Consider the following 114573-nt stretch of genomic DNA (forward strand, 5'->3'; position numbering starts at 1 on the left):
AAGCGGTTGACTTACGCCGTGATAACCAGAGAATGATGCTCTCCGGATAGTGAGCAATATGAAAGGGAGTTTACCATTAGCCATTCCACCTTCTCCTTCTGCGCGGCGCGCAAAAAGCTGCTGCTCGCCGCCGCGCTGCTGCTGGCTGGCTGCGCCTCTGAACCGCCTAAGTCACTGGTGACGCCCTTTCCCAGCGCTAAGCCGCAGCCGCAAACCAGCACGCCGGCAGCCACGCAGCAGCCGGTGCGCGGCGTCTGGCTGGCAACCGTCTCCCGCCTCGACTGGCCGCCGGTCAACTCGGTTAACCTCAGCAGCGCCGCGCAGCGCATCCAGCTACAGCAGCAGGCGCTGACCGCCAAACTCGACAGGCTGAAAAGCCTGGGCATCAACACGGTGTTCTTTCAGGTTAAGCCAGACGGCACTGCGCTCTGGCGCTCCGATATTCTGCCCTGGTCCGATATGCTGACCGGCACTATTGGCGCCGATCCCGGCTACGATCCGCTGATGTTTATGCTGGATGAGGCGCACAAGCGCGGCATGAAAGTCCACGCGTGGTTCAATCCCTATCGCGTTGCCGTGAATACCCGCCCGTCAACCCTTGCCGAGCTAAACCGCACCCTGTCGCTGCACCCCGCCAGCGTCTATGTGCTGCACCGCGACTGGATCCGCACCGCGGGCGATCGGCTGGTGCTGGATCCCGGCATCCCGGACGCGCGCGACTGGATCACCAGCATCGTGGCGGAAGTGGTAAGACGCTACCCGGTCGACGGCGTGCAGTTCGACGATTACTTTTATGCAGAAACGGCAGAGTCGCCGCTAAACGATGCGCAGACCTGGCGCGCCTGGGGCCAGGGATTCGCCTCTAAAGCGGACTGGCGGCGACACAATACGCAGCTGCTGATAGAGCAGGTATCGCGCACCATCAGGCAGATCAAACCGCAGGTCGAGTTTGGCGTCAGTCCGGCGGGCGTCTGGCGTAATCTGTCGCACGATGCGGCTGGCTCTGACACGCGCGGCGCGGCGGCCTATGACGAAGCCTTCGCCGACACCCGCCGCTGGGTGCAGCAGGGGCTGCTCGACTATATCGCACCGCAGCTCTACTGGCCTTTTGCACGCCAGGCGGCGCGCTACGACGTGCTGGCCCACTGGTGGGCGCAGGTGGTGAAGCCGACCCATACGCGCCTCTATATCGGCGTCGCGCTCTATAAAATCGGCGAACCGTCGCGTACCGAGCCGGACTGGACGGTAGAGAACGGCGTGCCGGAGCTGAAGAAGCAGCTCGACCTGAACGAAAGCACGCCGGGTATCGACGGCACTATTCTGTTCCGGGAAAACTATCTTAATCAGCCACAGACGCAGCCGGCGGTTCGCTATCTGCAGCGCCGCTGGGGCGGCTGATTTATCCCTGAGAGAGGATAAACTTTACTTTATCCTCTGGTGGGTATAACTTCTGACTTATCCCCAGGCGGGGATAGCTGCTTCCCCGCCTCTATTCAGGAGCGGCGATGATATACAGCCCCAAACAGCTGGCCCATTTAATCCGACTTGAGCGGCAGAAGCGCGGCTGGTCGCAGAGCGATCTGGCGCGCCGGGTCGGTATCAAGCAGGCCACGGTCTCTAATTTTGAAAACAATCCTGACAAGACCACGCTGACCACCCTGTTTAAAATCCTGCAGTCGCTGGAGCAGGAGCTGGTGATTCAGGGCCGATCGGCGCAAAACGGCAAGGAGCTTGACTGGTAATGGATCGGCTTAGCGCCTGGATGAACGGCGAGCGCGTCGGCACCCTGACGCGTCAGAAAAATGGCGCGCATCTTTTTCAGTATGCGCCGGGCTGGCTGAGCAATCCGCTGGCGAGGCCGCTGTCACTCTCGCTGCCGCTGCAATATCCCGCTATCGCCTCGGTCAGCGTCATCAACTTTTTCGACAACCTGCTGCCGGACAATCCCCGCGTCAGAGAGCGCATCCTCAACCGCTATCGGGCAAAGTCGATGCAGCCGTTCGATCTGCTGCGTGAAGTGGGCCGCGACAGCGTCGGCGCGGTGATGCTGCTGCCAGAAGAGGCCGCCGCGCCCGATCTCACCATCAGCTATGAATCGCTGGATACGGCGCGGCTGGAAAAGATCCTCTCGGCCTACCAGAGCGATATTCCGCTGGGCATGATCCCGGAAGAGCGTGACTTCCGCATCTCCGTAGCGGGCGCGCAGGAGAAGACCGCGCTGCTGCTCACCCCGGAAGGCTGGGCGATCCCCCACGGCCCGACGCCGACGTCACATATTATCAAGCTGCCGATCGGCGAAATTAAGCAGCCCTTCGCCACCCTTGATATGCGCAACAGCGTAGAGAATGAATATGTCTGTCTGGCGCTGGCGCGCGAGCTGGGCTTTCGCGTGCCCGACGCCAGCATTATCACGGCGGGCAGGCTGCGCGCGCTGGCGGTCACGCGGTTCGACCGCCGCTGGAGCGCCGACGGCACCCGGCTGCTGCGTCTGCCGCAGGAGGATATCTGCCAGAGTCTCGGCCTCGCCTGCGCGACGAAATATGAGTCCGACGGCGGCCCGGGCATTGCGGCAATCATGTCGCTGCTGATGGGCTCCAGCAATGCCCTGGAGGATCGCGACGATTTTATGAAGTTTCAGGTATTCCAGTGGCTGATCGGCGCGACGGACGGACATGCGAAAAACTTTTCGCTCTATATTGAGCGCGGCGGCAGCTACCGGCTGACCCCCTTTTACGACATCCTTTCCGCTTATCCGGTGCTGGGCGGCGCTGGCCTCAATATCCGCGAGCTGAAGCTGGCAATGGGGCTGGCCGCGTCGAAAGGTAAAAAAAGTGAAATCGATAAGATCTTTCCGCGCCATTTCCTCGCCACGGCAGAAAGCGTCCGCTTCTCCACGGAACGGATGGCGCAGATCCTCGCCTTCTTCGCCGAGGCGCTGCCCGCCGCCGTGGCGCGCGTCAGGCAAGGGCTGCCCGCCGCTGTTCCGCCGGCGATCGCCGACGCTATCTTCGACAACGCGCTGAAAATGGCATCGCGCCTGAATAAATAGCGGGGCATTTCAGGCCGCGGCCTGCTCTGCTCCCAGCAGCGCCAGCACCCGGCTGCGCAGCGCTACCAGCGCCGGATCGTCGCGGCGGCGCGGGTAGGCCTGCTCAACCTCGATCACATCCAGCACCCGCGCCGGACGCGAGCTAAACACCACTACACGATTCGCCATAACCAGCGCCTCTTCAACGTCGTGCGTTACCATCAGCGTCGTAAAGTTCTGCTCCTGCCAGAGATCGACAATCTCCTGCTGCATGCGCAGGCGCGTCAGCGAGTCGAGCTTGCCGAGCGGCTCATCGAGGATCAGCAGGCGCGGATGATTTACCAGCGCACGCGCCAGCGCGGCGCGCTGCGCCATGCCGCCAGAAAGCTGATGCGGCCAGGCGCGCGCGAACTCTTTCAGCCCGACGCGCTGCAGCATAGCATCGATGCGGGCCTGCGCCGCCTGTTTACTCTCGCCGCGAATCTGTAGCCCCAGCCCAACGTTGTCGTATATGGTGCGCCACGGATAGAGCGTCGGATCCTGAAACACCACCACGCGTGACGGATGCGGTGCGGTAATGGCGCGCCCCTCTTCCGCCAGCAGCCCGCTGGTGGGTTGCTCCAGACCGGCCAGCAGGCGCAGCAGCGTCGATTTGCCGCAGCCGGACGGTCCGAGCAGCGCGACAAATTCTCCTGGCCGCACCCGCAGGCTGATATTCTCCAGCACCGGCAAATCACTGCCCTCCAGCGTAAAGTGGTGGCTGACATTCTCAATTTCGATATTTACCCCTGCTGCTTGCATCGCCATCAAATACTCTCCTCAGTCCGCTTAATAGCTCCATAAATAGCACGCGCCTCACGAATGAAATATGCCGATAGCGATAATCGTTTTACCCGATCTTCATAATGAAATATCGCATGAGGTCATGCGGGATTGTTATTTGGCGGCCTCGAGCCCATGCGTTAATTTCCCGGTAATTCACTACAAGGAATAGCGTTATGGCAATAGATTCATCGTCGATAAGCCGCCGCGCGCTGCTGCGCGGCCTCGCCACGCTGGGCGCAGGCATCGGGTTAAGTCCGCTGTTTACCGGCTCCGCTCTGGCGGAGGAGAGACCGTTAAAAACTATCAAACTGGCTTGGGGACAAACCGCGGTTTGCCAGTCGCCGATCTCCGTGGCGCTGAAGCAGGGATTCTTTAAAAAGTATGGCCTTAACGTCGAGCCGGTGAACTTCAGCGGCCCGACCGATGCGCTGCTGCAGGCTATCGCCACCGGTCAGGCGGACGGCGGCATCGGCATGGCGCTGCGCTGGCTTAAGCCGCTGGAGCAGGGTTTCGACGTCGATCTGACCGTTGGCACGCACGGCGGCTGTATGCGTCTGCTGACGCCAGAAAACAGCAATATCCGCAGTGTGAAAGACCTGGTGGGCAAATCGGTGGCGGTAACCGACCAGGCAAGTCCGATCCGCAACTTCTTCGCGATTCAGCTGGCGAAACAGGGCATCGACCCGGATAAAGCGGTGAACTGGCTGCAGTATCCCGCCGATCTGTTCGGCGAAGCGCTGCGCAAAGGGGAAGTACAGGCGCTGGCCACCGACGATCCACAAGGCTGGCTGCTGAAGCAGCAGCACAATCTGGTCGAGGTCGACAACAATCTGAACGGTGAATATGCCCACCTCACCTGCTGCGTGCTGGGACTGCGCGGCTCGCTGGTGCGCGACGATGCGAAAACCGCCCAGGCGATTACCCAGGCGATCGTTGACGCACAGCAGTGGACTGCCGACCACCCGGAGGAAACGGCGAAGATCTTCCAGCCGTTCGTGCCTGGATCGGTGCCGGTCGAGTCCATCGCTGCGATGCTGAAAGAGCATACCCATAGCCACCACTCCACCGGCGCGCAGCTGCGCGGCGAAGTCGCGACCTACGTTAACGAGCTGAAAAAGATCAACGTGATCCGCCCGGACACCGACGCGCAGCAGTTTGCCGCTCACTATGTGCCCGACCTGCTGCCCGATAACGGCCAGCATCACCATATGAAGATGAGTTAGGGAGAGCCGCATGGCCACAAATATTCTGACGTTGCGCCGCCGCGCCGAGTCGCGCCGACTTGAACCGGCGCTGTGGGGCGCGCTGCTGGCCTGGTGGGCGCTGGTGGCGCTGATGGTGGCGCTGCCGGATAAACCGCAGGGCTTCGCCGCACCGCGCTTCGTCAACGAGACGCACGAGCTGTTTATCGCGCTGGCGACGCTGCTATCGGCGCTGGTGCTCACCGCCAGCGCCACGCCCGCGCTAAAGGCCTGGCAGCCGCTGAAGCGCAGCGGGCGCTGGCTGATTGCGCTGGCGCTATTGACTGGCGTGTGGGAATACGTCACCGCCAAGCTGGCACTGCTGCCCGCGCCCTTCTTCGCGCCGCCGCGCGCGCTGATTGAAGCCTACGCCACCGACTGGCCGCGCCTGCTCGACAGCGTGCTGAATTCGCTGCGCCTGCTGGCGTTCGGCTTTCTCTATGGCAGCGTCGTCGGCTTCGTCACCGGCGTCGCTATCGGCTGGTCGCGCGGGCTGGGCTACTGGGTACATCCAGTTTTGCGCTTTCTCGGCCCGGTTCCCTCTACCGCGCTGCTGCCCTTGTCGCTCTACTTTTTCCCCTCAAGCTTCGCCGCCGCCGTGTTTCTGATTGCGCTGGCGACCTGGTTCCCGGTTACGGTGCTTACCTGGTCGGGCGTCGCCAGCGTCGACAGCCGCTATTACGACGTGGCCCGCACCCTGGGCGCAAAGCCGCTGTTCCTGGTGCTGCGCGTCGCGGTTCCCGCCTCGCTGCCGCATCTGTTTGTGGGGCTGTTTATGGGCCTGGGCGCCTCTTTTTCGGTGCTGGTGGCGGCGGAGATGATGGGCGTCAAATCGGGGCTGGGCTGGTATTTGCAGTGGGCGCAGGGCTGGGCAGCTTACGCCAATATGTATGCCGCGCTTATCGTGATGGCGGTGCTGTTCTCGTCGCTGATCACCCTGCTGTTTATCGTTCGTGACCGCACGCTCGCCTGGCAGCGCAACGCGGTGAAATGGTAATACTTTCTCAAGAGGAGTCGCCTGTGGCTGCATCTGTCTATAACTCTGTAACCGAACTGATTGGACAAACGCCGCTGCTGCGCCTGTCGCGATTCAGCGAGCGTCACGGCGTGCGCGCCGAACTGCTCGGCAAGCTGGAACTCTTTAACCCTAACCACAGCGTTAAGGATCGCATCGCGCTGGCGATGATTGAACAAGCGGAGCGCGACGGCTTCATTAAGCCAGGCGACACTCTCGCCGAAACCACCAGCGGCAATACCGGCATCGGCGTCGCCTCCATCGCCGCAGCCAAAGGCTACCGCTTTCGCGTCTATATCAACGATTTCGTCAGCATCGAGCGCAGCAAGATTATTCAGGCCTACGGCGCCGAGGTGGTGCCTTTCAGCACCGTGCCGGGCTTCGCCGACTTTTATGAGGCCAGCGACGGTGACTTTGTCGCCGCCACGCGCTGGCTGGTAGCGCAGGTAAGCGAAGCCGAGCCGGGCGTGCATTTTCTGCAGCAGCTTCAGAATCCGGCCAACCCGCGCGCACACGAGCTAACCACCGGCCCGGAAATCTGGCGCGATACCCAGGGCAAGCTGGATATTTTTGTCGCCTCGGTGGGCACCGGCGGCACGCTTTCCGGCATCGGGCGCTATCTGAAGGCGCAGGATCCCGCCATTCAGGTGATCGCTGTCGAGCCGGGCATCGGCTCGCAGCCAGGCCCGCAGCGTCCGGAACCGCTGGAGATCACCGGCGTTCACGCCTTCAGCGGCCAGCCGCCGGAGCGCATTCCGCCTAACCTTGATCCGCAGGTTTATGACGACGCGATCGCAGTGGAAACCTGGCAGGCGTATCAGGCCGCGCGTCAGTTCGCGCTGGCGGAGGGCATCCTGGTGGGGGATTCATCAGGCGCGGTGCTGTTTGCCGCCCAGCAGCTGGCGGCGCGGCCGGAGAATCAGGGCAAGCGTATCGTTCTGCTGCTGGCCGACGGCGGTGCCAACTATCTCAGCACGCGGCTGTTTAATCACGATCAGCCGGTAGAAAGCCTGAAAGAGGCAACGGCGGTGCAGACGTCGCAGCAGCTGTAAGGCGGGTGGTCAGAGACGAAGAGGTAAAACGGCAGCCTGGGGCTGCCGTTTTTTATGATGCCAGTACGTCAGAGGTAATGCCTTTCGCAAACAGCAGCGAATCCGTTTCCGGACGCAGCACATTAATTGCCTTCAGATCGCGTGCGTAAATATCAATCTCTTTCACAAAAGCGTCGCCCACCGAATAGTGGCCGTGGGTATGGGTTTTCAGTACGCTGGCAATCTCCTCGGGACGGGTATTCAGCGCCTTGCTGTTAAAGGCCTGGGCGATAACCTCAGGATGCTGTGCGGCGTAGGCGTGGGCCTGCAAAATCGCATGAGTCATCGCCGCCGCCACGTCAGGCCGATCGCGGATGAGGCTACCGCGTGTGCCGATGACGCAGCAGCTCAGCCTGGCATAGGCATCGCTGAGATTGGTGGCGACCTCCCGGTAGCCCGGCTGCTGCGTCAGACGCCACATCACCGGATCCGAGCCGCTCGCCGCCTGGATCTCCCCTTTTTGCAGCACCATCGGCAGTAAATCCTGCGGAAAGACGCGCCAGTCAACCTCGGTATTGGGATCGACGCCGTGACGCTTGAGCAGCAGCGAGAAGAAGTTCTTATCCGCACCCGCCATATCGGTAACGCCGATAGTCTTGCCTTTCAGCGCCTGCAGCGAGGTCGGCCCGTCGTCGCGCGTCAGCAGCCGCATACAGCCGCCGTGCGTACCCGCCGTCAGCTTAACGTCGAAGCCCTGCTCCAGCGCCTTAAGCCAGCGCAGCGCCATACCCACCGCCGCTTCCGCCTTGCCAGTGGCTATCGACTCCAGCAGCAGCTCGGTGGAGTTGCCGAAGTTGACGAACTCAACCTCCAGGTTGTGCGCTTTAAAGAACTGATGCTGATCCGCCACGACCACCGGCGCCAGGCAGATGGCGTTGAGGTTGACCGCCAGACGGACCGGCGTCGGCTGCGCCAGCGCCCATTTGCCCGCGCCGCCCTGCAGCAGATCCGGCGACATAGCCATACCGGGCATGGCGTCATGCGCCCAGAGCGGTGGCGAAAAGGCGCTGGCGGCAAGCGCAGCGGCGGAATAATGCAAAAATTGCCGACGTGATAAAACGCTATTTACTGGCATAGCTGTACCCCCGAATAAAATAATCTTTCCCGGAAATGAAATAACAAATAAACAGAGCAACGAAGGCAGAGTAATGGGAAACAGGCGGGGCAACCAGCCTGTAAATTATGCCGATTCCGCATGTGGTTATCCGCTTTAATGCTTTTACATCGCCGGGAGAAAAATAAAGAATCGAAACATTCTCTAAATAACTGAGGCAAGATGATGGCGCTTAGCGAATATCTCGACGAGCTGCTGCCGGTGATTAGCCAGACGCTGGCAAGCAGCGCGGCAGAGGTGGACAGACAAGGCGCGTTTCCCACGGCAAATTTCGCCCTGCTGCGCCAGCACGGCCTGCTGAGTTTTGCACTGCCGGCGTCGGCGGGCGGCGGTGGCGCGAGCCTGGCGCAGTGCCGCGCGGTGATTGCAGCAGTGGCGCAGGGGGAACCCTCTACCGCGCTGATTTTGATTATGCAGTACCTCAACGCCCGCCGGCTAGGCGACGACTCCAGCTGGCCCGCCAGCGTGCGCCGCCAGGTGGCGCAGAGCATCGTGCAGCAAGGGGCGTTAATCAACGCACTACGCGTCGAGCCGGAGCTTGGCACCCCGGCGCGCGGCGGCCTGCCCGCCACCACGGCGCGACGCAGCGCGGACGGCTGGCGCATCAGCGGCGAGAAAATCTACTCTACCGGCAGCGTCGGGCTGAGCTGGTTTCTGGTCTGGGGCCGCAGCGACGACGCAGATCCGCTGGCAGGTGCCTGGCTGGTGCCCGCTTCCGCGCCCGGCATCCGCATTGAAGAGGAGTGGGATCACCTGGGCATGCGCGCCACCTGCAGCCACCGCGTGGTGCTGGAGGAGGTCTGGGTGCCGCTGGAAAATGCGGTTAACGTCAGCCGCTGGAGCGCGCCGCGCCCCGGCCTCAGCGACGAAGAGAGCCTGTGGATGGCGGTGCTGCTGGGCAGCCTGTATGACGCGATCGCGCGCGCGGCGCAGCATGAATTTATCCGCTTTCTGCAGCAGCGCGTTCCTGCCAACCTGGGCCAGCCGCTGGCGAGCCTGCCGCGCCTCCAGGAGCTGACGGGACGCATCGAAACCCTGCTCTTTACCAGCCGTACCCTGCTCGACAGCGCGGCGGCGGGAGCGATCGCCACATCCGACGCGGCGAAAGTGAAACAGGTCACTATCGACAACGCCATTCGCAGCGTGCAGCTAATGGTCGAGCATATCGGCAATCACGCGCTGACGCGTACCAGCCCGCTCGAACGTCACCTGCGCAACGTGCTGTGCGGCCGGATTCATACGCCGCAGGACGATGCTGTTTTCACCGCCGCCGGCAAAGCGGCCCTTTTATTCGACAGGAGTAGATGATGACGCTGGAGTTTATTGGCCTGGTCGGCGCGCACGAAGCAAGCGAGTCCGATGCTGGCAACGGTCAGGTGGTGGATCTCCCCTTTATCAAAGCCTTTGCCCAGACGCAGGAGTATGCGGGTTTTGACAAAGTGCTGCTGGCGGTCAACACCCGCGCGCCGGATTCGATGATTATCGCCAGCTACGTGGCGGCGCTCACCGACAAGCTCGGCCTGCTGGTGGCACATCGGCCCGGTTTTCAGGCCCCGACCTTTGCGGCGCGCCAGTTCGCCACTCTGGATCGGCTCAGCCAGGGGCGCGCGGCGATTAATGTCATCACCGGCGGCGACAGCGGCGATCTGCAGCGCGACGGCGACTTTCTCGATAAGGAGAGCCGCTATGCGCGCAGCGGCGAATATCTGGAGATTATGAAGCGGGTCTGGGCGTCACCACAGCCGTTCAGCTTTGAAGGGGATTTTTACCAGGTACGGGATAACTTTACCGAGGTGAAGCCATATCTTAAACCGCGCGTGCCGATCTATTTTTCCGGCGCGTCGCAGGCGGCGGTGGAGATTGCCGCGCAACATGCCGACGTCTATATGATGTGGGGCGAGCCGCTTGAGCAGGTCAAAGAGCGTATCGCCGAGGTGCGGGCCGCGGCGAAGCGGTATGGTCGCGAAGATCGTATCCGCTTCAGCCTGTCGCTGCGTCCGGTGCTGGGCGCGACCGACGAAGAGGCCTGGCAGCGCGCCGATCGGCTGCTTGCGCAGGCGCAGGCAACCCTCGGCGGAAAGGCGATTCAGCCCGACAGCAATACCGGCTCGCAGCGGCTGTATCAGCTGGCGACGGCGCGCAAGGTCTATGACAGCTGTCTGTGGACCGGCATTGCTGCCCTTTCCGGCGCGGCGGGCAACTCCACCTCGCTGGTGGGCGCGCCGGAAACGGTGGCGGAGGCGGCGCTGGAATATTACAAGCTCGGCATCACCACCTTTCTGTTCCGCGGTTTCGACCAGCTGCGCGATGCGGCGGATTACGGGCGTCTGCTGCTGCCGAAGATCCGCGAACGCGCAGCGGCCTATGACGCGGCGCAGACGACAGCGGCGTAGCGCCTTGCGGGGGCCGCTTTAAGCGGCCCTTTTTATCTCCGCCCAGTGTCACTCATATTTAAACCGCTATATTAAACGCCACGACTAATTCGCCTCTCGGCTCAAACGCTGTGGCGATGGCGCGTCTTATAAGCAAACACGGCGGGTACAGCCCAAAGCTGACCCGCCGATGTTTTATTCACACCATCCCACTAGAAACGATAGGTCGCCGATACCGAGAAGTTGCGCGGCGCACCATAGACGTTATAGGCGCCAACCCAGGTGTCGTACTCTTTATCAAACAGGTTATTCAGGTTGGCCTGCAGTGACAGATTTTTATTCACCTCATAGCGGGCGAAGAGATCCACCAGCGCATAGCTGCCCTGCGTCGCGTGCCAGGTGCCGTTGCCTTCCGGCGCGCCGACATCCTGCCAGGTGTGGGTCTGCCACTTCACGCCGCCGCCCAGCGTCAGCTGATCGAGCATCGGCAGGCGATAGCTAGTGAACAGATTGAAGCTGGTGCGCGGCAGCTGCGAGTTATAGGCGTTGCCGTCGCGATCCTGCGCCAGATAGGTGGTGCCGCCGAAGGTCATCTGCCAGTTGTCGGTCAGCGCCCCGTTTACCTCGAACTCCACGCCGCGGCTGACGACGCCATCTTTTGCCGCGTAGGCGGTCGACTGCGATCCCGGAATAATCTGCCCGGTGTCTTCGCCGACGTTATCCAGCTCGGTGCGGAACAGCGACAGGGTGGTAGTGAGACGGCTGTTCAGCCAGTCAGACTTTACGCCCACTTCGTAGTTTTTCCCGATCACCGGCGACAGGAAGGCACCGCTGCTGTCGCGGTAGTCCTGCGGCTGGAACACCGAGGTATAGCTGGCGTAGGCGGACCAGTTATCCGCGAAGTCATAAATCAGCCCGCCGTAAGGCGTGATGTTGTTTTTCTCCAGCTCCTCACCGGTGGTCAGCGTCTGGCGATTCCAGTTGGTGTAGCGCGCGCCCAGGATCAGATGCAGCGGATCGGCCAGCGAAATGCGCGTGGCGAGATAGACCGATTTCTGGCGAACCGTGGTGCTGTCAGCCGTCAGCTCGCGCGGCCCCCAGTCAGTTTCGGGGAAGTCGCCGTTGAAGTTGTTGTAGTTACCCAGCTCGTCAGCCGAAATATTGGCCCAGGCGCTGTAATATTTATTCTGCTGGCGGCTGTAGTTAACGCCGACCATCAGCTCATGCTGACGACCCAGCAGTTCGTAGGGGCCGCTGGCGAAGGCATCGATCGCATCGACCTTACGCTTGCCGGTGTTGTAGCCGGTTCCGCCCACCACCGGATAGTCGGCATACTGCGAGACGCCGAGGCCGCTGGTTTTATCGAAGTAGCCGTCGAGATAGAGCTGCTTGCTGTCCAGGAACATCTCGTTGTGGGTGCCGTTAAGCGTGATGTTCCAGCCGTTGTCGAAGTCCTGCTTCAGGTTAACGAAGACCTTCTTGTTCTCTTTATCGTTGTAGGCCCACTCCGGCGCGGTATTGTAGCCGCGACGGGAATGGATCTGCGTGCCGTCGGTGTACCAGCGCGGCGTGCCGCTCCACATCGTCGAGTCGGTATTGACCTGAGAAAACTCGTAGCCGACGGAAAGCGTGGTGGAATCAGTCAGATCGGCGTCCACCACGCCGTAGACGAACTGCTTCGTGGCGCCGTAGCGTTCGATAAAGCTGTTCTTATCGTCATAGCCCGCTACCAGGCGGCCGCGCACGCTGCCGTCGCTGTTGAGCGGCGTAGAGAGATCGGCGACGTAGCGCTGTTTGCCCCAGCTGCCGTAGGTGGCGGAGACGCTGCCGGTGAAATCTTTGCTGTCGGCGTGTTTGCGTACCATATTGATGGCCGCTGAGGGATTGCCGGGGCCGGTCAGCAGACCGGTGGCGCCGCGCACCACTTCCACGCGCTCATAAAGCGCCATATCCGACTGCGCATCGCCGAGGTTCCAGCGCGAGGCAAAGGTGGTCGGAATGCCATCAACCATATAGTTGTCAATCTCGAAACCGCGCGCATAGTAGCTGGTGCGATCCATATCGCTGCTGACACCGGTGATCCCCATCGTGTTGTGCAGCACGTCATTCAACGACTGAAGCTGCTGATCCTCCATGCGCTGCTTGCTGACGATGGTGACCGACTGGGGGATATCGCGCGCGATCAGCGCCATTTTGGTACCGGCGCGGGTAACAGGCACGCTGTAATCGCGCGGATCCTGTTGCCCGGTGCTGCTGGCGCTGGCGTCAACGGTAAGCGTCTGTTCGCTGGCGGCGGCCGCATCGGCGGCGTGGGCGCTCTGCGCAACGCTGGCGGCAATCAGCACGGCCAGCAGCGAGCGCTGCAGCGGGTGTTTTATGGCGCTGGCGCTGTTGGCCGCACGGTATTCCCTGACGCGCTGAACATCAAAAGACATCACTCTTCCTCTATTTCATTATTGGTTATGGCTGCCGCTGGTTGCCGGTTCGACCCGCCTGCCCGGCCGCAGGACGCTGTTCTGACGTGATGCTGTAATAAAGCAAATGAGAAATATACGCATTGCCATTTTCATTGCAAGCAATTGTTAATAAATGCTGCAAAACAACACGGACAAGCGAGGGGTCGAAACACCCTGATTAATAAGAGGTTTAAGCAGAACGCTGGCGAAAGTCAGGCATAGCTACTGGAATTTACAGGAAAGCACGGGTGCCCACGCTGAATGCGGGCGTCAGGTCGCCCTGCCTCCAGCATCCGACTGCGGGGCGGGTACAGCCCCTGGCCGCCAGGCCTGAAATGCGAAAGGATGGGGAAACAACGCGATGTTCAGCGAGCGCCTGCGCCTGCCTGCTATCGACTGCAGATTTAAACGGCGTCGACAGGGCAAATGGCTGGCGTCTTTTAATTCGCTGATTAACGGCGGATTAATATAACAACCGGCCCGGCTCCACTGGAGAAAATTTATTCCAGATCACAGTACAGTGAAACAACGTGAGCTATTTGAGCGCGGACAATAGTTTCGCGCGTCACTATCCTGGCGCGTGTTATAAAGACGCTGGCGCTTTCATTTAGTAAATATTGCTATCGTTAATGATAACGCTGCGCAAAGAGTGCGCTGTTTTTGAAGATTTATAACCTGCTCTCTTTTAACGCGTTGCCGTCATGGCAGAGATGAGCTGTAAAGCCGCGCGCCGCATATAATGATGCGATCGCGCTAATGCGTCTACTATCAGCAAGATAGCGCAGGTCACGATTAAAAATAAGCGCGGCTTTGCGCCATTATTGCCGTAAGGGCAACCGCACGAAAACTATTCATCGCTGATCCACTCTTAGACTGGTTTATATTGGTTCTTGTTATTTTATGCTAAAAAATTAACCCGAACTCGGTAACAAATTACTATGCTCAAAATGACATTATCTGTGCTTTAGCTTATTTCCTTTATCTATTTTTTACCGTAAACTGCGCGCTTTACATATTTTGATTAGTTAAGGGTTATATCCATGAGTGATGCGCTGAAAGCATTGAATAATCTTCGTACGCTGCGCGTTCAGGCACGAGAAATTGAGCTAGACGTGTTAAACGAGATGCTCGAAAAGTTCTCTGTCGTTGTCGCAGAACGTCGTGAAGAAGTGAATGCTGAACAAGCCGCACAGAAAGAAAAAGCGGAGAAGCTGGCATTGTATAAAGAGATGCTGATGAAAGACGGCATCGATATTTCCGATCTGGCCGATCTGGCGCAGAACGAAAGCAAACCAAAAGCGAAACGCGCGCCGCGTCCGGCAAAATATAAGTTCACCGATGAAAACGGCGAAACCAAATTCTGGACCGGCCAGGGCCGCACTCCTTCGCCGATTAAAAAAGCGCTGGATGCAGGCGGCTCGCTGGACGAGTTCCTGATCTAATAATAAAGGCGCTGATAGTCAGCGCCTTTTTTATCTCCGCTTTTCAGCCTTTCCGCATTCGCGGCCGCGATTTATTCAGATCGCCGGCAAGCCGAGGTTTTCACGCAGCGTGGCGTAAGCGTAGTCCGTCGGGAACAGACCGCGACGACGCAGCTCCGGGATCACCAGCTCGACAAAGAGATCCAGCTGGTCGGGCATAATAGCCGGCATAATATTAAAGCCGTCCGCACCGCCCTGCTCCAGCCAGAGCTGGAAGTCATCGGCGATATCCTCTGCCGTGCCGACGATCACCCGATGACCGCGCGAACCTGCGGCGATAGCCGCCAGCTCGCGCAGCGTCAGGTTCTCGCGCTTCGCCATATCGGTCATCAGCTTCACGCGGCTCTGGTTGCCTTCGCCCAGCGGCACCTCCGGCACCGGGCCGTCCAGCGGATAAGTTGAAAGATCGAGACCAAAGCGCAGCGAAAGCTGTTTAAGCCCGTTGTCGATATCCACCAGCGTATTCAGCTCTTTCCACAGCGCCTTCGCCTCTTCGCGGGTGCGGCCGACTATCGGCATCACGCCCGGCATAATCACCACGTGATCCGGGTTGCGGCCTGCGGCGTTAACCTGCGCCTTCTGCGACTGATAAAAGGCCTGCGCCTCTTCCAGGCTGGCGGCGGCGGTAAAGACCACTTCGGCCGTTTCGGCGGCGAGCTGCTGACCGTCGGCAGAGGACCCCGCCTCGATGATCACCGGACGCCCCTGCGGCGAGCGGGTAATATTCAGCGGCCCCTGCACCTGGAAGTGCTCGCCGACGTGGTTAATCGGCTTAATCTTGTCGTTAACGAAGTACTGGCCCGAGGCGGGATCTGGCTGAACAGCGCCCTCTTCCCAGCCTTCCCACAGTTTACTGGTCACCTGCAGGAATTCGCGCGCGCGCGCATAGCGTTCGGCGTGGTTCGGCATATCGTCGCGACTGAAGTTTTTCGCCACGTCGGCGGAGAAAGAGGTCACTACGTTCCAGGCGGCGCGGCCGCGGCTGATATGGTCGAGCGAGGAGAAGGTGCGCGCCATAGTAAAGGGATCGCTGAAGGTAGTGGACGCGGTGGCGGCCAGGCCGATTCGGCGGGTGTTGACCGCTACCGCCGAGAGCATGGTCAGAGGTTCAAGGCGCGCCATGGTAGAGGGCAGACGATACATGCTGGTCGCCAGCGCGTCGCCGACGAAAAAGAGGTCAAAACGCCCCGCTTCCGCTTTTTGCGCCAGGCGGATCAGCCAGTCGATATCGGTCGGTGCGCCCAGCTCTTCGGTCAGGCGCCAGCCGCTTACGTGATGCCCTACCGGCTGAACGAAAAGACCAAGACGCAGACGTGTTTTTGCAGATGAACTGTCCATATTATTTCCCTGATTGCGATAAAAGCCGTCTCTGAGCGGCTATAGAAAATGATCGGTGGCGATCAGCGCCTGTTCCAGCGCCGTCGGCGAAATTTCAAACGGCAGACGCGCCGCGCTGGCCGCCGGAAAACGAACCTCCGCGGCGAGACGATGCAGCGCCGCCGCGCGATCGCCCGCCAGCGCAGGCAGCTTCAGCGGCGCGTCGAAGCGCCGCAGCAGCGCCACCAGCGCCGCGTCCGGCTCGCCGTTTCCCTGCTCCATAAAAGACTGAACCAGCAGGCTGTAGCCAACCTTCTCGCCGTGCAGCCAGTGGTGCAGCTCCGGCAGCCAGGTCAGGCGGTTATGGATGGCGTGGGCGAAGCCGGGCGTCGGTAGCGTATCGCGCATGCTGTTGGCCAGTCCAGCCAGCACGATGCTGGCGTCGATGATGCGCTCCAGCGCGAAGGTCACCTCGCGTTGCCGGTTCGCCTCGATAGCGTCGTCGCCCCACTGCAGAAAAGCGTCGACCGCACGCTGCGCCGCCATCACCTTCAGATCGAGCGCCAGGCTGTCGGGATTATGGCGCTGATAGGGGCGAAACTCGTACCACTTGGCCAGCGCGTCGACGATGCCCGCTTTCAGATAGCGCACATCGCTGCGGGCGATAATTTCGCTGTCTACCAGCACCAGCGCCGGCATTTTACGCAGCGGCTGACTGCGCAGATGTCCGCCCTGCGCGTTATAGACGATGGCCACCGGCGACCAGGCGGCGCAGGTGGCGGCCAGGGTAGCAAAGTTGATCACCGCGACATTATCCAGCCCGTCGCCCGCTGCTTTCGCGCAGTCCAGCACGCGTCCGCCGCCGACGGCCAGAATCGCCTCCGCCCCCTGCTGCGCCGTACTGGCCTGTAGCTGGCTTATCGCCTCGTCGCTGCATTCACCGTCGAGCAGCTCCAGCTGCCAGCGAATGCCCTGACTCTCCAGGCTCTGGGTCAGTTCAGGATTGACCGCCTGCCAGGCGCGCGGCGAGCTGAGAATGCGAAGATGGGTGGCGATGGGACGAATATGTTCTCCGGCCCGCGCGCGGATTCCGGCCTGCTGTAGATAGGCTTGCGGCGATTTAATGGCTAACACGGCTTATCCTGCTGTGGATCTGCTACCCGTTAAAACCGTCGGGTAAACAGAGAGTTAATAAGGTTGCCCTTGCGCGCGGCGTCTGCAGGGCATAGTACGACAAACGCTAATTTAAGCAACGCTTTAAGGGGTTTCACCTCTTCACAAATTCGCATTAGCTTAGCAATATTTCAGATATAGCCACCGGCGGCTTTGTTGCTACCCTTTGGCATCTGCTTTTTATTCCGGAGATGTCGATGCGCTTTTCCCCTTTTCCGGCGGCGACGCTGTGAGCCTCACCGCGCAGCTGAGCCAGCTGATTATCCGCTCCCAGCCTGACCACGCTGCGCGCCAGCAAGCGCGCGAAGGGGTGCAGGATTTTCTCGCCGTAAGCTGGCCGGTGCTTAACCGGCAGGTGCCGGACAGCGGTTTGCCGCTGCTGAAAACCCTCTACCGCGACGGCGGCCCGGCGTCGCGCGCGCTGCTGCTTGGCTACGCCGCGCATGCCCTCGACTACGACGACTTTCACGCCGACTTTCGCGGCCATCCCAGCGTGGTGATATTGCCTGCGCTGCTGGCGTGGGCGGTAGAGAAGCGCGCCTTCGACGCGGCGCGCTTTCTGGATGCCTTTATTATCGGCGTGGAGATGGCCGGTCGGCTCGGCCTGGCGATAACGCAAAGCCACTATACGCTCGGCTACCACAACACCGCGTCGCTCGGCACCCTGGCCGCCGCCGCCGCGCTGGCGCGCTTTAGCGGCGCGGACGTGCATCAGACCGCGGTGCTGCTCGGCATTGCCGCCACCGAGGCGAGCGGCCTGCGCGCCCAGTTTGGCTCAGCGGTCAAGCCGCTGCATGCCGGTTTCGCCGCCGAACGCGCGGTGCGCGCCGCGCAGCTGGCGCTGGCGGGGTTCGACGGGCAGCCAACGGGCGTGCTTGAGTCCTTTCTCTCACTGGGCAGCGCGGAGCGGGCGCAGCCTGAAGCGCTGCTCGACTTCTGGGGCGCGCCCTGGCGCATCGTTACGCCGGGGCTGGAGTTCAAGCCCTTCGCCACCTGCGCCGGCACGCACAGCGCGGCAGAAGCGACGCGCGAAATCCGCCAGCGCTGGGCCGGTTCGCCGGAGGAGCTGCTGAGCGCCATCGATCGTATTAGCGTGGCCTTCCCGCCCGGCGGCGATATTGCCGCCTCGGTGCGCCAGCCCAAAAACGGCATTGAGGCGCGCTTCAGCCTGGAGTATGTCATCGCCGCGATGCTGATTTACGGCGACCTGCGCATGGCGGACTTTGCCGAAGGCGAGGTCAATCCGCAGATTATGGCGCTGGCGGCGAAGGTGACGCGCCAGCCCGACGAGGGCGCGCCGCCGGACGCCATCAACCCTGCGCTGCGCTTCCATGAGGTGACGCTGCTGCTGCGCGATGGCACGGCGCTGCGTCAGCGGCGCACCCGTCAGCAGTCGCTGGCGACGCCGGTGGATGTTGCGGGCAAGCTGCGCGCGGCGCTGACCGACGAGCAGGCGCTGCTGGCGTGCAGCGCGCTACGGGACAATGAGGATCTGCGTCGCCTGGCGCAGGCGCTCACCGCCGCGCTGTAGCGCACCCTGGCTAGCCTTGCGGCGGCGTAAAGGCGGCAACCGCCGGCGCGTCGCCAGTATATTTTCTGACGTTAACCACGGCGATCTGGCCGGTGCAGCCCTGCGCCAGCGCCGAGGTGCCGATATCCTGCGTCAGCACATTGGGGTTGCCGTGACGGCAGAGCGGACGCGCGGCGGCGGGATCGACCGGATCGTACCAGGCGCCGGTGGGCAGGCGCACCACGCCGGGCCTGATCGTCTCGGTCAGCGCGGCGCTGGCCAGCACATGCCCGCGCGCGTTGTACAGCTCAATAAGGTCGTTCTCGGCAATGCCCAGCCGCTGCGCATCCAGCGGATGCAGGCTGCAAACCTCGCGCCCGTTGCGCTTGCCGCTGCGGCTGTAGTCGCCGAAATCGAGTTGGCTGTGCAGGCGCGTCGCCGGCTGGTTAGCGATCAGCCAGAAAGGATACGTTGCGCAGGGCTGCTCGCGCGGCGCGCGCCATACCGGATGGCCGGGACAATCCTCATAGCCGAAACCGGCGATGGTGTCGGAAGCGATCTGAATCTTCCCGGTAGGGGTCGGCAGCGGATGGGCCGAGGGATCGGCGCGAAACGCATTGATCATGCGGCCGCCGTCCTGCAGCTGCGGCAGCGCCACGACGCCTTCCCGCCAGAAGGCGGCAAAATCGGGCAGCCTCACCTGATGCGCCGCCAGCTTTTCCTGAAGCTGCGCATAGAGATGTTCAAGCCAGCCGCGCGCGTCGCGGCCTTCGGTAAACGCCGCCTCTCTTCCCAGCCGACGCGCCAGCTCGCTGAAAATCTGATAGTCGTCACGCGCCTCACCGTACGGGGCCGCCACCGGCTGCATAGCGATGAGATGGCGGTCGGTCGGCGCGCCGCCGATATCTTCGCGCTCCAGCGTCATGGTGGCAGGCAGCACGATATCCGCGTGGCGCGCGGTAGCGGTCCAGGCGCTCTCATGCACGATCAGCGTATCAAGGCGGCAAAAGGCCTGACGCAGCCGCGCCAGATCCTGATGATGGTGGAACGGATTGCCGCCCGCCCAGTAGGCCAGCCGGATAGTGGGATAGCTCAGATGGCGGCCGTTATAGTGAAATTTTTCGCCGGGATGCAGCAGCATATCGGCGATGCGCGCCACCGGAATAAAGCGGTCGATGCCGTTTTTGCCCTGCGGCAGCGCCGGAAAGCTCGCCAGATTATGATGTTTGCCGTAGTGCCCCAGCGCGCCGAGCGCGTAGGTAAAGCCGCCGCCGGGCAGGCCGGGCTGCCCCAGCGCGGACGCCAGCGCCAGCCCCAGCCAGACCGGCTGCTCGCCATGCTGGGCGCGCTGCAGGGCGTGCGCCACGGTGATCAGCACGCGCCTGCCGTGCAGGTCGCGCGCCAGTGTGCGGATCTGCGCCGCAGGGACGCCGCAGCGTTCGGCGGCCCAGTCGGCGTCGCGCGCGACGCCATCCTCCTCGCCCAGCAGATAAGCGCTGAGCGCCGGCCAGCCGTGGGTGTAGCGCGCCAGAAAGTCGTCGTCGGTCAGACCCTGGGTGGTCAGCTCATGCAGCAGCGCGAGCATCAGGGCCGCATCCGTGCCGGGAATTATCGACAGCCACTCGCCGTCCGCTTCGTCGGGCAGATCGCTCTTCAGCGGGCTGACGGAGATAAAGCGCGTGCCGCGTCGGGCGGCGCGCTGCATAAAGCCGCGCTCGGTATGCTCGCTCAGGCCGCCGCTCGCCACCTGCGAATTTTTTAGCGCCAGCCCGCCGAACGCCAGCACCACCTCGCTGTGCTCAGCAATTGTCTCCCAGCTGACGCCGCGCCGCGCGATCTCATTCATATCGCCGACAATATGCGGCAGCAGCACCGAGGCCGCGCCGGAGCTGTAGCTGTTGACCGAGCGCACATAGCCGCCCAGCACGGTATTCAGAAAGCGGTGTACCTGGCTTTGCGCATGGTGAAAGCGTCCGGCACTTGACCAGCCGTAGGAGCCGCCGAAAATACCGGCCGGTCCGTAACGCTCCCCGACGCGCCGCAGTTCCTGCGCCACCAGCGCGTAAGCCTCTTCCCAGCTCACCGCCACGTAGCTGTCCTGACCGCGACGCGGGTCGGCACCCGGCCCGTTCTCCAGCCAGCCGCGCCGCACCATCGGGCGCGACACCCGCGCCGAATGCGCGAGCGCGTTGTGGAGATTGCCCAGCAGCGGGCTGGGATCGGGATCGCCGCTAAATGGGGTAATCGCCAGTCTGTCACCGTCGCGGCGCGCGCGAAAGGCGCCCCAGTGGGCGCTGTGCATACTCTCGGTCATGGTGGTCCTGCGGAGAAAGGGTGCTCAGAGCACCGTTGCGATAAAGTTGCGCACGCGCCCGTTGCTGGGATCCTCCAGCACCTGCTGCGTCGGCCCGGCAGCGACGATCCTGCCACTTTCCATAAACACCAGCGTATCGGCGATTTCACGCGCGAAGCCGATCTCATGGGTGACGATCACCATGGTGATGCCGGAGTGCGCCAGCTGCTTAATCACCTGCAGCACTTCGCCCACCAGCTCGGGATCGAGCGCCGAGGTCGGCTCGTCAAACAGCAGCACGCCGGGATCCATCGCCAGTGCGCGGGCGATGGCGACGCGCTGCTGCTGCCCGCCTGACAAATTTTGCGGCCACTCCTCTTCGCGCCCCGCCAGCCCAACCTGCTGCAGCAGCGCGCGCGCCTTTGCCAGCGCCTGCTGACGCGGCGCTTTTTTTACGCGAATCGGTGCGTCGGCGATGTTTTGCAGCACCGTGCGGTGAGGAAAGAGATTGAACTGCTGAAACACCATGCCGATATCGCGGCGCTGGCGCGCCACCTCGCCGCTGTTCAGCTCGTGCAGCGCCTGCCCTTTCTGCCGGTACCCGACCAGCTCGCCGCCGATGCGGATAGTGCCGCCGTCCAGCTTCTCCAGATGGTTAATGCAGCGCAGCAAGGTCGACTTACCCGAGCCGGACGGCCCAAGGATCACCGTTACCGAGCCGGCCGGAATATCCAGGTCAACCTCATCGAGCACGGTGACGCCGGAAAAGCGTTTGGTCACGTTACGCAGGGCAATTGCCTCAGCCATTACTGATACTCCTTTCGCTGCGGGTCGACGTCACGCCATTTAACAGGCTGCGCCACAGGGTGCGCGACTGACCGCGCGACACACCGCGCGAAAAGTAGCGTTCAATATAGAACTGCCCGACCGACAGCACCGAGGTCATCAGCAGATACCAGAGCGTCGCCACCAGCAGCAGCGGGATCACCTCATAGGTGCGCTGATAGATAATCTGCGCGGAGAAAAGCACATCCTGCAGCGAGATAACCGACACCACCGCCGTGGTTTTTAGCTGGCCGATTACCTCATTGCCCGCCGGCGGCAGAATGGCGCGCATCGCCTGCGGCAGAATGGTAAAGCGGAAAATCTGCGCCGGACGATAGCCGAGCGCCCGCGCCGCCTCAAGCTGCCCGTTACCGACGCTCTGAATACCGGCGCGCACGATCTCCGCCGCGTAGGCAGACTGGTGCATCACCAGCGCGATAACGGCGGCGCTAAACGGGCTGATCAGCGCATTGGACTGGGCGCTCCACAGCTCGCCTGTACCCGGCAACGACAGGGAAAGCGTGGGATAGAGCGCGGCGATGTTGTACCAGAGAAACAGCTGCACCAGCATCGGCACGCCGCGAAAGAACCAGGTATAGGCCCAGCTTACCGCGACCAGCACCGGATTCGAGGAGAGGCGCATCAGCGCCAGCACCGTGCCAAAAGCGAACCCCAGCACCACCGAGATCGCGGTCAGCTGCAGGGTCATCACGACGCCCTGCAGGATTGACGCCTCGGTAAAGTTATCGGCAATAACGCCCCACTCAAAGCGCGGGTTATTAATCATCGAGTGGGCCATCGCCGCCACGCACAGCAGCACCAGCAGCGCGCTCAGCCAGCGGCCGTAGTAGCGTTTGCCGACGATGCGCAGCTCGTCAGCTCGGTCGGGTGCCGGATTCACTGAAAGATCTCCTGATTACGTTTCGCCTCTTTTACCGCGCCGAAGCCGATGCCCCAGCGATCGAGGATCTTCTGGTAGCTGCCATCTTTGATCAGCGAATTGAGCGCGGCCTGCACCGCAGGCTCCAGCGGCGAATCTTTAGGGAAGGCCACAGAGACCGGTGCGTCATTGACGCTGATCTCACCGCTCATGGTCAGCGGCTTGATCAGGTTTACCTGCCAGCTCAGTCCCTCATACGGCCCGAAGAACATCGGCACGCGGCCGCTGACCACCGCCTGCACGCCCGCCGGTCGATCGGGGAAAACAGCGATTTTAATCGGCGGCTTGCCGGCGCTTTCACAGGCTTTGCTCGCCTCTTCCAGCCGGGTGATCTGGGTGGTGCCCGCGCCCGCGCCGACCTCTTTGCCGCACACGGCGTCGAAAGTGGTGAACGGCGCGAGAGTGGCGCTTTTCAGGGAGATAATGCCGAGGCGGCTGGCGTTGTAGTAGCCGACAAAATCGACCTGCTTCAGGCGCGCCTGGGTGGCGTTGATGTTGGAGAGCGCCACATCGTAGCGCCCGGTTTTCAGGCCGGGAATAATATTGTCGAAGCCGCCGGTGTCGCGCCACTGCACCGCGACGCCCAGCCGCTCGCCGACGGCGTTCATCACGTCGATTTCGCGCCCCGCCAGGGTTTTGTTGTCCTCTTTATAAAAGGTGGTGGGCGGCGTATTGGGGTTTGTTCCGGCGACAATATAGCCGCGCTTCAGGATAGCGGCAGGCACCAGGCTTTTCAGCGCGGGATCGGCTTGCACATGCAGCGAACTGTCGGTCGGCACCGAGGTGTCGGCAGCCATCGCGCCCTGGGCGGCCAGCGCGAGAACGATAAGGGTAACGCTTTGCATGAGTTTCACTGGGACCTTTCTCCTGATCAAATAAAATCCCTTGCGGGAAAATGCGCAGCCGGGGTAACGCTTCGCAAGCTTAAACAGATGTTGTCTCTCTCCGGGAATGAATATCCATACGGCTGGACGGCTTTATTCTCAGTGAGAGGAGGCAGAGTTAACAAATGCAAAAAAACGCTAAGCATTGCCGGATCAGGCATTAGCGCGGCGCGTCGTCCGTTTCCTAACCTACTGTGTAGAAATGTAAATATGCTGACGCAATCTATACAATGAGAATCATTATCACTATCATACGCATTTGCTTACACTCATTAACGCAACAGGGAGAATGTTTAAGTGAATGTAACGGTAGATTTCAGAAAGCGCCCCTGCGCCCTGCTGATGGTCGGTATGCTGAGCGCCACCGGCGTCGGCGCGGCGGAAGAGACAGAAAAGCTGGCCGATGACGAAACGATGCTTGTCACCGCCGAGCAGATACTCAAGCAGCAGCCCGGCGTCTCCACCATTACCGCCAAAGATATTGAAAAAAGCCCGCCGGTGAACGACCTCTCCGACATTATTCGAAAGATGCCCGGCGTAAACCTGACCGGTAACGGCGCCAGCGGCAGTCGCGGCAACAACCGCCAGATCGATATTCGCGGCATGGGGCCGGAAAACACGCTGATTATGATAGATGGCGTGCCGGTTTCCTCGCGCAACGCGGTGCGCTACAGCTGGCGCGGCGAACGCGATACGCGCGGCGACACCAACTGGGTGCCGCCTGAGATGGTGGAGCGCATTGAAGTGATTCGCGGCCCGGCGGCGGCGCGCTACGGTTCCGGCGCGGCGGGCGGCGTGGTGAATATCATTACCAAACGGCCAACCAACGACTGGCACGGCTCCCTTTCGCTGTTTACCAACCAGCCAGAAGACAGCAAAGAGGGGGCGACCAAACGCGCCAACTTCAGCCTGAGCGGGCCGCTGGCGGGCGACGCGCTGACGATGCGCCTCTATGGCAACATCAATAAAACCGACGGCGACGCCTGGGACATTAATACCGCCGAGAACGGCTCCTATGCGGCGGGACGCGAAGGGGTGCGCAATAAAGATATCAACGGCGTGCTCTCCTGGAAGATAACCCCAGAGCAGATCCTTGATTTCTCGTACGGCTACAGCCGCCAGGGCAATATCTACGCCGGCGACACGCAAAACAGTAACGGCAATAACAGCGCTAACGGCCTGGTCGAATCGCTGGTCGGCAGCGAAACCAACCGTATGTATCGTCAGTCTTATGGCCTGGCGCACAACGGTATCTGGGACTGGGGCCTGTCGAAGCTGACGTTCAATTACGAAAAAACCAATAACACGCGCCTGCAGGAAGGCTCCGGCGGCAGCGTGGAAGGAATGATCAACAGCGATAAATTCGCTACCAGCCAGCTGGAGAGCTACCGCGGCAACGCGGAGATTAACTTCCCGCTCGACTGGCTGCGCGAGCAGACGGTGACGCTGGGCGCGGAGTGGAACCATGACAAGCTGAACGATCCCGCCTCGATGCAGGCCGCCAACCAGGCGGGCGTCAATATCGGCGGCGTCAGCGGCAACGCGGCGGATCGCAGCAGCAAGAACAGCGCGACCCTCAGCTCGCTCTATTTTGAGGATAATATCGCCGCGACCGACTCGACCGAAATTATTCCCGGCATCCGCTTCGACTATCACAACAGCTTTGGCGCTAACTGGAGCCCGAGCCTGAACCTGTCGCAGGGGCTGGGAGATGATTTTACGCTGAAGGCGGGTATCGCCCGCGCCTTTAAAGCGCCGAATCTCTATCAGTCTACCGAAGGCTATCTGCTCTCTACGCGCGGCAACGGTTGTCCGAAGGATATTACCTCAGGCAGCTGTTATCTGCTGGGCAGCGACGACCTTGAGCCGGAAGTGAGCGTCAATAAAGAGCTGGGCATTGAGTACGCCCATGAGGGTTATGTGGCGGGCATCACCTGGTTCCGCAACGACTACAAAAACAAGATTGTCTCTGGGCGCGAGCGCGTGGGTATCGCCTCTAACGGCTATAACATTCTGCGCTGGGAAAATGGCGGCAAGGCGGTGGTGGAAGGACTGGAAGGCAATCTGACGGTGCCGCTGATCGCCGATAGGCTGGAATGGCGCAGCAACGCCACCTATATGCTGAAGTCGGAAGATAAAGAGACCGGTAATCCGCTGTCGATTATTCCAGAGTACACCATCAACTCGCAGCTGGAGTGGCAGATAACAAGCGACCTTTCTGGCGATATCAACTGGACGATGTATGGCCGCCAGAAGCCGCGCGAGTTTTCCGAATCGCGTCTGGAAGTGAACAATCTGTCGCAGCGCGAAATCGGGGCCTACTCGGTGGTAGGCCTGAACCTCAACTACGACCTGACAAAAAATCTGCGTGCCAACGCGGGCGTCAGCAATCTGCTGGATAAACGCATCTATCGCGAGAACGATGGGGCGTCCACCTACAACGAGCCGGGCCGCGCCTGGTACGCCGGGGTGACCTACAGCTTCTGATCGGCCTGCCCGCCGCCGTTGCGCGATGCCTCTGCGCAACTTTCGCTTTCAACCCGGCGGGCGAAAGATTGCTGATTTAACCTGATGTAAAGCGAAGCGCCTGGGGTTATGATGCAGGCGCTGCGGGTCATGCGTCGTCACTATCCGCCGCGCCTTGCGGGAAAAAGCAGACAGATGCACAGGCGCGGGTTTCGACGCCAGGCTACGCTGAATAAACCCGTAATTCAGGAGAGTAAAGCCCGTGAAATTTGAAAATCAGGATGCGTTTAAACTGGCGGTGGCTTATATGGAGCGAAAAGAGAATGTCACCGGCATTACCGTCTACTTTAAATCCTTTATCGAGACCTACCAGAAATTCGATCGCTGGCTGAGCGCGGCCGATCCGGTGCAGGCTGTCGAAGAGGAGAAGAAAGCGGCTAAAGCCAATCCCGATTCTCTGCTCTGACGCGCCGCGCGGCGGGATAAGAGGGTCGGCTTGCGATCGCTCTTAACCCGTCGGCACAGCATCCCTCGCCCGGCGCTGTCTGGGCGTTGTCCTTTTGCCGCCACGCCCTGTGGCGCATTCGTCGCTTATCATCCGTCTCTGTTTTATGCTTAACTCTCGCTCTACCCTTTTCAGTACGTGGTAAAAATGCACTATTTTAATGATTTAATGGGCTTTATTGAGGGGAACGTCGCGCTTTCCGCCACCTTCAATATTATTTTGCTTATCTTCGCCGGCATGATTGCGCACCTTGTCTGCAAATTCTTCGTGGTCAAAGTGGTGCGGAAGGTCTTTTTCAGCGCCCATAAAAGCGATGTCCCGCTGGATAAGGATGTCAGGATCTCGGAGAAGCTCTCCAACTTTATTCCGGTTATTACCGTCTATTATCTGCTGCAGTTTATGCCGGAGCTGCCTGAGCATCTGCAAATCGCCATCAGGACGCTGTGCGGCATTCTCTTCTTCGTCTATTTGTCGCTCTTTTTTAACGAAGTGCTGGAGATTGTTAATAACTCCTACTCGAAAAAGTCGAAGCGTAAAAATCATTCGATTAAAGGCTATATCCAGATCGGCAAAATCCTGGTGCATATTTTGTCGGCGATTATGATCCTGGCAATTATGTCGAATAAGTCGCCGGTGATTATTATCTCCAGCCTGGGCGCGGCCGCGGCGGTTTTAATGCTGGTCTTTCAGCATACCCTGCTGTCGCTGGTGGCCAATATTCAGGTTTCGTCAAACGATGTGCTGCAGCTTGGCGACTGGATTGAGATGCCAGATAAAAATCTCAGCGGCGAGGTAACGGATATCGCTCTGCATACCATTACCATCCGCAACTGGGATAACACCATCTCCCGCATTCCCACCAAAAATTTCCTGACGGAAACCTATACCAACTGGCAGGCGATGTTTTCCTCGGGCGCGCGGCGCATTATGCGCAGTTTCTATCTCGATCTCGACTCCGTGACCTTTGTGAATCAGGAGATGCTGCAGTCAATGACGCAGCTGCGCGGCGTCAGCGAACCGCTTTCCGTGCTGCTTGACGGTCGCGACATTAGCGCCGTGGGCGATCGCTGGTTTATTGAAAACGGCTTAACCAATCTTACGGTGTTTCGCCACTACCTGACCGCCTGGCTGGCGCAGCGCGACGATATCCGCAAGGATATGTATATCGTGGTGCGCGCACTGAAGCCCTCGCCGGACGGTCTGCCGATTGAGGTCTACTGCTTTACCTCCTCGACGCTGTGGGCCGACTATGAAAACTCACAGTCGGCGATTTTCGAGTATATCTTTGCGGTGGCGACGCTTTTTTCGCTGCGCATCTATCAGCACCCTTCCGGCTCTGATTTCTGGCGTCTTTCGCGCGATCGCGCGCAGGCGGCAGAGGAAAATCGTTCGCCTTTCGCCTGAAAAGGCTCGCGTTTTCCCGCAAACTTACCCCGCTTTTTTATGCCGCCGCGCGCGGCGGCATACTCAACAATCCTTATTAACCTACAGAAAAATCAGCATCTTTTGCTGCGGCATTCGCTTGCTTAAGGGTTACGCCGGGCTACGCTTAAAGGGTGACTAGCTAGTCCTTTTATCTAATGGAACAGTGATAGGAGTTCTACCTATGACACAACAGAAGTACAGAGGTGGCGCCGGTAATTTTGCCAACGATCCGGATCGTGCCAAAGAAGCAGGCAGCGCAGGAGGCAAAGCCAGCGGAGGCAATTTCAGGAATAATCCTGACAGAGCCAGGGAAGCAGGTCGGAAAGGCGGTCAGAAAAGCCGACGTCCGCCAGGTAATTCTGAGTAAGGTACCTTGAGGATTGTTGTTCGCCACGGAATGGCGGTTCTCTTTCTCCGCACTGCCGCGCAAAAAAAGGCCGCCTGAAGGCGACCTGTAAGAATACGCGTGCCCCACCCGGCGCTTATCTCCGGCACTCGCAATGGCTTAGCTCTTGAAGGGGCGTAAGAATAGTCTCATAAAATCCGCCGCGCCCATTAACCTTTCTTGCCAGGGAGACTATTAGCCTGCTAACAAATAGACCTGAGCGGCTCTCTTCAGCTTCTGGGCGCGACTCCTCTCTTTTATAACTACACTAAAGTCATCAGCGGCGCTTTCTGCCGCGCCGCTCGCTCCTTAATGAGGTCACGCTTATGCCGTCCGGACAGTTCTATATACTCGATAAGCCTGAACTTTCTTTTAGCTGCAACTATCATCTCGATACCGTTGCCGAACGCGCATTTGAGTCGCGCATGCTGCTGGAGATCCAGAAAGAAAACCAGCCTGTTGAGGCGTTTTCTTCGCTCAGCATCGGTCAGGAGGTGGTTTTTGTTTCGCCCAGCGGCGAGGCGAAAAATCTCTATTTAATTAGCGAAACCGACACCCACTTTATTTTTGCCTCTCGCGCCTGAGTGCGCAGCCCGGCGTTTATAACGGCCCCAACAGCGTTAGCTCGCACTCTGCGCCGGGCATGATGGTATCCACGCCCTCAGTCAGCATCTGCCCAGCCGCGTAGAGCGCCTCAAGCGGCATTTGCGGCAGGCTTTCCAGAACGAACCACATGTTCCGATCCGTTACGCTCAGGCGGGTGCGTACTCCCTGGCGCCAGTTCCAGCGGCGACAGGTCACCCCCTGCTCGTCACGCCAGATCACCTCGCCTGCCTCTGGCGTTTCAACGGCGGGCTGCCCTTCTTTGAAGGTATCAAAACTTTCCGTGCCGTCAGCGATCGCCAGCTCTGGCGTGCCGACATAGGCGGCGAGGTTCTCTCCGCCGACCGGAATGGCGTAGCGCAGGCTGACCGCGTTATAGAGATCGACGATCGGATCGAGCAAGGCCATACCGCCGTCGCGAATGACGCGTTTACGTAACGCCTCTGCTGAGCATGGCGTGCGTTTAGGTTTCGCGCCGAACGCCCGAAAAACCTCGCTCCAGGCGTTGAGATGAGCATCAGCCCACTCTGGTTCGCCGGCAAGCACCGCTGCGCACGCTTCGCGTAGCGCCAGGGCGCCGAACTGCGGAGACCGCACAGCGGCCGCCTTTACCTCAATGCTTAATGCACGGAAGCCCGGCGCAATATGTCGGATATCTGAACTGATTGACGGCAACATCGAAGCGATCTCATACTTTATTAATGACTAATTTATTGCATAATATCGACCAATGACCAAAAAAGTCAACATACCGACCGGGCCGGGCGCCGACGCAGTGGCGGTGAACGAGGCTATTTCTGCACGGATTAAGCTTTATCGCGGGCAGAAAAAATTATCGCTGGATGAGCTGTCGCGTCGGGCAGGCGTCAGTAAAGGGATGCTGGTGGAGATTGAAGCCTGTAAAGCTAACCCCAGCATTGCGCTGCTCTGTCGGCTTGCGGCAGCGATGGGCGTCTCTGTCGCCGATATCGTCGACGTCGCCAGCGAGCCCAAAGTGCATGTTCTTCAGCCTGAACAGATCCCGCTGCTGTGGCAGGGTGAGCATGGCGGAAGCGCCAGGCTGCTGGCAGGCACCAGCGGACCCAATATGGTTGAACTCTGGCGCTGGGAGCTGTATCCCGGCGACATCTTTACCTCGCCAGGACATCCGCCAGAAACCACCGAGCTGCTGCACGTAACGGCCGGGACGCTGCTGTTAACGGTAAATGACGAAGCCTTTAGGCTAGAGGCAGGCTACTCAGCGGTCGCCACGACCGATATGGCACACAGCTACGCCTGCGCCAGCGATGAGCCGCTTGTCTTTACCATGACGGTGTATGAAAAAGTGCGCTGACGCGCAGGGACTGAATAAACAGGAGCCAGCGATGTTTACCGGACTGAGCGCTTTTCCCCTGACGCCCGTAGCCACATCAGGCATTGATGAAAAGGGATTCGCCCGCATCCTTGCGCGTCTTACGGCGGCCAAAGTCGATGCGATCGGCGCGCTGGGATCGACAGGCAGCTACGCTTATCTGACGCGGCAGCAAAGAGCACGCGTCGCAGCTCTGGCGGTTGAGCATGCCGAAAAGATTCCAGTGATGATCTGTATCGGTGCCGTCAGTACCTCTGAGGTTCTCCATCTGGCCGATGATGCGCAGCGCGCAGGGGCCAGCGCGCTGCTTTTGCCGCCGGTAAGTTATCAACCGCTGAGTGAAGATGAAGTGTTTAGCCTGTTTGAAACGGTGTCGCAGCACGTTTCCGTGCCGATTTGTCTTTATGACAATCCCGCCACGACCCGTTTTGCCTTTTCTCCTGACCTTTACCGACGTATCGCCACCCTCCCTCACCTGGAGTCAGTAAAAATTCCCGGCGTACCGGACGAGGCGGAACAGGCGCGCAGACACATTAATCAGCTGCGCGCCCTGCTGCCGCAGCGAGTCAGGATTGGCGTTAGCGTGGACGCGCTTGCCGCGACGGGACTGAATGCGGGCTGCGATCTCTGGTACTCCGTCTGCGGCGGACTTTTCCCGCAGACGGCGAAGGCAATGACCGCTGCCGCCGCTCAGGGTGATAGCGATCGTGTCACCCGGCTCTCCGCGCGCCTGAACCCGCTGTGGGCGCTCTACCGCAAGCACGGCGGGAGCCTTCGCGTGATGGCGGCGGCGGCGGCCGTGCTGGGCCTGGCCGATCCTGATTGCCTCCCTCGCCCGCTGCTGCCGCTTTCGGCGGCGCACCGGGCCGACATCGCGGCGGTTATCGCAGCGCTGGAACTCTCCTGAGCCTTTTTGCCGATGCTGTGGGCTGCAGAAGCGTTCAGGAGATAATTAGCCGGGCTGGCGTACCGCTTTATTAGCGGTGTCTAATCAAACGCGATTCATCTATACTTTTGGGGTTATTTTTAGCTGAGAGTAGTTTCATGTATAGCGAATTAGAGAGCCTGTTGCAGCAAGAGCTGGACCAAATAAACCGCGCAGAAAATCGCAACGATCGCCCCTATTTTGACGTCTCCTTTATCAGGCAATATCCTGGACTGTACGGCCTGATGTGCTTCCTGTTTGTCATTACCATGGGCGTGCTGCTCTATTCCTCTTCATTCGGCACGATTGAATATATTGTTTGCTGCGTCATATTTGCCATCTGTAATTTCTTTTTCTTCTTCCATATCAATCCCGCTTATCGGGTAAAAGATATTGACCGGGGCGCGCTGAAGAATTGCTATACCGGCGACTGGTATATGGAAGTACACGTACGCGACGCTTTTATCCAGTCGCTGCTTGCCGGTAATCTGCTTAGCGCTGATGAAAAGGCTCGCTTAAAAAGCCAGTACGATAAAAAAGGCTATCTCTATTTTGCTGATATTTACCGCCTCAGACGCTAGATAAAGCGCGCACGGGAGGCGCAGCAGCGCGCTATTCCTGTGCTAAACTTTTTTCAGGTTTCAGGGGAAAGGAGTCAATATGGAAAATAACTCAAATGAAAAGATGACCAGTATCGTTATTGGCGAGGCCGTCATGCAGCTGGCGATGGCGGGTGCCGATATTTCCTGGGGCACCGTAACGGAAATGCTGCAGCGCCAGCTTAAGATGGAACAGGACAGCGAGCGCCTGACGGCCATGCGTCAGGCGATCAATCAGGTATATGACCAGTTACGCACCCAATATGGAACCTACGGCGCGCTGACGGGACTTCCGGCAGCAGAAAGATTCCTGCACTGACGCCACTATCCAGCGACGCTCTCTTGCGTCGCTGTCAGAAAATTCCTTTTCTTTTCAAAGTGACTTTCGCTCACGCGCCTGTATGCCAGGCTTAAGGAAGACAAAATCAGGATAACAGGAGAGAGCGATGAAGATCTGGATTGCCGTTTCCCTTGCCGCCGCGCTGAGCTGCTCGGTGATGGCCTCTCAGGGCCAGTTTGAAACGGCTGCGCCGACGGCCACAGGCCAGACGACGCAACGCTGATTAAATGCCTTCGTCGTCCGGCGTGTGTCCTACCACGATTTCCAGGCAGTGGCGCAGCACGTCAAGATGCACCACGTCGGTAGCGCTCTCAAGCTCGGCTATCAGGTAAATAATGATCGCTTTGCTGGTCACTTTTTTGCCGTGGATAACGATGTCGCGAATTACGGCGTCAAGTACGCGAGACTCCGCTTCCAGATGCTCACCCGCTTCACGGAAGTAATGAAGAATGTCAGCTTCAGCAGAGGCGGCGCGCGGGGCATCCATATGTGTTTGCATGTGATGTTCTCATAGTATGGCCCGCGAGAGTCATGCGCAGCGCCGTCAAAGTGTATGTGAGTCAGGCTCAGCCACTAACCAGCCAGCCTGAAGGATTTCGCTGCAGATTTAGCGGCTAAACAACATGCCAATCAGCTGATGAAGCTGCTGCTCCTGTTCCGGGCCGGTCGCTTGTTCAAGACGACGAATAAGACGCGAGCAGAGCGCCTTGCGGTTCAGGCTCTGACCTGCGCGCAGGATCTCCGTCACAACCTGACCCAGAATTTCCTGCTGCGAGGGCAGCGCGGTGGTGCTGATATGGCGAACGGTGTCTGCAATTGCGACGTTCTGGCGCATGGTAAACCCTCTGCGTTAACAAGCGATTAAATTGTGATCATCAAAACCTGTGGTAAAGTTATACAACTCTTGCAAAGTTGTACAGGACTTGCAGCGCTGTACAGGTCCTATTTTTGTGCAAAAAGTGCTAAATACCTCGTTAAGCCTGTTATTACGGGGGCTTAGCCCGTTTTTAGCAGGAGAATAAAGTTGTACAAGTTTGCGCAAGGTGAACAAAAGAGGAGAGAAAAGTGTCGTCCCTGACAGACTTCTCCGGCCGGGACGCGCTGGACGCGCCCGATAATGAGGTTATCTGTCATCGTCGTTTTCCGGCCGGAGCCGGATGACGTCCTCGCTATGTCTTCCATCATCTTCCCGGCTGGCCACCGTTAGCCAGTGCAGCTCGGTTCGATCCCGGTTGTCATGATGCTGATAGCTCTTCAGCCAGCGTCTGGCCTCAGAGATAGCCGTTAGCCTTGCGGCGTGGGTTTCATTTTCAGCCATGCGACTCAGCTCAGCGATGAGTGTCTCAACGCTTATTTCTTTCTCACCGAGAGCCAGGCTGATAACCGCTTCGCCGATAATGGCGTGACCTTTCTCATCGTTGTGAAATAACACGTAGTCTCCTTTGTTTTCGAATTAAAAATAACCTCATCTGCCAGTTTAGTAACCGAAAACCTGTACAGCTTTTTATTTTTTGTAAAGAGCCCTCCCTTTGCCCGAAAACAAGATCCGCCTGCTCCCCAGTAAAAAAAAAGCGGAAAAATGTCACCTGATATTAAGCGAAGCGGAAGGACAAACTAATAAAACATTAGATTTATTTATTAATTTAAATACAATCACTTAGAAAAAACGAACCCGCACACCTGTTTTTATCTGAATATCAATAAAGGGCTTGATTACCCTATACATTTAGCCTCTTTCGGATAGCCGCTACGGATAAATCCTGTAAACGCACAAATTCCTCACTCTTTATTGGCGTAAGCCTGCCTGTAACTGTTAATGTGGCCGCGACAATCACGATAAACGGAGCATTCATGCTTACAACAATAATTTATCGCAGCCATCTCGCCGACGAGGTTCCTGTAAAATCCCTTCCCGGCATGGTGGATAAAGCCAGCCAGCTGAATGCGTCCCATAACGTGACAGGCATTCTGCTGTTTAACGGCACCCACTTTTTCCAGATTCTGGAAGGGCCAGAGGCGGGCGTACTGGAGATTTACAGCCGGATATGCGCCGACAAACGCCACCACAACGTAGTGGAGCTGATGCGCGACTACTCGCCTTCTCGCCGGTTCGGTAATGCGGGTATGGAGCTGTTCGACCTGCGCCTGCACGATCGCACCACCGTTCTGCAGGCGGTGCTGGATAAGGGCACGTCGCGCTATCGTCTGACCTACGACGACCGTGGTTTGCAGTTCCTGCGCACCTTTGTCGAGTCGCGTGAAAAAGAGAACTATTTTGAAGTGCCGCCGGCTGATTACTGGGACTTTATTGCCGACCAGACCGGCGCTTCCGACAGCTGGCCCACCCATCACGGCGTCACCTTCAAGCCCGTTATCGATCCGCTGGGGCGTCAGGTAACGGCGATTGAGGCTATCGCCACGCTGGATGGGGACGTCGCGCTGGAAGGTTTGCCGAAATATCAGGCCAGCCTGAACGCCGCCAGACAGGCCTTCGCCCAGGCAGGCAGAGCCTGCCCGGAAGGCATGTCGCTCTACGTCAGCCTGCTGCCGATGACGCTGGTGGCGATCCCCGAAGCGGTGCGCATTATTGTAGAGGCGATACGCAATGCCGGACTGGTGCCGGAGCAGGTCATTATCGGCGTTAGCGAAACCGAGGTGATTTCTCAGCTGGATGCCTTCTCCACGGCGGTAAGACAGCTTAAAGAGGTGGGCATCAGCCTGTCGATCGACAACTTTGGCGACGGTTCGGCAGGATTATCTATGCTGACCCGCATCCAGCCCGATCGTATTCGCATCGACGCGGGCATTATTCGCGACGTACACCGCAGCGGCCCGAAGCAGGCGGTGGTGCAGGCGATTATTAAGTGCTGCTCCGCGCTGGAAATCACCGTTATCGCCGCCGGCATTGAACGTCCGGAAGAGTGGATGTGGCTGGAAGCGGCCGGGGTGATCAACTTCCAGGGACGCCTGTTCAGCGATACCGGCGCCGCTGTCGCCTGGCCCGAGCTGCGCGAAGCGATTTAACGGATGCCTGTCGAGCAGGGATGCTCACCTGTTATAACGCACAGGCTGTGCGCTTCTCGCAATTTCCCTTTTCTGCCCGTGAAACCCAGGTATCGCTGCGAAGGCCGAGCTCGCCGATAAAATCTTCTTTCACCTTCAAAGCCGAAACCCTGCGCCAGACGCAACAGGATCACCTGTCTGACGTCCGCTTTTACCTGTCAGAGATATCGGCCGCCTCACACATAAAATCGCTGCCGCTGCGTTATGATTAGCGGGTAACACACAGCAACGTGTTGCCTACGAAATCAAGAATCTAAAGACACGCTCTCTGTTGCCCGCCCTGCGCGGGCTTTTTTTCCAGCCTCTCCCGCTCACGATTACCGGCCGATACAGGCAAGGTAATCCGCCTCGCCGCTGCAGGAGATCCGCGCGTTAACACGCGCCATCATATCGCTAAAAAAGGGACTGGAAGTGGCGCGCATAAACGTCTCCGGGCCGACCGTCAGGCTGCTGGTTTCGCCGCGCAGCGAGAGCGTACCCAGCGAAATGCCGTAGCGGTTCTTCTCGCCAGGCTGTTCGCCATAGAGGTCGTCACTCAGGGGAAAGGGCACGGCAATATGCGACAGCGAGAACATATCCCGTGGCCACGCCAGATCCAGCGGCTCGACCCGCTCCTCCACCTCGCCCGCCTTAATGGTACGCGCCTCGGTCTGATAAGTGACGGGCGAGCGGTTGGTGATCACGGTTGCCGCGTAGGCGCGCGGCGCGGCAGGCAGCAGGCGGCTAACCGCCGAGGGAAGCGGCGCGCGGAACAGCGCGCTCATATTCGCCGCCTGATTGATATCGAAAATCACCAGACTGCTGCCGTTGCGCGGCAGATAATGATAGAGCGCATCGACCACCGCGCGAGTGCTGACCGTAGCGTCCATCACCGACTGAAAGGTGAGCACAGGCGCCAGCGCGCTGATCTGCCCGCTGCGCGCCGCCTGTACAATCTGCGCCTGCAGCGCCTGCGTCAGCAGCCAGGACTGGCGCGCGGCATTGACGGGAAACGAATTATATTTAAAGGGGTTATATTCCGGCAGGACGTTGAGCCAGGCGGTTCTGGCGAAGGCGGGAAACAGCGCGGGCCAGCCCGCGACCCCGGCGAAGCGGGCATAGCCGGTAACGCCGATCATCGGCGACAGCAAAACGATCTGCTGCGGCGCGCGCAGATGGCTGTCGCTCAGGCTCTCAAGCGCATATTTCATCGCCAGCGCGCCGCCGTTGGAATAGCCCACCAGATGCAGCGGCCGTTGCACGCCCGCCAGCCGGGTCGCCTCACGCACCGCCAGCCGGGTGACCGCCATCCAGCTCTGCCAGTTAACCGCGGTAAGCGATCCCGGCGCCGTACCATGTCCCGGCAGACGCGGCACAACCGCGACAAAGCCGCGCTGCTGATAATCCTCCGCCAGATAGCGCATGCTGTAGGGCGAGTCGGTCAGGCCGTGCAGCAGCACAACCGCGCCTCGAATCTCCCCTTTGGGCATCAGGATAAATGAACGGTTCCAGTCGGTGTGGAAGCGCGCCGGGTAGACCGCACTGCCGGGATTAAAACGGTTCAGCGCGTTTTTATCCTTATCGCTCAGCGTATCGTTCAGCTCCGCTTTCATCTGCTGAAAGATGCGCGCCTCCCGTTGCTGATAGTCAGCGAAGCTGGCGCGATCTGTCTCATCAGCCGACAGCTCATCGGCAACCCAGCGGTGCCAGCTGTGCAGCGCCGCGCCCTGCTCCGACTGATAAATACGGCCAATAAAGAATACCAGCAGCAGAACAGCGAGGCCGATCAGCGCCCGTCTGGCCAGCGTTATGATTGTGTGATGATGCGCCATCTGATTATCCCTTAGTAAACTGCCGCAAATTGTGGATCAGAAGCTGCGTCACAACCAGAGCGGCACCTGTTTTTTACCTTTAATCGTAAAGCCCACCCTCTTTAAAAAAAGTAATAAGCACGCCCGGCATCTTTGGATTTTTTATCCTGCCCGCCCCGCTTATTATCCTCCGAAGGCGAAGAAAAAAGCGTATGACGGGCGCGTTCCGGCGTGACGCAAAAGTGTGCGCAGCAGCACAGCGGCATTTTTTAAATCCACCATAGTTACAGGTTAAATTAAAAAGAAACCCTCTCCTGAATAATAATCTCCGCATCTGGTAAATAATCCGCCATCTCATATACTCATTTTATGCGGCGGGCGGCGAAATTAACCCGCAGGCTAAGCAGTCCGTCTCTGGCGTTATTTAGATCTGACGGGGAGTATTCCGATGCGTAATTTCAGGTTACCGCTGTTGATCGCCCTGGTTCTTCTGAGCGGCTGTCAGGCCACGCCGCAGGAAGCGAGAATGAAATCCGCTGACTTTCATCAGGCTAGCGGCCGAAGCGCCAGTGAGTTAAGTGAATGCATTTATCGTGGCTGGTCATCCACCGAGGTAGTGCAAAAAGATAACAGCACTCACCTGGAGCATGAAAACCAGAGAGTCACGGTATATACCTGGGAGAACTCGATGTTTGCGGATGTTTATAAACGCGGCGCCGGATCGGAGGTGCGTTTTTATAAAACCTTCAGCATGGGGCCGGAAGTGCTTGCCGACCGCAGCCGTATTGTGAAACGTTGCGCCTGAGCGTCATTATTTCGGCTGGCCGATCCCAGCCGAATACCCTTTAATTAGCGTCAGCGACGGCCTTTAATTACCGAGGCTTTCCAGCTGAAATCGCTGACCTCGCTCTCTTTCATCGCTTCCGGTTTCTTTCTGCGCGTCGGGCTCTTTTTGGCTTTCGCGGCCAGGGCTTTTTCTTTCGCCAGCTTTACGCTCATAATCTGCTGCCGGGCTTCGGCGGTAAACTCTTTCTCTTTTTTGACGTCGGGCTCTTTGCCGGTGCGCTGGCGATACTTTTCGATTAACCCTTTTAAAACGCCGTCTACAGCCAGCCGTTCATCCGGGGTGAACTGGTCGATGGAGATCATCTTTTTATCGTTCATAGCGTATCGTCCTGAGTAAATTCACAGCGAAGAGTGTACGCTGAATAGTGATTGATTGCTGCTGCTTCGGCTTTCTTGTACCCTTCCCGGTCCATATAAAGAGGACTTTTTATGACCGATCATCGCGCGAAAGACCCGCTGCACGGCGTCACCCTTGAAATGCAGGTAAATGCGTTAGTGGCGCGCTTTGGCTGGCCGGAACTGAGCAAGCGGATCAATATCAACTGTTTCAAGAACGATCCCAGCGTTAAGTCGAGTTTGAAATTTTTGCGTCGTACGCCCTGGGCGCGCGCCGAAGTTGAAGCCCTTTATCTCGACTCGCTAAATAAACCTGCTGCTAAAGCCAGCGCCGAGCCGGCATTTAATCCCTGGACGGCTGGCCGCGATAAGTAACCGGGGCGCTGCCATTGCCTGCGCAACAGGAGAGATCACTCATGCGGCAGGCGATGGGGAAGAGGCTTCTGCCAGCATGTCACTAAATGCCAGGCTCCAGGAGTGGATCTCCACGGAAGCCCTTAATCCGTGAACCCAGAAAGGATCGTCTGCAAAAATGCTGAAGGCATCATCTTCTGTTGCGGCTTCAACCACCCACAAAGCGCCCACGGGATGATCGCTGTGCTTTTCACGTAGCGATCCGGCGATCTTTATGACATCTCTTTTACGCTGCAGCCACGCAATATGCGCGTCGAAATAGCGTTCTCTGACGCTTAACTGAGCTGAACGATCGGTAAAACGAATAACGAATAGCATGGCTTGCCCTCTTGTCTGCACCTTGAACCATATCCCCATAAGCGCTTCGTACAATAATATAAATTGACCTGCTAAAGGCGCTTTATCTTTGCTGGAGAGAGAGGAAGAGGGAGAAACCATCCCTGGTTATCTGGAAGAGAAAAAAGAGGGGCGTTAACCAGCGTGATGCCAGCTAAACAGCAGCAGAAACTTAGCTGCGCAGCAGCGCCAGCACCATGTCGGGCGTCTGGTTGGCGATTTTCATCACCGCATTTTGACCCTGTTGCAGGATCTGCGCCTGTGCCAGGCGGCTCGCCTCCTGCGCATAGTCTGCATCCTGAATGCGACTGCGCGCCGACTGCGTATCGACGCTCTGCTGCGCCAGCACCGTTCGGTTCGATTCGTAACGGTTAATTTTCGCGCCGTAGTAGGAACGGTAGGCGCTGACTTTCTCCAGTGCCGCATCCAGCGCTTTGGTGGTAACGGAAATATCGCTGCTGGTTAACAGCGTGGTATTCTTCAGCCCCAGCGTTTTCAGGTCAGCGGGCGTCGGCTTCAGGGTATCGGTCTGCATCTGCTGACCAAAATCGGCGCTGGTCACCACGTCAAAATGTTGACTCTTCAGGGGCGGCACCGCGGGTACGGAAACCGGCTCTGGCAGCTCTCCCCAGGTGAGCTGGCTGTTAAAGGAGCCGTTGCCTACCACCACCACGATCAGATCTTCGGTGACCTTATCCAGGCTGATGCGCTCCAGCGGGTTGCTCTTGATGGTGCCGTTGTTGTAGTCGCCGGTTGCGGTGTCCTCATAACGATCGCCATCGCCGCTGTAGCGGATGGTCATACCGTTGTAGCTCATTGAGGCGCTGCCGCCCAGCGCCCAGGTCGCCCCGCCCTGCAGCAGCTGGGAATCGTCATAGGCGGCGCCGCTGGCGAAGCCGTTGGCGCTGGTCAGCAGTGACGCCGTTGCGGTAGCGTCATCGGTAATGCCTTTGCTGGTCCAGGTGAAATCGGGATCGCTGCCGTTGATCGGCGTGCCCACCAGATGCTTACCGTCGCGCGTGAAGAGCTGCAGATCGTCATCCTGGGCCAGCGAGTCGATGCTGATAGTAATGTTGGTGGCGCCCGCCGGAATATAGGCCAGCGGCACCACCCCGGACGTAAAGCTGTAGCTCTGATTGGCGACGGGAAACCGGTTTTTAATCGGCTGTACGTTGCCCAGCAGCGCAGGCGGCAGCTCCGGGTCATCCGTTGCCAGCGGATACTGGCCAAAGATCTCCGTCTGCTCGGAAATGTCGGTGATGCTGGCCAGAATCTGCTGATATTCGTTATTGACGCTGGCACGGTCAGCGTCAGAGAGCGTGCCGTTGGCCGCCTGAACCGCCAGGCTTTTGGCGCGAATAAGCCGCTCGCTGACGGTACCCAGGCTGCTTTCAGCGGTTTGTGCCAGGCTAATCGCATCGTTCAGGCCGCGCGAGACCACGCTGTCCGCCTTAACGTTGGCCGTCATTCGGTTGGCAATCGCCTGCCCCGCCGCATCATCTTTGGCGCTGTTGATACGTGAGCCTGATGAGAGCCGTTCGATAACCTGCTCCAGCACTGACGAGCTGCTATTCATCGAATTACTCGTCAGCGCGGCAAATTTGTTATGGTTTATTGTTAACATAGCCGCTACATACCTCATGGAAACTGTATGATTTATCGGCATGGCGTAAGGCGGCTTTAGCGGCGAACCCAGCAAACAGGCCGCGTGGCGGCCTGTTTGCCTTTAAGTGGCTGATCGGGAATTGATTTAACTTGCAAAAAAATTACAGTTTTTTTGCAGGATCGTAGCCTGCGGCTGACGGCGACCCTAATGCCGAGCGCCAGGCTGACACAGAGCGATACCCATAGCGTACTGCCGGTCTCTTTAAAGAGGGGTAATAGTTACGGGCGCGCAGCAGCCGGCAGTGATGCCGGCAAGGGTATCGATAAGATGATTGCCGAGCAGAACGAAATTATCGCGGCGCTGGCGTCAGGAGACAGGCGGCGCGCCGCCGACGCGGCGCGCGCACATATATTGTCGTTCAGGCGGGCCTTGCTCTCTGCGTGATGCGGTGAGAGGCGCGGCTTGTGGGCGGACGCTACGACACTGCGTCCAGCGGGTTAATCGTGCAGGCGCAGATGCAGCGCCTGTTATTTACGCGCATCCAGCAGCTGCTGCGCATTCTCCGGCGTTACCACCGTCCAGGGAATGTAATAGTGTTTGCTGGTGCCGCCGTTCCAGTTCAGCTCTTTCGCGTACTGTTTCCAGATGTCGGACTGGGGCTGATAGCTCTCGCCCTTCGCCGCGCGCATGGCGACGTCGATAGCGCCCTGCATCTGGCCTTTCGCATCCTGCAGAATCGAGACCATTTCGCCCGCCTGAACCGCATGGATGGCATCCGATACGCCGTCGACGCCGGCGATAGCGAAATCTTTCACGTTCAGGCCAGCGCCCTTGATCGCCTCGATGGCGCCCAGCGCCATTTCGTCATTCTGGCCGATAACGCCGTTGATTTTACCGCGATGTTTCTGCAGCCAGTTTTCCATCAGCGGTTGCGCTTCGGCGCGCGACCAGTTGGCGGTTTTACGTTCCAGTACGGTCACCTGGCCCGAGCCGCATTCGGCAATGGCTTTATCGTTGCCTTTGCCGCGCTGGATTTCGCCGCTGCCCCCTTTCGGCCCTTCGATAATCACCACGTTGACCTTCTTCGTTTTGCACTGCAGCTTGTCCAGCACCGCTTTGGCTTCCAGGTAACCGCCCAGCTCATCGTTGGAGACCACTTCCGAGGTCATCTCTTCGGTATTTAGCCGGGCGTTAGTAACAACAACCGGAATTTTCGCCTCGTTGGCGTTGGTAACGATGTCGATATTGGCTTCAAAGTCCATGGGATTGACGATAATCGCGTCAGCGCGCGTCTGAATGGCGGTAGCCGCCTGATCATTTTGCACCGAGGCGTCGTAGCGTCCGTCATAGAAGGTCAACACCGCATCGCCGCTTTTTACTGCCGGATGCTCTTTACCGTAGCGTTCCATCAGCTGCACAAACTCCGCTTTGTTGCCGTACATCAGCACCGCGATTTTCACCGGCGCGGCCTGCGCCACCGCCATGTGGCCCATCATCATTGCCGAGGCGAGCAATGCAATTTTGGTCATTTTCATTCTTATCTCCTGGTCGGTTTTTTTATATATGCAGGGTTAATCGCGCTGTTGTTTACGCGACGGGTCGAGCAATACAGCCACTACAATCAAGGCGCCTTTAATGATCTGCTGGTAATAGGACTGCACGCCCAGCAGGTCGAGGCCGTTATTCATCACGCCGATTATGAGTACGCCGAAAAAGGTGCCAAGCAGCGTGCCGACGCCGCCGGCCATGCTGGTGCCGCCAATGACTACGGCGGCGATGGCGTCCAGTTCATATCCCGCGCCGGCGCTGGTCTGGGCGGATCCGGTACGGGCGGTGAGGATCAGCCCGGCAACGCCCGCCAGAGCGGCGCACAGGGTATAAACCAGCACCTTGATGCGCACCACGTTAATGCCGGAGGTCCGGGCGCTTTTGGGGTTGCCGCCTACCGCATAGATATAGCGGCCGAAGATGGTTTTATTAAGCAGCAGCCAGGCGAGGCCAAACAGCACCATAAAGATAATCACCGGTACCGGAATGCCCGCCATATAGCCATTTCCCAGCCAGCGGAAATCGCGGTTCAGCTGCGAGACCGGGTTGCCGTCGGTGGTGAGCATCGCCAGCCCGCGCGCCGCTGACAGCATGCCCATGGTGACGATAAAGGGTTGCAGACGATAGCGCGCCAGAACCGTACCGTTAATCAGGCCGCAGACGATGCCGATGCCCAGCGCGATAATTAGCGGCATCATAACCGCATGGGCGGTATCGCCAATTGCCAGTCCGCTGTTGCTGGTGGCGAAGCGCGCGGCGACGATGCCGCTTAGCGCCAGTACCGACCCCACCGACAGATCGACCCCGGCGGTGATGATGACAAACGTCATACCGATGGCGAGAATGCCGTTGATAGAGACCTGGCGCAGAACGATCAGCATATTTTCATTGCTGAGAAAGTAGTTGCTGGTCCAGGCGCCTTTCGCCACCTGCACCTCGCCAATGGCGGCAACAATCAGGCAGAGCACGAAGAAGGCGATAATGATGCCGTACTTGTGCATACGGCGCTTGTTGCGCGTGAAAAACGAAACCCCGGGTGTCATAGAATGCGTACCGTTCATCTTGTTCTCTCTCTGTTATACCGCCAGCTTCATCAGCTCGGCCTGGGTGGCCTGCGCCGCGGTTAATTCACCGGCCAGCTGCCCGTCGCGGAAAACCAGAATGCGATCGCTCATGCCGATAATCTCCGACAACTCGGAGGAGACCATAATTATCCCCTTGTTTTTCATGGCAAATTCCGACATAAAGCGGTAGATCTCTTTTTTGGCACCCACGTCGATGCCGCGCGTAGGCTCATCCAGCAGCAGCACGTCGGGATCGAGCAGCGCCCAGCGTCCCAGCACCACTTTCTGCTGATTGCCGCCGCTCAGGTTGCCAACAATCTGATCGCCATCCGGGGTTTTAACGTTAAAGCGCTTAATCATCTCGCTGGCGCGCGCCCGCTCCTGCTTTTCATTGATAAAGCCCGACCGGCTGATGGCGGCAAAAGAGGAGATATTGATGTTCTCGCTGACCGAGCGACAGAGCACCAGCCCCGTCTGCTTACGGTCTTCGGTGACGTAGGCGATACCGCATTTGATCGCCTCTTTGGGCGAGTGGCGCCCCAGGGTTACGTCGCCCAGCTGAATAGTGCCGCTGTCGGCGTGATGGATGCCGAAGACCAGGTCGAGGAACTCGCTGCGTCCCGATCCCACCAGGCCATAGATCCCGAGGATTTCGCCGCGCTTCAAATGCAGGCTGATATCGTTGATCTTGTTGCGCCAGCGCAGGTTTTTCACCTCCATCATCACCTCCTCGCCCGGCTGGTTGAACTTGGCGAACTCGCTGTCATACTCGCCGCCGATAATGTGTTCAATCAGCTGCTCGCGGGTGATATCGGCGATAAATCCCTCATGGATATAGGCGCCGTCGCGAAAGATGGTGTAGCTATCGGCGATCTGGAAAATTTCCGACAGCCGGTGCGAGACATAAATGATCCCTTTCCCTTTTTGCGCCAGCCGGGTGATGGTCTGAAAAATCTTCTGCGCATCCTCTTCCCCAATCGCGGAAGTGGGCTCGTCCATAATGATGATGTCGGCGTTCGCATGGGAGAGCGCCTTGGCGATCTCCACCAGCTGCTGCTCGGCCACGCTCAGATTGCGCATTTTCTCCGTGGCGGAGATATGGAAGTCCAGCTCCTGCAGCAGATCGCGGGTGCGCTGGTTTAGGGTGGCGAAATCGACGAATCCGAAACGGCGCGGCTCGCGCCCCAGCCAGATATTCTCCGCCACGGTGAGATCGGGAATGGCGCTCAGTTCCTGCTGCACAATGGCGACGCCGGCGGCCAGCGCCTCTTTAGGATGATGAAACTCGCAGCGCTCGCCGTTAATGAAAATGCTGCCGCCGTCGGGCTGAATAAAACCCATCAGGATGCTCAGGAAGGTCGATTTTCCCGCGCCGTTGCCGCCGCACAGCGCGTGGATCGAACCACGCCGCAGGGCGAACTCAGCGTTTTTCAGCGCCACAACCGGACCAAAAGCTTTTTTTACGCCGGTCACTTCCAGCAGATAAGCCGGCTGCTGCGTTTGCGGATCGCGTGTCACAGTGAGACCTCCGGGTAAGCCTGTTGCAGGCGTTGCAGGTAGCGTTGGTAAAGCGCGTCGTACTGCAGCTGGCGTTCGGCGTCAGGCTCGGCGCGGGTAGACTCATCAGGCGAGACAAAACGCCGACAGAGATCGTTCAGCACGCTGTCGGCCTGCTGATGCGGCCCATCGGCCAGCGCGGTTGCCCACATCGCCTGAATCGCACCGCCCAGCGCCGCCGTCTCCTGCACCTTGAGGCAGACCACCGGGCAGCCCATTACGTCCGCCACAATCTGTCGCCAGCGCGGGCTGCGCGATCCGCCGCCGGTAAGACGGATTTCCTGCGCCGCGATGCCCTGACGTCGAAACAGATCCAGGCCGTAGCGCAGACCGTAGGTAGCGCTCTCCACCACCGCCCGGCAGAGGTTGGCGCGGGTAAAGTTATCGCTGTCGAGGTTATGCAGGCTGGCACGCGCATGGGGCAGCGGCGGCACGCGCTCGCCGTTGAAGAACGGCAGCATCTCTAATCCGCCTGCCCCTGGCGCGGCCTGCTCCAGTAGCCGGTTGAACCCCTCTATATCCTCTTCCAGCAGCGCCTGCACCGAGGAGGTCGCCGAGGTGACATTCATGGTGCAAATCAGCGGCAGCCAGCCGTTGGTGCTGGAACAGAAGCTGGCAATCGCCTCTGAATCGGCAACGACTGGCGCATCGGACCAGGCGAACAGCGTGCCGGAGGTGCCGAGACTCATGGTCACGGTGCCAGCCGCGATATTGCCGGAGCCGATCGCGGCCATCATATTGTCGCCGCCGCCGGTGGCGACGCGCGTGGCGCGCGAGAGGCCCAGCTTTTCCGCCGCTTCTGAACGCAGCGTGCCGATACAGCTTTCGGCGCTTTTCAGCGGCGGCAGCGCCTCCCACAGCCGTCCGCTGTCGTCGATAAGCGCCACCGTGTGGCGGTCCCATTCGCGGGTGCGCACGTTCAGCAATCCGGTGCCCGAAGCGTCGCCATACTCCGCAACCCGTTCCCCGGTGAGCCAGAAGTTGAGGTAGTCGTGCGGCAGCAGCACCGTGCGCAGCCGCGACCAGAGCTCAGGATGCTGCTGTTTAAACCAGATGATTTTCGAGGCGGTATAGCCGGTGGCGACCGTTAAGCCTAACTGGGCCAGCGATCCGCTTACGCCGCCCAGCTGCGCCAGCAGCGCGGCGTTTTCCTCAGCGGTTTCGGTGTCGCACCATAGCTTAACGCTGTGCAGCACCTCGCCCTGCTCATCCAGCGGCACAAAGCCGTGCTGCTGACCGGATACCCCCAGCGCCTCGATCCGGCGCGCATCGACGCCCGCTCGGGAAACCGCCTGATGGAAAGCCTCGATCAGCGCCTCGATCCACCACGCCGCCTGCTGCTCGCGCCGGCCGTTAGAGTCGCTGATCAGGCGGTGCGCAGCGCTGCCCTCGCCGAGAATTGCGCCCTGCTCGCTGTCAACGATCACCACCTTGGTGCCCTGGGTTCCGCAATCAATGCCCGCATAGAGCGACATGGGCTACTCCATTTCCAGCATGATTTTGATATCAGAGGGGTTTCCGGCGGCAGCGCGCTCAAAAGCGGCGACGCTTTCGCTGAATTTGTAGGTCTGACTGATCAGCGGCTGAACGCGCAGCTTGCCGCTGCTCAGCAGACGCAGGGTGCGCGGATACATATTGGCGTAGCGGAAAATGGTCTTGAAGGTAATCTCTTTCGCCTGCGCGGCCACGATATCCAGCGGCGCCGCGTCGATCGGCATGCCGACCAGCACGGCGGTCGCGCCCGGTGCGGCATGCTGCGCCAGCGTGGCGATGGCCGGTTTGGCGCCGCTGCATTCGAACACCACGTCAGCGCCGTTGCCGCTGGTCAGCGCGGCGACTCTGGCGGCCAAATCACCGCTTTTAATATTTACCGCGTGCAGCCCCTCGTAGTTGGCGGCAACCGCCAGCTTCTCATCGAACAGGTCGCAAATGATAACGTCTGAGCAGCCGCCTGCGAGCGCCGCCAGCGCCGTCACGACGCCAATCGGGCCAGCGCCGATCACCAGCGCGATATCGCCTGGCTTGATGCCCGCTTTTGTCGCGGCGTGCATACCTATCGCCAGCGGCTCTACCATCGCGCCTTCCGCGAAGCTGACGTTATCGGGCAGTTTGAAGGTAAACGCGCCGGGATGAATAACGGTTTCACGCAGGCAGCCGTGTACCGGCGGCGTCGCCCAAAAACGCACGGCGGGATCCAGGTTATAGATGCCGGCGCGCGACTGGGCAGAGTTGAGATCGGGAATGCCCGGCTCCATGCAGACGCGATCGCCGGGCTTTACGTGCGTGACATTTTTGCCGGTAGCCAGCACTACGCCAGACGCTTCATGACCCAGCACCATCGGCGCCTCAACCACAAAAGGACCAATGCGGCCGTGCTGATAGTAGTGGACGTCGCTGCCGCAGATGCCAACAGAGTGGATTTTGATTTCGACGTCGTTATCACCGAGCGTTTCGTCAAATTCGCGATCTTCAATGGCGATTTTGCCTGCTTCAGCCAGAACCAATGCTTTCATTTTATGCCCCCAGTAAGATCATTCTAATGGTATCGATATCATTTATCTGCGGCGATACTGTCGTAAATAAAGCGGTAAAACTGTGATGATTGTTAAAAAATCGCCATTAAGGCAAATCAATAAACCCCATATCAATGAGTAACATTGACAGCGATCACAGATTATCTGCGGCTGGCCTGCAATAAATGTTATCGATACCATCATGATGAGTTGAGGAAGCGATGATCGAAACCCGTAAATATGTACAGCAAACCCTGGATGCACTGCGCCAGGCCAGTATTACGCTGACGCAGGATGAGCAGCAGCGCATTGAGATCGCCACGTTTGGGCTGCCGGATTACCCGGCTTCCGGCCTGCAGCTGCTGACCTACGTCAACTCGCCGCGTTACTGCGCCAAAGAGATGGTGCTGTTTCCCAGACAGACCTGCCCTGAGCATCTGCACCCGCCGTTCGAAGGGACGCCCGGCAAGCAGGAGACCTTTCGCTGCCGCGCGGGCGAGGTTTATCTCTTCGTGGACGACAGCAGCCTGACGCAGAATGACGCCGGCGGCGCGCCGGTTTGTCGCGTGCCAGAGGGAAGCGAAGAGTGGTACACCTGCACAGCCTACGTTTTGCTGCGCCCTGGCGAGCAGTACACCATTGCGCCCAATACGCGCCACTGGTTTCAGGCGGGGGATAACGGCGCGGTGGTCTCTGAGTTCTCTTCAGAGAGCCGCGATGAACTCGATATTTTTACCGATCCACGCGTCAACCGGCTGGCATAACAATCAGCATTAGCTTCGCACCCCAGGATCTGTCATGATTTGTAAATGATACAAAATGATATGGTTTAATTAAGGAGCCGCAATTGGCAGCAGGTCGGGGACGAAAGGCGACGCTGGCAAGCGTCGCCGCGCAGGCGAACGTCAGTAAAATTACCGCTTCCCGGGCATTTTCTCAGCCAGAGAAAGTGCATCCGGAAACGCTGCAACGCATCCGCGAGACGGCAGAGCAGCTTGGCTACGTCGTCAATACCGCCGCGCGCAACCTGCGGGCGAAAGCCAGTAAAACCATCGGCATCGTCAATCCTGATATGGCTAACCCGTTCTTTGGCGGGCTGACGCGGCTGATGACGCTGGAAGCGCAAAAGCTGGGTTACGACACGCTGGTGTTTGACTCCTGTGAATCGCAGGAAGCGGAAGACCGCATTATCGACAAGCTGATCGGCTACAACGTCGATGCCATTATCCTCTCCGTGATTTCCAACGACGTTAACTATCATCCCGCCTATATGAAGCGACTGGAAATTCTCAATATTCCCGTTGTGCTGGTGGATCGTGAGCTGCAGGCGTCGCACTGCAGCGGCGTCTATATCGACAACCTGGACTGCGGTTTGCAGACGGGGCGCTGGCTGTTAGAGCAGCAGGCCAGCCGCGTCGTCGTGGTTTCGGGGCCGGAGAATTCCAACGTTGCGCGTGAAAGAGTGACCGGTTTGCAGGCGGCGCTGCAGGGCAAGGTGGCGTCGCTGGAGATTTTGCACGCCGATTTCTTTATGGACGCCGCCTGGCGGGAAACCAGCCGCTGGCTGAGCAGCCATGCTGCCCCGGACTACTTTGTCGGCTGTAATAACCAGATCTCGCTGGGCATTATCAAAGCCTGCATTGAGCACAAGCTCCGCCTGATGGAAGAGGTCAGCCTTTTCAGTATTGACCATCTCACCCACGCCGAGATTTACGGTTTCCATTTCCCCTGCGTCACCCACGATCTCCAAGAGATCGCCTGGCAGGCGCTGAATCTGGCGATCCGCCGCGTGCAGGACCCCGACAGCAAGCCAGGCAAGGTTATCGTGCGCGGCAGGATCGCGCCATAGCGCGTGAGCATTCGGCCTGCGGGCTGGCGATCCAGCCCAGGGCCTAAGCTGACTGATAAGCGCGGAAGCCGGTTTTGCTGACAGCGCGATCGTCTGGCTGACGCCAGAGACGATTTATCTGACCGCGGGATAAGCTACTGGGCATTGATCTCGACGCCCGCAGCGATCAGACAGCCTTTTAAAACGCCAAACGCATCCTGACACTGCCGCTCATTGACGCAGGCGTAGCCAAGCAGCAAACCGCGCGTGCGCTGGGGATGCATATAGTACTGCGAGAGCGGCCGCACCTTTACGCCGCGCCTGAGCGCTTCGGCGGTGATGGCAACATCGTCACAGCCGTCTGGCAGCCGCAGCACCAGATGCAGCCCTGCCTCATGGTTGACCGGCGGTAAAAACGCCGGGCCCAGGTAGCGCTCAATCAGTTTGCATAAAAACTGACGCCGCTGGCCGTAGAGCAACCGCATACGGCGGATGTGATCCATATAGTGTCCCTGGCGGATAAACTCGCCCAGCGCCCGCTGGATCAGCAGATGGCCGCCGCGGTAAAGCTCGGTCGCCGCGGTGCGCATCGGCTCAGCCAGCATCTTCGGCACGACCATGTAGCCAATGCGCAGCGCCGGGTAGAGCGTTTTGCTGAAGGTGCCCATATAGATCACCGGCGCATCCTCTTCCAGCCCCTGTAGCGACGGCCAGGGGGTACCGGAAAAGCGAAACTCGCTGTCGTAGTCATCCTCGATAATCCAGCTGCCGTGACGCCGCGCCAGCGCCAGCAGCGCTCTACGCCGCGCCAGACTCAGGTGTGCGCCCAGCGGGTATTGATGTGACGGCGTCACAAAGATCATTCGCGGCGGCGGGCCTGAGGCGGGCACAATCCCCTCGTCATCGACGGGGATGGCGCGGATTTTCAGGCCGTTTTTACGCAGCAGGTTACGCGTGCCCCAGTAGCCTGGCTCCTCCATCCAGACCAGATCGCCTGGATCCCCCAGCACGCAGGAGACCAGATCGACCGCCTGGTGTATCCCTTCGGTAATCAGGATTTGATCGGCATCGGCTTTCACCGAACGCGCGACGCGCAGATACTCCACCAGCGCATGACGCAGATCGGGACAGCCGCCGCCGCTGCTGTAAATCAGCCGGTGAATATCGGGCTCGCGATTGAGCCGCGCCTGGATCTGGCTAAAGAGTTTATGCGGAAATTCAGTGACGTCGGGCGCGCCGGGAACAAAAGCTCCCCACTGGTAGGGTGATGCGGTGGCATGCCCTAACAGCGTTGCGCCCCGCTTTGACAGAGTGGCCGGCAGCGGCGCGGCGGTGGGCTGAAGCAGTTCGATGGCCTGGCTTTGCAGGCAGATCTCCGGCAGCGTATCCGCAATCCAGGTGCCGCTGCCGGTGCGGGCCGTGACGTAGCCCTGTGCCATCAAACTTTCATAAACATGCAGTACGGTGTTTCGCGATACGCCCAGCTCGCGCGCCATGTCGCGCGTCGGCGGCAGGCGTCCACCGCGCGGGAAAACCCCTTCAATAATAGCGGCCTGTATGCAGGCCAGCAGCCTCTGCTGCAGCGAGCCGCTCTGCAAAACCTGCAGTCGCTCTAATAAGTGATCGGCATATAACAGCTGCAATTGGCTCCATCCCACTCTCTGAAATTGGCTCTGGCAACTTACCTCTTCGCACGCATTAATAAAAGCGTTTGTCGAGAATTGTAAACAAAACGTATCAGCGAGGGTAATAAGATGAGCGATCAACAGAGTCTGATACAGCCGGGGAAAGCAGTCGCTTTGCCCTGTCGCACCGGGACGTTGTGCGCATGGCCTGGCGCACACCCGTTAACAAAATTTATCCATACCGCCTCCCCGGCGACGCCCAGTCACCGCCGCGCTGAGACAGCGTTGCGGGCAAAGGCGGCCGACAGTGGCCCCCTGATGGCGCAACGTGCGTCATAACCGCCCGATACTTTTCGGTTCGCTGCCGCGAGCCTTTCCCCCTGCTCGTTCCTGACACCCAACCCCGGGAACCGTTCTGGAGACGTTTTGATGACGAGAATGCAGAGTGCGAATGAAGATGCACTGGCACAAAATTTAAAGCCGCGCCATGTGCGCATGCTGTCCATTGCCGGCGTGATTGGCGCTGGCCTGTTTGTGGGATCGGGACACGCCATTGCCGAGGCGGGCCCGGCGGTGCTTATCGCCTACGCCGCCGCCGGTGCGCTGGTGGTGTTGATTATGCGTATGCTGGCCGAGATGGCGGTTGCGCTGCCCGATTCCGGCTCGTTCTCTACCTATGCCGATAAGGCGCTCGGCCGCTGGGCTGGATTCACCATCGGCTGGCTCTACTGGTGGTTTTGGGTGCTGGTTATTCCCCTTGAGGCTAACGCGGCCGGCACCATCCTGCACGCCTGGTTCCCGCAGATCGCCATCTGGCAGTTTACGCTCGCCATTACGCTGATTTTAACCCTGACCAATCTGCTGAGCGTCAAGAACTACGGCGAGTTTGAGTTCTGGTTCGCGCTGCTCAAGGTCGCGGCGATTATTGCGTTCTTATGCGCCGCCGGCCTGGCCGTATTTGGCTATCTGCCCAACAGCGGTGCCAGCGGGCTGCAGCATCTTTATGATACGCAGGGGTTTATGCCCAACGGCTTCGGCAAGGTAATGGCGGCGATCCTGACCACCATGTTTTCGTTTATGGGCACCGAAATTATCACTATCGCGGCCGCCGAATCGAAGAACCCAGGCAAGCAAATCACCCAGGCCACCAATTCAGTTATCTGGCGCATCGCGCTGTTCTATCTGCTGTCGATATTCTTCGTGGTCGCCCTGGTGCCGTGGAATTCACCGTCGCTGGTTGAGCATGGCTCCTATCAGACCGTGCTGCAGGCGATGAATATTCCCCACGCCAAACTTATCGTCGATATCGTGGTGCTGATCGCGGTGTGCAGCTGTCTTAACTCGGCGCTCTATACCTCTTCACGCATGCTCTATTCGCTGTCGCGTCGTAAAGATGCGCCTGCGGCGGCATCCCGCACCACGCGCAGCGGAACGCCCTGGATTGCGGTGCTGCTCTCCACGGCGGCGGCGTTTGTGGCGGTGGTGGCTAACTACCTGGCACCCAGCGCGGTGTTTGAATTTCTGCTGGCCAGCTCCGGCGCCATCGCGCTGCTGGTATACCTGGTGATCGCCCTCTCTCATCTGGTGCTGCGCAAAAAGCGCGAGAAAGCGGGCGAGCAGCTGAGTTACCGCATGTGGCTGTTCCCCGGCCTCACCTGGGTGACCATTCTGTTTATCGCAACCGTGCTGGTGTGCATGCTGTTCAATAAGCAACATCAGACCGAACTGCTGGCGACCGGCGGCCTGGCGCTGGTGATTGTTATCGCCAGCCTGCTTATGCCGCGCAGAAAGCTTCAGCAGCAGCGTGCCCGCTTCTACGCGGTACGCTCTTCCGAAAACAGCTGATCGCGCCCGCCTCAACGCGCCGCGCGCTTAACAGTCGCGGCGCGCTCCAGCCTCGCCGCTTGCGGCACGCCGTTGCGGCAGCCATTTAGCGGGTCGAAATGGCCGCTAGCCCTTGCTCCAGTAGGCCATAAAGCTGACGCTCTCGCTGGCCAGCTGGCGCTCGTTCACCAGATAGCGCCGGATATGTCTCACCGCAGAGGACTCGGCGGCGACCCAGCCATAGAAACGATTGGGCCTGCGCGCTGCGCCGTGCCACAGACGCGCCTGTTCAACCTCAAAAGAAGCCGGAGCGGCGCTGAGCGCATAGTCAGGCAGGGAGAGGTTCGCCTTAACCGCCTGCAACAGCGCCGCGCCGTGCGCCGTTCGGGTTCGGTCGCGGGGAAGCCAGAAGACCTGCGCAAAAGCGTATTGTCGCCAGTCGAGACTATCCTCTGCCCGCGGCACTTCCTGAAAAATCTGCAGGGCGGGCGGCGACGCCATATGCGCCACCTGCTCAAGGATACCTTTTACCGCAGGCAGCGCGGTTTCATCAGCGACCACCAGCGCGCGCGCTACCTCGGGATTGAGGTGCCATTCATATCCGCCGCTGTCGTCGACGTGCTGCCGGTTGGGCGCGACCATCTGCAGAGCATCGCCCGGCGCGGCGCGAATGACCCAGGCGGAAGCCGGCCCCGCTGTGCCGTGAACAACAAACTCGACCTCTGCCTGACATTCGACGGCGTTGACGGCGCGAAGCGTGTAGGTGCGCGGCACGGGCCGCTGCTCCGGCGTCAGGGTTTTAAGCTGCTCGCGCCAGGGGGTGTGCCTGTTTAACGAGGCGGGAAACCCCTGCGGCGACGGAAAGAGGATCTTGATACGCTGATCGGGTCCGTCTCGCTTTATCATCTCCAGCTCTTCGCCCGTAAAGAGGCAGCTCACCAGAGAGGGCGAGAGCCATCTTTTGCGCAGCAGCGTGACATTGAATAAGCGGTAAGGGGGAATCGCGGCCATAAAATTTCCTGACGTTCAGCGCGCGCTTTCCGCGCTTGCCGTTGTTCGCAGCCGACAGGCCACCATAAAGAAGATTGCTGATGCTATCCATGCCCCCGCCAGCAGGTGAGTCTGCCCCCATCGCCACGAGATAACGGGGATCAACAGGGCGCTCAGGCCGTAGCCCAGGGTGTGGCTGGTGGCGATCAGTCCCGCCCCTTTGCCGAGGGAGAGTTTTTGATTCAGCAGCAGCTGGTAGGCAGGCGTCGCCATCGCGGCGCCGAATGAGGTGACAACGATCCCCGTATAGAGCCAGGGCAGATTGCCAGCGACCATCATGCCCAGCCCTGCGCTCATCAATACCGCCGCGCTCAACAGCAGCGGCTGAATCTGCAGCCGCTGCGGCCTGACGATCAGAAACTGCGCCAGCAGGGTTGCGATGGCGGCCAGGCTCAGCAGCCAGGCGATATGACGGCTGACCGCAGCGGGCGCGGCCATGTAATCGCGCAGCGCGGGCGCCAGCCCGATCTGCATCAGACTGATGCAGAGCGCAAGCAGCGCCGCCAGCACAAGAAAGGGCAGCAGACCGCTATGCCAGCGCGCGGCCTGATGCGCCACCGCTTCCAGTGGCGGATCGCCATACTGGCGGCTGATAAAGATCAGGGCGAAAAGCGGCCCGGCGGCCATCAGCCACAGGGGCGCCATGGGATAAAGGCTGAGCGCAAATGCAGCCAGAGGCGGCCCCAGTAATCTTCCGCAGCTCAGGCCGGAACTGATGACCGCCAGCGCCGCCATGCGCTTCTCCGTGCCTGAGCGCTGCATCGCCCAGGTCTGCGCGGCGGGCACCATGCCCGAGACGGTCAGGCCGTAGATGGTACGCGACAGGATCAGCACCCCAACGCCAGCCGATATGCCGAGCTGTTTTTCCGCCATCAGCCAAACCGCCAGCGCCAGGAGGGCGAAACTTGCCAGATAGCCGGACAGCGACGCTACCACGACAAATTTGCAGCCTTTCACCTCAGATACGCGCCCCCACCAGGGCGAGGCGGGCAGGAACAGCATCGAGCCAGACATTAATAAACCGGCCCAGGTGGAGAGCGTCAGACCGGTCATCTGCACCAGCTGCGGCAGCATAACCAGTAAGCCGTTCTGACCAATTCCCAATAAGCCAGCGCAAAAGGCCAGCGGCCAGACTGATTTTCCCGACGCCGTCATAGCGCGCCGTTATGTAATAAGTGACACATAAATGTAAAGACACCGTAAAAAACATGGATATACAGCTGAAGATATGTTTACGAATATTGCAAAATTGGTTGCCATTGTAAATTAAATAATTATCATAACGATAATCATTATCAGTTAAGAAGTGAGATTATCTTATGGATGGCTTCTCTCAACCGGCTGGCGTTGACGTGGCGGCGCAGTGCTTTCTCAATGCGCTTTTACGCGAAACGCGCGACTGGAACTACGTGGCAGGCGGCGCGCCCGAACGGACGCACTTTATTGAACTGCCCCTGTCATCATCGCAGGTTCTGCGTTTGCCGCTGCGCTACTTCTCCCCTACGCAGCATCATCACTATCAGTTCCCCGCGCTGCTCATCAGCCCGACGTCGCCCGAGGGTGAAGCCGTCTCCTTTGACACGCTGGTTTCGCTGATAGTGGCAAAGCCGGCCATTCGCGCGGAACTCAGCGGCGAGGTCATCGAACGTTTTCAGCAGCGCGTCGGCGAAAGCCATGCGAACTGCTGGCAGGCGATTAATCTGCGTCATCGCTGGCCTGCGCTGCGCAAAAAACCGCTCTCATTTTCCGAAGCCGAACAGGCGCTGCTGGTGGGTCACGCGTTCCACCCCGCGCCGAAATCGCACGAACCCTTTAATGAAGCCGAGGCGCGCCGCTATCTGCCTGAGTTCGCTTCCGACTTCCCGCTCCACTGGTTCTCCGTCGACAGCGACCATGTGGCGGGGGAAAGCCTCGGCCTGACGCTGCGCGCCCGTCTGCTGCGCTTTGCTGCCCAGAGCGCGCCCGCCCTGCTCAGCCAGTTTACCGACCAGCGCTGGCTGATCCCGATGCATCCCTGGCAGGCGCGTTATCTGCTGACGCAGGCGTGGTGCCAGCGGCTGATCGCCAGCGGCGCGCTGGCAGATTTAGGGGAAAGCGGCACCGCCTGGCTGCCCACCAGCTCGTCGCGTTCGCTCTACTCTCCTGCCAGCAACGATATGATCAAATTTTCACTGAGCGTGCGCCTGACCAATTCGGTGCGAACCCTGTCGGTGAAAGAGGTGAAGCGCGGCATGCGCCTGGCGCGTCTGGCTCAAACGCCGCGCTGGCAGCGGCTACAGATGGACTACCCCACCCTGCGCGTGATGCAGGAGGATGGCTGGGCCGGGCTGCGCGCCGCGGATGGCGCAATCCAGGAAGAGAGCCTGATGGCGTTTCGCGTCAACAGCCTTTTCGACACCCCGGAAACCCAGACCAACGTGCTGGTAAGCCTGACGCAGGCCGCGCCAGACGGCGGCGACAGCCTGCTGGCGGCGGCAGTGAGAAGGCTGAGCCACCGGCTCGGGCTAACGCTCAGCCAGGGGGCGCAGTGCTGGGTAAACGCCTACTGCGATCGCGTGCTGCTGCCGCTGTTCGCCACGGAAGCCAATTACGGCCTGGTGTTGCTGGCGCACCAGCAAAACATCCTGGTGGAGATGCAGCAGGATCTCCCGGTCGGACTGCTCTACCGCGACTGCCAGGGCAGCGGCTTTACGGAAAACGCCGCCGACTGGCTGGCGCAGATTGACGAAACCGATGCGGAAAATTGCTTCAGCCGCGAACAGGTACTGCGCTACTTCCCCTATTACCTGCTGGTCAACTCCACGCTGGCGGTCACCGCCGCGCTAGGCGCCGCGGGCTTTGAGACAGAAGAGCGTCTGATGGCGCAAGTGCGCGACAGGCTGACGGCGCTGCGCAGCCAGGTCAGCGATACCCGCAGCCTTGATTACGTGCTCGACAGCCGACACTGGAACTGTAAAGGCAATTTCTACTGCTATCTCTATGACCACAACGAAAACACCATCGCCGATCCGGCGGTGATCTACTTCGATTTTCACAATCCGTTCTACAGGGAGAAGCCGTAATGCCAAACGCGCATATCGTTCATGGCGACGCAGGTTTCCGCTGTGCGCTGACCGGACAGGCGTTGCCGCTCATGCTCGGGCTGGACAACAGCGCCTCGCTGCCGTTGATGCCGACGATACCGGACGGCTGGCTTGCTGATGCGATCGATCAGCTGCTGGTGGCGGCACCACAGCTGAGCGGCGTTCATCTTCCCTGGGCGCAGTGGCATCACAATCCCCAGGCGCAGGCGCTGTTCGCGGCGGTGAACGGCGACTACTTTTCACGAGACACCTTCTGGCAGCTGCCGCTCTGGCTCCGGGGCGAGCAGCCGACGGCGAGCGGGAAAATGCAGTTTGATGAAGCGCGTCAGATTTTTTATCCCGTGCGTCCGCCCAGGCCGGATGGGGAAATCTATCGGCGCTACGATCCGCAGATCAAGCGAACGCTCAGTTTTCGCGTCGCCGACGTGGCGGAGGACGCCGTGCGCTTTACGCGCTGGATGAACGCTCCCCGCGTTAACGCCTTCTGGGAAATGGCGGCACCGCAGCCTGAGCAGGAAAGTTACCTGCGCAAGCAGCTCGACTCCGCCTACTGCTTCCCGGTGATCGGCTGCTTCGACGACCAGCCGTTTGGCTATTTCGAGATTTACTGGGCGGCGGAAGATCGTATTGGTCGGCACTACCGCTGGCAGCCATACGATCGCGGTCTGCATATGCTGGTGGGCGAAGAAGCCTGGCGCGGCGCGCACTTTATTCGCAGCTGGCTGCGCGGGCTGACGCACTATCTGTTTCTCGACCAGCCCCGCACCCAGCGCATCGTCGCGGAACCGCGTTACGACAATCAGCGCCTGTTCCGCCATCTGCCGGTTGCTGGGTACCAGACCCTTAAGGAGTTCGACTTCCCCCACAAGCGCTCTCGCCTGGTGATAAGCGAGCGCAGCCGCTTCTTTACGGAGGTGGGCTTATGATGTGGGCGCGCGTCAACCGCGAGATGATCGCTAAAATTCTCGCCGAGCTGGAGTACGAACGGACGCTGCGCGCGGTGGAACGATCCGCAGGCCGCTGGGAAATCACCGTGGGCCAGGCGCGCTGGGAATTTGCCGCCAGCCGCGGCATCTGGGGCTGGCTGCATATCGACGCTGACTCGCTCAGCGGCGGGCCGATGGAAGCGGACGCCCTGCTGCGCCAGCTGGCGGTGACGCTGGAGATGAGCGACGCCCAGACGGCGGAGCATCTGGAAGATCTCTACGCCACGCTGCGCGGCGATCTGCAGCTGCTGGAAGCGCGCCGGTCGCTGAGCGCAGACGATATGATCGCCCTGGACGCAGATGAGCTGCAGTGCCTGCTGAGCGGACATCCCAAATTTATTTTTAACAAAGGGCGTCGCGGCTGGGGAGTGGATGCGCTGCGCGCCTATGCGCCGGAGTATCGCAACCGCTTTCAGCTGCACTGGATTGCGGTGCGCCGGGAGAAGCTGGTCTGGAGCCACGAAGAGGCGTGCGATCTCTCTGCCCTGCTCGCCAGCGCCATGGATGAGGCGGAGCTGGCACGCTTTTATCAGCACTGGCAGTCAGCCGGACTCGATGAGAGCTGGATTGCCCTGCCTGTTCATCCCTGGCAGTGGCAGCAAAAAATCGCGCTTCATTTTCTGCCGCATCTGGCGCGTAGAGAGATGGTCGAGCTGGGCGTCTTCGGCGATCGCTATCTGGCGCAGCAGTCGCTGCGCACGCTGACCAACGCCAGCCGCCCTGCGCGCTTCGATATTAAACTGCCGCTGACTATCTATAACACCTCCTGCTATCGCGGCATTCCCGGCAGGTATATCGCCGCTGGGCCGCTCGCCTCCGGCTGGTTAAGGCAGCAGTTCGCGCAGGATCAGACGCTGCGCGCCACCGGCGCCCAAATCCTGGCGGAGCCGGCCGCAGGTTACCTGCCCCATGAGGGCTACGCCGCGCTGCCCGCCGCGCCCTATCGCTACCAGGAGATGCTTGGCGTTATCTGGCGCGAAAGCCCCGCCAGCTACCTGCAGCCGGGCGAACAGGCGGTGCTGATGGCCGCGCTGATGGAAACCGATAATGCCGGACGCCCGCTGATAGACGCCTGGATTAACGCCTCGGGACTGGATGCGGCCAGCTGGCTGAGCCGGATGTTCGAGGTGGTGGTGATCCCCTTCTACCACCTGATGTGCCGCTACGGCGTCGCGCTGATTGCGCATGGTCAGAACGTTACGCTGGTGATGAAAGATCATATTCCGCAGCGCATTCTGCTGAAGGATTTTCAGGGTGATATGCGCCTCGTCGATGCTGATTTCCCGGAGGCGGCGTCGCTGCCCGCTGCGGTGAAAGAGGTAACCGCGCGCCTGAGCGCCGACTACCTGATCCACGACCTGCAAACCGGCCACTTTGTTACCGTGCTGCGCTTTATCTCGCGGCTGACGCTGCGGTCAGGCATAGATGAACGCCAGTTTTACCGGCTTCTCGCCAGCGTGCTGCAGCGCTATATGGCGCAACACCCGGCGATGGCCGATCGCTTCGCCCTGTTCGATCTCTTTAAGCCGCGCATCATCCGCGTCGTGCTTAATCCGGTAAAGCTGACATTTTCAGAGCACGACGGCGGCAGCCGGATGTTGCCCAACTACCTTACCGATCTCGATAACCCGCTCTATCTGGTCACCCAGGAGTCTCCAAAATGAAGATCTATGATTTCATTGGCATAGGCGTCGGCCCCTTTAACCTGAGCGTCGCCGCGCTGGCTGAAGGACTGGAAGGTTTTAGCTCCCTGTTTCTCGAACGCAAGGCCCACTTTGCCTGGCACCCGGGCATGATGGTGCCGGACTGCGCGATGCAAACCAGCTTCCTCAAAGATCTGGTGAGCGCGGTTGAGCCGACCAGTCGCTATAGCTTTGTGAACTATCTGGTGCAGCAGAAGAAATTTTACCGTTTCCTCACTACCGAACAGCGCACCGTCTCCAGAGAGGAGTTTTCCGACTACCTGGGCTGGGTGGCGAAGCGCCTGAGCAATCTGGCGTTTAACCAGCCGGTCACCCGCGTGACGTTTAACGATGCGACGCGCCTGTTCACGGTTGAAACCGCGCAGGATCGCTTTCTGGCGCGCCATATCTGCCTCGGCATCGGGAAACAGGCCAGGCTGCCGGCGTGCGTTACGCAGCAGAGCGATCGCTGCTTCCACGCCAGCGAAATGATGCTGCGCCGGCCAGATCTGCATGGCAAGCGCGTCACCATCGTCGGCGGCGGCCAGAGCGGAGCCGATCTCTTTCTTAATATCTTCCGCGCCGAGTGGGGCCAGCCCGCGGCCCTGAACTGGGTGTCGCGCAGGAATAACTACAACGCGCTGGATGAAGCCGCCTTCGCCAACGAGTACTTCACGCCAGACTATCTGGAAAGCTTTTCGACGCTGGACGCCAGCGCGCGCCAGCTGATGCTGAATGAACAGAAGATGACCTCAGACGGCATTACCAGCGAGTCGCTCCTTGCCATCTACCGGGCGATGTATCACCGCTTTGAGGTGCTGCGCGAGCAGCCCTGGGCGCGACTGATGCCGTCGCGCTCGGTAATCTCGCTCGATCAGACGCAGGAGGCGCAGCAGCTGAGGCTGCGTCACCATCTCGATCATGGCGAAGAGCAGCTGGCCACCGACGTGGTGATTTTTGCCACCGGCTATCGCTCCTCGCGCCCCGCGTTTCTGGCGCCCGTGGCGCATCGTCTCCAGCTCGACCGGGACGAAAATTTCCAGATCAACACCGACTTCACCCTTAACTGGGACGGCCCGGAAAGTAACGCCCTTTTCGCCGTCAATGCCGGGATGCAGCGCCTCGGCATTGCTGAACCCCAGCTCAGCCTGATGGCCTGGCGCGCCGCCCGCATTCTCAACCGCGCGCACCCGGACGAACCTTTTGAGCTGAGCACGACCCCCGGCGTGATCCAGTGGCGCACCCAGCAGCCGGAGAATCACGTTCGGGATCCTCAACACACCGTTAATACCGTTCAGTTTTAAACACTTCATCGGAAAAAAATAAAAATGAAACAGCCGTATCTGTGGGTTTTGAATCCTTGTTTACTTGCGATGCTCTCTTCCGGCGCCTGGGCCGAAGAGATAAAAGAGGATCAGATGGTGGTCTCTGCCAGCCGTACCCACCGCAGCGTGGCGGAAATGGCGCAAACTACCTGGATTATCGAGCAGCAAGAGATTGAGCAGCAGGTTCAGGGCGGCAAGGAGTTAAAAGAGGTGCTGGCGCAGCTGATTCCCGGCATGGACGTCAGCAGCCAGGGACGAACCAACTACGGCATGAATATGCGCGGTCGCTCAATGATGGTGATGGTGGACGGCGTCCGTCTTAACTCGTCACGCAGCGACAGCCGCCAGCTGGACGCGATCGATCCCTTCAATATTGAGCGTATTGAAGTGATTTCAGGCGCCACCTCGCTCTACGGCGGCGGCAGTACCGGCGGCCTGATCAATATCGTCACCAAAAAAGGGCAGCCGGGCACGCAGGCGGAGCTGCAAACCGGCGTGAAAAGCGGCTTCAACAGTCATAACGATCGCGATGAGAACCTGGCGGCGGCGGTAAGCGGCGGCGATGACAAAGCCTCGGGCCGCCTGTCGGTAGCGTATCAGCGCTATGGCGGCTGGTATGACGGCAAAGGCAATGAGACGATTATCGATAATACCCAGACCGGGCTGCAGTACTCCGATCGTCTGGACGTAATGGGCACGGGCACGCTCAATATCGATGAGAGCCAGCAGCTGCAGCTCACCACGCAATATTTCAAGAGCGAGTCGGACGGCAGGCATGGCCTCTATCTGGGGGAGAATTTCTCGGCGGTGACCGGCTCCGGCCGCGCCTATAACTCAGGCAACCTCGACTCCGATCGCCTGCCGGGCACCGAACGCCACCTGATTAACCTGCAGTATTCCAACACCGACTTTTTCGGCCAGGATCTGGTGGCGCAGGTTTACTATCGCGACGAGAGCCTGACTTTCTATCCCTTCCCTACCCTCAGCCGTAATCGCGTCTCCAGCATTGGCGCCTCGCAGCAGAAGACCGATTTCTATGGCGGCAAGCTCACCCATAACAGCCAGCCTGTCGACGCGCTGACCCTGACCTACGGCGTCGACGCGGACCATGAGACCTTTGACGCCAACCAGCAGTTTTTTGATCTGAACAGCGCGGCGCAAAGCGGCGGCATGACGCTGAAAAATGCCTATAACGTCGGGCGCTATCCCGGCTACAGCATTACTAACCTCGCGCCGTTCCTGCAGTCGAGCTACGACATTGACACCATCACGCTGAGCGGCGGCGTGCGCTACCAGTATACGAAAAACAAGGTGGACGATTTTGTTGGCTATGCGCAGCAGCAGGCGATCGCCAGCGGTCAGGCCAGCTCGGCGGATGCGGTGCCGGGCGGCTCCACTGACTACAATAATCTGCTCTTTAATGCCGGCATTCTGGGTCGCCTGACCGAGCGCCAGCAGCTGTGGTTTAACTTCTCGCAGGGCTTTGAGATCCCGGACCTGGCAAAATATTACGGTTCCGGCACCTATCGCTTAGCCAACGGGCATTACAACCTCACCAACAGCGTTAACGTCAATGATTCGAAGCTCGACGGCATTAAAGTTGATTCTTACGAGCTTGGCTGGCGCTTTACCGGCGACAGCCTGCGCACCCAGCTGGCGGCTTACTACTCGCTGTCGGATAAAACCATCAGCATTAATAAAAGCGATATGACGATTAACCTGGACGACGACAAGCGCCGTATTTATGGCGTAGAGGGCCAGGTTGATTACTTCTTTGATAACAGCGAGTGGAGCAGCGGCGCTAACTTCAACATTATCAAATCTGAGACGCGCGTAGAGGGTAAATGGGAAAAGCTCACCATCGACAGCGCCAGCCCATCCAAAGTCAGCGCCTGGCTGAACTGGGCGCCGGGCGACTGGGATCTACGCGTCCAGAGCACGCAGACCTTTGACGTTTCCGATGCTGACGGCAAGAAAATCGATGGCTATAACACCGTGGATTTTCTGGGCAGCTATGCGCTGCCGGTCGGCAAACTCAGCTTCAGCGTAGAGAACCTGCTGGATAAGGATTACACCACGGTATGGGGCCAGCGGGCACCGGGGCTCTACAGCCCCACCTACGGCGATGCAGCGCTTTATACCTATAAAGGTCGCGGCCGCACCTTTGGCCTGAACTACTCAGTGCTGTTCTGATTGCGCCCCGGCGTCTGCTGTGACGGATGCCGGGCAACGCGCTGACTCTGCGCGTAAGTCTCCTCCTGCTAAAGGGGGGCTTACGCGTTTTTATTTAACCAGGCGGACAATAAACTGGCACAACCGCAAAATTAAAGTAAACTTAAATTAAAATCGAAAAATTGAGGACGGTTACCATGCCAGTATATGACATCTCAATTGAACTACGCGGGAAAGTGAACGCGGCTGAAGAGTACCGAAGACTTCGTAACGCCATGAATAACAATGGATTCCGCCACAGCATTTCTAACGGGAGCCAACAGAGTTACTGGCTGCCGAGAGATCTCTTTACCTATGAGGGAGATATATCGAAACAGGAACTGATGGACCGCGTTTATAACCTGCTCACTGAGTTTGTACCGGCGCCAGGTGTGATGGTAACAGAGTCTGTAGGGCGCTGCTGGCGCGGCCTCAGGGAGATCGAGGGCTTTTAAGCTGTGAAGGTTACAGATCATCTTCCAGGTTTAAGCAAACTTAACTTGCAACGCTCTGTTAATCAAGCCAGCGAAGGTTATACGCCAGGCAAAAACCTGCCCGCCCTCGCTTTAGGGAGGGAGATAACAGTGAAGGGGCATAAAGCGCAGCGCATTCAAGCCGCTGACTTTGCCGCCGTCCTGAGCAGGACAAAAAGGTCACTGCCTTATAATAGCGGACACGGTAAAAAGATGGCGGTGTCAGAACTGGCTGAGCACGCTGGCTCTTGCTCAGCAGGCTTTTTCAGCGCAGCAATTAACTGATATATCACTATCAGGCATTTAAATATAAATAAACTTATAAGCCTGCTAAGTAATTTTGCCACTCTCAAAAAGACAGGTAGATATACGCGAAATGTCAATCAATTCCTCAGCGCTCTGCTGTACGGATAAGGGATTTATAATTTAGATAATGTTGACACAAGGAGGTTAGCAAAAGAGGTGCAGGAGAAGCAGAGTTACCCTTTATTGACAAAAAACGGTGGACTTAATTTGACATTTGAAAAAAGAGCATAACTGAAAATCAGGCTGTCGCCCTTACCTGCTTTTCGACCATTGATGCCTCATTGCTGCACTTTTATTACAACTCTGCCTGACTAAAGTATGGGCTTGTTTTTTTACAGACAGTAGCCAGTTCAGCTTAATTTATCACTCAGGTTTCCAGGATAATTCTGCTTGAGTGTAAATCTGTGTCAATGTTAATTTCACGCTACCTCTTTGCTTCATTTTATTAATAAGGGAATTTATGCGCCCACGTATTACGCATCTCGATGGCATGCGCGGTTTAGCCATCCTGATGGTCATTGCCTATCATGCCTATGCACGATGGCCTGAACTCTTACCTTACGTGGCGACGACGCAGCAGATCCCGCTGCTGGCATTTGGCTGGGTGGGCGTGCAGCTCTTTTTTATGATCTCGGGTTTTGTCATTTTTATGACGCTGGACAAATCGCGCGGCTATATCCATTTTCTGAAAAAACGCTGGCTACGTCTGTTCCCGGCCATGCTGATTGCCAGCTTTCTACTCTATATCTCAGGCGGATTCTTTCCAGAATCGACGGTGATTACCGGAGAAAGCAAAAACCTTATCCCCGGCCTGATATTTGTTAACCCGGAAACCCTGTCGCAGCTTACCGGGATTGAATTCAGCTCTATGGCAGGCTCCTTCTGGTCGTTATATGTTGAAGCGCTGTTTTATCTGATTATTGGTGCGGTCTATTTCACTGCTGGCCGTAAATATTGCCTGCCGGCGCTGCTTGTGCCGATGTTATTACTTTCGGCTTCGTCGGTACTGAAATCCCTTGGCCATCCCTTATTAATCGATGTGATTTCAAAATTCGGTTTTATTCATTACGCCTGGTTTATGGTGGGCTGTCTGGTTTATGAACGCCTGCACGGGCGCGATCAAGGCTATCACTATGTGCTGGTATTACTGGCCCTGCTAATCAATTTCAGCTATTACGTTAAGCACGACGGTGTTATTACTGTCGTCCCCTTAGTCGTGGTCATGCTCTTTTTTATAGCCAGCTTCTATTCAAAACAGATGGAGCGCTGGCTTTCCGTGCGCTTTTTCACCGCTATCGGGTTTGTCAGCTATGCGCTTTATCTGATTCATGAAAACCTGATGATCGCCATGATGATTAAGCTGAATGCCTGGATCAAGAGCGAAGCGGTGATGATAGCACTGCCAATTGTGGTGGTCGCCGTGCTCTATTATATCGCCTGGCTTATCAGCAAATATGCTGAGCCGGCGCTGCGCAATGCGCTAAATCTTGTAGTGGATGGTCGGGTCAGGGCAAAAGAGAGCTGACGGCGTTTGCCACAGCAGTAAGCGTTTCCAGCCGGGCCGGAAACGCTTACTGTTACAGAAAGATATCTCCCCTGTAGCGCAATTTTCCTGAAACTAACCTCTCTCACAACCAGCACATCAGCCAGAGGTTGCGCTGCTGGCGTTGCGACCAGCAAACCTGTCCGCCCGAAACCGGGACGCTTACCGAAAGAGCGTCATCACAAGGCTCCTTTGATGGTCGAGCAGGAAGTCCGCCAGACCCCTCCTGGCAATAGCGACTGGATAAACCTCCCTGGCAGGCCGACCCGACGGCCCGCGCAGTAATTACCGCCATCAATAACATGCTTACCGGCCTGATGATCGCAGTGTCGCATAAGGCGTGACTGAGCCGCCGCCAGCAACAAAACCGGCAGTTGAAAGGGCGCATACGCCGGGTAAATAGCGAGGAAGCAGGCCGATTATGATCGGTATCAAAAAGTTCTGTGCTACCGACAGGTAAAAAAGCTCAGTCTCCGTGGAACCGAAGCGGCAACGGAATAGCGTTTGTCTCACGCGTGTCGTTTCCAGGCAGAGCATCAAGGGCAGTAAAGTACTCAAAGCAGGCATTTTTTTGCTCAGAAAGGCGATGATTCCGCACTGATTTTTAACCTGAAAATCATAAAGCATCATGGATAAAGAAAGAAAAGGATATAAAGTATGAAATACTTTTGTACCTTCCTGACAGGTGGATTTTTAATGATTTCAGCAGCAACCGTAGCGATAGCTTCTGATAACAATAACCTCCCCGGATACGTTCAGGGTGCAGATATCATTCAGGTTAATACCACCCAAAGTCAGACAGATAACATCGGTGATGTGGTCTATGCGCAGGTAAAAAGTGCACGCTCAGTACGACAGTTACATATGTCTGTTCTCGTTCCCCGAAACAGTGACCTGAAGCCAGCCATCATTTACTTCCCCGGCGGGGGGTTCACCACGGCTGATCGCGACAAGTTTATTGAGATGCGTATGGCTCTGGCTAACGCCGGCTTTGTCGTTGCAGCAGCAGAATACCGCACCATTCCTGACACCTTTCCGGCACCAGTTTTGGATGCCAAAGCTGCGGTAAGATATCTTCGCCAGCATGCGAATGACTATGGTATTGACCCGGCACGTATTGGCGTACTCGGCGATTCTGCCGGAGGATGGCTGGCTCAGATGTTGGGGACAACCAATGGCGATCACTCTTTTGATAAAGGTGATTTTCTCAGTCACTCTTCCGATGTTCAGGCCGTCGCCACAATTTATGGAATTTCTGACCTGCGCAACATAGGTGAGGGCTTCCCGGAAGAGATACAGAAAGTTCATCACTCTCCGGCCGCAACTGAAACGCTGTTGGTTAATGGCGTGGCCTTCAGAGATTTCGCTGGCGCATCCATCACATCCACACCGCAGAAAGCCCTTGCTGCAAGTCCCATCGGACATCTTAGCGGACCCAAGCCCCCCTTCCTGATTATGCACGGCAGTAAGGATACTCTGGTATCACCTGAGCAGAGTGCTCGACTTTATGACGCTCTCAGGAAAGCGGGAAATCAGGCAGACTATGTGCTGGTTGACGGCGCTGAACATGGCGATTATCAGTGGTATCAGCCGGTGATCATCAACAGAGTTGTTGACTGGTTCCTTAAAACGCTGGGCGCTCCGGTAAAACAGAACGGTAAATCAACAGCAGAGCCTGATGCAAATCTCTGACATCCGTATAATTTTCTAACAATAAGACAATCAGGCGCCAGACGCCAGACGCCAGACGCCCTTTTTTAGCAGACGCTGTAGCCGCCTGCCTCGTGACGTGGTTTACCTTTTTGCCCTCCTTCATCTTTATTCTCACAGGCGGCCCCTTTATTGAAACCACCCATAATAATGTCGGGTTTACGGCGCCCCTGACGGCCATTCCCGCCGCTGTGGTCGGCGTCATCCTTAATCTGGCACTCTTTATTGTCATTACGGGAATCGCTTTGCTGGTTATATTGTTAGCTGAGCGAACGGAGTAAACGTTAGCCCCGCAACGCGGGGCTATCAAAATCATCTTAGTCAAATACGCCGTTGATAACGGCCGTAACGACAGCTGTGCTCAAAGCGATAAGGACTAAATCATCACCAACGGCTCGCCACTCGTAGCCGGGATAATAGGGCAGGTCATTAAGCATGGATGCCGGCAGCGTTTTTTTAGCGATACCCGGCGGCAAGGGTTTACCCCGCGCAACTTTTTTGGCTATTCCTGGGGGCAGTGAGCGATAGCCGACCAGGCCATAATTAACGGCAAGAGAACGTGCAAGAGAGAAGTTAATATCCGACTCGACGTTATCTGGTCGCGCATAGTTCTTGCGATTTCCATGTTTGTCCTTCGCCCCGGCATTTCCCTGCCCTTTGTTTCCGTGCGCACCATTATTACCGTGATTGCCGCTGTTACCGTGGTTGCCGTTGCCGTTGCCGTTGCCGTTGCCGTTGCCCGGGTTTGCATAAGCCGGCGCAGCAAAAACGGCAAAAGATATAATCACCGCAAAAAGTGCTTTAAGAGGGCGATGCTTAATCATGATTGTTTCCTTAGAATTATTTCATACCCGCCAAAAATATAAGTGGCAGCGACACGCTTAACAATCTCACGTTTTCTTAAATGAGATCCATCTTATAAGTAGAGTATAAACGCCCTCACCCGTAGCCTGACCTGCGCCACAACATTTTTGCCCCTCACGGCGGGAAGAGACCGCCCTTTCCGCTGGTGCCACGGAAAGCGCGGTCAGACTTAGCATTCGCAGGAGAAGCCGTCGACGGGCACCGCGCTCTCTGCCCGCTGCAGGGCGAGCCCTTCGTCAACCCAGCCGGTTATGCCGCCGAGCATCTCTTTGACAAAAAACCCCAGGCTCGCCAGGCGAACCGCTGCGCGATGCACGCCGTTGCAGTGCGGCCCAGCGCAATAGACAACAAACAGCGTGTCGCGCGCATAGGCGGCCATGCGCTCCTCAGTGATGGCGCGCGTCGGGATATTGATCGCGCCCGGTACGTGCGCCTGTAAAAAGGCGTCGTTGCTTCTTACATCGACCAGCACATAGTCGACACTGCCTGTTTTCTGGCTGTGATAAACATCGGAGCAGTCGGTCTCAAAGGCGAAACGACGGCTGAAATGGTGTAACGCTTCTGACGGTGACGCTGGCGCAACTTCGCTGATTAAACTGGTCATTTTCGCTCTCTCCTCTCTGAATGTGGGTTGATTGTATGAAGCGCCCTCAGCCTGTTAAAGTGGCGGTTCTGACAATAACCGGTATTTTTCCGCCAATGATCAATAACGCGGGTTTAGTGGCCGTTCTGGCCTATGACGGGCTGTGTACTTTTGAGTTCGGCATTGCGGTAGAGCTGTTTGGTCTTCCCCGACCCGAATTTGATTTTCCCTGGTACCAACACCGTATTGTCTCGGTTGACGCCTCGCCGGTGCAGGTTTCAGAGGGGATTCAGATCCTGTCCCGTTTTGGCGTGGAGTCGCTTAGCGAGGCGCAGACCATTATTATTCCCGGCTGGCGTAATCGCGATGAGAGGCCGCCGCAGGCGCTGCTGGACGCCCTGTGCGATGCCGTCCAGCGCGGCGCGCGCCTGTTGTCGATCTGTTCAGGCGTTTTTGTTATCGCAGCGGCTGGCTTGCTAAACGGCAGGCGCGCAACCACCCACTGGCGTTATACCGACGAGCTGGCAGCGCGATATCCTGACATTACCGTTGACCCGAACGTGCTTTACGTCGACAGCGGGCAAATCATTACCTCAGCGGGCAGTGCGGCGGGCATCGATGCCTGTTTGCATCTGATCAGTCGCGATTACGGCACCCATATCGCCAATATCGTCGCGAGACGTTTAGTGATGGCGCCGCAGCGTTCGGGTGGTCAGGCGCAGTTTATTCCCTCACCCGTTGCGCAAAAGCCGCGCGATGAGATCGCACCGGTGCTGGAGTGGGTACTTCAGCATTTAGACTGCCCGCTCTCAGTCAGCCAGATGGCGAAGCGCGCTCTGATGTCGGAGCGAACCTTCCTGAGACGATTCAGAGAGGCGCTGGGTATGACGCCCAAAGCCTGGCTGCTTCAGGCGAGAATGAATCTGGCACGGGAACTGCTGGAAAATAATCAGCTGCCAAACCAGCAGATTATGGCGCGCTGCGGATTCGGATCGATGGAGAGCTTCCGCGCCGCATTCCGTAAATCGGTGGGAATCTCGCTTTCAACCTATCGCAAGACCTTTGGCGGCTTGAGCAGTGAAAGGCCCTGTCCTGTCAGCGTGTTTGAGCAGTAACGTAATCGACTATGGGCAGCTAAATGCTAAAGCTGCCCGGCGGCAGGCCGATAACAAGTGACAGGATCTCAAATTGCTCCGGTAAGATCTTTAACCGTTAACAACTGCATATTAACAAGGATGAATAATGACCGACGCGCCTTTTAAATGGACTTGTATAAAGTGCGATAACGAAATTTCCCAATATCAGGAGTATTGCGCTGAGTGTGAAGAGAAGAAGTATCGTAAAATTGGCGGCTTCTTATATCTGCCGCTGTTAAGCCTGTTTGCTCTCGGCTACAGCTATTTCTCTTCGCTGCAGATAACCTTACAGGCTGGGCTGATTACGGCGGGACACGCGCCGATAGCGCAATCAGGCTATTTTTTTATTGCCTCCGGCGTAAACTTTTTCGCGCTTCTTTATATCATCTACACCACCTCACTCTTCTTGCGCAAAAAGAAACAGTTACCCCTGGCCTATACAATCTTGCTGGCCGGCGGCGTGGCGTTGACGCTGCTCGATCTCGTTTGCACGGCCTGCCTCTTTCCGTCAGTTGCGCTGGGCTATGAGCAGATAATGCCGGTGGTCAGGCGTATTCTTCACGCCTGTATCTGGATCCCCTACTTCCGTTATTCGGTGCGCGCCAGAAAGACATTTATACGTTAGCCTCACCCCTGGGAACCTTAGCTCAGGAGTCAAGATGAAGCGTGAGACGCTGTTCAACTATGCCCGCGACCACTATCAGGCTGAACCAGAATATCTCTGGCGCAATCTGCCTGGCTATGCCGTGCTGCGGCATCCCAACGGGAAAAAGTGGTTTGGAATAGTGATGAACGTGCCCGGCACCAGACTGGGGCTGGAGAGCGCAGAGGAGGTTGACGTGCTGGAGGTCAAGATCCGGCCAGAATATATCGGCTCGCTGCGTCAAAAAGAGGGCATTCTGCCGGCTTACCATATGAATAAAACGCACTGGATAAGCCTTCTTCTCGCCGGGCCGCTGTCACCGAAGGAGATTTACGATCTTCTGGCCGAAAGTCACGCGCTGACTACCGGCTGACAGTCAGCACCGTCTGCGGGCGGGGCTGGTGCCCGCAGCGCCTGAGATGGCCCTGACGAAAGCTGTCGCAGACAGGGATTCACGCAGGCGATGTTATTCGCCGGGCGTTAACGGACAGCACGCCCTACCGCTCCTGCCGCTTCGCAAAATAACCGATAAACTTCATCCCGTTGCTCATAGTCTGGCCAGGGCTAATCTCGCTTTTCGATTTTTCACAGCCTAAACCAGGCAGTTAACTGACTTTCTCATAAACTAAGGGGGTTAATCTGGTAATCAGCAGATAACCGATATGACAACGGTTACTGCATTTTGCGACTTATCTGACAACCTGGTTGTCAGCTGAACATAAGGGAAAAGAATGCCTTTACTATCTGGTGAGTTATCTGACATGCCTAAATGGGTGCCTGCTGTATTGCTCGTCATCTTCTCGTTAACCGCAGGTTTTCTCTCTCGTTTTTTACTGCTGAAATTTATTTGCTACTGGCAGAGCCGCGACAGAAAGCTGTTCAAATCCCTTGAAAAACATCTTCGCGGCTCGATGTTTCTCTTTATCCCGTTACTCATGATCAATGTCGGCGTGAATTATATTGATATTCATCCGGAATCTTTCTCTTTTATTACAACCACCCTGAATATATTTATTATATTATCGCTGTGCTCGGTTTTAATTCGCCTGATCAACGTTGCGCAGGATATGCTGTTTATTCGCTATGATATCAACCTGTCTAACAATCTACGCGCCCGTAAAATCCGCACGCAGATAATGTATGTCAAGAAGGTGGCGATTGTATTACTCGTCTCAATCTGCCTCTCTCTTATTCTGCTCAGTTTTCCCGGCGTAAGAAAATTTGGCACGACCATCCTCGCCGGGGCCGGGGTGGCGGGGATCATTATCGGCTTTGCCCTGCAGAAGTCACTCGTCAACCTGTTTGCAGGCATTCAGATAGCCTTTACGCAGCCGATCAAAATAGATGACGCGGTGGTGGTTGAAAAGGAGTGGGGCTGGATTGAAGAAATCAACCTGACCTATGTGGTGGTTCGTCTCTGGGATCTGCGCAGACTGGTTCTGCCTATTACCTATTTCACCGAAAATCCCTTTCAGAACTGGACGCGTACTAATGCGCAAATTTTGGGTTCCGTCTTCCTTTACCTGGATTACTCCATGCCGCTGGAGCCTCTGCGTAAGCAATTTGAAAAGATCCTCAGCGAAACCAGGCTCTGGGACCGGGAGACTCAGGTGCTTCAGGTTACCGATGCCGATGACAAAACCATGACTATCCGGTTATTGATGACGGCGCAAAACTCACCAACGGCCTGGGATCTGCGCTGCCACGTTCGGGAAAAGATGATTGAGTTTATTCAACAAAATTATCCGCAGAGTCTTCCTCGCATGAGGGCTACGCTGACGGATCCTGCGCTGGATAGCCCGACAGGCCAGAAGTCCCCTTCTGACGATGCCGGGCTGGAGGGATAGAAGAGGGTGACGCGCGAGGTGGCGGGCTGCGACAGGCCCGCCTTGTCCTGAGTGAGACGGGCAGATACGCCATAACGCACGAAGGGAGAGAGCGGCTCGGAATCAGCCGCCTTCCTGATAAAGGGCGCTTACGCCGTCATGCCGCCATCAATAATCAGCTCCGCGCCGCTGACGTAAGCGCTCTCCTCTGAGGCGAGGAACAGGGCCGCAGCCGCCACTTCATCAGCATTTCCCAGCCGCCCGGCCGGGATCCGCGCGGTCAGTTTCTGTCGGACATCGTCGCTGGCCCGATCGAACATCGGCGTGTCGGTAGGCCCTGGACTCAGCGTGTTGACCCTGATGCCGCGCGGCGCCAGCTCCGTACTCCAGGTGCGGGCGTAGGATCGCACCGCGGCTTTACTGGCGGAATAGGCGCCGTAGCCTGGATTGGCGATGCCCCCGGCAATCGAGCCAATCAGCACGATAGTGCCGCCCGCCTCCATAAATTGCACCGCATGCTGTACCGCAAACACCATGGCGCGCACGTTCAGGCTAAAGGCGCGATCGAAGTGCTCCTCAGTGGTATCGAACAGGCTGGCAGGCTCGGACACGCCGGATGAATTTACAAAGATGTCGAGCCGGACACCTCGGGCATGGAGGGTCTCAAACAGGCGGTCGCGGTCGCTGGCGCAGGTCAGATCGCCCGCTATCGCCTCTACCTTGCCGCCAATGCCCCTGACCGCCTCCGCCAGCTGCGCTTCGCGTCGACCGGTAATGAAAACATGGGCGCCCTCTTGTACAAAGCGGCGCGCTATCGCCAGGCCAATACCGCTGCCGCCGCCGGTCACCAGGGCGGTTTTTCCTTCGAGTTTCATCATGGCTGCTCCAGAAATAGGATGGAAACCAGATGATATATTTTGTATATTTAGTGTCAATTACGCACCTAATCTATACCAGATATACAGAAGGAAACTTGATGGCGACCGATATCCCGGCGCTGCTGGCAGAGATCAACAGCACGCGCCCCATTCTGGAACAGGTAGCAAATAAATGGTCAGTGTTAATTCTCACCGTGCTCTGCTCCGAGCCGGCGCGCTTTAATGCCATTAAACGCAGGCTCGATCCCATTACGCACAAGGCTTTGACCGAGGCGCTGCGCCGACTTGAACGCAATGGCCTCGTCAGCCGTCGCGTCATCGCATCGTCACCTGTAGCGGTGGAATATGCGATCACCCCGCTGGGTCGGACGCTGCAGGCGCCTTTTGTGGCGCTGGTGGGCTGGGCCAGGGAATACGGTAGCGCGATCGAGCAGGCGCAAGGGGTTTATGATAAGCAGCGCGCTGCCGAGGCGCTGGAGTAAGCGCGGCATCGCGTGGTTTATTGCTGGCTGGCCGTAAGGCAGCTTCCGGACGGCGCGCCGCACGCCTTTACTGCTGGCAGATAGCCTGTAAGTCAGGCTATCTGCTGAGGCGGATTAATCCAGCAGCGGCTTGCGGGTCTCTTTTGGCGGCTCTGGCTTGAGTTTCTCTACCGGAATAGCGCACATGCTTTCAGCAACTATCCCCATCAGAGAGTCTTTTGGGTAGGTCTTCCACTGCCCTGGCTCCAGATCTGCATGGACAAGCTCTCCTTCCGCGAACGGTCTGGAAAACAGGCTGTGCCCCAGGATGGCTCGCTGGTTTTTGTCGCAGTTAATCACATCAATCGCCCGCGAGCTGGAGACGTAGACGGGCGGTTCTTTGATAATCAGCGTCCGCTCTGCGTAGTTATTGATGAGATAGAAGCGGCGCAGGTGGCTATTACCCTGGTAAGTTGAAATCACCCGGTAATCGATATAGGAAGTCAGCTGGTCATCTGCCAGAATTTTCACCAGTCCAGCCGGCGCTTTGGCAGGCGGCTGCGGCCTGGGTTGACTGGTCGCCGCGCAGCCTGTCAGCAGCATCAGTGATGCCAGCCATATCAGCTTTTTCATTTCGCTGCCCCGCCGGTTAAGTCAGGACGGAGGGCCGCAAGCATATCGGGCGTGACGTTCCCCTGAAGAGAACAGAGCAATAATGTCCCTTCCTTGCCCTTTTCGATCATTAACAGCTTCTCTGTGCTTTCTTTGGCTGGCGCAATGCCCGACACCGCCTGCCTGTTTTTTTCCCAGGCGCTACTGGCATCGGCTTTAATCATCGCCTGTGAGAAATAACCCTCGTCAGTTTTGCTCCAGCTTAAGCCATTAAGTCGCGACTTCACCTCGTCGGGCGTCTCTTTGAAAATTAATCCCCAGTAATAATAGTTACCGTAATTGATTTTATTCAGGTCGCTGGTTTGTAGAAAGTATCCCGTTAGCGTCAGGTTTAATTCGCGCAGAGGCTGAGCAAACCAGAGGCTGCCATTACCCTCAGCCGATGCTTTAAACCAGGCGTAGTGCCCATCGATCGTTAACGGCGCGACGCGGCTGAGCGTAGTGCGCTGATGATAGATTTCACTGAAAAACGTGGTGTCGCACTGCGTCAGGCTTTGCGTCAGCGTTTTGGCGTTAACAGGTGATGCCGCCCCTGCCATCCCCAGCATAAGACCAAAGGTGCAAGTAATTTTACGCATGTAATATCCCTATCGTTAAAAATACGCCTTTTTATCGGCGCGCGGCGATGAAACTTTACGTCTCTGTTATTTACTCCGCCGACTGGCGCGTCGAAAAGCCGTATGGCTATATTCTGCCAGCGTGAATCTGTTCATCGCCCTGAGCAAACCCTGCGCGCGCCAGGGAAGGATAATGAGCGGCGCAATTCTTTCCAATACCGGTTACGCCTGAACGGATTTAATAGACAACTCGCTACGCTGGATACCACCAGCACATCAGAGGCTTTACGTTATGATCCCGTTCTCTAATGGTTTTTTCCTCAGTCTTTCGCTCTGTCTTGATATCGGCCTCGCCAATATCGCGATGATAACGCTGGCGATGCAGCGCGGTTATTTTCATGGTTTCTGTCTGGGCGTCGGCACCTGCGTGGGCGATTTAATCTACGCGCTTCTGGCGATGGCGGGAATGGCGATACTGCTTCAGTATGAAGCCGTACGCTGGATCCTGTGGCTTGGGGGTGGCGCGATGCTTATCTGGTTTGCGGTCAAAATGTTTATTGCCGCGTTCCAGAACAGGAGCGCGCTGAAGGAGAGTAAAACCCATCACTACCGTTCGCTGCTGCGCGAATTCGGGCGCGGGATCCTGCTCGCGCTCTCCTCTCCGACCGCTATTTTGTGGTTCGCCACCGTGGGCGGCGCGCTAATTTCCCGCATGGGGCAGCACAGCCTGACGGCCTCAGCCTCTTTTTTAGGCGGTTTTTTTATTGCGGGCCTGTTCTGGACCTGCATGGTATGTCTGGTTGGCAGCGTCGGCGGCAAACTGCCTGGGCATCGACTGCTTAAATATTCTTACATCGCCTCGGCGGGGATATTTACCTGCTTCGCTCTTTACGTGATCGTATCAGGATATCGAGAATTTATACTGACCTGAGCCGACCTGCGAAGCATAGTGATGGGGCGTGGTTCCCATCACCTTTCGGAAAGCGTTAATAAAATGACTCTGGTCGTAAAACCCGAGCATAATAGCCGCATCAATGGGATGAACATCTCTGCGCAATAGCTCCCGGGCCTGGTTCAGACGCAGCTGCATATGATATTGCAGAGGCGGCAAGCCCGTATGGTGGGTGAAACAGCGAACAAGATGATATTTACTCAGCCCTGCTATTTGCGCCAGCTTCTCCAGCTGTGGCTTGACGCTGAGATGCTCGCGTAAATAGTCAATAACCACGCCAACCCGCTGCGCATCGCTACCCTGCGGGCTGTCGGGCGTTTCCAGCAGCTCACCACACAGCAATATCAGCTCCTGCTCCTGATTAGCGCTGCTTTGACCCAGCTGAGCCGAGGAGGCAAAGCGACACAGCGCATCAAACAGCGAGGCATTATTGATTATCCCCTCACGCAACAGAGGAGCCGACTGCCCGCTCTGGGCATTTTCCTCATCTGAGACCATTTTCATGACGGCCTGCGGCATATGCACGCTGATAAACTCGACGCACTGGGTGTCAAAGCGCGACGCCTGAATAGTGCCTGGATTATATAAAGTTATCTGGCCACTTTTAACGTATGACTTTTTTCCTGACAGCCAGATCTCCTCAACGCCCGACAGGTTGGCGCTGATAACATATTCTTCATGAAGATGTCTGGGAAAGCCGGACTCGCTGGCTTTAACACGAGAGCACTCAATCCCGTTGCGGCTAAACCATTCTGCGGAGCGTAGTGACAAGGCAGCTGACCTTATGCAGGAAACATCAATATTTATTAATGCGTTATAAAATCACCTACCGGACATCAATTCAACCACCCGTCCGGGTTTTCCGCTTTTGACGAACAGCTTAAGAGAATCGACCAATAGTGGCGGCCCAGGATGCAGCGCGCAATAAAAAAGCCGTAGGCTGTAAAGCTACGGCTTGATCGCTGTGGCCGGGGCGCGTGAAGGCAACGTGCGGCGGCGCGAAGTTTATAGCGCAATGTAAACAGAGTGACGCTGGAGATAGTTATCCATGCTGGTGCGCCACCTCAGCCGGATGAGTCAGCTTCATCATTCGCCTGTTACTGTTTCGTCGCGGCTTCGATAATTCTCAGCGCCGAGTCGAACTGAGCGTCTGGAATGGTCAGAGGATAGAGGAAGCGGATTACGTTGCCATACTGGCCGCAGGTCAGCAGCAGCAGTCCCTGCTCAAGCGCCCGCTTTTGAATTTTTTGCGCCGCGGCGGCGGACGGCTCGCCGGTCTGCGCGTCGCAAAACTCCGCCGCGATCATCGACCCTAAGCCACGTACCTCCGCCAGCTCGGGGCACCATGCCTGGCAATCCCTTAACACCACGCGCAGGCGCTCGCCCAGCGCATCGGCGCGCTGACAAAGCTGTTCGTCTTTAATGATATCCAGCACCGCGTGCGCGCAGGCCACAGCCATAGGATTACCCGCATAGGTGCCGCCCAGACCGCCCGGCGCCGGTGCGTCCATGATCTCTGCTTTGCCCACCACGCCGGAGAGCGGCATACCGCCCGCCAGGCTTTTCGCCATGGTCATCAGATCGGGCTGATGTTGATAGTGATCCATTGCAAATAGCTTGCCGGTGCGGGCAAAGCCGCTCTGCACCTCATCCGCAATCATAACAATGCCGTGCTTATCACAGATGCTGCGGATAGCGGCAATCAGCTCTGGCGGCGCCACATTAAACCCGCCCTCGCCCTGCACCGGCTCAAAGATAATCGCCGCCACCTGCGTCGGCTCAATATCACACTTAAACAGGCGCTCAATGGCGTTGACCGCATCGGCGGTTGTCACCTTATGCAGCCCGGCAGGATAAGGCACATGGAAAACTGAACCGGGGAAAGGGCCGAAACCGATTTTATAGGGCGCGACTTTGCCCGTCAGCGCCATCGTCATATAGGTGCGCCCGTGGAAGCCGCCGCCGAAGGCGATAACGCCTGGACGTCTGGTATGGGCGCGCGCGATTTTTATCGCGTTTTCCACCGCCTCAGCGCCGGTGGAGAAGAAAGCGGTTTTCAGCTCGCCCTTAATCGGCGCGGCGGCGTTAATTTTTTCTGCCAGAGAGATGTAACTCTCGTAAGGCACAATCTGATAGGCGGTATGGGTAAAGGCTTTCAGCTGCTGCTCCATCGCCTGCACCAGCCGGGGATGACGATGGCCGGTATTGAGCACGGCGATGCCCGCGGCAAAATCGATATATTGATTCCCCTCGACATCCGTCAGCGTACTGTTTTCCGCTGAGCTGGCGTAAAAATTACACATTACGCCCACGCCGCGCGGCGTGGCATTCAGTCGACGCTGCTGAAGATCGTTATTACCCATAGTAAGCCCCTTCCGTTCACAATTTATTTAAATATGAGAGACAATCTGTCAGCATTTGGTACCTTATTCGAGAGCCAAATCATTTTATTTGCAGGATCCAAATGCACTCACTTGCCGGGGATGTGATCAGACAGGCATTTTTTAGCGGCACCGAAGAAAAGCTGCATAAGCGTCTCTATACCGCCATCTGTAACGCCATTCTTTCGGGCAACCTGCCCCCCTCCTCGCGTATGCCGCCCACGCGCGATCTGGCCAGTGAGCTGGCGCTGTCGCGCAATACGGTCTTGCGGGTCTATGAGCAGTTACAGGCAGAGGGCTATATTTCGTCCCGGACGGGCAGCGGCACCCTGGTGACGCACAGCGTGCTGGATAATCTTGACTGCCGACCGGCGGTCAAACAAGAGGCGGCGCCAGTCGAGGACGCCTCCCTGCTGTCGGATCGCGGCCTGCAGTTACTGGCGCACGCCAGCGCAAGTCCCAGGCAGTGGGGGGCGTTTTTACCCGGCGTTCCCGATGTTGCGAACTTTCCTCATCGCGTGCTGAAAAAATTCTACGATCGCCAGGCGCGCCAGCTTTCGCCGGCGCTTTTGACCTATGACACCACGGGCGGCTCAGAGGTGCTAAAGGCCGCGCTGACCGACTATCTGCGCACGGCGCGCGGCGTGCAGTGCTCGCCGGATCAGATCCTGATTACCGAGGGGATTCATCAGGCGCTCGATCTGGTGACGCGTTCGCTCTGCAATCCAGGCGACAAAGCCTGGACCGAGGAGCCGGGGTACTGGGGAATTAAAAATATTCTCCGTATGAACGGCGTAGCAATCGTCCCCATGCCGGTGGATGACCAGGGACTGATCCCCGACGCCGGGGTCGACATCCCGCCAAAGCTGATCTTTGTGACCCCCTCTCACCAGTATCCTCTCGGTTCGGTAATGAGCCTGAGCCGCAGGCAGCAGCTGCTGGCGCAGGCGCGCAAAAGCCATAGCTGGATCGTTGAAGATGATTATGACAGCGAGTTTCGCTTCGCCGGCCAGCCGATTCCTGCCTTACAGGGATTAGAGGCCGACAGCCCGGTAATTTATGTCGGCACCTTCAGTAAAACCCTCTACCCCGCACTTCGCCTCGGCTATATGGTGCTGCCTGAGCAGCTCAAAACGCCGCTGAAAAGAATGCATAGCGAGCTTTATCGCGGAGGACATCAGCTGATGCAGGCCGCGCTGGCTGACTTTATCAGGGAGGGATATTACGCGGCCCATATACGCAAAATGCGTCAGTTATATAGCCGACGCAGGCAGGTGCTGGTTAATTTGATCAATGACCTGTCAGGCAGCGCCTGTTTGGGTCAGTACAACAGCAATGCCGGACTGCATCTGATTATGCAGCTGCCCGCAGAGGTTGATGATGTGGCACTGGCGCAGCGCGCTAATCGACAGGGCATTCTGGTGCGCCCCCTGTCGAGTTATTACGCGGGCGAAAAACGCCTCTCAGGTTTACTGCTGGGCTTTGCGAGCATGGAAGAGACGGAAATCCGCACCCAGTTTCACCGTCTCGCCTCGCTGATTAACGAGCCAGGGTAAGCCCCCCATAGTCAGATAACCTGTTGTAAAAGGTGATACTGCCGGTAAAGATTTTCACCCTCAGGCCCAGGCCGCTTGTGGCTGTTCGCGCGTGCATCGCCCGATGTCGCATCTCCGCCGTCACAGGCGGCCTTCAGCGTCAGGGCGCGTCCTGTTTCCTCAGCAGCCACGCATCCAGTGCCTTATCATCCATTGGCCGCGCATAAAAATAGCCCTGCGCCTGATCGCTGCCATATTCGCTGAGAAGCCGTCCGGTTTCCTCGTCCTCTACCCCTTCGGCCAGCACGACGTAATCCAGCGCTTTCAGCATACTGATAATGCTGTGCGCGATGGTGCGCGAAGCAATATCCGTTGCAAGGTTGCTTATCAGAGAGCGATCGAGCTTGATAACATCCAGCGGTATGCGCCGCAGATAGCTGATATTGCTGTAGCCGGAGCCGAAGTCATCGAGAGAAAGGGTGAAGCCACGCTGCCTGAGCCGCTCCAGCCCGCGCATCGCCAGCGAACTCTCCATGATACGTTCGGTTTCCAGACACTCAATGCCGAGCAGCGAAGGCGTCAGGCGATGCCGGTTTATTTTTCTCTCAAGATCCTCAGCAAATCCTTCATCCGCAAAATCATTAAGGCTGACATTAACGGTAATCGGCAGCTGGATGTCGCTATCGCGCAGACGCGCCAGGCGCATAATGGCGCGATCGATAACCCACGTCGTCATCGTCGGCAGCTGTCCCGTTTTCTCCGCCAGCGGAACAAACGCGCCTGGCAACAGCTCGCCGTGTTCGGGATGGCACCAGCGGATCAGCGCCTCCAGCCCGACGGGCGCACCGGTTCGCAGGCAAATTTTAGGCTGATAGACCAGATAGAGGCCCCCTTCTTTGCGCAGCGCCGCGGCGAACTCATGCATCAGCTTAAAATCACGGGTGTGCTGCACATCCGTCGATGCGTTATAGGCCCTGGCAGGCACGCCGCTTCCGTTCGCTTCATGCAGCGCGCTGGCGGCGCGGCGCAGAATTTCCTGCGCGCTAAAGTGGCCCGCGATAAAGTCACTCTCTCCGGTATGGGCAGTCAGCGTCAGCGACAGGCCTGCGCCTAAATCGGCGCTAATCTCCCGCAGCCGCTCCTCTGTCCGCGCCGCGCTCAGTGGGCTATCCCCGGGCGTCAGCAGCGCAAAGCGCCCGGCACCGAGAGCATAAAGCCGCTCGTCAGGAGCGGGCCGCAGCCGCTGCGGCAGCAGCGCGGCAATATCTTTTAGCAAAGCCTCGACCGGCCCCACGCCCATGGTGCGAGCCAGCTCACAGGCGCGCGGCATATCGATGGCGTCGATTAACACCAGACGACGCGGCGAGAGATCGCCGGAGGCGGCGAGATAGTGGAGATCGCGCATCAGCCGCTGCTGGTTGGGCATGCCGGTGACCGGGTCGGTAAATCCCGCCGCATGCCAGGCCTCCAGAAAGGAGATCACCAGATTAGCCAGCATCTTAAGCGTCAGCAGCTGTTCAGCGCTAAAAGCACGAGGTTCGCCATCCGTTACGCAGAGCGTGCCGAGTATCTGCCCCTCGCGATCCTTCAGCGGCACGCCGGCATAAAAGCGGATAAACGGCACATCGGTGACATAGCGATGCGTCATAAAGCGCGTATCGAGCAGGGTGTCCGGTATCACCATCTCGGCGTCATTATCCACGACGTAGCGGCAGAGGGCGTCTTCGCGCGCGGTCTGTTTCAGCGCGAAATTATGCCCGGCCCGGATATATTGATCGCTGTCGTCCAGCACTGAGACAAAACTGCCTGGAATGCCCAGTACCTGGCTGGCCAGCTGGACAAACTGACCCAGCACATCGTCACGGCACGCATCAGGTTCGCGCAGCGCCTGCAGCACGCCGTGGCGGGGGCGCTGATTAGCAAGTTCGTGCATCAGATATCCTCCGCTTCACGCTGCGTCCCGGAGCGAAATTAACAATGGAGTTGGTACCTTGATTACTCATGCGGGCGAATCGCTCTTTCGGGTAACAGCGCCTGAAACGCTTCAGGCGTGAGAGGCTCGCCCAGCGCGTTGCCCTGAACCGTGTCGCACTGCGCCTGCGTGGCAAAATCACGCTGCACGCCGTTTTCCACCCCTTCAGCCAGCACCGTCATGCTCAGGCTTTTCCCCAGCGCCGCCAGCGCACGGAACATCATGCGAATGCGCCCGCTGTCAGCCAGTTGCGCGGTCAGCGACTTGTCTATTTTGAGACCGGTAACGAATTCATATTGCAGTAAGTTGATCGCCCCCAGCGTGCGGCCATAGTGGTCGATTATAAAGCTGGCGCCGGTTTGCCTGATGGCACTGAAGCGCGACGGCACCTCCTGCACCAGCGAGGTCAGCATCGACTCGTCGACCTCCAGACTGACGAAACTGGCGTCGTTCGCCGTCAGCTCGACCAGCAGACTGTCCAGTCGGATATCATCCAGCTGGCGCGGGAAAAGATTGATGCTGACGCGCAGCGTGGGCAGCCGCTGCCGCCACTCGCCGACCTGGCGCAGCGCGCTGCGTAAGATCCACTCTCCCAGCGTGAGAGAAAGCGAGCTTTTCATCAGGATATTGATAAAGGCGCCAGGCAGCAGCAGTCCGCGCGCGGGATGCTGCCAGCGCAGCAGCGCCTCGCAGCCGGTAAGTTTACCGCTGACGGCGTCAAACTGAGGCTGGTAAAACAGCACAAACTGCTGCTGGCGCACAGCCATTTCAAGTTCGTGCTCAAAACGGCGGCGCTGCTGGTCAGCCTCCAGAAAGCCCGGCAGAAACAGCACGCTGCAGCCTTTGCCCGCCGCCTTGGCGCGATAGAGCGCAAGATCCGCTGCAGACATCACCGCCGAGGCGTCCCGGCCATGTTCTGGACAGCAGGCGATGCCCATGCTGGCCCCGACGATGACCGGGGAGCCCTGATAGCTAAAGGGGGTTTGCACCGCCAGTATCAGCGCTTCCGCAACCTGCTGCGCCTCATGGCCACTTTCCGCCAGCAGGATCACAAACTCATCGCCGCCGAGTCGCGCCGCCATAATGCACTGTGCGCAGACGAGGCGGATCTGCTCTGCCACATGACACAGCAAGGCGTCGCCCGCCGCGTGCCCAAGCGAATCATTCACCTCTTTAAAACCGTCCAGATCGGCCATCATCAGCGTAAAAGGCACGCCGGCCGCGGTCAGGTGCTCAACCTGATCCATAAAGGCGCTGCGGCTCGCCAGCCGGGTCAGCATATCGAGCGAGGCGAGCTCGCACAGGCGCGCCTCGCTTTCATGGCGTTCCGTGACATCGCGAATGATCATCCCCACCAGCCGCTCACAATCCTCATGCCAGCCTGAAAAAGAGACTTCAGCCGGGAACTCCTGCCCGTTGCGGCGCCTGCCCCAGATCTGAATCCGCCGCGGTTGTGAAACAGACGACCGATCGGCCATCATGCGCGCCAGCTCCTGACGGTAGTCCGTCTGGGAGCGCTCTGACACCAGCCCGGCCACATATTCGCCGGTCATCTCCTGCGCGCTATAGCCGAACAGGCTGGTCGCCGCCGGATTCCAGAAAATGACGCCCTGTTTGAGATCGGTACAGATAATGGCATCGGAAGAGGTAGAGGATATCGCTTCCAGCCGCTGCTGGCTGCTGTGCCTCAGTACTTCCAGGCGATGCACCTCCATGCGGTCCATCACCAGCGAGGCGATGGCCGCCAGATGACGGCGGTCGGTTGCATTAAGTGGCGGCCGCGGCTGGGTATCCACCAGGCAAACCGTGCCAATACGGTGTCCCTCCGGCGTCACCAGCGGAATACCGGCGTAGAAACGGATATGCGGATAGCCGAGCACCAGCGGGTTATGCTGGAAGCGACTGTCCAGATGGGTATCGGGCACGCAGAGGATATCGTCCTGTTCCAGGGTGTGATGACAAAAGGCGACGCTGCGCGACGTCTCGCAAATATTCAGCCCATGACGCGCCCTGAAATACTGCTTTTCGCTGTCGATGAGCGAAATAAAGGATACCGGCACCCGAAACAGGCTGGCCGCCAGCAGGGTGAGCCGATCAAGCGCATCGGAGTAGGGCCTGTTCATCAGCCGATACTGTTCAAGGACGTTAAGACGTGCCGCTTCCGTATGGATAGTTGATTTCAACTCTATCCCCTCCTGAAAAAAAATGCTGGGGCCGTCAAAAACAGTAACCTGAGACAGGCTGCGTCAGACGGATCTATCCTGTCGCCACAAGAAAGGCCCGAAAAAGATGCTCAAATACGTTTTCACACTATCGACCAGCGAAGCGATAACTTCAGCCCAATTTGATGACAACGGTAAGTAACTGTTTCCGCCATCATCCCGACGCGACCTCCCTTCTCGCTGCTGGCACAGGAGTGCTTTAACCGCATCAGCGGCCCCCCTCTGCGGCGGACGCTTTTATTGTTTTAAAACAGGCTTTCTGCTGCTGGAGCCACCTTTGCATACAGTAATTTATTGGTACGGGCCTGATATAAAACAGGCAGGCCAATGAATCTGCGGAATAAATGCAGTGCAAAGCGCGTGCGTCTGAGGCAAATGAGTGAAGATTGAGATAAAAAAAGGGCGACATAATAAACATGTCGCCCTGTTTGCATCAGCTATACCAGCCCTGAAGCGGAGGATGCTCCGCATAAAGATCGCTGGCCGCTATCGTTACGCCGCGATGGTCTGCGCCTTCTGGCTGCGCGACCAGACGCGGTGCGCTTTCATCCCCTGGATGAACTCAGACATCAGCGCGCTTTCCGCTTTATCGCCCTCTGCAATGCCCTCTTCCCGATCCGCATCCCCCAGGCTGAACTGCGCCTTGAAGCGGCGTGCGCCGCCTGACAGACCGATTACCTTCAGGTGCTTGTAGGCTTCCAGCAGGAAGTAGCGCGCATCGCCGCTCTGCAGCAGAGCATCGATATTGCCATCCGGCACGATAACCGCGTCAAAGGTCAGTGAAGGCAGACCGGCGAAGGTGGCGTCGACCGGCAGCACGGAGCCGTCATCTGCGCTCACCTGGCCCATATGCGGCGCCAGCAGTTTGGCGTGAACCCCTTCGGCTTTCAGCGCCTGCAGGATATTCAGCACATCGTCCGCTTTCACACCGTCGTTAAGCAACAGCGCAACCTGACGTCCTTTGATCTCGCCATCTGGAATGGCATAGAGGCTCAGGCTGTCATCTTTGGTAAGGCCGTTAACCGGCGCGGGCGGCTGGATATTCAGCTGTTCGTCGGTCAGGGCGATACCGAGGTTATCCGCAACCCCTTTCGCCAGCGCGATGTCGATACGTGCCAGATGATCCACCACGCGCTCGCGGATATAGGCGCGTCCGACTTTACTCAGCTCGAACGAGTAGGCGCCGATAATGTGCTGCTGCTCAACCTCGGTCTGGCTGAGCCAGAAGAGACGCGGCTGGGCATAGTATTCGCCGAATGACGGGCTACGCTCACGCACCTTGTGGCCCTCAACGCGCTCCTGATAGCTTTCAAAGCCGCCGCCTTTAGCCGCCGGCGGCGTTTCGCGCGGCCAGTTGTCGTTGATCGAGTTCGGCTCGTAGTTGGCCGGGTTGGTATCGATATCCTGACGGTGCATGCCCTGACGCTGGAAGTTATGGTAAGGACAGGTCGGGCGGTTGATCGGGATTTCATGGAAGTTTGGCCCGCCCAGACGGCTGATCTGCGTGTCGGTATAGGAGAACAGACGGCCCTGCAGCAGCGGATCGTTGGTGAAATCCAGTCCCGGCACGATATGGCCAGGGTGGAACGCAACCTGCTCGGTTTCAGCAAAGAAGTTGTCCGGGTTACGGTTAAGCACCATCTTGCCGACAATCTCCACCGGCACCAGCGATTCCGGGATCAGCTTGGTCGCATCGAGAATATCGAAGTCGAACTTGAACTCATCCTCTTCCGGGATCAGCTGCAGCCCCAGTTCATATTCCGGGTAGTCGCCCGCTTCAATCGCTTCCCACAGGTCGCGGCGATGGAAATCGGGATCGCGGCCGGTCAGCTTCTGGGACTCATCCCACAGCAGCGAGGCTTTGCCCGCTACCGGCTTCCAGTGGAAGCGCACAAAGGTCGCTTTGCCTTCAGCGTTAATCAGGCGGAAGGTGTGAATGCCGAAACCTTCCATGGTGCGATAGCTGCGCGGAATGCCGCGATCGGACATCGCCCAGATAACATTGTGCATGGTTTCCGGCTGCAGAGAGACGTAATCCCAGAAGGTGTCGTGAGCGCTCTGGCCCTGTGGGATTTCGTTGTGCGGTTCCGGCTTCACGGCATGCACGAAGTCAGGGAACTTATGCGCATCCTGAATAAAGAAGACCGGCGTATTGTTCCCCACCAGGTCAAACACGCCCTCTTCGGTGTAGAACTTGGTGGCGAAGCCGCGAATATCGCGCACGGTGTCGGCGGAGCCAGCGCCGCCCTGCACCGTGGAGAAACGCACGAAAACCGGCGTCGTCTGGTCTGGATCGCTGAGGAACTGCGCTTTAGTCAGATCGCTCAGCGAGCGGTAAGGCTGAAAATAGCCGTGTGCCGCAGAGCCACGAGCGTGCACGATACGCTCTGGAATACGCTCATGGTCAAAGTGCGTGATCTTCTCACGCATGATGAAGTCTTCCAGCAGCGTGGGACCGCGAGAACCGGCGCGCAGCGAGTTTTGATCGTTAGCGATGCGCGTGCCCTGGTTGGTCGTCAGAGGGCGATCGGTGCCGTTTTTGCGGTGGGCTTCAAGCTGGTCAAGTTTGGCGTTATGGGTCTGCGGCGCTTTCAGGCTGCCTGGGGCGGTGGGCTGTTTGCCAGGCGGCGTCGGTTCAGGCTGCGGCTGATGCGAACCATCTTTCGGTGCCAGCGAACCCAGACCGGCTTCTGAGGATTCTGGCCCGGTGGTGGGCGCGCGGTGGCTGAGTGATTTCTTTCCTTTTTCTTCCGACATTAACCCTTACTCCAGCGGTTGGTTTATTTTCGATGCCATTAAAGATAGAACAACCTGAGCGATAGTGCGGATTAAATGCCCATTTTGCACCGGTCGGCGCAGTTTATGCGCAGCGACGCCTGGTTTTCAGACGGCAGCACTCCATCGGAGACAGCGGACAGAAAAAAAGCGCCGTCTCGGCGCTTTTAATCAGGCAGGTGAAGTTTACAGGCGCAGCCTTAGAAACTTTCCCAGTTAACCTCAGCGCCCTGCGCAGGCCGCGGGGCCAGGCTTCTGGCTGGTGCTGCCGCTCTGCTGAACGCCGGGGCGGCGGGCGCCTCGCGATAGCCGCGGCTCTCCGTCAGGGTAAAGGTGGCCACCAGTTTTGACAGGGTTTCCGCCTGCTCCTGCAGCGATTTAGAGGCGGAGGAGGCTTCTTCAACCAGTGAGGCGTTTTGCTGGGTTACCTCATCCATCTGTCCGATTGCCTGATGAACCTGCTCAATGCCCTTGCTCTGTTCAGAGGTGGCAGCGGCGATTTCGTTAACCAAGTCGGCAACCTGCTGGATGGCGGTGCTGACGTTTTCCGTATTGCCACCCACCTGCATCGCCTGGTTAACCCCCTGCTCAACCTGAGAAACAGAGACAGAAATCAGATCCTTGATCTCACGGGCGGCGGAAGAGGATCGCTGTGCCAGGTTACGCACCTCAGAGGCCACCACGGCGAACCCTTTGCCATGCTCCCCTGCGCGCGCCGCCTCTACCGCAGCGTTAAGCGCCAGGATATTGGTCTGGAAGGCGATCCCCTCAATCAAACCTGTAATGTCGGAAATTTTTGTCGAACTCCCGCGGATCTCCGACATGGTTTCCAGCATCTGGCTCACTGCGCTGCCGTTTTGTCGCGATAAAGTGTTCGCATTGTTCGCCAGCTCGCTGGCCTGAACCGCGCCGTCAGCATTCTGCCGTACGGTATCACTCAGGGTGGCCATACTCGCCGAGGTCTGCTCCAGCGACGCGGCCTGCTGCTCAGTGCGCGACGACAGATCTTCGTTACCTGCCGCAATCTGGGTCGATCCGGTGCTGACCGACTGGGCCGCATGGTTTACCGACAAAAGCGTCGCTGAAACCTTTTGCAGCAGATGGTTAAATGCCGAGGCCGTCTGGCCTATTTCGTCATTTTTCAACACGGGGGCAGCCTGCGTCAGATCGAGGTTATTGCTGACCTCGGTCATGGTGCTCTTTATGCTGCTCAGGCTGCGCTTAATCCCCAGGATAATATTGACGGAAAAGAGGCGCAGCAGCAGAATGACCGCCACTGACGCGCCGCTCATCATCCACAGCGTTTGCGAATAGATCTGTTTATTTTCCGCCCGCAGGTCATCGCCAATTTTTATATTGAGATCAATCTGCTTTGTGAAGTCAGATTCCATTGCGCGCGTTGCGGCACCCACACCGCCCTCTCCTTTAAGCAGCGCAAGAGAAACATTATCTTCATGATTTTCTGATGCGGCTAAAAAAGCGGGAAGCGCTGCGCGCACCGCCTCGATATTGCGGTATGCCTGTTCGGTCAGCGCCTTATCTTTCTCGCTGGAAATATCGTTGGCCATATAATAGTCGGTCAGAGATTTCAGCTTATTCAGCAATCCGTTGATTCTCTCTTCCGCTGCACGCTGGTCAGCCTTATCGACAGCCGTCTGATGACGGTATAGCGCTATACCAAGCTGGTTGGTGGTGCTGATCGATTTATTCAGATCCTTAATGCTGGGTATTGCATTCACCTGTACATATTCAAAACGCGACTGGAAGCCTGAAATCACCGAAAGTGAAACGGCGACAATGGCAAAAAGTGATAAAGCCAGCAATGAAAATGCCAGCAGCAAGCGCTGTGTAATCGTCATATAAACCCTGATGTGAAGTGTAAATATTGCAAAAGGGGTTATCGACGCCGATTTACGGGGCTTTAACGATTTATTATCGCTATATCTTTGCCGTCCGGTTGATAAATTTCCTGGATGTACTACGGGTGACGAGCCAGTGAGCGTTTATTATTACAAATATGTTAAGTAATTAAAAAATATTATCTGTTAAGGCTCTTTGACCATTATTCCACGTTAAATTGCTGGCAGGCCAGAAGTAGCCTTAGCCGGTTAATGCCGCCTGCCCCCCTGGCAGCGTCGTTGAGTGACAGGACGAACGGCCAGCTGACGCCAGGCCGAGGGGAAGACGGCGCTTATTACGCGGCGCCCCAGTGAAAAGGCGCGAGGGTCAGCAGATTAATGTCCAGCTGGCTGTGCAGCAGCATTACCGTCAGGATTGCGGCGGTGCAGATCATCTGCGCCACGACCGCCTTATGCAGGCGCGCCGCGGTCGTGTGCCATTCCGCGTCGCCAGGGCGCAAGGTAGCCAGCGCGGCGTTTGCCGGGTCTCGCAGCCGCTTCTCCGCCAGCGAATCAATAACGAAAATCGCCACGCTCAGCAGAAACCAGACCTGAAAAAGACGGTGCCAGTCATACAGCCAGAACATCGCGATGCCGCTCAGCATCAGTGCCCAGCCGGCGATATTGTAATAGCGGTCGGTTATTTTCAGCCCCTGCAGCAGCAGCGCGGTATTTTCCGACCGACAGCCTTTCAGCCGTGCTGAAAGCCAGGGCGCGAACAGCAGCGGCCCGGTGGCCGCCACTGCCGCCAGGGCGTGAAGCATTTTGATAACGTCATAATTCAAGGCGATCTCCTCCAGTTGTTGCCGATACAGAGGCTACTTTACTGGAGGCGGGTGGCTCTAAGAATGTTCACAGAACACATCTTATCGAATCAAACGGACATTTTACGCTGTCAGGTTGCGGCGCTTGTGCGCTGATCCTGCAGGTGTTTGCGTATCTGCCCCGGTCTGCTGTCCGCTACCCGGCGGAACCAGTGACCGAATGAGTCGCCGGAGGAAAAACCCAGCATCACCGACAGCTGCTCATTGGACGCGTCATTCGCCAGCCCCTGCCAGGCGACCGCCAGCAGCAGACGGTTATGCCAGTCGGTATAGCGCAGCCCGGTTTCTTTGCGGAACAGGCGCGCCAGCGTGCGTTCGGTGGCGCCGACGCGGTGGCCCCACTCCGCCAGGCTCAGACGCTGGGAGGGATCGGCAATCAGGCTGTCGGTTACCTTCTTCAGCCGCAGATCCTGCGGCAGGGGCAGAGTCAGGTTGCTGTCAGGCTTCTCCTCGATCTCTTCGAATAACAGCTGCAGCATGCTGTTGCGGCGCGCTTCCGACAGCGGCGCGCTGGCGTCTGCCAGCCGCTCGCACAGGGCGGAGATCAAAAATGAGCTATCAATCAGCTTCACTCGGGAAGTGAAAGAGCGGCAGAGCGTTGGCGCGATATAGAGCACCGTCAGATCGACGCGGCTATAGGCCTCGCCCCAGTGAACCGTATCCGGCGGGATCCAGACCGCCATCCCCGGCTTCATCAGCCAGTGCTGCTCCGGCGTATGGCCATGCAGTACGCCGCGTTTGACCAGCACAAACTGGCCGAGCGGATGGCGGTGAGGCTCATTCTCCTTCGCCGCGATTTGCTCCAGCACGCGCTCAATAATCAGCGCGTCATTGTTTAACGTCACGGTATCCATCTGTTCTGTTTTAGGGCGATTTCGCCGGGTAAGCGCGGGGCAGCAGCAGGGTAAAGATCAACCCTACCAGCATACTGACGCCAAGGATAATAAAACAGATCGGGAAAGCGTGCAGGCCGTTAAGATGCAGCTGCATCGTCGCCAGAATATTGACCCCCAGCGCCGCGCCCAGATTGCGTAAAAACTGCACCGTCGCGGTCCAGGCGCCAAGGCGTTCCGGCGGCGCGGCGTTTTGCGCCAGCACCAGCGTGGTGGTCGCGGTAAAGCCCATACCCAGGCCGATCAGCAGCAGCGACACCGCCATCAGCCACGGCTGCTGCTGGGTGATGGCCCACGCCATCAGCAGTCCGCCGGCCGCCAGCTGCAGCATGCCGCCAGCCGCCATGCGCCGGTAGCCTGCCGCCGCCAGCTTCGCGCCGCAGACCGCCGCGCCCACCACCCAGCCCAGCGCCGCCAGCATCACCAGCAGGCCGGTTGAGAGGGCGATCGGATGCTGGCTTAACGCCAGCGGCAGTAGCGTTACCGAGGCATAGAGCCCGGCGCTGGAAAGCAGCACCAGCACGATAACGGGAAACAGGGTGCGCCGCTGAAAAAAAGGCAGCGGGATCGGGCTACACTCCGGCTGACGCCGCACGCGAGCGATAAGCGCCAGTAGCCCCACGATGAAGCCCGCCGTCAGCATCCCGAACGAGGCGTCCCCGCTGTCCGGCCGCGCGGTAAGAAGCAGCAGGCAGCAGGCGGCAACGATCAGCGCCGCCTGCGCCGGCATGTCCAGATGCCTCCTGCCCGTCCCCTTGCTCACCGCTGGCGCGACAAACAGCAGCAGCAGCGCCAGCAGGCCGAGCGGAATATTTAGCCAGAAGATAGCCCGCCAGCCGAAGGTCGCACCTAGCGCGCTGCCGAGCAGCGGCCCGACAATGGCGGAGAGTCCCCAGACGCCGCTCAGCATTCCCTGCATTTTGCCGCGCCGTTCAGCGTCGAACAGCGCCGCCAGCAGCGAATAGGAGAGCACGATAATCCCGCCCGCGCCGACGCCCTGCAGCGCCCGCGCCAGGATCAGCATCGGCATGGTGGCACTTACCGCCGCCAGCACCGAGGCGCCGAGGAATATCAGCAGACACGCCTTCAGCGTAGTGGAGACGCCAAGCCGATCGCCGCACGCGCCGGCCAGCGGTGCCACCAGCGCCACCGGCAGTAAAAAGGCGGACATCACCCAGGGCCAGAGGCTCGGATGGCCCAGCTGCTGGCTGATGGTCGGCAGCACCGTACTGACGATGGTGCTGTCCACGGCGGCGAGAAACAGCGCAACAATCACCGCCAGCACGCCGACGCTGTTTTTTTTAGGCAGCGCCGCAGCGGGCGCTAAGGTGGTCTCTTTCATCCTTTCTCCTTACCAGCCGGTATGCACGCGCGAGGCCTGCGAAAACTGCTGCACAATAGCCGCCGTTTCCTGGTCCATATAGTCGTCGACATTGCGGATTGCCTCGCCGGACTGCACGATCTCGCGAAAGCGCAGCGTCATATCCAGCTGCGTTTTAGCCGCGATATTGCCTTCGGTGTAGTCGAGATCGAATGCCGCCTTCACCGTTTCGGCACTGGCGATCGCCAGTTGGGTATTCAGCGCCTCCGTCTCCTGCACCAGCTGATGCATACGTCGGTTTTCCGCCGCGCTGAAGGTGGGGATAATCTGCTCAAAGATGGCGTGGTCGCACTGGATATGGCGCGCCTCGTCCAGGCCGTGGAAGTGGAGCAGCTGCGTCAGGAAGCTGCGCTGCATCGGGTCCAGCACCTTCAGGCGGCGTTCAAACACCGTAATAATTGATTCGCCAACGTAGGCCGTAGAGCAGAGCGCCGCCAGTTTAATCAGAGGCGCGTCGTTATCGCTGTAGAGCGCAACGCGATCGGCAAACAGGTTGTTCTCCAGTTTGATATCGCGCCCTGACAGATGACGCACATATTGGTAGAAGCTGTTGGCGTGGTTGATCTCCTCCGAGGCAAAGCAGGAGACCGCGTGATAGAGACCGTCGCCCGCTTTAAACGGCGTCGATTCCGCCTGTAGTTCGCACAGGATGCGGGTCATCACCGTGGCGACGTGCATCTCAATCTCCGCCAGCTGTGCAAGCTCCTTGTAGAGATAGGCTACCGCCTTATCTTCCTGGCCCGCTTCGCCGACCAGCGCGCGCGACAGAAAATCGAGCTCTCTGTCGCTGGCGGCCTGCTCCCAGGGCATACGGTTGGGATGCAGATAGTTAAGGTGTGCGTATTGGTTAATGCTTTTAAAATCAGTCATGGTGCATTCCGTCAGGCCAGATAAGAGAGCGCGTTAAAAATGGTGCGGGCTTTGTCCTCGATGCGACGGCGGCCGTGCATCACCCGGGTGTTATCGATCAGCACGATATCGCCGTGCTGCCAGCCGATATCGAAGGTAAAGCGATCGCAGACGGCGTCTGCTTCCGCCAGCAGATCGGCGGGAATCTCGCTGCCATCGGCAAAGGTGATGACCGGCTTCTCGTAGTGATTCGAGGGACCGAAAATGCTGTTGGCGAAGTTGTGGCGCGCCGCCGGATTGAGGCGGCTGGCGCGAATGGCCGGCGTCTGGAACGCATAGCGGATCGCGCCGTCGTCGTTAAGGGTGATGCGCGTGCCGGCAGACCCGGCGGTCAGCGACAGCAGATGATCCAGCGTGGTCTTCTCAAGGCTTTCCGGGGCATTCTCCTGCGAGGCCAGCGCGTAAAAGGCATAGGTTTTCCACTCCTGCTCTTCTACCCGGCGTGAATAGACAATCTCCTGCGCGCTGAACGCGGCGCGCGCCGCCGGGCTAAGGTGCTGATAAACCAGCTTGCCATCGCAGACCGTGGTCTGCGAACCCTGCGCAGGCGCCTGCTGGCAGTAAAACCAGCAGAGATCGGGCCAGAAAGGGCTGTTGCCGTTTTCACAATGCAGGCCGACCTTATCGTAACCGGCATCAACTTTCTGCGCGGTATCGCCGCTGAAGCTGCGTGCCGGATCGAGACTAATGCGGCCACTGGACTGGCGAACCAGCTGCGAAAAGTGGTCAATGCTGTGCTGAAAGCCGCGCAGCACCAGATAGCCATGCTCCGCCAGCAGCGTCAGCAGGTAGTCTTTAGATAACAGGGTCACGTCACCTTCATTCAGCGAGGTGACAATCAGGCCGCCGACGCGGGTATGGGCAGTTTCACGAATATTCATGCTGTCACAGTCTCAAGTTGGTCTAAGAAAGCGTTAACGGCGTTGCGACGCGGGCGTCCGGTGACGGTAAACAGGCGCGCCATAATCTCCGCGCTGTGCGGCACCAGCACGGGGTCGGGAATAAACTCAATTTCATTCAGATGGTCACGCGCATAGGCGGCGATCGCCTGGCGAATAGCGGGCGCCTCGCGCATATCGTCCACCACGAACAGGCCACCGAGAAACTGCTGCCCGTCGCCGTAAACGATCGCCTGCTGCACGCCGGGAACGGTGCGGTAGGCGCTCTCCAGCCACTCAGGGGAGATGTTGCGGCCATTCGCGGTGATGATGAGCGTTTTCTTGCGCCCGATAATGGAGATAAATCCGTCCGCGTCCTGGGTAGCCAGATCGCCCGTGTGCAGCCAGCCCTCGTCGTCAATCGCGCAGCTGCTGGGATCTTCGCTGGAGTAGCCAGCAAACAGCGAGCTGCTACGCAGGCAGAGTTCGCCATCGTCGGCAATCTTAACCTCCACATGGGGCAGCGGTTTCCCTACCGTGCCGATGCGGTTAGCGCCGCGCGCGTTCCAGGTGGCGACCGAACTGTTTTCACTCAGGCCATATCCCTGATAGACCGGAATATTGAGGGCGTTAAGCCGCTGCAGCACCTCGGCATCGACCGGCGCGCCGCCCGCCGCCAACAGCGGGGCATGCTCTCGCCCAAATAGCGCTGGCATCAGGCCGGGGCAGTCGCCATGGCTGACGGCGCGTTCGGCCAGCGCCTCCACCAGCGCCGGCGTCAGCGTCATCGCGCTGGGGCGCGCCGCGCGGATGACCTCCAGCCGCTGTACCGCGGTGACGCCAGGATGGCCCAGCGGCGGCATATCGTCGGGCGGCATCACTACCGCCCCGCCGGAGGTGAGCGGCATATAGAGAGCGGTAACCTGTTCAATCAGCAGGCTGAGGGGCACCAGGTTCAAATAGCGCTGATAGTCATCCGGCTGAGCGAGCTGCCAGAGCGACGCGACCAGCGCATCCAGACCGTGGCGGCGGATCATCACCCCTTTGGGTTGGGAGGTGGTGCCGGAGGTATGTATGATCTTTATCACGCCATCCTGCGCGCCATCGGCGGGATGAAGGCGAGCAGGCGCAGCATGGTGCGGCGTTGCGCCCAGCCGGAGGGGCAGTATCGCCGACGGCAGCTCTGTCCCGGTAGCCTGCCATTCAGCCAGACGCTGTGCGCCGGCGGCATCTGTCAGCACCAGCCGACAGTTCTGCAGCAAAAAGGCGGCCTGTTCGCCTGAAAACGCAAGCGGTACCGGCACCTCAGTCAGATCCGCCAGCTGCAGCGCGATATCCGCCAGCACCCACTCCGGCGTGTTGCCCATCACGATGCCAACCTGCGCCTGCATCCCTACCTGAGCCTGCAGATTAGCGGCCAGCTGGCGCGCTTCCTCAAGCAGCGCCAGATAGCTGCAGCGCACCTCCTCATTAAAGAGGCCATTTTCGTCCTGACGCAGCTGAATAATCGCCGCGGCGTGCGGACGACGCTGCGCCTGCCCAATAAATGCATTAAGAATATTCATGCTGCCACCTGAGCGGAAGAGCGCGCGGAACCGGCGATAGATTCAAATTCCGAAAATACCAGCCGACCACAAAAGTGATTAAAAAGATGGCCGCACTGTTCAAGTAAAATAACCCCCGTCTGTGGCGTCTGGTCATAATAGCTTCCCCAGGCCGCGCGCATTTCGGGAGAAAGTTTTTCCGACGACGCGTCGCTCAGCATGCAAAAAGGCACCTGATGAAAAGCCATTAATTTCCGCAGGCGGCGCGTTGTGGTACAGAGAATCGCCTTGCTCCCCATAAACCAGGCGATAATCGGCATTATTCGAATTAAATCAGCGGCAGCGTTAGGGTTATCAGACGCCAGCGAACCGATCTCTACCACCTGATGGCGCGCCAGCGTGTGGCCCGTCTGACGCTGGATGGTTTCATCCAGCGGGGCGGAAAGATAGCGTTCCGAAAACAGAGGTTGTGTAGGTGATACAAAAGAAATGCCGGTACAGGCGATTAACGCCGCCGTTTCTTTATTACGGCTGGCGATAATAATGTCAGGGTCGGGTTTAATCGTTGCACGGTAGTTTTTATAATAGATATTGGCAATATACTGGCGCGCCTCTTCAGCCGTGTCGTCATTACGGCGAATGATATCCAGCCTTGTAGAAAAAATATCAATATGATGCTGTTTATGTAAGAAGCTACTCATTCCAGTTTTCCCTCACGGTGGGTGGTAACCGTGAGAAATGGTAAGCCGGATTTATCATTCGTAACATGTTCAGCTATGACAAGATATCGAATAATTCGGACAATCATCGGCAAAAAGTGGACAAAGCGGCAGAGAGCGTCTCTCTGTAAACAAAGTGTCATAATCGCTGGAAATCCGCTGTCTCTCTTTAGCACTATGCGGTTAGCAACCTGGCCGGATAAAAGGTTTGATATCCAGCTGACCCCCTGCCCCTGCCAGATCGCTTTGCGTCTGTCGCGGGCATTGTTGCATTCTGTCAGGGTGTTAACCGGGAGCCGTTCAAAGGTGTGCGCTTCGCGCATGCAAGGCGCTGTCTGACGCTGATTAATCAGGGAGAAATTAAAATGACGGGTGATTTGTTCGCGCTTTCTGCTATTGGCGTAGCGATCCTGTTTGGCGCGATGAGTCCGGGGGCCAGCTTTCTTCTTGTTGCCCAAACGGCTATGTCCGGTTCGAGACGGGCGGCACTATCGGTTGCAGCCGGTATGGCTTTTGGTGCCCTTGTTTTTGCTGTTATTGCCTTAGCGGGCCTTCACACCCTTCTGACGCTGGTCCCTTCACTTTACACAGGACTCAAGATTGCGGGCGGTTGCTATCTTTTATGGCTGGCGCTGAAAATGTTTCGTCATCCTGTAAAGCGCGTCAATGACTGTGCCAGCAGAAAGGAACTCAGCGCCCTGAAAGCGTTTATCACTGGCGTATTTACGCAAATCAGCAATCCCCATACTGCACTGGTATTTGCCAGCATCTTTTCCGCCGCGCTCAGCAAAGATATTCAGCCTGTGATGTATATCATTCTGCCCATCATGGCATTTGTTATCGATCTGCTCTGGTATGCCGTGGTTGCATGCTTATTATCAACTAGCGGGCCGCGTCAGGCTTACATTAAATACCGTCAGGTTATCGATAAACTCAGCGGAGGCGTGATGGCCTTTCTGGGAATACGGCTGCTGTTGAAGTGAGCAGAGGAGCACAACAAAGCAGTTTTATTTTTTATTGAGCCAGTCGATAAAAAACTCACTGAATGCAGTCACCTGTAACGGTTGCAGCTTACGCTGTGGGTAGACAAACTGTAGCCCGACATTTTTGCGATCGTAGCGGCTAAACCCTATAAAGCTTTCTGCAAACAGAACATAAAGCCTCTCTTCTTCGACATCTTTTTTAACGTCCCACCAGGATTTACAGGCAATACCCGCGCCATTAAGAACCCACTGACGGAGAAGCGCGCCATCGTCACAGACCATAGCAGGATTCACGCGAATGGTTTTGCTGACCCCTTTTTCCTCAAATCGCCATTCATTTATAACAACACCGTGTAACTCCAGAGCAAGGCACCTGTGGCCGTGAAGACTTTCCGGCGTAGCGGGCATTCCTGATGTCTGAAGATAGGTATCTGATGCCACCAGCACCCTGTGGTTAGGGGCGATATGTCTCACGATAAGGCTGCTGTCCGGCAAATTACCGAAACGGATGCTCATGTCCAGCCGGTTAGCAATCAGATCCTCCACGCGCTCTCCCAGGTAAACCGACGTATTTACCTCTGGATGGAGGCGAGAAAAATCCACTATCGCAGGGCTGACATATTGCCTGCCGAAATCAGAGGGCGCAGAGATGCGAATGTTTCCGCTAAGTACCCCCTCTTTCTGCACCAGAAGCGATTCTGCGTGTCGCGCCTCATTCAATACCCGGAGAGCGGCATGGTAGAAATCCTCACCAGCCTTTGTCAGCGTAATGGCGCGTGTTGACCGATGGAAGAGCCGGGTCTGGTAGCGCTCTTCAATCGCCTTCAGCCTCGCCGTCATTGACGCCGGTGAAAGCGAGAGACGTCGCCCGGCGGCCGACAGCCCACCGGACTCGGCCACTTCAACGATAAGCGCCATATCCTCAAGCTTTCCCATATTTCATTTTTTCCGAAAAGAAATTGCACTTTGGCTGCCATTATCAAAAAAGAGCTTTGTAAGTAAAGTGCTTTAACAGTGCTTTTCGCAATCCCTGTACCAGCATCAAACGTTTATCAATATGAGGAGTAAACCGATGGGTAAAACATTAATTATTGGCGGCGCGTCAGGCATTGGTTTTGCTGTGGCCAGCGCACTGGCGGACCGGGAAAACGAGCTGGTTCTGGCAGGACGAAATAATGAGAAGCTGGAGTCTGCCCGTCAGTTGCTTAATGGGAGAGCAGCAGCTGTCAGCACACGACAACTGGATGTCAGTAATGAAGCCGAAGTCATTGCGCTGAGTCACGTGCTGGGGGATGTTGATAATATTGTGTTTACGGCGGGCTCATATGCACCCGGTGGGTTTCTTTCTGAAATTGAGCTTACCGCAGCGCGGCTTGCTTTTGATACTAAATTCTGGGGCAGCATCTACACCGCCAGGCATCTCAGCGGCAATATTCGGCCCCGTGGCACGCTCACGTTGACCAGTGGGTTTTTGGCCAGGCGGACTCTGAGCGGAACGCTGGTCAAATCAACGATGAATGCTGCCATTGAGTCAGCAGCAAAGGTGCTGGCAAAAGAGCTGGCTCCGTTGCGTGTAAACGTAGTCAGCCCGGGACTGACCGATACGGAAGCGTACGCAGGTATGGATCCCAAAGCGCGTGAAAAAATGCTTCAGACCGCTGCTGAAAATCTGCCGGTAAAGGCATATGGTCGCGCGCAAGACATCGCTAAGGGCTATCTCTTTTTGCTGGATAATCCGTTTGTTACTGGCACGGTGATTGATATTGAAGGCGGTGCGCTAATCAACTGACTCCTCTGCATTGGGTGGCTTATTACGTAAATGCCGAATTGATGCTCTTCGGCATTTACGTGACTGCACTGAAGAAAGATGCACGCGACATGAAAACGCGCTGCGCCATTTCTGCCGCGGTCCACGGCTGTTCCCGTGCCTCGCACAGCTGCGCGACGGTGTGCCAGCCCGAGAATGGCGTGCCAGGGCCAGCAACCGTCTGTTCTGCAACCTGTCAGAAAGGCCATTAAGAAGCTCACCGACCTCATCTCCATTTTACCTTTTCAAGATAAAGTCCTGACGCTGACAGCAGGTTTTTCATCTCTTCCAGCCGCAGTACTGTACTCCTGAATCCAGCGCGGCAGAGTCAGAAAGCCCAAAGACTCTGGCACCGGTACCCATTCCCGTAGATAAAACCAGGAGTTTACTATGAGCCGTTTACATACCACCAAAGAAAGCGACGCCACGGGCAAAACCGCCCAGCTGTTTGGCGCGATTAAGAGCAGCATGGGTAAAGTCCCTAATGCCTATCTGACCATTGGCAGCAATTCACCTGACATTCTGGATCAGATGCTTCAGCTGAATGCAGCCCTGCACAAAGGCAGCCTGAGCGCCCGTGAGCTGGAAGCAATTAATCTTGCCGTAAGTGAAGAGTCGGGATGCGACTACTGCCTGGCCGCTCATACGCTGATGGCTAAAAAGGCGGGCTACACCGATGAGCAGACGGTAGAGCTGCGTGAAGCTCGATTCAGCGGCGATGCGCGTATCGATGCGCTGGTGCAGTTCGTTCAATATCTCGTTTCTACACGCGGGACGGTATCAGCCGAGCGCGTGAAGGCCTTCCGTGAGGCCGGATTCAGCGACCAGCAGGTGGTCGAAACCATTGGTGCCGTCAGCGCTATTCTGTTTACCAATATGGTGAACCGCGTGAACGACACCGTCGTTGATTTTCCCAAAGTGAGCTGATGCTCAGGACGTCAGTGGCGCAGAGGCGCGAAAGAATTCGCCGCTTCTGCTCACTGCCTTTATCTCTGCCTCCCTTAAGGAGAAACTGATATGACGCCTGTTACCGCGCCGAAATCAGCGCGCTTCAACCCGGCCGACATTGCAAAAAATCTGCCCGAGCAGTCCACTACGATGCTTGCCGATATCTATTTAACCGACCGCCCGGATGCCAGCAGCCGCGTGTTTAGGGCCTATCGGGGCGTTCCCCCTCACTTTCACCGCGAATGTGATGAATACCTGTACGTGCTTTCAGGACGCGGTACGTTCTGGATGGAAGATGCGTCGACCGAGGCTGAGTTCGGTCCCGGCGACATGCTTTTTTTCGAGCGCAACGTCGTGCATGCGCTTCCCGTGCTGCTGGAAGAGCCTGTGATTTTCCTGACGCTTGACACGCCCCGTCGCTCACCCGGTGACGTCGTGTTTATCGATCCTGACGCCGGCTCTGCCGATACGTTTATGGACAGAAATCGCTGAACCTTCCTTCGTCGTTACCGATGATCTGCAAGAAGCCCCGCGGGTAAAACGTCGGGGCTTTAAACCTTTCCTCAGTTCAATTCCCACTGATTGCGTCTGTGCTGACGCGACGCTCAGCGTGGCCTGGGCGCAAACGCTGTCTTCAGCCAGAGAACCGCTCAGTGCTGTCAATCTGCTGATGCGCTTGCAGGGCGTTAAGGAAGTCCGGGTTACCAGCGAGGGATGCAAAAAAACCGGCGCCTGTGAATTTCATCACGGATGGGCCGGACCTGGGGGCATTTCAGAAAGTTAACGCGTTTGTCACCGCTTCGGGCATCACCGGGCGACCATTAAAAAGGCATGTAGCGGTAAAAGTCGATTCAGCGCAGGTTACGCCCTCAACCCGGATTGGCGGGTAGAAATTCACGCGGTTGCGCTTCACATTTTTTTCCAGCTGGCAGGACACCTCCACTCTGTCTCCCTTTTTCAGACTCTGACGGAACCGAAGAGAGTACTCCAGCACCCTATAAATGCGTCCCTGTCTGAACTCCTCTTCACTATCGATACCCAGCACCTCTTTCAGCCCACTCCATATAGAACGGGTAGTAAAGCCCGTCGACCACCTTCTGAGAATCAATATGGTCTTCATCAACGTCATACATTTTACTGAACATGGCTGCTCCTGATAGCGGGGGCCACGGCCCCCTGATATGAAGTGATTTAGTACGTGGGTGCGGGTGCTGCATTAATCTTGATGCGTAACAGAGCATATGGCTTCTGGCGCAAATCCTTCCCGCCGTGGAAACCGGGCTGGCGGTTCAGCTGATTAGTGGTGAAGTAGAGATAACCATCCGGCCCAACCGACAGGGTATCCGGCCACAGGATTTCAGGCCCGTGCGCAAGGGTTGTCCACTCTCCACCTGCTGGCAGCTTACGGATAGCATTACGCTCATAGTCACCGGCATACACTGCCCCATTCGCATCGCTTTCCAGGCCGTCTGACGCCCCTTTTTCCCCCAGGTCTTTCACGGACGCCGAGAGCTGAGATTCTGTGACGGCCGGATCGCGCAGCAGTGCCGTGGGAACAGCATACAGGTGACGTCCCGACAGCGGGCTGTAGTAGAGCGTTTTACCATCCGGGGAGATGGCAATGCCGTCGGAGGCCACGCTGAATGGTGCCGTTGTTCCGTCCGCGTGACGCTGAAGCAGCGTTTCTCCCTCTACGACAGGTGAAAAGCCCGCCTCAGGCGATGTTGTGCGGTCCCCTTCCAGGCGGCGCAGCGCTTTCCCGCTGTCCAGGTCAATGACGATAATCGCACCGGTACCGGACAGTGAGGAGTCGGTGACGTACGCTACGCCGGCTTTACCGATGCGAAAATCGAAGCGCATGTCGTTGACATAGGTGGCGGGTCTGATCACCTCAGCCGGGAAAACGATGGTTTTCTCAACCTGATTCGTTTTCAGGTTAACCGCGACAAGCTTTGCGCCGCCTGCAACCGGTTTTGAAAAGCCCGGTGCGGCGGTATCGAGTATCCAGACCCGGCCCCGGCCATCAGCCACCACGCTCTGTACGCTCAGCAAATGCGTACGGGGAGAAGAATTATCAGCGGTATTTATGGCGGCGTCCGGGTAAGGCACCAGCCGGTTGCCTTTTACCTCAGCCACGGTAAACGGAACGTCATCACCCCAGCGCGGGAAGTTCACAAAAATACGGCCGGTTTCGGTAACGGTGACGCCGGTCGGCATAGCGCCGCTAAACGTGGCCACGACTTCGGGTTTACCGATCGCACGATCCTGAGCAAGCTCGCTGAGGGCAGGCAGCGCGCGCGCCTCCGTCGCCAGCGCATTCAGGGCAGTGCTGCCAGCCACCAGCGCCACAGAGAGCGCTAACGCCGTTTTCATCATAGGTGTTTTCATCATTGCATCTTCCTGAGAGATTGAAGGAGCCGGCCAGCCTGCTGCCTGACCGGCAGGTAAATCAGAAACCTTCCAGCACGATTTTTCCGCGCGCCCGGCCGCTTTCGATAAAGCCGTGCGCTCGCCGAAGGTTTTCCGCATTAATTTTTCCGTAGTGCTCGCCTTTTGTGGTACGCAGGGTGCCGTCCTCGATCAGGCGGCGCACGCTCTCCAGAATCTCGTTCTGGCGGATCATATCCGGGGTCTGGAACAGCGAGCGGGTGAACATCAGTTCCCAGTGCAGGGAGGCTGCCTTGCGCTTAAGCGGTAAGGCATCCAGCGTTTCCGGATCGTCGATAACAGCCAGCCGGCCCTGTGGTGCCAGCGCTTCAACAATTTGCGGGTAGTGTTTGTCAGTGTGCGTCAGGCTTGCGACATATCGCACGGAAGAGACACCAATTTCACGCAGGCCCTCCAGCAGCGGACGGGAGTGATCGATGACGTCATGAGCGCCGAGTTCGCGCACCCATTCCGCCGTCTCCGCGCGGGAAGCGGTGCCGATAACGCGAAGGCCGGTCAGCTTGCTGGCCAGCTGCGTGAGCACCGAACCCACGCCGCCGCCGGCACCAATAATGAGAATGGCGTCGCCGTGTCCTTCCTTTACTTCAAGACGGTCGAACAACAGCTCCCAGGCGGTAAGGGACGTGAGCGGGAGCGCAGCGGCGTCCGCATCGCTCAGTGAAGCGGGCTTGTGAGCGGCAATACGCTGGTCAACCAGACTGTATTCGGCATACGAGCCCGGGCGGATAATGGAGCCAGCGAAATAGACCTTGTCGCCAGGTCTGAACAGGGTGACGCTCTCACCGATAGCCTCCACTGTGCCAACGGCGTCCCAGCCTGGAATGCGCGGCTGCGTCACCGGCGAGTCCGCACGAACTTTGGTATCCACAGGATTCACCGAAATCGCGCTGATTTTTACCAGCAGATCCTGGGCGCCCGGTCGCGGTTTCGGTAATTCAGTTTCGTAAAGAGACTGCGGACTGGTAACTGGCAGTCCGTTCTGGCTGTAAACAATAGCTTTCATGATGTGGTCCCCGTTCATTATGGCGTGAGCAGCAGCGCTATCGATTTGTTTATGAGAGATTACGGGCTCAGGGCGTGCAGAAAAACGGGTCAACCACATCAGCACTTTCACTTTTGCAGTGAAAATCAGCAGGAAACAGATGCCGTAGATCACAACCTGAAGGCGGAGCCTGGCGGGCTCCGCGGAGAGTTACAGCAACGTATAGGCAGAGGAGTCAGTGACGCGGACTTCAGGACGGGAGATGGCATTGTGCAGCAGACCAATAACCCTGCCTCCCTGAACGAGCGCAGGCACGTCATGGCTGGGCAGCATAAACCGGACGCCGGCCAGCGCTCTTTTGATCGCGGTCTTTTCCTCAAGCGTCGACATTGCCCGGTTGCCGGTAATGGTGGGTTCACCAGCGTTCAGGCTGTCGAGGAAGGGATCGATAAGACTGCCCTGCAGGTTGTACACCACATCGCCGCTAATATTGGCAATCCCCTCGGCGGTATCAACCAGCACGGAAATCGAACCCGGCGTATGACCGCCACTCAGCCGTACCGTTACGCCCGGAATAACCTCTTCCTCATAGCTACCGTCCACGTCGAACAGGCGCAGCGCGCCTCTGGTATAGAGGCGTTCAAGCAGATGGCGGGTATCTTCAAGCGCATACATGGCCGGCCCCATAATGCCGGAGGCGGCGAACGCCAGCTCACGCCTCGACAGGCAAACCGTCGTGGTCACTGGAAAGAGATAATCTCCCCCGGCATGATCGACATGGGCATGCGTATGAATAACGTAGCGAATATCGGCAGGCTTCAGGCCATGCTGGGCAAGCAGCCAGGCAAGGGTCATCTCCCGCGTCTGTTCAGCCTCAAATCCGAACTGACGGTAATAGTCTGTTGAGCGCGAGCCGGTATCCACCAGAACTGGATACTCGCCGCCGGTAATAAGGAAGCCCAGCGTGGGAATAGTGGTTTTCACGCCCGCATCCTGGAATAACACCAGGCCCGATTTATCAAGCGTAATATTGCCCAGGTTGAGCGGATAAATATTTAAGGACATTGTATTCTCCTGAATTTACGGAAAAGAAACCTGTAACGCTGCATGGCATCTCAGCGTCGGTGAGTTGAAAGAAAAGGTTCAGATGTCGGCTGCAGAAGAGCGGTTAGTGCCGCGCAGCTGAAATAAGCCAGGAATAATCAGTACTACGCAGATGAAAATAAGGATCAACGCGCCGGTATAGACCGCTATCGCCAGGTTCAGCTGCGTGGCCATTTTGCCGAGGAGAACGGCGAGCCCGCCGGTAAAGAGATAGGCAAAAACGAACAGCATAGACATGGCGCTGCCGCGATCTGACTGCCGAGCATAACGCGCAATCAGACCCAGCCCGCCAAAGGTCATAAAGGCATAGCCGGCGCCGGAGATAAGTGAGGCGCTGATAAAAAAAATCAGACTCTGTTCAGATACGGAGATACACAGAATGGCCATTCCCGCCGCGGAGACAATCGATCCTGTTATAACTGACCGGCGAACCTCAATCTTTCTGGCAAACACGCCAGCAATGCCCAGCGCGACGGGGAAAAGCGCCAGCGCCACGCTGTTAATCCACGGGCTGGGTGAACCGATAAGAGAACGGGCAATCTGAGCGCCTAAAGACGATATCAGCACCCCGTGGGTATAAGCCCCTGTTACCGCCAGCGCGGCATAGATGAAGGGGCGGCGCAGGTATACCGGCACGTCCGGGCGGGCCAGCAGTCTGGCAGAGGCACCTGCAGGACGGTCGCTCGGGATAAACAGAGAAAGAACGATCAGCACTATCAGCAGCGCAAAGAGAACATAAAAACTCAGCCGGGTAGGCGCCGGTGCCCAGGTAACCAGCGCCCCGGCCAGCAAAAGAGCAGCGGTAAACCCCGCTGACTGCGCCCCGAGAGTCACCGCACCCGCGCGCGCTGAGCCACCCTGACCGGCGTAATCTACCAGTGCCGCAGCCGAAGGACCCGCCGATAATCCCACGCCAATCCCCATCATGATCCGCCCCGCTAACAGCACGGATACGCTGTCTGCAGCCGCAAACAGCAGCACGCCTACAGCAGAGCTGAGCAGGCCGGCAAGCATGACATATTTTCTTCCAGCCCTGTCGGACAGGCCCGCAAACAGCAACATCGTCACAACAACCGTCAGCGGATAAACGGCGAAAATCACCGTGATCAGGGTAAAGGAGAGGTGCCATTGTGCGGCATAAAGCGGATAAATCATTGCAGGTGCTGCGCTAGTCCAGAGCGTATGCGCAACAACGGCGGCGCTGATCCAGAAAGCATATCGGGCTGAAAGCGTCTTGGTTTTCATGTTGGGATTCCGTTTTAAACTGATCGTTTTAAAACTAGTCGTTACTGCTGCAAAAATGCAAGCAGTTTTGAACTGATCAGTTTTTATTTTTATCAGGGTGGTATTTTCCGCAGGTAAGATGCATATTAAAATGATTGGTTTAAAACGGAGGTCCCGATGGCCAGACCCAGAAAAATAAGCAATGAAGACGTTCTGAGTCGCGTTATTCCTCTCTTCTGGAAGAACGGGCTGGCTGGCACCAGCCTTGGCCAGCTTGAAGAAGCGACCGACATTAATCGCTCAAGCCTGTACGCCACCTTCTGCAGTAAGGAACAGCTTTTTGTCAGCGCGCTGGAACACTATGTCAGTAGCGCGCCTGCCCAGTATCTGTTACAAAAACAGCCCTATGGCTGGCAAAATATTGAGCAATTCCTGCTGGCTGCGCCCTTTAATAATCCCGCGTTTACCGGGTGCTTTATCATCAACTCAACGCGTGAAGTTGCCGTTCTGCCCGAGGCTGCGCTGGACATCGTGCGTGACTTTCGCGGGGCAGTCATTAAACAGATACGGATGAACCTACCCGTACAGAAAAATGCCGGCGTAATGGCAGAAATTATCTGGTCTTTTCTCGTTGAGGCCTGTCTGGAAGCTAATGACAGACTTGAGCCGCAGGCCTGGCAGGAGCGCGTGAACGCTCTGCTCCGCTTTATCAGACCTGATGATGACCAGTAATGTCACCGCCTGACCGGATCCGAATACATTTGCCTTCTGGAGCCTGAATGATACGTCTTGAAGATGTTACGTTGTTCGTCCGTTCCGCCGCGCTGGGCAGCTTTTCCCGCGCAGCCCGTGAAGCCGATATTCTTCCGGGTCAGGTCAGTGCCGCAGTTAACCGTCTGGAGCGCGACCTGAATAAGCGATTATTTGCGCGATCCACGCGAAGCCTGCGCCTCACCGCAGAGGGAGAAACCTGGCTTCCTTATGCTCAGGAAATGCTGACTATTCTGCAGGCGGGCACCGAGCGTCTGCAGGGAAGTGAGGATGAAATTCAGGGTGAACTGAAAATAGCCATTCCGTCAGACATCGGGCGAAATATCATCCTGCCGGTTATTACCGCCTTTTGCGAAAAACATCCCAAAATATCCCTGCGCCTCTTTCTGTCCGATCACGTCAGCGATGTTTTTCGCGATCCGGTGGATGTGGCCATCCGCTATGGGACGCTTGAAAACAGTAGTTACGTCGCGTTGCCGCTGGCCGAAGATAACCGGCGCGTGCTTACCGCTTCACCCGCCTATCTCAATAAGCACGGCAGGCTGCAGCACCTTGATGATTTGCTCAGGCACCAGTGCCTGCTCTATACCCTTAACGGACACGCCTACGATAAATGGTCCTTTCCGGAAAATGGCGTCCGGCGCCAGTTGACGGTCAGTAGCAGAATGTTATGCGACGATGCCGATCTGACGAGGCGCTGGGCAGTCGCGGGAATGGGGATTGCCTATAAATCATGGATAGATGTCAGCAGCGATGTGCTGGCCGGTCGGCTGGAAGTGCTGCTTCCCGAACAGCCTGGGGAAGCCGTGCCATTGAATCTTATTTGTCCTCACCGTAAGCAATTTTCTCCGGCGATCCGGGAGCTGCACGGCCTGCTGCGCGAACATCTGAGGTCTATTACGGCGTTGATGCGCACGCATCCGGCTTTCGCCACCGGTGCGCAGGCGGTATTACCCGCTAACCAGAGCGCATAAATGAAAAAGGCCATTTCGGTGAAATGGCCTTTTTCTCATTTTATATTTACTTGCTCAGCTCTGCCGTCATATGGAACTGATTGCCAGCATAACTTTCGGTAATTTTATAATCAGAGCCTGCTTTTTTAGCCTGTTGGGCAATTTTCGACTCAGCTTCATCCAGCGTTGAACCCGTTGCGGTAATGCTCTGAGCAACGCTGCCAAACGAAATGGCGCACAGAGCGGCAATAATCAGTGCAGATTTTACAGTTTTCATTTTCATTTCCTTAGCCAGTGATTGATATATTCAGGGTTATTTGTCAGGGCGGCCAGATAATTCCGCTGCCTTGTGTGAAATAAATAATAGAGTGACCCTTTCCTGTGAAACAGGCGCAGTGCGCGCAAACACTTTCACGCGGAAAGTGAAAATGAACTTTCAGATTCTGGAGAGAGGTTTAATCATTTTAAAAAAGGCAGTATGTGCAGTACCGCAGTCAGGGTATTGTTAACGCTTAACATTTTCAGCGATACCGGCAATGCAGACCGTTCCGGCGCTGGGCTGAAGCAGGAGAAGATGATGCATCGGGTAGGCTTGCTGATTTCTGATTACTTTCAGGTGTTAGGGTTGTCCACGCTGAGTATCTTTGAGTTTGCCAATCAGGTTAAGGGGGAACCCTTCTATGATTGTGCGGTTTACTCCGAACATGGTGGGTCCGTTCTATCCTCGTACGGCTTCAGCGTCGACAGTAAAACGCTTGATGGCGAGGCGCCCATTGATACCTGGCTGGTGGCCGGGGTGCTGACGCCGGTTGAGCTGCCGGCTACGCCCGGCGTGGTGACCTTTTTGCAGACCCATGCGCGGAAAGCGCGCCGCGTGGCCGGTATTTGCACCGGTGCCTTCGTGCTGGGCCAGGCCGGACTGCTTGACGAACGCCGGGCGACTACCCACTGGATCCACGCGCAGACCCTGAAAACGATGCACCCCTCCACCCGGGTTGAGGAAGATCGCATTTTTATCATCGACGACCACGTCTGGACATCAGCTGGCTTAACCGCCGGGCTCGATATGGCGCTGGGCATGGTCGAGAAGGATCTGGGAACAGAGGTGGCGCGCTCCGTGGCGCATCTGCTGGTCATGCACCACCGCCGCTCTGGTGGGCAAACCCAGCACTCGGAGCTGCTGATGCTCTCGCCGCGCAGCGATCGCCTGCAGTCTGCGCTGGAGTATGCGCGCAAAAACCTCAGCAAGCCCTTAACCATTGAAGAGATGGCGGATGCGGTACACGTCAGCGCGCGCCAGCTCAGCAGGCTGTTTCGCTCTGAAACCGGTAAGTCTCCGGCAAAAGCGGTGGAGGCGCTGCGGCTGGAAAATGCCAGGCTGCTGATTGAGCAGAGCAGGCTGCCGATGGAAGTGATTGCGCGTGAGTCCGGATTTCGCGACCGGCGGCATATGCGTGAGGTCTTTATACGCGGCTATGGTATTCCGCCGCAGTCTATACGTACCGGCAAAGCCTGACCCCTCATTTTTCTGCCCGCCTCTCCCATCATGATGTCCGTTAATCCGGCCATCATGATGTCCTGAAACACACCCTTTCTTGTCAGCCGCGCCGGTGCCTGACTGCGTACTATGAATTCACCAACCCGATAACTGACAAGGTGAACATCATGACGCAGCAGACACACACCGACCGCGGCACCGCCGTTGTCACCGGCGCCTCTACCGGCATGGGCGCACTCTACGCTGGCCGCCTGGCACGTATGGGCTATGACCTGATTATCGTGGCGCGTAACCATAACCGGCTGAACCAGCTGGCGGAGCATATCACCACCGACAGCGGTCGCAGCGTCGAGGTTGTCGCCGCTGACCTGGCCGATGCTGCCCAGCTTGCCAGACTGGAAGAGAAGCTGCGTCAGGACGCCAGCATCACGCTTCTGGTGAACAATGCCGGCATCGGCACCCACACGCCGCTGCTACAAAGCAGCGCAGAGCAGATGACCGCCATGATCAACCTGAACGTCACCGCCCTGACCCGCCTGACCTACGCCGTGGTGCCAGGATTTGTCGAGCGCGGGCGCGGTGCCATCATCAATATCGCCTCTATTGTCAGTATCGCGCCTGAGTTACTGAACGGCGTTTATGGCGGCAGTAAGGCCTATGTGCTGGCGTTTACGCAGTCGCTGCATCATGAACTGGCCGGTCAGGGTATTCAGGTGCAGGCCGTACTGCCCGGCGCGACCGCCACCCCGTTCTGGGATAACGGCGGCCTGCCCGTAGAGCAACTTGATCCAAAAATCGTGATGAGCGCGCAGGCGATGGTAGACGCCGCGCTCAGGGGCTTTGCCCGCGGCGAGCTGATCACCATCCCCTCCCTGCAAGATGAAACCCTGTGGACACAATACGAGCAGGCGCGCCAGGCGATGATCCCGCATCTTGGCAGCGACGCGCCGGCTCAGCGCTATCAACCTGTTTCTGTTCACTGATTCACGCTGACCTCTTAATAACCTTATAACGACTCATTTGAAGGAATATGATTATGAAACTGACTAATAACACTATTTTCATTACCGGCGGCACCTCCGGCATCGGCCGCGCAATGGCAGAAAAATTTCATCAGCTGGGCAACCAGGTAATTATCTCTGGACGCCGTGAGGCGCTGCTGAAGGAGGTGACCGCGGCCAGTCCGGGCATGGATTATGTGGTACTGGACGTAACAAGCGCCGACAGTATCAAAGCCGCTGCGCAAAGCGTGCTGACGCGCTATCCGGCGCTGAACGTGGTTATCAATAACGCCGGCATTATGCCTTTCGACAACGCGGCCGGCGAGCTGGACGATGCGCAGGCGGTCACGCTGCTTAATACCAATATTCTCGGGCCGGTACGCGTCAGCGCCGCCTTTATCGAACATCTGAAGCAGCAGCCTGATGCGGTGCTGATCAACAACAGCTCAGTACTGGCGTTCCTGCCGCTGGCGACCAATGCGCTCTACTCCGCCACCAAGGCCGCCATCCACTCCTATACCCTGTCGCAGCGCTTCCTGCTGCGCGACAGCGGCGTGCAGGTGATTGAGATCTCTCCGCCCTGGGTCGATACCGACCTGATTTACAAGAGCGGCGATCCGCGCGCCATGCCGCTGGAGGACTTTATCCGCGAAACCTTTGACAAACTGGGCACCGATACCATTGAAGCCATCGTCGATCGCGTGCTGCCGGTGCGTGATAACCCGGGCGCGAACGAACATGCCCTGGTGAACCAGTTCAACCAGTCTGTCGCCGATAACCCAATTCCTGTTCAGTAAACGAGACAGGGGCGTCCAGCCCCTGTTCTTATGCCGGAGATGAATTATGGCCACTATCACCACTTCCCAGCGCCGCGCCCTGCGCGCGCTGAGCATCGCTTACTTTGTACAGGCTACAGGAGCGCTCTCTGTTGCCGGCAGTCTGCCCGCGATATCCGCTGCCTGGCAGCTGACCGATGCGCAGAGCGCGCGCCTACTGAGCATATTTGGTCTGACCTTTGCGCTTGCCGCCCCGCTGGTTCAGGTGCTGTTTGGGCATCTGCGCCGTCGTCAGCTGGTGCTTGCAGGCATCGGGCTGTTTGGTCTGGGTGCCTTTGCTTTTGCGCTGTCGCCAGCTTACGGCGCGCTGGTTGCCTCGCGCATACTGATGGGCGTGGGCGCAGGCTTTATCGGCCCGGTGCTGGTTGCGCTCGGTTCCGAGCTGGTGCATGAACAGCAGCGCGGGCGAGCTATCGGCATGGTGTTGCTCGGGGTATCGATGGCGAGCCTGGCCGGTATTCCACTTGCCGCGTGGATTGCCAGCCTGTGGGGTGCCAGAACGCTGTTTGCGCTGGTGGGTCTGGTAAGCCTGCTGAGTGGGCTGAACGTCCTGCTGACGGTGCCGGATAAAAGCGCGGGCTCGCGTATCCGGCTTAGCGAGATAGCGGGCGTCCTGTCTGAAGGAAAATACCTGACCGCCTTCCTGGTGGTGTTTTTCATTACCTCCGGGGTCTACAGCTTTTACTCTTTTATCGCCCCGCTGATCCGCGACACCTACGCCGGCGGCACCCATGCGGTTTCTGCGGCGCTGGCGGTGCTGGGCATCGCCGGCGTGCTGGGAAATCTGTGGGTTACCCGGGCGGCGGCACGCTTTAGCGCTGAAAAGCTGCTGCTGAGCGGCATGACGCTGCTTATCCTGGATACGGTGCTGATTGTTCTGCTGCCGAAAACGCTGGGCCTGCTGCTGACGGCGCTGGTGTTCTGGGCCTTTGCCACAGACCTGCTCTGGCCCAGCCAGCAGCGCAGGATCGTTGAACTCTCCTCTGTCCGGCACCGCGGCATTGCGCTGGCGCTGACCAGCGCCTTTATGTTTGGTGGCATAGGTTTTGGCTCGGCAGTGGCTTCATGGATTTATCCGTTAACGGGTTTTTACGGGCTGGCCGGGATATCTGTCGCCTTTATTGTTCTGGCTTTGCTTAGCCTGCGGCTGTCAGAGAAGTTCAGAAAGCCTGCGGCGATTGCTGAGTTCTGTAAACACGGCGTCTGATCTCCCATTCACGCGTGCTTCCCCTGATTAAGGAAACGTTTCTCCTTAATGCGATAACGAGCTTTACAGGTGAAGCACGATCCCCCCTGTTACGCCTGATTCTGATCCTCTATCCGATACGGGTGGCAAATGATGGGGGTGAGATGAAGGCTGTTTTTCGCTCCACGCGGACGTTGCCTTTCTTGTATGTGCGCTTTGTGCCAGAAGCGGACATAGTTAACCTGTTTGCAAATTTACACACAGATATCGGTTCTCCTGATATCTGTGTGCGAAGTCTTTATTCCTGATGTTCAGGAATTCGGGCGATAACCTTTATCTCAAAATCAAAGCCCGCCAACCAGTTAACACCCACGGCTGTCCAGTTCGGATACGGGGGCTTCGGGAAAACGGTTTGTTTCACCTGCATAATAGTTGGAAATTGATTCTCCGGATCCGTATGAAAGGTTGTCACATCGATAAGATCGTCAAACGTACATCCAGCAGCGGTAAGTATGGCCTTAAGATTATCGAAGGCACGCACTACCTGCGTTTCAAAGTAGGGTTCAGGTGTACCGTCTTCCCGGCTACCCACCTGACCGGAAACAAACAGTAAATCACCAGAGCGGATGGCTGCAGAATAACCATGCTTCGCATAGAGAGCGTGGCGATTTGTAGGGAAAACGGGTTTCGGTTGGTTCATAACGTATCCTTTATTTGGATGTGCGACAGCTGATGCGCAGCATAAATAAATGAATTAATATACGCGGCGTATGTAAAATTAATCACACATACGCCGTGTATGTCAAACTTCATGCGCTGCGTATATTGCAAGGAGTCCGCATGGCTGCCAAACGCCGCGCCGAAACGATGGAAGAAACTCGCATAAAATTGATTGCGGCCGCACGAAAAGCCTTCGCCGAAAAAGGATTTGCAGCAGCATCAATGGATGATCTGACGGCCAGTGTCGGACTGACACGTGGGGCCCTGTACCATAATTTTGGGGATAAAAAAGGGTTGCTTGCCGCTGTGGTTACGCAGATTGATTCAGAAATGGCGCAACGTGCTAAAAGTGCAGCGGCACATTCCGATGATGACCAGCATAAGCTGCTGGCTGAAGGGATAGCCTATATCAAGATGGCGCTGGATGAAGAAGTTCGGCGCATCGTTCTGCTTGATGGCCCGGCTTTTCTTGGTGATCCTACAAAATGGCCGAGTCAGAATAATTGCCTCCAGGCTACTCGCGAGAGCATTTCAGATTTGATTGAAAGCGGCTTAATCAAACCGGTAGATGTGGATGCCACGGCCTGGCTGTTAAATGGTGCCGCACTGAATGCGGCTCAGTGGGTAGCCGCTAGCGATGCTCCACAGCATGCATTACCAAAAGCGATTCAGGTTTTTACCTTGTTGGTATGCGGCCTACTGAAGGATGTAAAGCATCCATAATCTTTATGAGACCAATTGAATGTTCAATGAAGTGTTGCTCGTCGCCTGGATGTAAACGGGTACTCCCGATTTTCGCTCATAGAAGACGGTAAGCAGGCTGCGGATGCTAACTTTGCCGTTCGCCCTCAGACCCTGGCCAGCAGGCCCGAACCCCGGAGGGATTCGGCGGAGCTTACCGGCTCTGCCGGTTAGCGGAGTGGGGCTCGACGACCCGGCTACGCCGGGGAGCCGGAGGGGGCCATCAGGTTTTTGATACTAACGTCCGCTTTGTGCCAGAAGCGGACATTGCTCCCGCACAACATTATGTGTTGATCATTGGGGATCAGGTCGTTTTCTATGAGGTCTATGCTTTGCTGAATACCAGTTAAACGCAAACGTGATGACTGGTAATGGATTTACTGACGTAGCGGTGAATCATCAATGCTGGCGGGTCATTCGCAGGAGGAGCGTTTACTGTTCCAAACCAGACAGGATTAGCCGGGCAAACGGAGCCACAAATGTAGGCAGGTATGCCCGCAAACGTACCCGCTATTGGTCTGTGGACATGGCCTGAAGAAATGGCGAGTAGTCTGGTCGGGGCGCGTTTAATCAAATCTTCCATCTCAGGCAGACCTCTGCACATCGTTTCGTCTAGCGTTGGTATGCCAGATGCAAATACGTGATGGTGCATAAACATCAATGACGGAGAGCTGCATGCATCGCTAATTTGATTATCCAACCATTCCAGATGGTCAGTCACACTGCCGTAATCCTTATAATCAATCGTCGAATCCAGACCAATCAGGCGAATGCCACCGGTGTTATGAATGAAGTGCAGGGCCTCTCCTTGGGCATCGTGCGCCCATCTGTTCTCATCCCAAACAGAACGCATTAGACTGCGGTCGTCTGAGTTACCCGGCAGGATCAACGAAGGGTAATTTTGCTGATTCAGACGGTCAGCTATCTTTATATAACCTTCCTGCCAATGACCATCCGTTAAATCACCTGTAAGTATCAGTACGTCAGGTTGCAGATGCGCAAGCCAGTTAAGTATCTGGTCGAACCGAAGCAGGTGATCATTTTCGGGTGAGGCGTGAATATCTGAAACCTGCGCTATCAGCATAAAGACCTCATACGATGATGGTGTGGAGCATAAGAACGTGATTTATGACCATGAATCCGGTTTCTAACATCATGTTTTTCACAACTATGGCAATAATGGACAGATTAATTAGGATGAGTAATTCAAAAAGTTGCGACGAATCAGACTGGCTGCAAAGGCGTTCGGGAATTCACAATGAATCACTAGGTTCAATTCTGACTGCTCAGAGCCAATGTTAGAAGGGATGCGTAACGTCCGCTCCTCGCTCTTAAAGAACTATAAGCCGCAAGTAAGATGAACACGTTGTTAGCTATACCGTGAGTTACAAACTGTAAAACAGTTCAGCTCAAATATTTCCCTGTTATTGCGACAGTAGACTTATCGAAATCAATGCTTAATGGAACCCCAGGAGGCAGAGTAAGCATTGGATGTGTATGGCAACAGTCGAAACCGTCTAAAAGTGGTAAAGATTTATCTGCCATAACTTCCTGTATCACATCAGCCGGTTGACGCCCGGTATCTGAGCTATCAAAAAGCTCATGCTTACCTAAAATTATTTCGCCTTCATGTATCTCAGGCATCCATTTGCTTCCCATGATTCCAGAAAGAGTATTCAGGTTACCGCCTATATGCGTTTAACAAACGCCAGTTATTCTCATATAGTAATTTAGGTCTGACCAACTCAGCGTCATCCCAGTTGAGACGTTCATCCGTCCACCTTTTGGCAGGCTGTAATATTGGGGGCCTGTATGATGCAGCGATGACCCACTAAATAGCTGCGTTTCTGTGTGGTGCTAACAGGGCAAAAAGACTATCTCCTGCCAGAACGATATCGAGGTCTCCGGCTCGTTCCAGGCGTATCGGGATGCAGAACTTCAGGTCAAGAGCGAAGACAAGCACTCTCGCTTTATCTGCATGAAGG

General features: G+C 57.7%; 106 protein-coding genes and 2 pseudogenes. 54 read left to right on the top strand and 54 right to left on the bottom strand.

What is annotated here, in order from left to right:
* Window positions 1–75 precede the first annotated feature (75 nt).
* The 3 genes from LB453_RS01560 to LB453_RS01570 all read left to right on the top strand — a co-directional run bounded on the left by LB453_RS01560 (window position 76) and on the right by LB453_RS01570 (window position 3049).
* Window positions 76–1398 (top strand): glycoside hydrolase family 10 protein, encoded by a 1323-nt coding sequence (locus tag LB453_RS01560; protein WP_103796651.1) that lies wholly within the window; start codon window positions 76–78, stop codon window positions 1396–1398.
* Window positions 1399–1505: 107 nt separating this feature from the next.
* Window positions 1506–1742, top strand: coding sequence for a type II toxin-antitoxin system antitoxin HipB (gene hipB, locus LB453_RS01565; protein ID WP_103796652.1), 237 nt, complete (start codon window positions 1506–1508; stop codon window positions 1740–1742).
* The gene (locus LB453_RS01570; RefSeq protein ID WP_103796653.1) at window positions 1742–3049 is read left to right on the top strand and encodes a type II toxin-antitoxin system HipA family toxin; all 1308 of its coding nucleotides are present in this window, start codon (window positions 1742–1744) and stop codon (window positions 3047–3049) included. Before hipB ends, LB453_RS01570 begins: the two co-directional genes overlap by 1 nt.
* A 9-nt stretch (window positions 3050–3058) precedes the next feature.
* Here the strand turns inward: LB453_RS01570 and LB453_RS01575 are convergent, their stop codons facing one another.
* On the bottom strand, window positions 3059–3835 hold the full coding sequence (locus LB453_RS01575; protein ID WP_103796654.1) for an ABC transporter ATP-binding protein: 777 nt from the start codon (window positions 3833–3835) through the stop codon (window positions 3059–3061).
* Window positions 3836–4026: 191 nt separating this feature from the next.
* Here LB453_RS01575 and LB453_RS01580 point away from each other — a divergent pair, with 191 nt between their 5' ends.
* Genes LB453_RS01580 through LB453_RS01590 form a run of 3 tightly spaced genes read left to right on the top strand, consistent with a single transcriptional unit; the run spans window position 4027 to window position 7161 of the window.
* A complete protein-coding gene (locus tag LB453_RS01580; protein WP_103796655.1) occupies window positions 4027–5076 on the top strand; it encodes an ABC transporter substrate-binding protein in 1050 nt (349 codons plus the stop codon).
* A 10-nt stretch (window positions 5077–5086) separates the two neighbouring features.
* Window positions 5087–6091: an ABC transporter permease gene (locus LB453_RS01585; protein ID WP_103796656.1), complete on the top strand. Its 1005-nt coding sequence runs from the start codon at window positions 5087–5089 to the stop codon at window positions 6089–6091.
* Between the two features lie 23 nt (window positions 6092–6114).
* Window positions 6115–7161 (top strand): PLP-dependent cysteine synthase family protein, encoded by a 1047-nt coding sequence (locus LB453_RS01590; protein ID WP_224481387.1) that lies wholly within the window; start codon window positions 6115–6117, stop codon window positions 7159–7161.
* Between the two features lie 52 nt (window positions 7162–7213).
* On the opposite strand, the gene LB453_RS01595 is transcribed toward LB453_RS01590, so the two are convergent.
* Window positions 7214–8275: an ABC transporter substrate-binding protein gene (locus LB453_RS01595; RefSeq protein ID WP_103796658.1), complete on the bottom strand. Its 1062-nt coding sequence runs from the start codon at window positions 8273–8275 to the stop codon at window positions 7214–7216.
* A gap of 201 nt (window positions 8276–8476) precedes the next feature.
* On the opposite strand from LB453_RS01595, the gene LB453_RS01600 reads away from it, so the two are divergent.
* Together LB453_RS01600 and LB453_RS01605 are read left to right on the top strand one after the other, a co-directional pair.
* Entirely contained in the window at window positions 8477–9622 is a 1146-nt protein-coding gene (locus tag LB453_RS01600) for an acyl-CoA dehydrogenase family protein (RefSeq protein ID WP_103796659.1), read from the top strand.
* Window positions 9622–10707 (top strand): LLM class flavin-dependent oxidoreductase, encoded by a 1086-nt coding sequence (locus LB453_RS01605; RefSeq protein WP_103796660.1) that lies wholly within the window; start codon window positions 9622–9624, stop codon window positions 10705–10707. Before LB453_RS01600 ends, LB453_RS01605 begins: the two co-directional genes overlap by 1 nt.
* Window positions 10708–10898: 191 nt before the next feature.
* Here the strand turns inward: LB453_RS01605 and fhuE are convergent, their stop codons facing one another.
* Complete coding sequence (fhuE, locus tag LB453_RS01610) at window positions 10899–13121, bottom strand: ferric-rhodotorulic acid/ferric-coprogen receptor FhuE (RefSeq protein WP_103796661.1); 2223 nt, start codon at window positions 13119–13121, stop codon at window positions 10899–10901.
* A gap of 1061 nt (window positions 13122–14182) precedes the next feature.
* On the opposite strand from fhuE, the gene LB453_RS01615 reads away from it, so the two are divergent.
* Window positions 14183–14584 (top strand): H-NS family nucleoid-associated regulatory protein, encoded by a 402-nt coding sequence (locus tag LB453_RS01615; RefSeq protein ID WP_103796662.1) that lies wholly within the window; start codon window positions 14183–14185, stop codon window positions 14582–14584.
* A gap of 75 nt (window positions 14585–14659) precedes the next feature.
* On the opposite strand, the gene LB453_RS01620 is transcribed toward LB453_RS01615, so the two are convergent.
* Complete coding sequence (locus tag LB453_RS01620; protein WP_103796663.1) at window positions 14660–15961, bottom strand: LLM class flavin-dependent oxidoreductase; 1302 nt, start codon at window positions 15959–15961, stop codon at window positions 14660–14662.
* Window positions 15962–16000: 39 nt separating this feature from the next.
* Complete coding sequence (locus LB453_RS01625; protein WP_103796664.1) at window positions 16001–17074, bottom strand: iron-containing alcohol dehydrogenase family protein; 1074 nt, start codon at window positions 17072–17074, stop codon at window positions 16001–16003.
* 268 nt (window positions 17075–17342) lie between these two features.
* On the opposite strand from LB453_RS01625, the gene LB453_RS01630 reads away from it, so the two are divergent.
* Complete coding sequence (locus LB453_RS01630; RefSeq protein WP_224481388.1) at window positions 17343–18644, top strand: MmgE/PrpD family protein; 1302 nt, start codon at window positions 17343–17345, stop codon at window positions 18642–18644.
* A 10-nt stretch (window positions 18645–18654) separates the two neighbouring features.
* Here LB453_RS01630 and LB453_RS01635 read toward each other — a convergent pair whose 3' ends face one another.
* The 4 genes from LB453_RS01635 to LB453_RS01650 are packed head-to-tail and all read right to left on the bottom strand — an operon-like array spanning window position 18655 to window position 23526.
* Complete coding sequence (locus LB453_RS01635) at window positions 18655–20937, bottom strand: molybdopterin-dependent oxidoreductase (RefSeq protein ID WP_103796666.1); 2283 nt, start codon at window positions 20935–20937, stop codon at window positions 18655–18657.
* Between the two features lie 24 nt (window positions 20938–20961).
* A complete protein-coding gene (locus LB453_RS01640) occupies window positions 20962–21723 on the bottom strand; it encodes an amino acid ABC transporter ATP-binding protein (protein ID WP_103796667.1) in 762 nt (253 codons plus the stop codon).
* Window positions 21716–22642: an amino acid ABC transporter permease gene (locus LB453_RS01645; RefSeq protein WP_103796668.1), complete on the bottom strand. Its 927-nt coding sequence runs from the start codon at window positions 22640–22642 to the stop codon at window positions 21716–21718. The genes LB453_RS01640 and LB453_RS01645 overlap by 8 nt, the downstream gene beginning before the upstream one ends.
* On the bottom strand, window positions 22639–23526 hold the full coding sequence (locus LB453_RS01650; RefSeq protein ID WP_199187345.1) for an ABC transporter substrate-binding protein: 888 nt from the start codon (window positions 23524–23526) through the stop codon (window positions 22639–22641). The genes LB453_RS01645 and LB453_RS01650 overlap by 4 nt, the downstream gene beginning before the upstream one ends.
* A gap of 381 nt (window positions 23527–23907) precedes the next feature.
* Here LB453_RS01650 and LB453_RS01655 point away from each other — a divergent pair, with 381 nt between their 5' ends.
* The 5 genes from LB453_RS01655 (at window position 23908) to LB453_RS01675 (ending at window position 28930) form a co-directional block, all read left to right on the top strand.
* Window positions 23908–26052, top strand: a complete 2145-nt coding sequence (locus LB453_RS01655; RefSeq protein ID WP_103796670.1) for a TonB-dependent siderophore receptor — start codon at window positions 23908–23910, stop codon at window positions 26050–26052.
* A 241-nt stretch (window positions 26053–26293) separates the two neighbouring features.
* Window positions 26294–26497, top strand: a complete 204-nt coding sequence (locus tag LB453_RS01660) for a hypothetical protein (RefSeq protein WP_033748479.1) — start codon at window positions 26294–26296, stop codon at window positions 26495–26497.
* Between the two features lie 186 nt (window positions 26498–26683).
* Window positions 26684–27940, top strand: a complete 1257-nt coding sequence (locus tag LB453_RS01665; protein ID WP_103796671.1) for a mechanosensitive ion channel family protein — start codon at window positions 26684–26686, stop codon at window positions 27938–27940.
* A gap of 202 nt (window positions 27941–28142) precedes the next feature.
* Entirely contained in the window at window positions 28143–28328 is a 186-nt protein-coding gene (locus LB453_RS01670) for a general stress protein (RefSeq protein WP_071997410.1), read from the top strand.
* A gap of 344 nt (window positions 28329–28672) precedes the next feature.
* Complete coding sequence (locus LB453_RS01675) at window positions 28673–28930, top strand: hypothetical protein (protein WP_103796672.1); 258 nt, start codon at window positions 28673–28675, stop codon at window positions 28928–28930.
* A 16-nt stretch (window positions 28931–28946) separates the two neighbouring features.
* On the opposite strand, the gene LB453_RS01680 is transcribed toward LB453_RS01675, so the two are convergent.
* The gene (locus tag LB453_RS01680; protein WP_103796673.1) at window positions 28947–29636 is read right to left on the bottom strand and encodes a B3/4 domain-containing protein; all 690 of its coding nucleotides are present in this window, start codon (window positions 29634–29636) and stop codon (window positions 28947–28949) included.
* Window positions 29637–29679: 43 nt separating this feature from the next.
* On the opposite strand from LB453_RS01680, the gene LB453_RS01685 reads away from it, so the two are divergent.
* The 4 genes from LB453_RS01685 to LB453_RS01700 all read left to right on the top strand — a co-directional run bounded on the left by LB453_RS01685 (window position 29680) and on the right by LB453_RS01700 (window position 32143).
* Window positions 29680–30282, top strand: a complete 603-nt coding sequence (locus tag LB453_RS01685) for a helix-turn-helix domain-containing protein (RefSeq protein ID WP_103796674.1) — start codon at window positions 29680–29682, stop codon at window positions 30280–30282.
* Window positions 30283–30313: 31 nt separating this feature from the next.
* Window positions 30314–31207 carry a dihydrodipicolinate synthase family protein gene (locus LB453_RS01690; RefSeq protein WP_103796675.1) on the top strand — a complete coding sequence of 298 codons (894 nt, stop codon included), beginning with the start codon at window positions 30314–30316 and terminating at the stop codon, window positions 31205–31207.
* Between the two features lie 137 nt (window positions 31208–31344).
* Window positions 31345–31806 carry a YlaC family protein gene (locus tag LB453_RS01695; RefSeq protein WP_103796676.1) on the top strand — a complete coding sequence of 154 codons (462 nt, stop codon included), beginning with the start codon at window positions 31345–31347 and terminating at the stop codon, window positions 31804–31806.
* Window positions 31807–31885: 79 nt separating this feature from the next.
* Entirely contained in the window at window positions 31886–32143 is a 258-nt protein-coding gene (locus LB453_RS01700; protein WP_103796677.1) for a hypothetical protein, read from the top strand.
* A 244-nt stretch (window positions 32144–32387) separates the two neighbouring features.
* On the opposite strand, the gene LB453_RS01705 is transcribed toward LB453_RS01700, so the two are convergent.
* The 3 genes from LB453_RS01705 to LB453_RS01715 all read right to left on the bottom strand — a co-directional run bounded on the left by LB453_RS01705 (window position 32388) and on the right by LB453_RS01715 (window position 33596).
* On the bottom strand, window positions 32388–32663 hold the full coding sequence (locus LB453_RS01705; protein WP_103796678.1) for a biofilm development regulator YmgB/AriR family protein: 276 nt from the start codon (window positions 32661–32663) through the stop codon (window positions 32388–32390).
* Between the two features lie 108 nt (window positions 32664–32771).
* On the bottom strand, window positions 32772–32999 hold the full coding sequence (gene ycgZ, locus LB453_RS01710; RefSeq protein ID WP_103796679.1) for a regulatory protein YcgZ: 228 nt from the start codon (window positions 32997–32999) through the stop codon (window positions 32772–32774).
* Window positions 33000–33287: 288 nt separating this feature from the next.
* Window positions 33288–33596 (bottom strand): hypothetical protein, encoded by a 309-nt coding sequence (locus tag LB453_RS01715; protein ID WP_103796680.1) that lies wholly within the window; start codon window positions 33594–33596, stop codon window positions 33288–33290.
* Between the two features lie 419 nt (window positions 33597–34015).
* Between LB453_RS01715 and LB453_RS01720 the strand changes: the two genes are divergently transcribed.
* Complete coding sequence (locus LB453_RS01720) at window positions 34016–35188, top strand: diguanylate phosphodiesterase (protein WP_103796681.1); 1173 nt, start codon at window positions 34016–34018, stop codon at window positions 35186–35188.
* A 356-nt stretch (window positions 35189–35544) separates the two neighbouring features.
* Here LB453_RS01720 and LB453_RS01725 read toward each other — a convergent pair whose 3' ends face one another.
* Entirely contained in the window at window positions 35545–37038 is a 1494-nt protein-coding gene (locus LB453_RS01725; RefSeq protein ID WP_103796683.1) for an alpha/beta hydrolase, read from the bottom strand.
* A gap of 31 nt (window positions 37039–37069) precedes the next feature.
* Between LB453_RS01725 and LB453_RS01730 the strand changes: the two genes are divergently transcribed.
* Together LB453_RS01730 and LB453_RS01735 are read left to right on the top strand one after the other, a co-directional pair.
* The gene (locus LB453_RS01730) at window positions 37070–37252 is read left to right on the top strand and encodes a hypothetical protein (protein WP_224481389.1); all 183 of its coding nucleotides are present in this window, start codon (window positions 37070–37072) and stop codon (window positions 37250–37252) included.
* Between the two features lie 213 nt (window positions 37253–37465).
* On the top strand, window positions 37466–37822 hold the full coding sequence (locus LB453_RS01735; RefSeq protein ID WP_146053848.1) for a hypothetical protein: 357 nt from the start codon (window positions 37466–37468) through the stop codon (window positions 37820–37822).
* Between the two features lie 50 nt (window positions 37823–37872).
* Here LB453_RS01735 and LB453_RS01740 read toward each other — a convergent pair whose 3' ends face one another.
* A complete protein-coding gene (locus tag LB453_RS01740) occupies window positions 37873–38181 on the bottom strand; it encodes a hypothetical protein (protein ID WP_103796685.1) in 309 nt (102 codons plus the stop codon).
* Window positions 38182–38292: 111 nt separating this feature from the next.
* On the opposite strand from LB453_RS01740, the gene LB453_RS01745 reads away from it, so the two are divergent.
* Window positions 38293–38574, top strand: coding sequence for a VF530 family DNA-binding protein (locus LB453_RS01745; RefSeq protein WP_103796686.1), 282 nt, complete (start codon window positions 38293–38295; stop codon window positions 38572–38574).
* Between the two features lie 39 nt (window positions 38575–38613).
* Here the strand turns inward: LB453_RS01745 and LB453_RS01750 are convergent, their stop codons facing one another.
* The 7 genes from LB453_RS01750 to LB453_RS01780 all read right to left on the bottom strand — a co-directional run bounded on the left by LB453_RS01750 (window position 38614) and on the right by LB453_RS01780 (window position 47237).
* Window positions 38614–39051 carry a YciI family protein gene (locus LB453_RS01750; RefSeq protein WP_224481390.1) on the bottom strand — a complete coding sequence of 146 codons (438 nt, stop codon included), beginning with the start codon at window positions 39049–39051 and terminating at the stop codon, window positions 38614–38616.
* A 70-nt stretch (window positions 39052–39121) separates the two neighbouring features.
* Window positions 39122–40525 (bottom strand): flagellin, encoded by a 1404-nt coding sequence (locus LB453_RS01755; protein WP_233215864.1) that lies wholly within the window; start codon window positions 40523–40525, stop codon window positions 39122–39124.
* A 557-nt stretch (window positions 40526–41082) separates the two neighbouring features.
* Window positions 41083–42090, bottom strand: a complete 1008-nt coding sequence (locus LB453_RS01760) for a substrate-binding domain-containing protein (protein ID WP_103796688.1) — start codon at window positions 42088–42090, stop codon at window positions 41083–41085.
* Between the two features lie 36 nt (window positions 42091–42126).
* A complete protein-coding gene (locus LB453_RS01765) occupies window positions 42127–43146 on the bottom strand; it encodes an ABC transporter permease (protein WP_411970171.1) in 1020 nt (339 codons plus the stop codon).
* A 33-nt stretch (window positions 43147–43179) separates the two neighbouring features.
* Window positions 43180–44685 carry a sugar ABC transporter ATP-binding protein gene (locus LB453_RS01770; RefSeq protein WP_103796690.1) on the bottom strand — a complete coding sequence of 502 codons (1506 nt, stop codon included), beginning with the start codon at window positions 44683–44685 and terminating at the stop codon, window positions 43180–43182.
* Entirely contained in the window at window positions 44682–46199 is a 1518-nt protein-coding gene (gene xylB, locus LB453_RS01775; RefSeq protein ID WP_103796691.1) for a xylulokinase, read from the bottom strand. The genes LB453_RS01770 and xylB overlap by 4 nt, the downstream gene beginning before the upstream one ends.
* Window positions 46200–46202: 3 nt before the next feature.
* Window positions 46203–47237, bottom strand: a complete 1035-nt coding sequence (locus tag LB453_RS01780; protein ID WP_103796692.1) for an NAD(P)-dependent alcohol dehydrogenase — start codon at window positions 47235–47237, stop codon at window positions 46203–46205.
* Window positions 47238–47458: 221 nt separating this feature from the next.
* Between LB453_RS01780 and LB453_RS01785 the strand changes: the two genes are divergently transcribed.
* Together LB453_RS01785 and LB453_RS01790 are read left to right on the top strand one after the other, a co-directional pair.
* Window positions 47459–48001: a D-lyxose/D-mannose family sugar isomerase gene (locus LB453_RS01785; RefSeq protein WP_103796693.1), complete on the top strand. Its 543-nt coding sequence runs from the start codon at window positions 47459–47461 to the stop codon at window positions 47999–48001.
* Between the two features lie 83 nt (window positions 48002–48084).
* Window positions 48085–49086, top strand: coding sequence for a LacI family DNA-binding transcriptional regulator (locus LB453_RS01790; protein WP_103796694.1), 1002 nt, complete (start codon window positions 48085–48087; stop codon window positions 49084–49086).
* 134 nt (window positions 49087–49220) lie between these two features.
* Here LB453_RS01790 and LB453_RS01795 read toward each other — a convergent pair whose 3' ends face one another.
* Entirely contained in the window at window positions 49221–50708 is a 1488-nt protein-coding gene (locus LB453_RS01795; RefSeq protein WP_103796695.1) for a PLP-dependent aminotransferase family protein, read from the bottom strand.
* A 411-nt stretch (window positions 50709–51119) separates the two neighbouring features.
* On the opposite strand from LB453_RS01795, the gene gabP reads away from it, so the two are divergent.
* On the top strand, window positions 51120–52535 hold the full coding sequence (gabP, locus tag LB453_RS01800; RefSeq protein WP_103796696.1) for a GABA permease: 1416 nt from the start codon (window positions 51120–51122) through the stop codon (window positions 52533–52535).
* A 105-nt stretch (window positions 52536–52640) separates the two neighbouring features.
* Here the strand turns inward: gabP and LB453_RS01805 are convergent, their stop codons facing one another.
* Entirely contained in the window at window positions 52641–53525 is an 885-nt protein-coding gene (locus LB453_RS01805) for a siderophore-interacting protein (RefSeq protein WP_103796697.1), read from the bottom strand.
* Window positions 53526–53540: 15 nt separating this feature from the next.
* Window positions 53541–54719, bottom strand: a complete 1179-nt coding sequence (locus tag LB453_RS01810; RefSeq protein WP_103796698.1) for an MFS transporter — start codon at window positions 54717–54719, stop codon at window positions 53541–53543.
* Between the two features lie 164 nt (window positions 54720–54883).
* Between LB453_RS01810 and LB453_RS01815 the strand changes: the two genes are divergently transcribed.
* The 8 genes from LB453_RS01815 (at window position 54884) to LB453_RS01850 (ending at window position 65155) form a co-directional block, all read left to right on the top strand.
* Window positions 54884–56626: an IucA/IucC family protein gene (locus LB453_RS01815; RefSeq protein ID WP_103796699.1), complete on the top strand. Its 1743-nt coding sequence runs from the start codon at window positions 54884–54886 to the stop codon at window positions 56624–56626.
* Window positions 56626–57573, top strand: a complete 948-nt coding sequence (locus LB453_RS01820; RefSeq protein ID WP_103796700.1) for a GNAT family N-acetyltransferase — start codon at window positions 56626–56628, stop codon at window positions 57571–57573. The genes LB453_RS01815 and LB453_RS01820 overlap by 1 nt, the downstream gene beginning before the upstream one ends.
* Window positions 57570–59297, top strand: a complete 1728-nt coding sequence (gene iucC / locus LB453_RS01825; RefSeq protein ID WP_103796701.1) for an IucA/IucC family protein — start codon at window positions 57570–57572, stop codon at window positions 59295–59297. Before LB453_RS01820 ends, iucC begins: the two co-directional genes overlap by 4 nt.
* Window positions 59294–60619: a lysine N(6)-hydroxylase/L-ornithine N(5)-oxygenase family protein gene (locus LB453_RS01830; RefSeq protein ID WP_103796702.1), complete on the top strand. Its 1326-nt coding sequence runs from the start codon at window positions 59294–59296 to the stop codon at window positions 60617–60619. Before iucC ends, LB453_RS01830 begins: the two co-directional genes overlap by 4 nt.
* A 24-nt stretch (window positions 60620–60643) precedes the next feature.
* On the top strand, window positions 60644–62833 hold the full coding sequence (locus LB453_RS01835) for a TonB-dependent siderophore receptor (protein WP_103796703.1): 2190 nt from the start codon (window positions 60644–60646) through the stop codon (window positions 62831–62833).
* Window positions 62834–63009: 176 nt separating this feature from the next.
* Complete coding sequence (locus LB453_RS01840) at window positions 63010–63306, top strand: hypothetical protein (protein ID WP_103796704.1); 297 nt, start codon at window positions 63010–63012, stop codon at window positions 63304–63306.
* A 3-nt stretch (window positions 63307–63309) separates the two neighbouring features.
* Complete coding sequence (locus LB453_RS01845; protein ID WP_146053849.1) at window positions 63310–63609, top strand: hypothetical protein; 300 nt, start codon at window positions 63310–63312, stop codon at window positions 63607–63609.
* 481 nt (window positions 63610–64090) lie between these two features.
* Complete coding sequence (locus LB453_RS01850; RefSeq protein WP_103796705.1) at window positions 64091–65155, top strand: acyltransferase family protein; 1065 nt, start codon at window positions 64091–64093, stop codon at window positions 65153–65155.
* Window positions 65156–65479: 324 nt separating this feature from the next.
* Here the strand turns inward: LB453_RS01850 and LB453_RS23375 are convergent, their stop codons facing one another.
* Window positions 65480–65803 carry a hypothetical protein gene (locus LB453_RS23375; RefSeq protein WP_411970172.1) on the bottom strand — a complete coding sequence of 108 codons (324 nt, stop codon included), beginning with the start codon at window positions 65801–65803 and terminating at the stop codon, window positions 65480–65482.
* A 66-nt stretch (window positions 65804–65869) separates the two neighbouring features.
* Between LB453_RS23375 and LB453_RS01860 the strand changes: the two genes are divergently transcribed.
* Both LB453_RS01860 and LB453_RS01865 read left to right on the top strand, forming a co-directional pair.
* Window positions 65870–66865, top strand: a complete 996-nt coding sequence (locus tag LB453_RS01860; RefSeq protein WP_103796764.1) for an alpha/beta hydrolase — start codon at window positions 65870–65872, stop codon at window positions 66863–66865.
* Between the two features lie 65 nt (window positions 66866–66930).
* A pseudogene (locus LB453_RS01865) lies at window positions 66931–67113 on the top strand (chromate transporter); the annotation flags it as partial.
* Window positions 67114–67200: 87 nt separating this feature from the next.
* On the opposite strand, the gene LB453_RS01870 reads toward LB453_RS01865, so the two are convergent.
* Both LB453_RS01870 and LB453_RS01875 read right to left on the bottom strand, forming a co-directional pair.
* Window positions 67201–67707: an anti-virulence regulator CigR family protein gene (locus LB453_RS01870; protein ID WP_224481391.1), complete on the bottom strand. Its 507-nt coding sequence runs from the start codon at window positions 67705–67707 to the stop codon at window positions 67201–67203.
* Between the two features lie 209 nt (window positions 67708–67916).
* Complete coding sequence (locus LB453_RS01875; protein WP_103796707.1) at window positions 67917–68351, bottom strand: rhodanese-like domain-containing protein; 435 nt, start codon at window positions 68349–68351, stop codon at window positions 67917–67919.
* Between the two features lie 95 nt (window positions 68352–68446).
* On the opposite strand from LB453_RS01875, the gene ftrA reads away from it, so the two are divergent.
* The 4 genes from ftrA to LB453_RS01895 all read left to right on the top strand — a co-directional run bounded on the left by ftrA (window position 68447) and on the right by LB453_RS01895 (window position 71956).
* Window positions 68447–69445: a transcriptional regulator FtrA gene (gene ftrA, locus LB453_RS01880; RefSeq protein ID WP_103796765.1), complete on the top strand. Its 999-nt coding sequence runs from the start codon at window positions 68447–68449 to the stop codon at window positions 69443–69445.
* A gap of 127 nt (window positions 69446–69572) precedes the next feature.
* A complete protein-coding gene (locus tag LB453_RS01885) occupies window positions 69573–70091 on the top strand; it encodes a DUF2569 family protein (protein ID WP_103796708.1) in 519 nt (172 codons plus the stop codon).
* 34 nt (window positions 70092–70125) lie between these two features.
* Complete coding sequence (locus tag LB453_RS01890) at window positions 70126–70482, top strand: MmcQ/YjbR family DNA-binding protein (protein ID WP_103796709.1); 357 nt, start codon at window positions 70126–70128, stop codon at window positions 70480–70482.
* A 358-nt stretch (window positions 70483–70840) separates the two neighbouring features.
* Window positions 70841–71956 (top strand): mechanosensitive ion channel family protein, encoded by a 1116-nt coding sequence (locus LB453_RS01895; protein WP_103796710.1) that lies wholly within the window; start codon window positions 70841–70843, stop codon window positions 71954–71956.
* A gap of 128 nt (window positions 71957–72084) precedes the next feature.
* On the opposite strand, the gene LB453_RS01900 is transcribed toward LB453_RS01895, so the two are convergent.
* A complete protein-coding gene (locus LB453_RS01900; RefSeq protein WP_103796711.1) occupies window positions 72085–72813 on the bottom strand; it encodes an SDR family NAD(P)-dependent oxidoreductase in 729 nt (242 codons plus the stop codon).
* 98 nt (window positions 72814–72911) lie between these two features.
* Here LB453_RS01900 and LB453_RS01905 point away from each other — a divergent pair, with 98 nt between their 5' ends.
* Window positions 72912–73295, top strand: coding sequence for a winged helix-turn-helix transcriptional regulator (locus LB453_RS01905; RefSeq protein WP_224481392.1), 384 nt, complete (start codon window positions 72912–72914; stop codon window positions 73293–73295).
* Window positions 73296–73409: 114 nt separating this feature from the next.
* Here LB453_RS01905 and LB453_RS01910 read toward each other — a convergent pair whose 3' ends face one another.
* Both LB453_RS01910 and LB453_RS01915 read right to left on the bottom strand, forming a co-directional pair.
* Complete coding sequence (locus LB453_RS01910) at window positions 73410–73877, bottom strand: surface-adhesin E family protein (RefSeq protein WP_224481393.1); 468 nt, start codon at window positions 73875–73877, stop codon at window positions 73410–73412.
* Between the two features lie 26 nt (window positions 73878–73903).
* A complete protein-coding gene (locus tag LB453_RS01915) occupies window positions 73904–74524 on the bottom strand; it encodes a hypothetical protein (protein ID WP_103796713.1) in 621 nt (206 codons plus the stop codon).
* 271 nt (window positions 74525–74795) lie between these two features.
* Here LB453_RS01915 and LB453_RS01920 point away from each other — a divergent pair, with 271 nt between their 5' ends.
* On the top strand, window positions 74796–75434 hold the full coding sequence (locus LB453_RS01920) for a LysE family translocator (RefSeq protein WP_103796714.1): 639 nt from the start codon (window positions 74796–74798) through the stop codon (window positions 75432–75434).
* Here the strand turns inward: LB453_RS01920 and LB453_RS01925 are convergent.
* Window positions 75405–76226, bottom strand: a complete 822-nt coding sequence (locus LB453_RS01925; protein ID WP_103796715.1) for an AraC family transcriptional regulator — start codon at window positions 76224–76226, stop codon at window positions 75405–75407. The genes LB453_RS01920 and LB453_RS01925 overlap by 30 nt on opposite strands.
* Window positions 76227–76552: 326 nt before the next feature.
* Window positions 76553–77818, bottom strand: coding sequence for a 4-aminobutyrate transaminase (puuE, locus tag LB453_RS01930; RefSeq protein ID WP_103796716.1), 1266 nt, complete (start codon window positions 77816–77818; stop codon window positions 76553–76555).
* 101 nt (window positions 77819–77919) lie between these two features.
* Between puuE and LB453_RS01935 the strand changes: the two genes are divergently transcribed.
* Window positions 77920–79392, top strand: coding sequence for a PLP-dependent aminotransferase family protein (locus LB453_RS01935; protein WP_103796717.1), 1473 nt, complete (start codon window positions 77920–77922; stop codon window positions 79390–79392).
* A 139-nt stretch (window positions 79393–79531) separates the two neighbouring features.
* On the opposite strand, the gene LB453_RS01940 is transcribed toward LB453_RS01935, so the two are convergent.
* The 11 genes from LB453_RS01940 to LB453_RS01990 form a co-directional block, all read right to left on the bottom strand.
* Entirely contained in the window at window positions 79532–81304 is a 1773-nt protein-coding gene (locus LB453_RS01940; RefSeq protein ID WP_103796718.1) for a GGDEF and EAL domain-containing protein, read from the bottom strand.
* Between the two features lie 62 nt (window positions 81305–81366).
* Entirely contained in the window at window positions 81367–83466 is a 2100-nt protein-coding gene (locus tag LB453_RS01945; protein WP_103796767.1) for a putative bifunctional diguanylate cyclase/phosphodiesterase, read from the bottom strand.
* A gap of 591 nt (window positions 83467–84057) precedes the next feature.
* Complete coding sequence (katE, locus tag LB453_RS01950) at window positions 84058–86322, bottom strand: catalase HPII (RefSeq protein ID WP_103796719.1); 2265 nt, start codon at window positions 86320–86322, stop codon at window positions 84058–84060.
* Between the two features lie 218 nt (window positions 86323–86540).
* Window positions 86541–88199 carry a methyl-accepting chemotaxis protein gene (locus LB453_RS01955; RefSeq protein ID WP_103796720.1) on the bottom strand — a complete coding sequence of 553 codons (1659 nt, stop codon included), beginning with the start codon at window positions 88197–88199 and terminating at the stop codon, window positions 86541–86543.
* 335 nt (window positions 88200–88534) lie between these two features.
* Window positions 88535–89023 (bottom strand): hypothetical protein, encoded by a 489-nt coding sequence (locus LB453_RS01960; protein WP_103796721.1) that lies wholly within the window; start codon window positions 89021–89023, stop codon window positions 88535–88537.
* A 110-nt stretch (window positions 89024–89133) separates the two neighbouring features.
* Window positions 89134–89916: an AraC family transcriptional regulator gene (locus LB453_RS01965; RefSeq protein WP_103796722.1), complete on the bottom strand. Its 783-nt coding sequence runs from the start codon at window positions 89914–89916 to the stop codon at window positions 89134–89136.
* Between the two features lie 10 nt (window positions 89917–89926).
* Entirely contained in the window at window positions 89927–91297 is a 1371-nt protein-coding gene (locus tag LB453_RS01970) for an MFS transporter (RefSeq protein ID WP_103796723.1), read from the bottom strand.
* A gap of 9 nt (window positions 91298–91306) precedes the next feature.
* Complete coding sequence (locus LB453_RS01975; protein ID WP_103796724.1) at window positions 91307–92206, bottom strand: hypothetical protein; 900 nt, start codon at window positions 92204–92206, stop codon at window positions 91307–91309.
* A gap of 11 nt (window positions 92207–92217) precedes the next feature.
* Window positions 92218–93126, bottom strand: a complete 909-nt coding sequence (locus LB453_RS01980; protein WP_103796725.1) for a TauD/TfdA family dioxygenase — start codon at window positions 93124–93126, stop codon at window positions 92218–92220.
* Window positions 93123–94688: an AMP-binding protein gene (locus LB453_RS01985; RefSeq protein ID WP_103796726.1), complete on the bottom strand. Its 1566-nt coding sequence runs from the start codon at window positions 94686–94688 to the stop codon at window positions 93123–93125. The genes LB453_RS01980 and LB453_RS01985 overlap by 4 nt, the downstream gene beginning before the upstream one ends.
* Window positions 94685–95368 carry a thermostable hemolysin gene (locus LB453_RS01990; protein WP_103796727.1) on the bottom strand — a complete coding sequence of 228 codons (684 nt, stop codon included), beginning with the start codon at window positions 95366–95368 and terminating at the stop codon, window positions 94685–94687. The genes LB453_RS01985 and LB453_RS01990 overlap by 4 nt, the downstream gene beginning before the upstream one ends.
* 383 nt (window positions 95369–95751) lie before the next feature.
* Between LB453_RS01990 and LB453_RS01995 the strand changes: the two genes are divergently transcribed.
* Window positions 95752–96369, top strand: coding sequence for a LysE family translocator (locus tag LB453_RS01995; protein WP_103796729.1), 618 nt, complete (start codon window positions 95752–95754; stop codon window positions 96367–96369).
* Between the two features lie 24 nt (window positions 96370–96393).
* On the opposite strand, the gene LB453_RS02000 is transcribed toward LB453_RS01995, so the two are convergent.
* Window positions 96394–97305 carry a LysR family transcriptional regulator gene (locus tag LB453_RS02000; RefSeq protein ID WP_103796730.1) on the bottom strand — a complete coding sequence of 304 codons (912 nt, stop codon included), beginning with the start codon at window positions 97303–97305 and terminating at the stop codon, window positions 96394–96396.
* Between the two features lie 136 nt (window positions 97306–97441).
* Between LB453_RS02000 and LB453_RS02005 the strand changes: the two genes are divergently transcribed.
* From LB453_RS02005 to LB453_RS02015, 3 genes are all read left to right on the top strand, one after another.
* Window positions 97442–98158, top strand: a complete 717-nt coding sequence (locus LB453_RS02005; protein WP_103796731.1) for an SDR family oxidoreductase — start codon at window positions 97442–97444, stop codon at window positions 98156–98158.
* A gap of 408 nt (window positions 98159–98566) precedes the next feature.
* A complete protein-coding gene (locus LB453_RS02010) occupies window positions 98567–99103 on the top strand; it encodes a carboxymuconolactone decarboxylase family protein (protein WP_103796732.1) in 537 nt (178 codons plus the stop codon).
* A gap of 90 nt (window positions 99104–99193) precedes the next feature.
* Window positions 99194–99616: a cupin domain-containing protein gene (locus LB453_RS02015; protein WP_103796733.1), complete on the top strand. Its 423-nt coding sequence runs from the start codon at window positions 99194–99196 to the stop codon at window positions 99614–99616.
* Window positions 99617–99896: 280 nt separating this feature from the next.
* Here the strand turns inward: LB453_RS02015 and LB453_RS02020 are convergent.
* The 5 genes and pseudogenes from LB453_RS02020 to LB453_RS02040 all read right to left on the bottom strand — a co-directional run bounded on the left by LB453_RS02020 (window position 99897) and on the right by LB453_RS02040 (window position 104903).
* A pseudogene (locus LB453_RS02020) lies at window positions 99897–100269 on the bottom strand (acyl-CoA thioesterase).
* Window positions 100270–100315: 46 nt separating this feature from the next.
* Window positions 100316–101512 (bottom strand): L-dopachrome tautomerase-related protein, encoded by a 1197-nt coding sequence (locus tag LB453_RS02025; protein WP_103796768.1) that lies wholly within the window; start codon window positions 101510–101512, stop codon window positions 100316–100318.
* Window positions 101513–101573: 61 nt separating this feature from the next.
* Entirely contained in the window at window positions 101574–102575 is a 1002-nt protein-coding gene (locus LB453_RS02030) for a zinc-binding alcohol dehydrogenase family protein (RefSeq protein WP_103796769.1), read from the bottom strand.
* A gap of 189 nt (window positions 102576–102764) precedes the next feature.
* On the bottom strand, window positions 102765–103619 hold the full coding sequence (locus LB453_RS02035; RefSeq protein ID WP_103796734.1) for an N-acyl homoserine lactonase family protein: 855 nt from the start codon (window positions 103617–103619) through the stop codon (window positions 102765–102767).
* A 78-nt stretch (window positions 103620–103697) separates the two neighbouring features.
* Complete coding sequence (locus LB453_RS02040) at window positions 103698–104903, bottom strand: MFS transporter (RefSeq protein WP_103796735.1); 1206 nt, start codon at window positions 104901–104903, stop codon at window positions 103698–103700.
* A gap of 156 nt (window positions 104904–105059) precedes the next feature.
* On the opposite strand from LB453_RS02040, the gene LB453_RS02045 reads away from it, so the two are divergent.
* Together LB453_RS02045 and LB453_RS02050 are read left to right on the top strand one after the other, a co-directional pair.
* The gene (locus tag LB453_RS02045) at window positions 105060–105614 is read left to right on the top strand and encodes a TetR/AcrR family transcriptional regulator (protein WP_103796736.1); all 555 of its coding nucleotides are present in this window, start codon (window positions 105060–105062) and stop codon (window positions 105612–105614) included.
* 47 nt (window positions 105615–105661) lie between these two features.
* On the top strand, window positions 105662–106627 hold the full coding sequence (locus LB453_RS02050; RefSeq protein WP_103796737.1) for a LysR family transcriptional regulator: 966 nt from the start codon (window positions 105662–105664) through the stop codon (window positions 106625–106627).
* A gap of 46 nt (window positions 106628–106673) precedes the next feature.
* On the opposite strand, the gene LB453_RS02055 is transcribed toward LB453_RS02050, so the two are convergent.
* Window positions 106674–106883, bottom strand: a complete 210-nt coding sequence (locus LB453_RS02055) for a YdgH/BhsA/McbA-like domain containing protein (RefSeq protein WP_103796738.1) — start codon at window positions 106881–106883, stop codon at window positions 106674–106676.
* A gap of 300 nt (window positions 106884–107183) precedes the next feature.
* Between LB453_RS02055 and LB453_RS02060 the strand changes: the two genes are divergently transcribed.
* From LB453_RS02060 to LB453_RS02075, 4 genes are all read left to right on the top strand, one after another.
* Window positions 107184–108122 carry a GlxA family transcriptional regulator gene (locus tag LB453_RS02060; RefSeq protein WP_103796770.1) on the top strand — a complete coding sequence of 313 codons (939 nt, stop codon included), beginning with the start codon at window positions 107184–107186 and terminating at the stop codon, window positions 108120–108122.
* A 149-nt stretch (window positions 108123–108271) separates the two neighbouring features.
* On the top strand, window positions 108272–109087 hold the full coding sequence (locus LB453_RS02065; RefSeq protein ID WP_103796739.1) for an SDR family NAD(P)-dependent oxidoreductase: 816 nt from the start codon (window positions 108272–108274) through the stop codon (window positions 109085–109087).
* 53 nt (window positions 109088–109140) lie between these two features.
* Window positions 109141–109902, top strand: coding sequence for an SDR family oxidoreductase (locus LB453_RS02070; RefSeq protein WP_103796740.1), 762 nt, complete (start codon window positions 109141–109143; stop codon window positions 109900–109902).
* Window positions 109903–109948: 46 nt separating this feature from the next.
* Window positions 109949–111148 (top strand): MFS transporter, encoded by a 1200-nt coding sequence (locus tag LB453_RS02075; RefSeq protein WP_103796741.1) that lies wholly within the window; start codon window positions 109949–109951, stop codon window positions 111146–111148.
* 277 nt (window positions 111149–111425) lie between these two features.
* On the opposite strand, the gene LB453_RS02080 is transcribed toward LB453_RS02075, so the two are convergent.
* A complete protein-coding gene (locus tag LB453_RS02080; RefSeq protein ID WP_103796742.1) occupies window positions 111426–111827 on the bottom strand; it encodes a RidA family protein in 402 nt (133 codons plus the stop codon).
* Window positions 111828–111967: 140 nt separating this feature from the next.
* Between LB453_RS02080 and LB453_RS02085 the strand changes: the two genes are divergently transcribed.
* A complete protein-coding gene (locus LB453_RS02085; RefSeq protein WP_103796743.1) occupies window positions 111968–112570 on the top strand; it encodes a TetR/AcrR family transcriptional regulator in 603 nt (200 codons plus the stop codon).
* 364 nt (window positions 112571–112934) lie between these two features.
* On the opposite strand, the gene LB453_RS02090 is transcribed toward LB453_RS02085, so the two are convergent.
* Window positions 112935–113672, bottom strand: a complete 738-nt coding sequence (locus LB453_RS02090; protein WP_103796744.1) for a metallophosphoesterase — start codon at window positions 113670–113672, stop codon at window positions 112935–112937.
* A 320-nt stretch (window positions 113673–113992) separates the two neighbouring features.
* Entirely contained in the window at window positions 113993–114247 is a 255-nt protein-coding gene (locus LB453_RS02095; RefSeq protein WP_146053850.1) for a hypothetical protein, read from the bottom strand.
* Window positions 114248–114573 lie beyond the last annotated feature (326 nt).

The sequence above is a fragment of the Pantoea agglomerans genome (assembly GCF_020149765.1).
GTDB lineage: Bacteria > Pseudomonadota > Gammaproteobacteria > Enterobacterales > Enterobacteriaceae > Pantoea > Pantoea alvi.

Bases quoted from the DNA above. Each gene is read 5' to 3' on its own strand.
- LB453_RS01695 (WP_103796676.1), top strand. From the start codon at position 31,345: ATGTATAGCGAATTAGAGAGCCTGTTGCAGCAAGAGCTGGACCAAATA.
- LB453_RS01895 (WP_103796710.1), top strand. From the start codon at position 70,841: ATGCCTTTACTATCTGGTGAGTTATCTGACATGCCTAAATGGGTGCCT.
- LB453_RS02070 (WP_103796740.1), top strand. From the start codon at position 109,141: ATGAAACTGACTAATAACACTATTTTCATTACCGGCGGCACCTCCGGC.
- LB453_RS01740 (WP_103796685.1), bottom strand. From the start codon at position 38,181: ATGAACGATAAAAAGATGATCTCCATCGACCAGTTCACCCCGGATGAA.
- LB453_RS01575 (WP_103796654.1), bottom strand. From the start codon at position 3,835: ATGGCGATGCAAGCAGCAGGGGTAAATATCGAAATTGAGAATGTCAGC.
- LB453_RS01685 (WP_103796674.1), top strand. From the start codon at position 29,680: ATGACCAAAAAAGTCAACATACCGACCGGGCCGGGCGCCGACGCAGTG.
- LB453_RS23375 (WP_411970172.1), bottom strand. From the start codon at position 65,803: ATGATGCTTTATGATTTTCAGGTTAAAAATCAGTGCGGAATCATCGCC.
- LB453_RS02095 (WP_146053850.1), bottom strand. From the start codon at position 114,247: ATGGGAAGCAAATGGATGCCTGAGATACATGAAGGCGAAATAATTTTA.
- LB453_RS01585 (WP_103796656.1), top strand. From the start codon at position 5,087: ATGGCCACAAATATTCTGACGTTGCGCCGCCGCGCCGAGTCGCGCCGA.
- LB453_RS01655 (WP_103796670.1), top strand. From the start codon at position 23,908: ATGGTCGGTATGCTGAGCGCCACCGGCGTCGGCGCGGCGGAAGAGACA.
- LB453_RS01690 (WP_103796675.1), top strand. From the start codon at position 30,314: ATGTTTACCGGACTGAGCGCTTTTCCCCTGACGCCCGTAGCCACATCA.
- xylB (WP_103796691.1), bottom strand. From the start codon at position 46,199: ATGTCGCTCTATGCGGGCATTGATTGCGGAACCCAGGGCACCAAGGTG.
- LB453_RS01745 (WP_103796686.1), top strand. From the start codon at position 38,293: ATGACCGATCATCGCGCGAAAGACCCGCTGCACGGCGTCACCCTTGAA.
- LB453_RS01885 (WP_103796708.1), top strand. From the start codon at position 69,573: ATGACCGACGCGCCTTTTAAATGGACTTGTATAAAGTGCGATAACGAA.
- LB453_RS01620 (WP_103796663.1), bottom strand. From the start codon at position 15,961: ATGGACAGTTCATCTGCAAAAACACGTCTGCGTCTTGGTCTTTTCGTT.
- LB453_RS01650 (WP_199187345.1), bottom strand. From the start codon at position 23,526: ATGCAAAGCGTTACCCTTATCGTTCTCGCGCTGGCCGCCCAGGGCGCG.
- LB453_RS01850 (WP_103796705.1), top strand. From the start codon at position 64,091: ATGCGCCCACGTATTACGCATCTCGATGGCATGCGCGGTTTAGCCATC.
- LB453_RS01670 (WP_071997410.1), top strand. From the start codon at position 28,143: ATGACACAACAGAAGTACAGAGGTGGCGCCGGTAATTTTGCCAACGAT.
- puuE (WP_103796716.1), bottom strand. From the start codon at position 77,818: ATGGGTAATAACGATCTTCAGCAGCGTCGACTGAATGCCACGCCGCGC.
- LB453_RS02015 (WP_103796733.1), top strand. From the start codon at position 99,194: ATGACGCCTGTTACCGCGCCGAAATCAGCGCGCTTCAACCCGGCCGAC.
- gabP (WP_103796696.1), top strand. From the start codon at position 51,120: ATGACGAGAATGCAGAGTGCGAATGAAGATGCACTGGCACAAAATTTA.
- LB453_RS02030 (WP_103796769.1), bottom strand. From the start codon at position 102,575: ATGAAAGCTATTGTTTACAGCCAGAACGGACTGCCAGTTACCAGTCCG.
- LB453_RS01755 (WP_233215864.1), bottom strand. From the start codon at position 40,525: ATGAATAGCAGCTCGTCAGTGCTGGAGCAGGTTATCGAACGGCTCTCA.
- LB453_RS02085 (WP_103796743.1), top strand. From the start codon at position 111,968: ATGGCTGCCAAACGCCGCGCCGAAACGATGGAAGAAACTCGCATAAAA.
- LB453_RS02000 (WP_103796730.1), bottom strand. From the start codon at position 97,305: ATGGGAAAGCTTGAGGATATGGCGCTTATCGTTGAAGTGGCCGAGTCC.
- LB453_RS01640 (WP_103796667.1), bottom strand. From the start codon at position 21,723: ATGGCTGAGGCAATTGCCCTGCGTAACGTGACCAAACGCTTTTCCGGC.
- LB453_RS01870 (WP_224481391.1), bottom strand. From the start codon at position 67,707: ATGATTAAGCATCGCCCTCTTAAAGCACTTTTTGCGGTGATTATATCT.
- LB453_RS02010 (WP_103796732.1), top strand. From the start codon at position 98,567: ATGAGCCGTTTACATACCACCAAAGAAAGCGACGCCACGGGCAAAACC.
- ycgZ (WP_103796679.1), bottom strand. From the start codon at position 32,999: ATGCGCCAGAACGTCGCAATTGCAGACACCGTTCGCCATATCAGCACC.
- LB453_RS01980 (WP_103796725.1), bottom strand. From the start codon at position 93,126: ATGAATATTCGTGAAACTGCCCATACCCGCGTCGGCGGCCTGATTGTC.
- LB453_RS01995 (WP_103796729.1), top strand. From the start codon at position 95,752: ATGACGGGTGATTTGTTCGCGCTTTCTGCTATTGGCGTAGCGATCCTG.
- LB453_RS01890 (WP_103796709.1), top strand. From the start codon at position 70,126: ATGAAGCGTGAGACGCTGTTCAACTATGCCCGCGACCACTATCAGGCT.
- LB453_RS01940 (WP_103796718.1), bottom strand. From the start codon at position 81,304: ATGCACGAACTTGCTAATCAGCGCCCCCGCCACGGCGTGCTGCAGGCG.
- LB453_RS01935 (WP_103796717.1), top strand. From the start codon at position 77,920: ATGCACTCACTTGCCGGGGATGTGATCAGACAGGCATTTTTTAGCGGC.
- LB453_RS01785 (WP_103796693.1), top strand. From the start codon at position 47,459: ATGATCGAAACCCGTAAATATGTACAGCAAACCCTGGATGCACTGCGC.
- LB453_RS02025 (WP_103796768.1), bottom strand. From the start codon at position 101,512: ATGAAAACACCTATGATGAAAACGGCGTTAGCGCTCTCTGTGGCGCTG.
- LB453_RS01750 (WP_224481390.1), bottom strand. From the start codon at position 39,051: ATGGTTTCTCCCTCTTCCTCTCTCTCCAGCAAAGATAAAGCGCCTTTA.
- LB453_RS01615 (WP_103796662.1), top strand. From the start codon at position 14,183: ATGAGTGATGCGCTGAAAGCATTGAATAATCTTCGTACGCTGCGCGTT.
- LB453_RS01605 (WP_103796660.1), top strand. From the start codon at position 9,622: ATGACGCTGGAGTTTATTGGCCTGGTCGGCGCGCACGAAGCAAGCGAG.
- LB453_RS01860 (WP_103796764.1), top strand. From the start codon at position 65,870: ATGATTTCAGCAGCAACCGTAGCGATAGCTTCTGATAACAATAACCTC.
- LB453_RS01990 (WP_103796727.1), bottom strand. From the start codon at position 95,368: ATGAGTAGCTTCTTACATAAACAGCATCATATTGATATTTTTTCTACA.
- LB453_RS01955 (WP_103796720.1), bottom strand. From the start codon at position 88,199: ATGACGATTACACAGCGCTTGCTGCTGGCATTTTCATTGCTGGCTTTA.
- LB453_RS01840 (WP_103796704.1), top strand. From the start codon at position 63,010: ATGCCAGTATATGACATCTCAATTGAACTACGCGGGAAAGTGAACGCG.
- LB453_RS02035 (WP_103796734.1), bottom strand. From the start codon at position 103,619: ATGTCCTTAAATATTTATCCGCTCAACCTGGGCAATATTACGCTTGAT.
- LB453_RS02040 (WP_103796735.1), bottom strand. From the start codon at position 104,903: ATGAAAACCAAGACGCTTTCAGCCCGATATGCTTTCTGGATCAGCGCC.
- LB453_RS01945 (WP_103796767.1), bottom strand. From the start codon at position 83,466: ATGAACAGGCCCTACTCCGATGCGCTTGATCGGCTCACCCTGCTGGCG.
- LB453_RS01760 (WP_103796688.1), bottom strand. From the start codon at position 42,090: ATGAAAATGACCAAAATTGCATTGCTCGCCTCGGCAATGATGATGGGC.
- hipB (WP_103796652.1), top strand. From the start codon at position 1,506: ATGATATACAGCCCCAAACAGCTGGCCCATTTAATCCGACTTGAGCGG.
- LB453_RS01915 (WP_103796713.1), bottom strand. From the start codon at position 74,524: ATGCGTAAAATTACTTGCACCTTTGGTCTTATGCTGGGGATGGCAGGG.
- LB453_RS02090 (WP_103796744.1), bottom strand. From the start codon at position 113,672: ATGCTGATAGCGCAGGTTTCAGATATTCACGCCTCACCCGAAAATGAT.
- katE (WP_103796719.1), bottom strand. From the start codon at position 86,322: ATGTCGGAAGAAAAAGGAAAGAAATCACTCAGCCACCGCGCGCCCACC.
- LB453_RS02075 (WP_103796741.1), top strand. From the start codon at position 109,949: ATGGCCACTATCACCACTTCCCAGCGCCGCGCCCTGCGCGCGCTGAGC.
- LB453_RS01815 (WP_103796699.1), top strand. From the start codon at position 54,884: ATGGATGGCTTCTCTCAACCGGCTGGCGTTGACGTGGCGGCGCAGTGC.
- LB453_RS01725 (WP_103796683.1), bottom strand. From the start codon at position 37,038: ATGGCGCATCATCACACAATCATAACGCTGGCCAGACGGGCGCTGATC.
- LB453_RS02080 (WP_103796742.1), bottom strand. From the start codon at position 111,827: ATGAACCAACCGAAACCCGTTTTCCCTACAAATCGCCACGCTCTCTAT.
- LB453_RS02005 (WP_103796731.1), top strand. From the start codon at position 97,442: ATGGGTAAAACATTAATTATTGGCGGCGCGTCAGGCATTGGTTTTGCT.
- iucC (WP_103796701.1), top strand. From the start codon at position 57,570: ATGATGTGGGCGCGCGTCAACCGCGAGATGATCGCTAAAATTCTCGCC.
- LB453_RS01735 (WP_146053848.1), top strand. From the start codon at position 37,466: ATGCGTAATTTCAGGTTACCGCTGTTGATCGCCCTGGTTCTTCTGAGC.
- LB453_RS01675 (WP_103796672.1), top strand. From the start codon at position 28,673: ATGCCGTCCGGACAGTTCTATATACTCGATAAGCCTGAACTTTCTTTT.
- LB453_RS01700 (WP_103796677.1), top strand. From the start codon at position 31,886: ATGGAAAATAACTCAAATGAAAAGATGACCAGTATCGTTATTGGCGAG.
- LB453_RS01635 (WP_103796666.1), bottom strand. From the start codon at position 20,937: ATGACCGAGAGTATGCACAGCGCCCACTGGGGCGCCTTTCGCGCGCGC.
- LB453_RS01965 (WP_103796722.1), bottom strand. From the start codon at position 89,916: ATGGATACCGTGACGTTAAACAATGACGCGCTGATTATTGAGCGCGTG.
- LB453_RS01780 (WP_103796692.1), bottom strand. From the start codon at position 47,237: ATGAAAGCATTGGTTCTGGCTGAAGCAGGCAAAATCGCCATTGAAGAT.
- LB453_RS01720 (WP_103796681.1), top strand. From the start codon at position 34,016: ATGCTTACAACAATAATTTATCGCAGCCATCTCGCCGACGAGGTTCCT.
- LB453_RS01975 (WP_103796724.1), bottom strand. From the start codon at position 92,206: ATGACTGATTTTAAAAGCATTAACCAATACGCACACCTTAACTATCTG.
- LB453_RS02055 (WP_103796738.1), bottom strand. From the start codon at position 106,883: ATGAAAACTGTAAAATCTGCACTGATTATTGCCGCTCTGTGCGCCATT.
- LB453_RS01970 (WP_103796723.1), bottom strand. From the start codon at position 91,297: ATGAAAGAGACCACCTTAGCGCCCGCTGCGGCGCTGCCTAAAAAAAAC.
- LB453_RS02065 (WP_103796739.1), top strand. From the start codon at position 108,272: ATGACGCAGCAGACACACACCGACCGCGGCACCGCCGTTGTCACCGGC.
- LB453_RS01920 (WP_103796714.1), top strand. From the start codon at position 74,796: ATGATCCCGTTCTCTAATGGTTTTTTCCTCAGTCTTTCGCTCTGTCTT.
- LB453_RS01665 (WP_103796671.1), top strand. From the start codon at position 26,684: ATGCACTATTTTAATGATTTAATGGGCTTTATTGAGGGGAACGTCGCG.
- LB453_RS01705 (WP_103796678.1), bottom strand. From the start codon at position 32,663: ATGCAAACACATATGGATGCCCCGCGCGCCGCCTCTGCTGAAGCTGAC.
- LB453_RS01905 (WP_224481392.1), top strand. From the start codon at position 72,912: ATGGCGACCGATATCCCGGCGCTGCTGGCAGAGATCAACAGCACGCGC.
- LB453_RS01810 (WP_103796698.1), bottom strand. From the start codon at position 54,719: ATGACGGCGTCGGGAAAATCAGTCTGGCCGCTGGCCTTTTGCGCTGGC.
- ftrA (WP_103796765.1), top strand. From the start codon at position 68,447: ATGATCAATAACGCGGGTTTAGTGGCCGTTCTGGCCTATGACGGGCTG.
- LB453_RS01580 (WP_103796655.1), top strand. From the start codon at position 4,027: ATGGCAATAGATTCATCGTCGATAAGCCGCCGCGCGCTGCTGCGCGGC.
- LB453_RS01600 (WP_103796659.1), top strand. From the start codon at position 8,477: ATGATGGCGCTTAGCGAATATCTCGACGAGCTGCTGCCGGTGATTAGC.
- LB453_RS01875 (WP_103796707.1), bottom strand. From the start codon at position 68,351: ATGACCAGTTTAATCAGCGAAGTTGCGCCAGCGTCACCGTCAGAAGCG.
- LB453_RS02060 (WP_103796770.1), top strand. From the start codon at position 107,184: ATGCATCGGGTAGGCTTGCTGATTTCTGATTACTTTCAGGTGTTAGGG.
- LB453_RS01570 (WP_103796653.1), top strand. From the start codon at position 1,742: ATGGATCGGCTTAGCGCCTGGATGAACGGCGAGCGCGTCGGCACCCTG.
- LB453_RS01985 (WP_103796726.1), bottom strand. From the start codon at position 94,688: ATGAATATTCTTAATGCATTTATTGGGCAGGCGCAGCGTCGTCCGCAC.
- LB453_RS01805 (WP_103796697.1), bottom strand. From the start codon at position 53,525: ATGGCCGCGATTCCCCCTTACCGCTTATTCAATGTCACGCTGCTGCGC.
- LB453_RS01820 (WP_103796700.1), top strand. From the start codon at position 56,626: ATGCCAAACGCGCATATCGTTCATGGCGACGCAGGTTTCCGCTGTGCG.
- LB453_RS01835 (WP_103796703.1), top strand. From the start codon at position 60,644: ATGAAACAGCCGTATCTGTGGGTTTTGAATCCTTGTTTACTTGCGATG.
- LB453_RS02045 (WP_103796736.1), top strand. From the start codon at position 105,060: ATGGCCAGACCCAGAAAAATAAGCAATGAAGACGTTCTGAGTCGCGTT.
- LB453_RS01910 (WP_224481393.1), bottom strand. From the start codon at position 73,877: ATGCTGCTGACAGGCTGCGCGGCGACCAGTCAACCCAGGCCGCAGCCG.
- LB453_RS02050 (WP_103796737.1), top strand. From the start codon at position 105,662: ATGATACGTCTTGAAGATGTTACGTTGTTCGTCCGTTCCGCCGCGCTG.
- fhuE (WP_103796661.1), bottom strand. From the start codon at position 13,121: ATGTCTTTTGATGTTCAGCGCGTCAGGGAATACCGTGCGGCCAACAGC.
- LB453_RS01765 (WP_411970171.1), bottom strand. From the start codon at position 43,146: ATGACACCCGGGGTTTCGTTTTTCACGCGCAACAAGCGCCGTATGCAC.
- LB453_RS01595 (WP_103796658.1), bottom strand. From the start codon at position 8,275: ATGCCAGTAAATAGCGTTTTATCACGTCGGCAATTTTTGCATTATTCC.
- LB453_RS01900 (WP_103796711.1), bottom strand. From the start codon at position 72,813: ATGATGAAACTCGAAGGAAAAACCGCCCTGGTGACCGGCGGCGGCAGC.
- LB453_RS01830 (WP_103796702.1), top strand. From the start codon at position 59,294: ATGAAGATCTATGATTTCATTGGCATAGGCGTCGGCCCCTTTAACCTG.